Origin of the sequence: Streptomyces sp. NPDC091281, from assembly GCF_044757425.1 — a bacterium.
GTDB lineage: Bacteria > Actinomycetota > Actinomycetes > Streptomycetales > Streptomycetaceae > Streptomyces.
Genome location: NZ_JBIVUY010000003.1, coordinates 317,646 through 432,988 on the forward strand (window position 1 = coordinate 317,646; position 115,343 = coordinate 432,988).

At 75.8% G+C, this 115,343-nt stretch carries 42 protein-coding genes and 2 pseudogenes (3 of these 44 running past the window's edge); 16 read left to right on the forward strand and 28 right to left on the reverse strand.

Annotated elements, in window-relative coordinates; genetic code table 11:
- Both ACIQPQ_RS09795 and ACIQPQ_RS09800 read left to right on the forward strand, forming a co-directional pair.
- Nucleotides 1–1,962 carry the 3' portion of an AAA family ATPase gene (locus tag ACIQPQ_RS09795; RefSeq protein WP_401302071.1) on the forward strand. It extends 807 nt beyond the left edge of the window, so 1,962 of the gene's 2,769 nt are visible here — the last part of the coding sequence; the start codon falls outside the window, past its left edge; the stop codon is at nucleotides 1,960–1,962.
- Between the two features lie 172 nt (nucleotides 1,963–2,134).
- On the forward strand, nucleotides 2,135–5,227 hold the full coding sequence (locus ACIQPQ_RS09800) for an AAA family ATPase (RefSeq protein ID WP_401302074.1): 3,093 nt from the start codon (nucleotides 2,135–2,137) through the stop codon (nucleotides 5,225–5,227).
- Nucleotides 5,228–5,290: 63 nt separating this feature from the next.
- Here ACIQPQ_RS09800 and ACIQPQ_RS09805 read toward each other — a convergent pair whose 3' ends face one another.
- Nucleotides 5,291–5,587 (reverse strand): acyl-CoA carboxylase epsilon subunit, encoded by a 297-nt coding sequence (locus tag ACIQPQ_RS09805; RefSeq protein ID WP_401302077.1) that lies wholly within the window; start codon nucleotides 5,585–5,587, stop codon nucleotides 5,291–5,293.
- Nucleotides 5,588–5,634: 47 nt separating this feature from the next.
- The gene (locus ACIQPQ_RS09810) at nucleotides 5,635–6,405 is read right to left on the reverse strand and encodes a thioesterase II family protein (protein ID WP_401302080.1); all 771 of its coding nucleotides are present in this window, start codon (nucleotides 6,403–6,405) and stop codon (nucleotides 5,635–5,637) included.
- A 395-nt stretch (nucleotides 6,406–6,800) separates the two neighbouring features.
- On the opposite strand from ACIQPQ_RS09810, the gene ACIQPQ_RS09815 reads away from it, so the two are divergent.
- From ACIQPQ_RS09815 to ACIQPQ_RS09840, 6 genes are all read left to right on the forward strand, one after another.
- A complete protein-coding gene (locus ACIQPQ_RS09815; RefSeq protein ID WP_401302083.1) occupies nucleotides 6,801–7,652 on the forward strand; it encodes a metallophosphoesterase family protein in 852 nt (283 codons plus the stop codon).
- Nucleotides 7,653–7,774: 122 nt separating this feature from the next.
- Nucleotides 7,775–9,376, forward strand: coding sequence for an NDP-hexose 2,3-dehydratase family protein (locus ACIQPQ_RS09820; protein WP_401302086.1), 1,602 nt, complete (start codon nucleotides 7,775–7,777; stop codon nucleotides 9,374–9,376).
- Nucleotides 9,360–10,142, forward strand: coding sequence for an NAD-dependent epimerase/dehydratase family protein (locus ACIQPQ_RS09825; RefSeq protein WP_383778617.1), 783 nt, complete (start codon nucleotides 9,360–9,362; stop codon nucleotides 10,140–10,142). Before ACIQPQ_RS09820 ends, ACIQPQ_RS09825 begins: the two co-directional genes overlap by 17 nt.
- Nucleotides 10,143–10,314: 172 nt before the next feature.
- Nucleotides 10,315–11,304, forward strand: a complete 990-nt coding sequence (locus tag ACIQPQ_RS09830) for an ABC transporter ATP-binding protein (protein WP_401302089.1) — start codon at nucleotides 10,315–10,317, stop codon at nucleotides 11,302–11,304.
- Between the two features lie 4 nt (nucleotides 11,305–11,308).
- Nucleotides 11,309–12,085, forward strand: a complete 777-nt coding sequence (locus ACIQPQ_RS09835) for an ABC transporter permease (RefSeq protein ID WP_383778613.1) — start codon at nucleotides 11,309–11,311, stop codon at nucleotides 12,083–12,085.
- A 78-nt stretch (nucleotides 12,086–12,163) separates the two neighbouring features.
- Nucleotides 12,164–12,958, forward strand: coding sequence for an FkbM family methyltransferase (locus ACIQPQ_RS09840; RefSeq protein ID WP_401302092.1), 795 nt, complete (start codon nucleotides 12,164–12,166; stop codon nucleotides 12,956–12,958).
- A 150-nt stretch (nucleotides 12,959–13,108) separates the two neighbouring features.
- On the opposite strand, the gene ACIQPQ_RS09845 is transcribed toward ACIQPQ_RS09840, so the two are convergent.
- From ACIQPQ_RS09845 to ACIQPQ_RS09870, 6 genes and pseudogenes are all read right to left on the reverse strand, one after another.
- Complete coding sequence (locus ACIQPQ_RS09845) at nucleotides 13,109–14,179, reverse strand: ketoacyl-ACP synthase III family protein (RefSeq protein WP_401302095.1); 1,071 nt, start codon at nucleotides 14,177–14,179, stop codon at nucleotides 13,109–13,111.
- A 75-nt stretch (nucleotides 14,180–14,254) separates the two neighbouring features.
- Nucleotides 14,255–24,706 (reverse strand): annotated as a pseudogene (locus ACIQPQ_RS09850) (SDR family NAD(P)-dependent oxidoreductase); the annotation flags it as partial.
- A gap of 94 nt (nucleotides 24,707–24,800) precedes the next feature.
- On the reverse strand, nucleotides 24,801–41,558 hold the full coding sequence (locus ACIQPQ_RS09855; RefSeq protein ID WP_401302674.1) for a type I polyketide synthase: 16,758 nt from the start codon (nucleotides 41,556–41,558) through the stop codon (nucleotides 24,801–24,803).
- Nucleotides 41,559–41,597: 39 nt separating this feature from the next.
- Nucleotides 41,598–41,651, reverse strand: a pseudogene (locus ACIQPQ_RS09860) (polyketide synthase docking domain-containing protein); the annotation flags it as partial.
- Between the two features lie 75 nt (nucleotides 41,652–41,726).
- Complete coding sequence (locus ACIQPQ_RS09865; RefSeq protein ID WP_401302098.1) at nucleotides 41,727–64,220, reverse strand: SDR family NAD(P)-dependent oxidoreductase; 22,494 nt, start codon at nucleotides 64,218–64,220, stop codon at nucleotides 41,727–41,729.
- 514 nt (nucleotides 64,221–64,734) lie between these two features.
- The gene (locus tag ACIQPQ_RS09870; RefSeq protein WP_383777581.1) at nucleotides 64,735–66,171 is read right to left on the reverse strand and encodes a cytochrome P450; all 1,437 of its coding nucleotides are present in this window, start codon (nucleotides 66,169–66,171) and stop codon (nucleotides 64,735–64,737) included.
- Between the two features lie 346 nt (nucleotides 66,172–66,517).
- Between ACIQPQ_RS09870 and ACIQPQ_RS09875 the strand changes: the two genes are divergently transcribed.
- Nucleotides 66,518–67,279, forward strand: a complete 762-nt coding sequence (locus ACIQPQ_RS09875; protein WP_401302101.1) for a VC0807 family protein — start codon at nucleotides 66,518–66,520, stop codon at nucleotides 67,277–67,279.
- A gap of 75 nt (nucleotides 67,280–67,354) precedes the next feature.
- Here the strand turns inward: ACIQPQ_RS09875 and ACIQPQ_RS09880 are convergent, their stop codons facing one another.
- From ACIQPQ_RS09880 to ACIQPQ_RS09900, 5 genes are all read right to left on the reverse strand, one after another.
- Nucleotides 67,355–68,191, reverse strand: coding sequence for an alpha/beta fold hydrolase (locus ACIQPQ_RS09880; RefSeq protein WP_401302104.1), 837 nt, complete (start codon nucleotides 68,189–68,191; stop codon nucleotides 67,355–67,357).
- 64 nt (nucleotides 68,192–68,255) lie between these two features.
- Nucleotides 68,256–69,389, reverse strand: coding sequence for an alpha/beta hydrolase (locus ACIQPQ_RS09885; RefSeq protein ID WP_401302107.1), 1,134 nt, complete (start codon nucleotides 69,387–69,389; stop codon nucleotides 68,256–68,258).
- Between the two features lie 25 nt (nucleotides 69,390–69,414).
- Nucleotides 69,415–72,132, reverse strand: a complete 2,718-nt coding sequence (locus ACIQPQ_RS09890; protein WP_401302110.1) for a thioester reductase domain-containing protein — start codon at nucleotides 72,130–72,132, stop codon at nucleotides 69,415–69,417.
- A gap of 91 nt (nucleotides 72,133–72,223) precedes the next feature.
- Complete coding sequence (locus ACIQPQ_RS09895; protein WP_401302113.1) at nucleotides 72,224–86,428, reverse strand: SDR family NAD(P)-dependent oxidoreductase; 14,205 nt, start codon at nucleotides 86,426–86,428, stop codon at nucleotides 72,224–72,226.
- A 121-nt stretch (nucleotides 86,429–86,549) separates the two neighbouring features.
- Nucleotides 86,550–88,262: a fatty acyl-AMP ligase gene (locus ACIQPQ_RS09900; protein ID WP_401302116.1), complete on the reverse strand. Its 1,713-nt coding sequence runs from the start codon at nucleotides 88,260–88,262 to the stop codon at nucleotides 86,550–86,552.
- Nucleotides 88,263–88,698: 436 nt separating this feature from the next.
- Between ACIQPQ_RS09900 and ACIQPQ_RS09905 the strand changes: the two genes are divergently transcribed.
- Both ACIQPQ_RS09905 and ACIQPQ_RS09910 read left to right on the forward strand, forming a co-directional pair.
- Nucleotides 88,699–89,793, forward strand: a complete 1,095-nt coding sequence (locus ACIQPQ_RS09905; RefSeq protein ID WP_401302119.1) for a chemotaxis protein — start codon at nucleotides 88,699–88,701, stop codon at nucleotides 89,791–89,793.
- Nucleotides 89,794–89,934: 141 nt separating this feature from the next.
- On the forward strand, nucleotides 89,935–90,951 hold the full coding sequence (locus tag ACIQPQ_RS09910; protein WP_401302121.1) for a Gfo/Idh/MocA family protein: 1,017 nt from the start codon (nucleotides 89,935–89,937) through the stop codon (nucleotides 90,949–90,951).
- Nucleotides 90,952–90,964: 13 nt separating this feature from the next.
- Here ACIQPQ_RS09910 and ACIQPQ_RS09915 read toward each other — a convergent pair whose 3' ends face one another.
- The gene (locus tag ACIQPQ_RS09915) at nucleotides 90,965–91,387 is read right to left on the reverse strand and encodes an SsgA family sporulation/cell division regulator (protein ID WP_401302123.1); all 423 of its coding nucleotides are present in this window, start codon (nucleotides 91,385–91,387) and stop codon (nucleotides 90,965–90,967) included.
- A gap of 420 nt (nucleotides 91,388–91,807) precedes the next feature.
- On the opposite strand from ACIQPQ_RS09915, the gene ACIQPQ_RS09920 reads away from it, so the two are divergent.
- Nucleotides 91,808–93,211 (forward strand): SpoIIE family protein phosphatase, encoded by a 1,404-nt coding sequence (locus tag ACIQPQ_RS09920; protein WP_401302126.1) that lies wholly within the window; start codon nucleotides 91,808–91,810, stop codon nucleotides 93,209–93,211.
- Between the two features lie 138 nt (nucleotides 93,212–93,349).
- Here the strand turns inward: ACIQPQ_RS09920 and ACIQPQ_RS09925 are convergent, their stop codons facing one another.
- The gene (locus ACIQPQ_RS09925; RefSeq protein ID WP_401302129.1) at nucleotides 93,350–94,858 is read right to left on the reverse strand and encodes a hypothetical protein; all 1,509 of its coding nucleotides are present in this window, start codon (nucleotides 94,856–94,858) and stop codon (nucleotides 93,350–93,352) included.
- 231 nt (nucleotides 94,859–95,089) lie between these two features.
- Between ACIQPQ_RS09925 and ACIQPQ_RS09930 the strand changes: the two genes are divergently transcribed.
- Nucleotides 95,090–96,229, forward strand: coding sequence for an aminoglycoside phosphotransferase family protein (locus tag ACIQPQ_RS09930; protein WP_383777562.1), 1,140 nt, complete (start codon nucleotides 95,090–95,092; stop codon nucleotides 96,227–96,229).
- A 203-nt stretch (nucleotides 96,230–96,432) separates the two neighbouring features.
- Entirely contained in the window at nucleotides 96,433–98,418 is a 1,986-nt protein-coding gene (locus ACIQPQ_RS09935) for an N-acetylmuramoyl-L-alanine amidase (protein WP_401302132.1), read from the forward strand.
- 16 nt (nucleotides 98,419–98,434) lie between these two features.
- On the opposite strand, the gene ACIQPQ_RS09940 is transcribed toward ACIQPQ_RS09935, so the two are convergent.
- The 6 genes from ACIQPQ_RS09940 to ACIQPQ_RS09965 all read right to left on the reverse strand — a co-directional run bounded on the left by ACIQPQ_RS09940 (nucleotide 98,435) and on the right by ACIQPQ_RS09965 (nucleotide 103,644).
- The gene (locus ACIQPQ_RS09940) at nucleotides 98,435–98,932 is read right to left on the reverse strand and encodes a hypothetical protein (protein ID WP_401302135.1); all 498 of its coding nucleotides are present in this window, start codon (nucleotides 98,930–98,932) and stop codon (nucleotides 98,435–98,437) included.
- Between the two features lie 115 nt (nucleotides 98,933–99,047).
- A complete protein-coding gene (locus ACIQPQ_RS09945; RefSeq protein WP_383777557.1) occupies nucleotides 99,048–99,290 on the reverse strand; it encodes a DUF397 domain-containing protein in 243 nt (80 codons plus the stop codon).
- 82 nt (nucleotides 99,291–99,372) lie between these two features.
- Nucleotides 99,373–100,551 (reverse strand): thiolase domain-containing protein, encoded by a 1,179-nt coding sequence (locus tag ACIQPQ_RS09950; protein ID WP_401302138.1) that lies wholly within the window; start codon nucleotides 100,549–100,551, stop codon nucleotides 99,373–99,375.
- Nucleotides 100,548–101,588, reverse strand: a complete 1,041-nt coding sequence (locus ACIQPQ_RS09955; protein WP_401302676.1) for a thiolase domain-containing protein — start codon at nucleotides 101,586–101,588, stop codon at nucleotides 100,548–100,550. The genes ACIQPQ_RS09950 and ACIQPQ_RS09955 overlap by 4 nt, the downstream gene beginning before the upstream one ends.
- Nucleotides 101,589–101,707: 119 nt before the next feature.
- Nucleotides 101,708–102,667 (reverse strand): Zn-ribbon domain-containing OB-fold protein, encoded by a 960-nt coding sequence (locus ACIQPQ_RS09960; protein WP_401302141.1) that lies wholly within the window; start codon nucleotides 102,665–102,667, stop codon nucleotides 101,708–101,710.
- Between the two features lie 176 nt (nucleotides 102,668–102,843).
- Entirely contained in the window at nucleotides 102,844–103,644 is an 801-nt protein-coding gene (locus tag ACIQPQ_RS09965; RefSeq protein ID WP_401302144.1) for a crotonase/enoyl-CoA hydratase family protein, read from the reverse strand.
- A 186-nt stretch (nucleotides 103,645–103,830) separates the two neighbouring features.
- On the opposite strand from ACIQPQ_RS09965, the gene ACIQPQ_RS09970 reads away from it, so the two are divergent.
- Nucleotides 103,831–105,441 carry an acyl-CoA synthetase gene (locus ACIQPQ_RS09970; protein WP_401302146.1) on the forward strand — a complete coding sequence of 537 codons (1,611 nt, stop codon included), beginning with the start codon at nucleotides 103,831–103,833 and terminating at the stop codon, nucleotides 105,439–105,441.
- Nucleotides 105,442–105,504: 63 nt separating this feature from the next.
- On the opposite strand, the gene ACIQPQ_RS09975 is transcribed toward ACIQPQ_RS09970, so the two are convergent.
- From ACIQPQ_RS09975 to ACIQPQ_RS09995, 5 genes are all read right to left on the reverse strand, one after another.
- Complete coding sequence (locus tag ACIQPQ_RS09975) at nucleotides 105,505–106,395, reverse strand: alpha/beta fold hydrolase (protein WP_401302149.1); 891 nt, start codon at nucleotides 106,393–106,395, stop codon at nucleotides 105,505–105,507.
- Nucleotides 106,396–106,492: 97 nt separating this feature from the next.
- Nucleotides 106,493–108,100, reverse strand: a complete 1,608-nt coding sequence (locus tag ACIQPQ_RS09980; protein ID WP_401302152.1) for an acyl-CoA synthetase — start codon at nucleotides 108,098–108,100, stop codon at nucleotides 106,493–106,495.
- The gene (locus tag ACIQPQ_RS09985; protein WP_401302154.1) at nucleotides 108,097–109,116 is read right to left on the reverse strand and encodes a hypothetical protein; all 1,020 of its coding nucleotides are present in this window, start codon (nucleotides 109,114–109,116) and stop codon (nucleotides 108,097–108,099) included. The genes ACIQPQ_RS09980 and ACIQPQ_RS09985 overlap by 4 nt, the downstream gene beginning before the upstream one ends.
- Before the next feature lie 151 nt (nucleotides 109,117–109,267).
- Complete coding sequence (locus tag ACIQPQ_RS09990) at nucleotides 109,268–109,963, reverse strand: response regulator (protein WP_401302156.1); 696 nt, start codon at nucleotides 109,961–109,963, stop codon at nucleotides 109,268–109,270.
- Nucleotides 109,960–111,075, reverse strand: a complete 1,116-nt coding sequence (locus ACIQPQ_RS09995) for a sensor histidine kinase (RefSeq protein WP_401302159.1) — start codon at nucleotides 111,073–111,075, stop codon at nucleotides 109,960–109,962. Before ACIQPQ_RS09995 ends, ACIQPQ_RS09990 begins: the two co-directional genes overlap by 4 nt.
- 213 nt (nucleotides 111,076–111,288) lie before the next feature.
- Between ACIQPQ_RS09995 and ACIQPQ_RS10000 the strand changes: the two genes are divergently transcribed.
- Complete coding sequence (locus ACIQPQ_RS10000; RefSeq protein WP_401302162.1) at nucleotides 111,289–113,709, forward strand: penicillin acylase family protein; 2,421 nt, start codon at nucleotides 111,289–111,291, stop codon at nucleotides 113,707–113,709.
- A gap of 17 nt (nucleotides 113,710–113,726) precedes the next feature.
- Here ACIQPQ_RS10000 and ACIQPQ_RS10005 read toward each other — a convergent pair whose 3' ends face one another.
- A protein-coding gene (locus ACIQPQ_RS10005; RefSeq protein ID WP_401302165.1) for an acyl-CoA synthetase crosses the window boundary here: on the reverse strand, nucleotides 113,727–115,343 show its 3' portion. It continues 3 nt past the right edge of the window; only the last 1,617 of its 1,620 coding nucleotides appear in the window; its start codon lies off the right edge, out of view; its stop codon occupies nucleotides 113,727–113,729.
- Nucleotide 115,343, reverse strand: partial view of an NAD(P)H-dependent flavin oxidoreductase gene (locus ACIQPQ_RS10010; RefSeq protein ID WP_401302168.1) — a 1-nt sliver only. It continues 1,115 nt past the right edge of the window; just 1 of its 1,116 coding nucleotides falls inside the window; its start codon lies beyond the right edge, outside the window; its stop codon straddles the right edge of the window (only 1 of its three bases is visible, at nucleotide 115,343). Before ACIQPQ_RS10010 ends, ACIQPQ_RS10005 begins: the two co-directional genes overlap by 4 nt.

Consider the following 115,343-nt stretch of genomic DNA (forward strand, 5'->3'; position numbering starts at 1 on the left):
CAGGCCCTGTGCGCCGACGCGGGCGTCCCCGCGCCGCCCCCGTCGGACACGGCCTGGTGGACCCGGGCCGCCCGGCTGAGCGGCGGCAACCCGTGGCTGCTGCGGCACACGCTGGACGAACTGCGGCGCGAACCGGGCGACCTCACCGAGGAACGGACCCGCGCCGGGTTCGCCTGCGCGGTCGGCACGGCGCGGGAGCAGCGGGCCGCCGAGTCGGCCGCCGCGCTCACACCGGGACCACTGGCGCTGCTGCGCGGCCTCGCGGTGAGCCGGGGACTGGTCCCGGTGGAGCGGGTGGCCGCGCTCGTCGGCCTCGACGGCAGCCGCGTCGGCGGTCTGCTGCGGGAGCTGCGGGTCAGCGGGCTGATCGACTTCCGCGATCCGCCCCGGCCGCGTCTGACGGACCGTACGGCGGGTCTGCTCGCCGGGGTGGACGGCGAGGCGCGGCGGCGGCTGCACACGGAGGCCGCCCGCTGGGCGCACCGCTGCGACGCCGACGAGGAGGCCCTGGCCGGACTGCTGCTCACCACGGTGCCGCTCGGCGAGCCGTGGGTGCCGCCGGTGCTGCGCCGGGCCGCCCGCGGGCTGCTGGGACGCGGCGAGGTGACCGGCGCGACCGAGCTGCTGGAGCGGGCGCTGCGGGAACCGCTGGCCCCCGCCGAGCGCGCCGAGGTGCTGCTGGAGGCGGCAGAGGCGTACACGATCACGGCGCCTGCGGCCGCGGACCGGCGGATCTCCGAACTGCTGTCCGGGGCGCCCGCGCCGCTGGTGCGGACCTCGGCCGCGGACCTGCTCCTGGCGCGCGGCGTACCGGGCTCGGTCGCGCGGGGGCCGGACGCCTGGTACCGGGGCGCCCGGTCCGCCGCGACGGCGCTCGGGTCGCCGACCGGGGGCACCGCCGGGACCGTGACCGGGGGCGCGGCGCGGGCGGCCGGGCCGGGAGCGCCCACCGGGGAGACCGGGGATCTGTGGAGCGGCGGCGCTGTGGCCCCGGCGGGGTCCGGGAACGCGCCGGGTCCGGCCGTGGGGGCTGCGGTGCTGGTCGCGCGGGCGTGGCGGCAGGCGGTGCGCGGGGAGGACGCGGCCGCGGTGACGGAGATGTGCCGGGAGGTGCTGCGCACCACGCCCCTGGACGGTGCCCTGTTCCCCCGGCTCACCGCCTGCTGCGCGCTGTCCCTCGCGGACGGCCACGGCACGGCCCGTACCGCTCTGGACGCCACCCTCGCGGAGGCCCGCCGCCGCCGCAGCCCCTCCCTCGTCGCGCTGGGGCTGCTGCTGCGCGCGCACCTCAACCTGCGCGCGGGCGACCCGGACACCGCCGCCCACGATCTCTCCGCCTCCCGCGACCTGGTCCCGCCGCACCTGTGGCATCCGACCCGGCTCACCACCCTGCGCGCCGCCGAACTGCGGCTGCTGGTGGCCCGGGAGCGGTACGAGGAGGCGGCCCGGCTGGCCGCCGAGGAGCTGCCGTCCGGCGCCGAGGAGAGCAGTCCGACCATTCAACTGCTGTACGCGCGCGCCCAGTTGTGGCTCTGCCTGGGGCGGCCGGGGCAGGCGCTCGCGGAGGCCGAGGAGTGCGGGCGCCGGCTCGCCGCGCGCGGGTGGGCGAACCCGTCGTGGGTGCCGTGGCGTTCGCTCGCCGCGCTGGCCCGGCTCGGCCACGGCGACCGGGAGCGCGCCGAGGAACTGTTCGCGGAGGAGATGCGGCTGGCGCGGCGCTGGGGCAGCGACTCGGCCTACGTGTGGGCCGAGTCGCGGCACCGGCTCGGTGTCCCCGGGCAGCCGTCCGACCGTGCCGGGGAGGGCGGGCCGCACCGGTTCGGCCGGACGGCGGCGGGACGGCGGGCGGCGCGGGCGCTGGTGGCCCAGGAGGTCGCCGGGGTGCGGCGCGGGACGTGGGCGCGGTGCGGCGGCCCCGGGCCGGGTGCCGCCGGGGACGGCGGTGGACGGGTGCCGCCCTGACCCGCGGCGGCGCCTCGGACGACGGGGCCCGGAGCACACCGTGTCACCGCCCCGCCCCGGCCGTTCCCGCTCCCCCGCGCTCCACGCTCCCCCTGCGCGCCTGCGCCCCCCGCTGGACCCTTGCACCCCTTGCACCCCTTGCCCGACCGGACCGTGAAAGAAGGCTGCCGACATGCTGCTTGAGCGGCAGAACGAACTGAGAGTGGCGGCCGAGGCCCTGCGGATCACCGCGCGGGGCAGCGGGTCCCTCGTCGTGATCAGCGGCCCCCCGGGCATCGGCAGGTCCGCGCTGCTCGCGGAGATCGGTGAACTGGCGGCCCGTTCGGCGGCCGGTCCGGCGGGGGCGCCGCGCCCGCTGGTGATGCGGGCGTACGCGGCGCCCGCCGAACAGGACCTGTCGCTCGGCGTCGCCCGCCAACTGCTGGAGCCCGTGGTGTCCTCCAGCGCCTTCGTGGCGCGCTGGGGTTCGGGACCGGCCCGGCCCGCGCTGGCCTTCCTCCAGGGCGATCCCGAGTCGCCCCGGCAGCACTCCGCGACGGTCCCGCGGGCGCTGCTGTCGCTGATGGAGCACATCAGTCACGACCGGATGGCGGTGCTCCTCGTCGACGACCTGCACTGGGCGGACGAGGCCACCCTGGACTGGCTCGACCACCTGGCGCGGCAGGTCGCGCACCGCAGGATCCTGGTGGTGGCCACGGTGTGCGAGGGCGAAGCCGCCGCCCCGCCGCCCGGCGACCGGTTCCTGGGCGCGGCCGAGCACACGCTGCGGCCCGCCCCGCTCGGCGCGGCCTCCGTGGCGGCGCTGGTCGTGGAACGGCTGGAGGCGGCCCCCGAACCGGAGTTCGCGGCGGCCTGCCTGACCGCGTCCGGCGGCAACCCGCTGCACCTGGTGTCGCTGCTCCAGGAGTGCCGGGCCCGCGGCGTCGCCCCGGTGGCGGAGCAGGCGGAGCGTACGGCGGCGCTGGTGCCGCCCCTGCTGCGGCGGCGTCTGCTGCTGTGCCTGCGCGGCCAGCCGCCGTCCGTACCGGCCGTCGCCCGCGCGCTGCTGGTGCTCGGCGACGACGCCGATCCGCGCTCGATCGGCGAGGTGGCCGGGCTGGACCCGGTGGACCGCGAGGACGGCCTGTGGCGGCTGCGGCGGCTGCACCTGGTCACCCGGGACGGCGGCGTGCCCCGGCTGGCGCACCGGGTGGTCCACGAGGTGGTGGAGGAGGCCACCCCGCCCGGCGAGCGCAACCGGCTGCACCAGCGCGCCGCCGCCCTGCTGCGCTACCGGGGCGGCACGCCGGAACGGGTCGCGGCGCATCTGCTGGCGACCACCACCCACTTGGACGTGGACGCGGTGGCCGCGCTGCGCGACGCGGCCGGGGCGGCCCTGCGGCGGGGCGATCCGGAGACGGCGGCCCGCTATCTGCGGGCGGCGCTGCGCGACGCCCTCCCGCACACGGCGGCGCGCGCCCGGCTGCTGGTGGAACTGGCCACCGTGGAGCGGAGTTTCGCGCCGTCGGTGGCGATCCGGCACGTCGCGCAGGCGTTCCCGCTGCTGCCGGGGCCGGTGGCCCGCGCGCAGGCGCTCACCGCCCTCACCCCGGTGGTGCCGGGCGTCACCCTGCTGTCGCTGGGCGACCTGCTGCGGCAGACCGCGCAGGAACTGGGCGGCGCCGGTACGCCGTTGGAGCGGACGGGGGACGTGGGCGGCGGGCGGGACGCGGAGTCCGCCGGAGGCGACACCACTGCCGGGGCCGGTCCGGCCGCAGAAGCCGCTGGAGCCGACCAGGGTGCGAACGGCCCGGAGGGCCAAGGGAGTTCCGGTGCTCCCGGTGCGGTGGAGCGCGCGCGGTACGCGGAGGTGTCCGTCGGGCGGGCGCCGGGGGCGGACGGGGTGACGGGGTCCGACGACCGGGAGTCGCTGGTGCTGCGGCTGGAGGCCCGGCTGCGGCACCTGTGCGAGAACGACCCGGCGGTACTGGCCTCGGCCGGGGAGCGGCTGGCCGGGCTGGGCGAGCGGCCCGCGCTCGACGGCGGCGGGCGGCGCGAGCTGGTGGTGTCGCTGCTGCACGCGACGACCGTGGCGGGCACGCGGACCGCCGCGGCGGTGGCGGCGCTGGCCCGGCGGGTGCTGGACCACGAACCGGCCCGCGCCGCGCACGTGCACACGGTGCTGCCGCTGCTGGTGCCGGTGCTGGTCGCGGCCGACGCGCTGGACGGCGTCTCCCCGTGGCTGGACACCGCGCTGGCCGACGCCGAGCGGCGCGGCGGGCGGCTGGAGGAGTCGGTGATCCGCAGCGAGCAGGCGCTCGTGCTGCTGGCCCGCGGCCGGTGCGCGGCGGCCCGCGAACACGCCGTCCAGGCCTGCTCACTGGTGGGTCCGGAGGACCTGAGCACACTGTCGGCGCTGGTCACGGTGATGGTGGCGCTGCGCACCCGCGATCCGGCGCTCGCGGACGCGCTGCCGGAACGGCTGCGCGGGCTGCACGAGAACGGCGAGCTGACCGGCCTGCTCATGCTGGTGCGCGGGATCGCCGCCGAGCAGCGCGGCGAGCCGCACCGGGCGGTGGAGCACTTCCTGGACGCCCGGTACGCCCTGGACCGGGCGGGTCGGCGCAACCCGGTGGTGGCGCCGTCGGCGTACTGGGTGGCGCGCGCGCTGCACCGGACCGGTGCCACCGAGCGGGCCGAGCAGGTCAGCGGGCAGCACCTCGAACTGGCCCGCGCCTGGGGTGCCCCGGCGGGACTGGGCCGGGCGCTGGCGCTGCACGCCGCGGTGACCGGCAAGGGGGCGGCGCCGCGGCTGCTGCGGGAGGCCGCCGGGGTGCTGGAGGACTCCGCCGACCTGCACACGCGGGCCACGGTGCTGCTGCGGCTCGCCGAGGCCGTCGGGGCACGGCAGGCCGCCGAGGCGCAGGCGGCGCTGCGCCGGTCGTACGAACTCGCCGTGGAGTGCGGGTCGACGGCGGTCGCGGCCCGCGCGCAGGAGCTGCTGGGGCCGACGGCGGTCGGCGCGGCGGGCCGGTCGACGCATCTGACGCCCGCCGAGCGGATGGTGGCGCGGATGGCGGTGGGGGGGCTGACGAACCAGGCCATCGCGGACGCCCTCGGGGTGTCGCGGCGGGCGGTGGAGAAGCACCTCACGAGCTGCTACCGCAAGACCTCCACGTCGGGCCGGTCGGGGCTGGCGGCCGTCCTCGCCGGATCGGGCGGCCTCGGCCCCGACGAACCGCCGCTCACGTCCGGCGGCGAGGTGCGCCCGCAGGGCGCGGCCTGAGCACCCCGGCGCCGGAGACGGGCGGGGCGCACGGGCCGGGGGACGGGGCGGGGCGGGTACGGCTCACGGGTCGAGGCGCCAGCTCAGCGGCGAACGGTAGTAGGGGCGCCGTTCCAGGCGGCTCCAGCGGGCGGCGGTGAGCGGCCGGCCGGGGCCGTCGTGACGGCCGGCGGCGCGGTCGCGGCCCGCGGCGCGGGCCAGCAGGACCGCCGTCAGCGCGGCGAGTTCCTCCTCGCTGGCCGCGCCCCGCACGACCCGTACGACGGGGCCGGTGCGCGGGGCGGGAGCAGGGGCGGTGTCGGTGGCGGGATCGGGGGCGGACGGCTGTTCGGGCGGACGCGCGGTCCTGTGCTGGGGCATCGGCTCGGTGCTCCTTCCGGTGGGGCGGTGGGCGGCGGCGTCGCGGGTCAGGCGCTCTGCGGCGCGGAGTGGGCCGCGATGTGCTCGCCGAGCAGCTTGATGACGTCGGCGGCGCGGTCGTTGAGGTAGAAGTGGCCGCCGGGCAGGACGGTCAGGTCGAAGCCGCCGGTGGTGTGCCGCTCCCAGTCGCGGGCCTCGTCGACGGTGGTCTTGGGGTCGTCGTCGCCGACGAGGGCGGAGACCGGGCAGGCCACGGTGGCGCCGGGCTCGGCGCGGTAGGTCTCCACGGCCCGGTAGTCGCCGCGCAGGGCGGGCAGGATCATGCGGAGGAGTTCGTCGTCGCCGAGGAGCCGGTCGTCGGTGCCGCTCATGGACTTGACCTCGGCGATGATCCCGTCGTCGTCGCGGCGGTGGACGTTCTCGTCGCGGTACCGGGAGGGGGCGCGGCGGCCGGAGGCGAAGAGGCGGGTGGGGCCGCCGCCGTCGCGTTCGAAGCGGCGGGCCACCTCGAAGGCGACGAGGGCGCCCATGCTGTGCCCGAAGAAGGTCAGCGGGCGGTCGTCCCAGCCGCGCAGCGCCTCGTGGACGCGGTCGGCGAGGGTGCCGATGTCGTCGAGGAGGGGTTCGGCGCGCCGGTCCTGGCGGCCCGGGTACTGGACGGCGACGACGTCGACGCGGGGGCTGAGGGCGGCCGCGACGGGCAGGTAGTAGCTGGCCGAGCCGCCCGCGTGGGGGAAGCAGACCAGACGGTGGGGGGCGTCGGGGGCGGGGTGGAACCGCCGGCACCACAGGCCGTCGTCGGCGGGGGAAACACTCACGCTGCTCGTCCGTCCTTCGTCGATGGTCCGGCGGTCCGCCCGTCGAGGGGGCGGCCCGGCCGTCGGCGGTGCGCGGGGCATCGCGTCGGGCGGGTGCGGTGCGCCGGTGGCTCGGTCACCGGGTCCGGCGGCCGGACCGGACGGACCGGCCCGGCCCGTGCGGACCTGCCGCCACTATCGGGCACCGGGGCCGCCGGGGCGGCGGCGGGGGGCCGAAGTCTGGTCGTTTCCCCCGTCCTTGGCCCGTGGGGGCGGTGACGCGTTGTGCGGCGCGGCGGGCGGGTGGCATAAAGCTCAGCGCCGGACCCGTGCGCGGGAAGACCGGACGCGCAGCGAGGAGCCCTCATGTCCCGTACGACGATTCCGCGGTCCGCGACCGGCCGGGGCCCCCGGCGGTGAGCACGGTGCCGGGCGGCAGGCTCTTCGCGGTCAGCGACCTGCACGTGGCCTACGAGAAGAACCGGGCCGTCGTGGAGGGGCTGCGCCCGTCCGGCCCCGCCGACTGGCTGATCGTGGCCGGGGACGTCGGGGAACTCACCGCCGACGTCGAGTGGGCGCTGCGGCTGCTCGCGGGGCGGTTCGCGCGGGTGGTGTGGGTGCCGGGCAACCACGAGCTGTGGACCCACCCCGACGACCCGGTGACGTTGCGCGGCGAGGCCCGCTACCGGCGGCTGGTGGACTTCTGCCGCGGGCTGGGCGTGGTGACGCCCGAGGACCCGTATCCGCGGTGGGCGGGCCCGGACGGGCCGGTGGTGATCGCGCCGCTGTTCCTGCTGTACGACTACTCGTTCCTGCCGCCGGGTGCCACCGGCGGCGCGGACGGGCTGGCGCGGGCGGAGCGGGCCGGGGTGGTCGCCACCGACGAGTTCCTGCTGCACAGCGACCCCTGGCCGGACCGGGCCGCCTGGTGCCGGGCCCGCCTGGAGTACACGCGGGGGCGGCTGGACGCGTGCCCGCCGGACCTGCCGACCGTCCTGGTCAACCACTTCCCACTGGTCCGTGAACCGACCCGCATCCTGCGCCACCCGGAGTTCGCGCTGTGGTGCGGCACCACCGCCACCCACGACTGGCACGTCCGCTACCGCGCCGCCACGGTCGTCTACGGCCATCTCCACATCCCCCGCACGACCTGGCACGACGGGGTGCCGCACCGGGAGGTGTCGCTCGGCTATCCGCGGGAGTGGCAGGCGCGCGGCATGCCCGACCCGCTGCTGCGGGAGATCCTGCCGCGGCGGAGCGCCCGGTGACGGCGCGCCCCCGGCGCCCGTGGCACCCGGCCGCCTTCCGGAACGGGTCGACCGTCCCGCGGCGGTGACCCCCGGCCGGCGGCGCGCGCCGCGGGCCGCCATCGAACCGACGGAGAGCAGCGATGCCTCACCTGAACCTGACCGGCCCCGACGCGGGGACCCCCACGACTCCCCCGCCCCGCTCCGCCCGCACAGGCCCGGCGCCGGCCGCGGACCTGGCCGCGCGGCTGGCCCGCTCGGCGACCGTGACCGGCGGCGAGGTCATGTCCGACGTGCGGTTCTTCGACTGGCTGGACGAGCGGCGCCGCGCCCACGGCCAGCAGGTGCGGCGGACCACGTTCGCGGAGCTGTCCGGCTGGCACTTCGCGCCGGGCACCGGGGATCTGGAGCATCGCAGCGGGCGGTTCTTCGCGGTGCGCGGGCTCCGGGTGCGGACCGACTTCGGGCCGGTGCGGGAGTGGCGGCAGCCGATCATCCAGCAGCCCGAGATCGGCATCCTCGGCATCGCGGTGCGGGAGATCGGCGGGGTGCTGCACTGTCTGCTCCAGGCGAAGGCCGAGCCGGGCAACGTCAACGGGGTGCAGCTCTCCCCGACCGTGCAGGCCACCAGGAGCAACTACACGCGGGTGCACGGCGGTTCGTCGGTGCCCTACCTGGACTGCTTCCGGGAGCCGGGCGCGCTCGGGCACCGGGTGCTGGCGGACGTGCTCCAGTCGGAGCAGGGCTCGTGGTTCCTGCGCAAACGCAACCGGAACATGGTCGTCGAGGTCGGTCCGGAGGTGGAGGCGGGCGAGGACTTCTGCTGGCTGACACTCCGTCAGATCGGTTTGCTGCTGCGGTACGAGAACCTGGTCAACATGGACGCCCGGACGGTGCTGTCCTGCCTGCCGGACTGGCAGCACGCCCCGGCGGCGAGCGCGGCGGAGGCGGCCTCGGACGTGGCGCTGCGCAGCTGGATCACCGGGCAGCAGAGCGAACGGGAGCTGGACACACGGCTGTTGGCGCTGCCCGAGGTGGAGGGGCACGGCTGGCACCGGGCGGACGACCGGATCTCCCACGAGCGGGGCCTGTTCTTCAGCATCGTGCCGGTGGACGTGGTGTCCGGGCGGCGGGAGGTGGCGTCCTGGTCGCAGCCGCTGCTGGAACCGCACGGCACGGGCACGATCGCGATGCTGGTGCGCCGGATCGGCGGCGTCCCGCACTGCCTGATGCAGGCACGGGTCGAACCCGGCTACCTCGACGTGATGGAGCTGGGTCCGACCGTGCAGTGCACGCCCGGCAACTACGCCCATCTGCCCGCCGGTTCACGCCCCCGCTTCCTGGACGCGGTGGAGGAGGCCCGCCCGGAGCGGGTGCTGTACGACACGGTGCTGTCGGAGGAGGGCGGACGGTTCCTGCACGCGCAGAACCGCTATCTGATCGTCGCGGTGGACGACACCGACCACACCGACGACACCAAGGGTGCGGGCGGCGTGGGTGATCCGTACGGCGAGGAGACGCCGCCGGACTTCCGGTGGGTGTCGCTGCGCCAGCTCGGCGAACTGCTGCGCCACAGCCACTACGTGAACGTGCAGGCGAGGACCCTGGTCGCCGCCCTGCGCACGGTGCCCGGCCTCGCCGGACCGGACCCGCTCACCGCCCGGCCCGTGCCCGCCGGTGGCGCCGTCGCGGGCCCGGCGGACGCCGCCGCGGACGGGGGTGAGGGCCGTGCGGATCATCGGTGAGGGGTTCCTCGCGCGGAACCTGGACGCCGCGTTCGGCGACCGCTTCCCCGGCTGGACGGCCGTCGCCTCCGGCGTCTCCAGCACGTCCACCACGACCGCCGCCGAGTACGGCCGGGAGGCCCGCCTCGTCCAGGACGTCCTCGCCGAGTGCCTGCGCGACGGACAGCGGCTGCTGTTCTTCTCCACCGCCTCCTTCGCCATGTACGGCTTCTCCGACCGCCCGGCCGCCGAGACCGACCCGGTGCGGCCCGCCAACGAGTACGGGCGGCACAAGCTGGCCCTGGAGGGCGCGGTGCGTTCCTCGGGCGCCGGGCACCTCGTGCTGCGGCTCAGCCATGTCGTGGGCCGCCACCAGCGCCCGCACCAACTGCTGCCCACCCTCGTGCGGAACGTCCTGGCGGGCGAGGTGACCGTCCACGAGGGCGCGCACCGCGACCTGCTGGACGTCGCGGACCTCGTGCACGCGGTCGGGCGGCTGCTCGCGGACGGTGTCACCGGCGAGGTCGTGAACGTCGCCTCGGGCGTGCCGCAGCCCGTGGAGGCGGTGGTCGCGGCGATCGAACGGCGGCTGCGCGCCACGCCCCGGCACGTACGCCGCCCCGGCTCCCCCGCCGTCACCCGCGCCTCGGTGGCCCGACTGCGGTCCCTCGTCCCGGACTTCCGCGCGGGCACCGCCGACGCCGACTACCTCGACGCCCTCCTCGACGCCTATCTGCCCTACTACGCGGCCCAGTCGGGCGGCCTCGCACCGCTGCCGGGCCGCTGACCCCCACCCGCTGCCCCGCCCGCCGCACCGCCACCCCTCGCGTCGCCACCCACCACGCCGGTACCCGCCGCACCGCTGTCGACCGCGCCGACACCTCCCCGGTCTGCGGGAACCCCTAGACATCTCCGGCACGCGCGGACCGGGGTGCTCCGGTTCCCCTAGCGTGGGGCGCATGATCGAGCTTGCAGGAGTGACCAAGCGCTACGGCGAGAAGGTGGTCGTCGACGACCTCACCTTCACCGTCCGTCCCGGCTGCGTCACGGGGTTCCTCGGCCCCAACGGCGCGGGCAAGTCCACCACCATGCGGATGATGCTCGGTCTCGACCGTCCCGCCGCGGGCACGGTCCTCATCGACGGCAGACCCTACGCCGCCCTGGAGGAACCCCTGCGGCACGTGGGCGCGCTGCTCGACGCCCGCGCGATGCACGAGGGCCGCAGCGCCTACCAGAACCTGCGCTGCCTGGCCCTCAGCAACCGCATCCCGCTGTCCCGCGTCGACGAGGTGCTGGACGAGGTCGGGCTGACCTCCGTCGCCAGGAAACGCTCCAAAGGCTTCTCGCTGGGCATGGGCCAGCGGCTCGGGATCGCGGCGGCGCTGCTGGGCGACCCGCGGATCGTGATGCTGGACGAGCCGGTCAACGGCCTGGACCCGGAGGGCATCCACTGGGTCCGCACCCTGATGAAGGACCTGGCGGCGCAGGGCCGCACGGTGTTCGTCTCCAGCCACCTGATGAGCGAGATGGCGCTGACCGCCGACCACCTCGTCGTCATCGGACGCGGCAAACTCCTCGCCGACACCGGCATGCAGGAGTTCATCGACGACAACTCCCGTTCCGTGGTGCGGATACGGACGCCCGAGCCGGAGAAGCTGCGGGACGCGCTGTCCGCCGAGGGCATCGACGTCGAGGAGCGCCCCGAGGGCGTCTTCGAGGTGTCCGGGGAGCCGGTGGAGCGGCTCGGCGCGCTGGCCTTCGAGCACCGGGTGCCGCTGCACGAGCTGAGCCCGCAGCACGCCTCCCTGGAGGAGGCGTTCATCAAGCTGACCGGCGAGTCGGCGGAGTACCGCACGGGGCCGCTCGCCCCCGCCCCGGCCGCGGTCCCGGCGGCCGACGCCGCCGACGGCGACCGGGCCGCCGCGCAGCCCACCGGAACGGAGTCCTGACCCCATGTCCGCAACCACCGCGACCACCGCGACCCTGCGCTCCGAGTGGGCGAAGCTCACCTCGGTCCGCTCCACGGGCTGGACGCTGTTCGCCGCGTTCGCGGTCACCGTCGCCTTCGGCACCCTGATCAGCGCGCTGTCCAACGCCCAGTACGACGACCTCTCCCAGCAGGACAAGCTGACCTTCGACGCGGCCGGGACCAGCTTCACGGGCGGCGTGCTCGGCCAGTTGGCGATGATCGCCTTCGGGGTGATGGTCATCGGCGGCGAGTACAGCACCGGCATGATCCGCAACTCGCTGGCCGCGGTGCCCCGCAGGGGCCTGTTCTACTTCGGGAAGCTGACGGTGGCGACCGGCGCGGCGCTGGTCGTCGCGCTCGCCACCAGCTTCGTCACCTTCTTCGCCGGTCAGGCCGTCCTCGGCTCGCACAGCACGACGATCGGCGCGGAGAACGTGCTGCGGGCCACGCTCGGCGCCGGGCTGTACATGACGCTGATGGCGGTGTTCTCGATGGGCGTGGCGACCATGCTGCGCAGCTCCATGCTCTCCATGGGCATCCTCATGCCGTTCTTCTTCCTCGTGACGCAGATCCTGGTGTCGGTGCCGGGCGCGAAGGACGTCGCCCACTACCTGCCCGACCAGGCGGGCGCGGCGATGGCCCGGACGGTGCCGCTGGACGACGTGCCCTACGGGCCGGGCGGCGGCCTGCTGATCATGCTGCTGTGGGTGGCGGCGTCGGTCCTCGGCGGCTATCTCGTGCTGCGCGGCCGGGACGCGTGACCGGCCGCCGGAAGTCTAGGAATTGCCCGGCTCCGGCCCCGGCACACTGAGCAGCAACCCACGGCCCAGGGAGCATTCATGACCGACATCAGGTCCGTTCAGGTCGCCGACGGCGTCTCCGTCTTCGTGCCGCAGACGGAGGGGGCGCTGTTCTCCGAAGTCGACTTCATCTACAACGAGATATTCGTCGAACGCACCTACCTCAAGCACGGCATCGAGCTGTCCGACGGCGCGCGCATCGTGGACGCGGGCGCCAACGTGGGTCTGTTCTCGCTGTTCATGAAGCAGGAGTTCCCCGGCGCGCGCATCCTCGCCTTCGAGCCCATCCCCGCCATCCACCAGGCGCTGCTGGAGAACCTCGACAGCCACGGCGCGAAGGACGTGGAGGTGGTCCGCTCCGCGCTCGGCAGCCGCCACGAGGAGCAGGTGCGGTTCACGTTCTACCCGGCGCTGCCCGGCAACTCCACCCGCTACCCGGAGCAGAAGAAGGTCGGGCAGGAGCTGACGATCGAGCAGATCGGCCAGGAGGCGGTGGACGCCATCATGGCCGGCGTGGAGGTGGAGGCCGAGGTCAACCGGCTCTCCGACGTGCTGCGCGGCTGGGCCCCCGAGGGCGACATCGACCTGCTGAAGATCGACGTCGAGGGCGCCGAGCTGGAGGTCATGCGCGGGCTGGACGCGGCGGACTGGCAGCGGGTGCGGCAGGCGGTCGTCGAGGTGCAGGACCTGGACGGGCGGCTCGCGGAGGTGCGGGACATCCTCGCCGCGCAGGGCTTCGCCGTGACGGTGGAGAGCGCGGCCAACCTGCCCGAGGTGTACCGCTACTCGATGGTCTACGCCCGCCGCGAGGCCGGCACCGGAACGGACGCGTGACGCACGACGGCTGAACGGCCGGCGGCCGGACAGCGGTCGGCCGACCCCCTGACGGACGACCGCTGACGGCCGGCACGGCTGACGCCCCCACGAGCAGGACCCGGCACTCATCCCCCCGGTGCCGGGTCCTTTCCGTTGCCCGCCCCCGGTTCAGCGCGCGGGACGCGGGGTGCTCTCCTCCCGCGCCCAGTCGGGGATGTCGAGGACGGTGAGGACGGCCGAGGTGGACACCCAGCCGGACGCGGACGTCGTCATCAGGACGTGGTCGCCGGGTTCCACCAGGCCGTCGAGCAGCAGGTGGTTGAGGGAGACGGCCATGTCGCAGGCGCCCATGTGCCCGTACTCCTTGCCGAAGTCCCAGGTGGAGCGGGACATCGGCAGGCCCAGCGGCTGCATCTTCATCTGGTCGATCATGCGGGAGTCGCTGTTCGCGGCGATCACCCAGCGCAGGTCGGACGCGTTCAGCTCGGCGTCGACCAGCGAGCGGTGCACGATGTCCAGCTCGAAGTCCCGCATGATCTCCATGCACTTGTCGAGCGGCATCACGTGCTGGTTGAAGTACGACAGCAGTTCCATCGTCCCGGACGCCTTGCGCTCCTCCTCGCGGAACGGCAGGAGGCTCTCCTCGCCGCGGTGCCACTGCTCCAGCTCGGGCGCGGTGCCCGAGTTGAGGGCGCGCAGGGCGGCGAAGCCGCTGTCGGCGCTGAGCAGGACGGCGGCGCCGCCGTCGCTGGCGGTGAACCCGGTGCCGAAGCCCGTCCAGCGGTTGATGAGGGGGCTGGTGAAGTTCTCCGCGGCGGTGACGAGCGCGGTCTCGGCGCGGGCGGCGCCGGACAGCTGGCCGACGGCGACCTCGATCCCGGCGAGCAGGCCGTTGGAGTGCTGGCGCACGTCGGTGCTGGCCACGCCGACCGCGCCGAGTTCGCGCAGCACGTAGCCGGGCGGGTAGAAGCCTTCGGGGCCGTGCTGGACGGCCGTGCAGTGGACGTGGAAGTCGAGGTCGTCGACGTCGGCGTCCGAGCGGCGGAAGGCGTGCCGGGCGGCGGCCACGGCCATGTCCAGGGCGGGCAGGTCGCCCGCGATGTAGGCGGCGGTCAGGCCGGTGCCGTACTGGACGGAGTACTCGTCGTAGAGCCCCTCCTCGACCGCCTGCTCGACGCTCACCCACTGCTCGGGGATGTACGCCCCGACCGTGTCGACGTAGATGCCGTCCGTCTTCATCTGTGACCGTTCTCCTTGGATGTCGTGGGGGAAGTGGGGTGGGGGGACAGACGGGCGGAGGCGCCCGGCGCCGGTTCAGGGGCGCAGGAGTTCCTCCTTGAGGTGGAGGGCGAGCCGTCCGGGGGTGTCGACCTCGAACAGCACGGCCGCGGGCAGCCGCAGGCCGGTGGTCTCGCGCAGCCGGTTGCGCAGGGCGAACGCGGTCAGCGAGTTGAGGCCGATGTCGCGGAAGGCGCGGCTGGTGTCCACGTCGTCGGGGGTGGGGTACTGGAGCACGGCCGCCACGTCCGCGCGCACCAACTCGGTGAGGACGGCGTCGCGTTCGGCGTCGTCGAGCCCGGCCAGTCTACGGCGCAGGGTGCGCAGCGCGCCCGCGCCTCCGGGCTGTCCGGCCCGCCGTCGGACGGGCGGCCCGGTGAGGCTCCACAGCGGGGCCGCGAGGCCGGGGTTCCCGGCGCGCCCGGCGAGTGCCGGTCCGTCGGGGCGCAGCACCAGCGCGGTCGGCGCGGCGAGCGCGCGGGCCGCGTCGAAGAGGCCGAGGGCGGCGGTGGACGGCAGGGGCGCGAGCCCGGCGGGCGGGCGTCCGGCGGGCGGGCGTCCGGCGGGCGCGCTGTCCGTGGTGCCGACCGGGTCGGCGGCGTAGGGGCGCCAGGGGCCGAAGGCGACGGTGGTCGTGGCGGGGCGGTGGTGGGCGAGGGCGTCGAGGAAGGCGGCGAGGGCGGCCGGGGCGCCGTGTCCGGCGTCGCCGACGGTGCCCGCGGCGTCGGAGAGGAGGTACAGGGGCAGCGCGGGGTCGAGGGTCGCGGTGAGGGCGAGGGCGGCGCTGAGTTCGGCGGTGAGGGCGTCCTCGGGGCCGCCGGGGCCGGGCCGGGGCGGGACCGCCGCGTGGACGACGGCGCTCACGGGGTGGGCGGCGGCGAGCAGGGCGGCGAGGGCGGTGCGGTCGCCGGGGTCGCAGGTGGTGACGGTGGCGTCGGCGCCGAGCGCGGTGAGGTCGGCGGCGAGCCGGGCCGGGGCGGCGCCCGCCCCGGCGGGGGCGGCGAGCAGGAGCCGTAGGGCGCCGTGGCGGGTCACCAGGTGGCGGGCGACGGCGGCGGCGGCCGGGTGGTAGGCGCCGGTCACCAGGACGGTTCCGTCGGCGCCGACCGGCGGCGCCGGGTGCGTCGGCGTGGGGGCCGGGGCGAGCCGGGGCACCCGTACGGTCCCCCGGACCACGGCGAGTTGGGGTTCGGGGGTGGTGAGGGCGGCGGGCAGGGCGCGCCAGGAGGGGCGGCGGCCGTCGAGGTCGGCGAGGACGAGCCGGCCGGGGTCGGCGGTCTGCGCGGAGCGGACCGCGCCCCAGACGGCGGCGGCGACCGGGTCGGGGGTGGCCGGGTCCTCGGTGGCGGTGAGCGAGCCCTCGGTGAGGAACACCAGCCGGGCGGAGGCGAACCGTTCGTCGGACAGCCAGCGCGCGACGAGCGCCGTGGCGTGCCCGACGGCGTCCACGGCCGTCCCGGCGGCGGTGGCGGGGTCGGCCGGTCCGGCGGGGACGGCGGACAGCACGGTGGTGGGCGGGGCGGTGCCCGCGTCGACCGCCTTGGCTAGCGCCTCCAGGGTGTCGTACGCCTCGGTGTAGACGCCTGCCTTCATGAGGGCGGCGCGGGCGCCGAGCGGGTCGGGGCCGACGAGCGCCCAGTGCGGGCGTCCGCCGGGCGCCTCGCAGGCGACGGTGGGCCACTCGACGCGCAGCAGCGGGCCCTGTCCGGCGGCGCGGGCGGCGTGCAGCCGGTCCGGGTCGGCGGGGCGCAGCCGGACGGAGGCGGCGGAGGCGACGGGCAGGCCGTCGTCGTCGGCCGCCGCGAGGGCGACGGTGTCGGGGCCGGTGCGGGTCAGGCGCACCCGCAGCGCGGTGGCCCCGGCCGCGTGGAGCGTCGTCCCGTGCCACGCGTCGGGGTCGACGGGCGTGTCCGGGGCCGTACGGGCGAGGGCGCGCAGGGCGGTGGCGAGGAGCGCCGGGTGCAGGGCGTGCCCGAGCCCGGCGGTCCGCTCCGCGGGCGGGAGCGTCACCTCGGCGTACAGCTCGTCGCCGCGCCGCCACAGGCCGGTCAGTCCGTCGAGGCCGGTGGCGTCGGCGGGTTCGGCGTCGGCGGGGGGCCATACGTCGAGGTCGAAGGCGGGCGGTGCGGCGGCGGGCCGCAGCACGGCGTGCGCGTGCCGGGTCCAGGGGGTGCCGGGCAGGGCTCCGGCGGGGCGGGAGTGGACGCGCAGCGGGCGGTCCCCGGCGTCGTCGGGCTCGCCGACCGTGACGCGCAGCCGGACCTCCTCCCCCTCGGGCAGTGCGAGGGGGGTCTCGGTGGTGAGGTCGGCGACGAGGTCGCAGCCGACGTGGTCCCCGGCGAGCAGGGCGAGTTCGAGCAGGACCGTGCCCGGCACGGCACCGGAGCGGGGGTCCGCGCCGTAGGCGGCGGCGGAAGCCGGGGACAGCGTCCCGGTCAGCAGCAGCCCGCCGGGCTCCGGGAGTTCGAGGACCGCATCGAGCAACTCGGGCCGCTCCCCCGCCGCGTCGGGCGCGGCGGCTGTGCCGGGGTCGGCGGTCAGCCAGTAGTGCCGGCGGTGGAAGGCGTACGTCGGCAGCGGCACCCGGCGGGCCCCGGCGGGCGCGAGGACGGCCGCCCAGTCGACGGGGACGCCCCGGACGTGGAGGCGGGCGAGGAGGGGGGTGAGGTCGGCGGCGTCCGTGAACAGGCTGTCGTCGGAGGGATGTTGGCCCTCGACGGCGGGTGCGCCCTCGGGGCCTGACACGGGGGCGGAGGCGTGGGCGGGGGCCGGGCCGACGGTGACGACGGCCGGGTGTCCGCCGTCCGGCAGGGTCAGCGGGTCCGGGTCGCCGTCGGAGAGTCCGGCCCCGGTTCCGGCGGCCGTTCCGTCAGCCGGGCCGTCCGCGAGGGACGCGGCCCACGCGGTGCCGTCGGTGGCGTCCTCCGTCTCCAGCCAGCGTCCCAGTGCCGTCGAGCGGAAGGGGAGTTCGGCGGGGCCGAGGAGGACCGGGGGCAGGTCGCCGTCCGGGGTGCGGCCGTGGTGGACGGCGAGCCGGGCGGCGGTGCCGGTGTCCAGGAGTCCGGCGACGCGGGCCGCCGCGATCTCCCCGGTGCCCCGGCCGGTGACGGCCGCCGGTACGACGCCGCGGGATCGCAGCAGCGCGGCGGCGGCCACGGCGACCGCCCAGCCGAGCGGCACCGCGATCTCGGGCCGCTCGCGCCAGTCGGGTTCGGCGCGCCCGGCGAGGACGTCGGCGGGGTTCCAGTCGACCAGTCCGGCCAGGGCCCTGCCGCAGGTGTCGAGGGCGGCGGTGAACGCGGGCGCGGTCGTCGCGAGCGGGGCGAGGGCGGCGGTCCAGGCGGGGTCGGCGGGCGGGAAGGCGAGGACGACGGACGGGGACGCGGCGGGCGCGACGCCCTGGGCCGTGGTCCCGGCCGGGTCCGGGGTGCCGTCCGCGAGGGCCGCGAGGGCGGTCAGCGCGGCGGCCCGGTCGGGGACGGTGAGGACGGCGCGGTGGTCCAGCGCGGAGCGCGTGGTGGCCAACGACAGCGCCACGTCGGCGAGTCGGGTGCCCGGCCGCTCGGTGAGGAAGGCGTGCAGCCGGGCGGCCTGCCCGCGCAGGGCCTCGGGTCCGCTCGCGGACAGCGCCAGCGGCACACCGCCGGACAGCGCCCCGGAACCCGCGGACTCCCCTGCGGGGAAGGCGTCTTCGCCGCCGGACTCCCCTGCGGCGACGGCGGGTTCGCGCGGTGCCTCCTCCACGATGACGTGGGCGTTGGTGCCGCTGATGCCGAACGCGGAGACCCCGGCGCGGCGCGGCCGGTCGCCCGCGGGCCAGGGCACGTCGGTGAGCAGCGGGGACACCGCGCCCGCCGACCAGTCGACGTGCGGGGTGGGCGGGTCGGCGTGCGGGGTGCGGGGCAGGACGCCGTGGCGCATCGCCATGACCATCTTGATGACACCGCCCGCGCCCGAGGCGGCCTGCGTGTGGCCGATGTTGGCCTTCATCGACCCCAGCCACAGGGGCTGTTCGCGGTCCTGGCCGTAGGTGGCGAGGAGGGCCTGCGCCTCGATGGGATCGCCCAGCGGGGTGCCGGTGCCGTGCGCCTCGACGGCGTCCACGTCGGCGGGGGCGAGCGCGGCGGCCGCCAGCACCTGCCGGATGAGGCGGCGCTGGGCGGGACCGCTGGGCGCGGTCAGGCCGTTGGAGGCGCCGTCCTGGTTGACGCCGCTGGCGGCGAGGCGGGCGAGGACGGTGTGGCCGCGGCGGCGGGCGTCGGAGAGCCGTTCGAGGAGCAGCAGGCCGACGCCCTCGGCCCAGTTGGTGCCGTCGGCGTCGGCGGCGAAGGGCTTGCAGCGGCCGTCGGCGGCGAGGGTGCGCTCACGGCTGAACGCCACCCACGGGTCGGGGCGGGACATGACGGCGACGCCGCCCGCGAGGGCGAGGTCGCACTCCCCCGCGCGCAGCGCCTGCGCGGCGAGGTGCAGGGCGACCAGGGAGGAGGAGCAGGCGGTGTCGACGGCGACACAAGGCCCCTCCAGGCCGAAGGCGTAGGACACGCGCCCGGCGGCGACGTTGCCCGCGGTGCCCTGCTGCATCCCGGAGGCGTAGTCGTGGTAGGTGACGCCCGTGAAGACGCCGGTGCGGCTGCCGCGCAGGGCGGTGGGGGCGATCCCGGCGCGTTCGAAGACCTCCCAGGAGGTCTCCAGGAGCAGCCGCTGCTGGGGGTCCATGGCCAGGGCCTCGCGTGGTGCCAGGCCGAACGGTTCGGCGTCGAACTCGCCCGCGTCGTGCAGGAATCCGGCGCGCCGCACATAGGTGGTGCCGGGGCGGTCGGAGTCGGGGTCGTAGAGGGCGTCGAGGTCCCAGCCCCGGTCGGCGGGGAACGGGCCGAGGCCGTCGCCGCCGGTGGAGACGAGCCGCCACAGCGCCTCGGGCGAGTCGACGCCGCCGGGGTAGCGGCAGCCCATGCCGACGATGACGACGGGGTCGTCGTCGGCGGCGGCCGGCGCCGGGGCCGGGGTGCCGTCCGCGTCCGGGGCGGTGGCGTCGAGGCCGAGTTCGGCGGCGAGGTGCCGGACGAGGGCGGCGGGGGTGGGGTGGTCGTAGACGAGGGTCGGGGGCAGCCGCAGTCCGGTCTCCTGGCTGAGCCGGTTGCGGAGGGTGACGGCGGCGAGCGAGTCGAAGCCGAGTTCCTTGAAGGGCTTCTCGGCGCCGACCTGGTCGGCGGTGTCGTAGCCGAGGAGGGCGGCGACCTGTGCGGTGACGAGGCCGGTGACGGCGGCCCGGCGGCGGGCGCGGGGCAGCGCGGCGACCCGGCGGGCGAACCCGCCGTCCGCGCCGCCGCCGTCCGCTCCGGTGGCCCCGCGGCGCACGGTGACGCGCACCGACTCGCGCAGCAGCGGCGGCAGTTCGCCGGTGGTGGCGCGGGAGCGCAGCGCGGCGGTGTCCAGCCGCAGGGCCAGCAGCAGGGCCGCCGGGGTGGTGACGGCGGCGTCGAAGAGGGCGAGTCCGTGGTCGGCGCCGAGCGGCACGACGCCCTGCGCGGCCGTACGGGCGGTGTGGGCGGCGTCGAGTCCGGCGGTCATGCCGGCCGTGTTCTCCCAGGGGCCCCAGGCGATGGAGGTGCCGGGCAGTCCGGCGGCGCGGCGGTGCTGGGCGAGGGCGTCGAGGAAGGTGTTGGCGGCGGCGTAGTTGGCCTGGCCGGGGTTGCCGAGGAGACCGGCCGCCGAGGAGAAGGTGACGAACGCCGTGAGGGGCAGGCCGCGGGTCAGGGCGTGCAGGTGGGCGGCGGCGGTGACCTTGGCGCGCAGGACGGTGGCCAGGCGGCCGGGGGTGAGGGAGGTGAGGAGGCCGTCGTCGAGGGCGCCCGCGGTGTGCACGACGGCCCGCAGCGGCCGGTCCTCGGGCAGGTCGGCGAGGAGGGCGGCCAGGGCGTCCCGGTCGGCGACGTCGCAGGCCCGGACGGTGACCTCGGCGCCGAGCGCGGTGAGGTCGGCGCGCAGCCGGTCAGCGCCGGGGGCGTCCGGGCCGGACCGGCTGACCAGCAGCAGCCGCCGTACGCCGTGCCCGGTGACCAGGTGGCGGGCGAGCAGGCCGCCGAGCCCGCCGGTGCCGCCGGTGACGAGGACGGTGCCGTCGGGGCCGAAGGCGGCGACCGGCCCGCCGTCGGCGGCCGGAGGTGCGGCCGGGGCGCCGTCGGTGCCGGTGCGGGCCGTCCGGGCGCGGGGGGCGAGGAGGGCGCCGGAGCGGACGGCGAGCTGGGGTTCGTCGGCGTGCGCGGCGGCGGCCAGGAGCACCGCCGGGTCGGCCGGGTCGGCGGGGTCGGGGTCGCGGTCGACCAGGACGAAGCGGCCGGGGTGTTCGGACTGGGCGGTGCGGACCAGGCCCCACAGCGGGGCGTGCGCGAGGTCGGGCACCTGGTCGCCGGGGAGCGCGGCGACGGCGCCCCGGGTGAGGACGGCGAGCCGGGCGGTGTCGAGCCGGTCGTCGGCCAGCCACTCCTGGAGGGTGGTGAGGAGGTGCGCGGTGCTGTCGTGGGCGGCCGCGGCGAGCGTGTCCGGGTCGTCGGCCGGGTCGGCGGCGGGGCCGGTGGCGCCGACGGGCAGCAGGACGGTGGCCGGGGGTGCCGTGCCGTCGTCGAGGGCGGCGCGCAGGGCGGTCAGGTCGGGGTGGGCGCGTACGGTCGCCCCGTCGGCGGCGAGCCGGTCGGCGAGGCCGTCCGGGTCGGCGCCCAGGACGGCCCAGGCGCCGTCGGCGGCGCCCGCGGCGGGGACGGGCGTCCACGCGACGGTGTGGAGCCCGTCGGCGGGGCGGCCGTCGTCGAGGGCGGTGACGGGCAGCGGGGTGAGGTCGACGCGGTCGACCGTGACCAGGGGCCGTCCCTCGGGGTCGGTGAGGGTGAGGGCGGCGTGGCCGGTGGCGGCGCCGGTCACCCGGAGGCGGGCGGTGCGGGCGCCGGTGGCGTGCACGGTGAGGCCCTGCCAGCGGTCGGCGCGCAGGACGTGCCCGTCGGGCGCCGGGGGCGCGGCGGACAGGGCGGCCTGCACGGCGGCTTCGAGCAGCGCGGGGTGCACGGGGTGGCGGTCCGGGCCGCCGTCCCCCTGGTCGGCGGGTGTGTCGGGGAGGGCGCGGGCGTCGGGGACGGCGAGGTCGGCGTACAGGTCGCCGTCGTGGCGCCACAGGGCGCGGACGCCGCGGTGGGCGGGGCCGTAGGTGTGTCCGCGGGCGGCGAGCCGGTCGTACAGGGTGTCGGTGTCGACGGGTTCGGCGCCGTCGGGCGGGGTGGTGGCCGGGAGGTCGGCGGGGGTCGCCGCGGGCCGGGCGGTGAGGGTGCCTTCGGCGTGGCGGCGCCAGGGGTGGTCGGGGGTGTCGTCGTCGGGCCGGGAGTGGACGGTGACGGTGCGACGGCCGTCGAGGTCGGCGGCGGTGACGTGGATCTGCATGCGGACGGCGCCGCGGGCGGGCAGGGGCAGCGGCGTGTGGAGGGTCAGGTCCTCCAGGGCGGTGCAGCCCGCCTCGTCGCCCGCACGGACGGCGAGGTCGACGAGGACGGACGCGGGCAGCAGCGGGACGCCCGCGGTGTCCTGGTCGGCGAGGTCGCCGTGGGCGCGGGCGGAGAGCCGTCCGGTGAGCAGGACGCCGCCGCCCGCGGCGAGTTCGACGGTGGCGGCGAGCAGCGGGTGCCGGGCGGCGCCGAGTCCGGCGGCGCGCAGTCCGGCCGTGCCGGTGGCGGTCGCGGGCAGCCAGGCGCGGCGGCGCTGGAAGACGTACGTGGGCAGCGGTACGGCGGGGGCGGCCGGGGTGGGCGCGGTGAGGTGGCGGGTCCAGTCGACGGGCGCGCCGCGGGTGTGGAGCGCGGCGAGGGCGGTCTCGAAGGCGAGGGCGCCGGGGGTGCCGGGGGTCTGGGCGGGCACGGCGAGCACGTCGTCGGGTGCGGGCAGGCTGTGCGCGGCGAGGGCGGTGAGGGTGCCGTCGGGGCCGAGTTCGAGGCAGCGGGTGACACCGAGGCCGGGGAGGGCGTGGACGGCGTCGGCGAAGCGGACGGCGTGCCGGACGTGCCGGACCCAGTACTCGGGGTCGGTGAGGTCGTCCGGTTCGGCGGGGCGGCCGGTGAGGTCGGAGACGACGGTGAACCGGGGTGCCTGGTAGGTGAGTTCGGCGGCGACGCGGCGGAACTCCCGCAGCATGGGTTCCATGAGCGGGGAGTGGAAGGCGTGACTGACCCGCAGCGCGGTCACCTTGCGGTCGAGGCCGCGGAAGTGCGCGGCGATCTCCTCGACCGCCCCCGCCTCCCCCGAAACGACCACCGCTCGTGGCCCGTTGACCGCCGCGATCCCGACACGGTCCGCGTCGAGGAGGGGCAGCACCTCGTCCTCGGACGCCTGGAGCGCCGTCATCGCACCGCCCTCCGGCAGCGCCTGCATCAACCGGCCCCGCGCCGCCACCAGCTTGCACGCGTCCGCGAGCGACCAGACCCCGGCCACGTGTGCGGCGGCGATCTCGCCGATCGAGTGGCCGAGGACGACGTCGGGCCGTACCCCGAAGGACTCCGTGAGGCGGAACTGGGCGACCTGGAGGGCGAAGAGGGCGGGCTGGGCGTAGCCGGTGCGGTCGAGGAGGTCGGTGCGGGCGCCGAACACGACGTCGTGGAGGGGGTGTTCGAGGGTGGCGTCGATCTGGGCGCACACCTCGTCGAAGGCGTCGGCGAACACCTCGTGGGTGTCGTAGAGGTCGCGGCCCATGCCGGGCCGCTGGGCGCCCTGGCCGGAGAAGAGGAAGGCGGTGCGGCCGGGCGCGGCGGCGGAGCCGGTGACGAGGCCGGGCCGGGTGCGGCCGTCGGCGGCGGCGTCGAGCCCGGTCAGGAGGTCGTCCGTGTCGGTGCCGAGCAGGACGGCGCGTTCCTCGAAGGCGGTGCGGGTGGTGAGGAGGGCGGCGGCGACATGGGCCGGGTCCACGGGGTGCGCGGCCTGCGTGGGAGCGTCCGTGGGTTCGGCGGTGGTGCGGGCGCGGAGGAAGGCGGCGAGGGCGCGGGCCTGGGCGCGGAGCGCGGCGGGGGTGCGGCCGGAGACGATCCAGGGCACGGAGCCGGAGGGCAGCCGCAGCGCGGGCGGGGCGGCGGCGGTGCCGGGTTCGGGGGCCGCGGGTTCGGGGGCCTGGGCGAGGACGACGTGGGCGTTGGTGCCGGAGACGCCGAACGCGGAGACGGCGGCGCGGCGCGGGGTCTCGGGGCGGTCGGGCCAGGGGGTGGTGTCCTGGACGAGCCGTACGGCGCCGGAGTTCCAGTCGACGCGGGAGGTGGGTTCGTCGGCGTGGAGGGTGCGCGGGAGGGTGCCGTGCCGCATGGCGAGGACCATCTTGATGACCCCGGCGACCCCGGCGGCGGCCTGGGTGTGGCCGATGTTGGACTTCACCGATCCGAGCCGGACGGGCCGTTCGCGGTCCTGGCCGTAGGTGGCGAGGAGGGCCTGCGCCTCGATGGGGTCGCCGAGGGCGGTGCCGGTGCCGTGCGCCTCGACGGCGTCGACGTCGGAGGCGTCGAGCCCGGCTGACGCCAACGCGGCCCGGATGACGCGCTGTTGGGAGGGTCCGTTGGGGGCGGTGAGGCCGTTGGAGGCGCCGTCCTGGTTGACGGCCGACCCGGCGACGACGGCGAGGACGCGGTGGCCGTTGCGGCGGGCGTCGGAGAGCCGTTCGACGACGAGGACGCCGACGCCCTCGCCCCAGGCGGTGCCGTCGGCGCCCTCCGCGAACGCCTTGCACCGGCCGTCGGCGGAGAGCCCGCGCTGCCGCGAGAACTCGACGAACGCCCCCGGCGTCGACATCACCGTCACACCACCGGCCAGCGCGAGGTCGCACTCCCCGGACCGCAGCGCCTGCACCGCGAGATGCAGGGCGACCAGCGACGACGAGCAGGCCGTGTCCACGGTGACCGCGGGACCCTCCAGGCCGAGCACGTAGGAGACGCGGCCGGAGAGGACGGAGGCGGTGATGCCGGTGGTGAGGTGGCCGTCGGACTCCTCGGGGTGGCCGAGGAGGACTGCGAGGTAGTCCTGCCCGTTGGTGCCCGCGAAGACGCCGGTGCGGCTGCCGCGCAGGCCGGCCGGGTCGATGCCGGTGCGCTCCAGGGCCTCCCAGGACGTCTCCAGCAGCAGCCGCTGCTGCGGGTCCATGGTGCGGGCCTCGCGGGGCGAGATGTCGAAGAACGTCGAGTCGAACAGCGGCGCGTCGTGGAGGAACGCGCCGCGGCGGGCGTACGAGGTGCCGGTGCCGCCCGCCGGGTCGAGGACGGCGTCGAGGTCCCAGCCGCGGTCGGCGGGCAGGTCGGTGACGGCGTCCCGGCCCTCCGCGAGGAGTCGCCAGAACGCCTCGGGGGTGTCCGCGCCGCCGGGGAACCGGCAGCCGAGGCCGACGATCGCGACCGGTTCCTGACGGCTCGCCTCGGCGTCCTGGAGGCGCTTGCGGGTCTGCCGGAGGTCAGCCGTCACCCGCTTGAGGTAGTCCCTCAGCTTGTCCTCGGTGCTGGCGGTGCTGGCCATCGTGTTCCACTTCCTCGCGCTCGCGAAATTGCCGTGAACGGTCCCGCCCCCGTGTCCGGGGTCAGGAGATCCCGAGTTCCTTGTCGATGAGGTCGAACATCTCGTCGTCGGTCGCCTCGTCGAGTTCCGCCAGGTCGTCCGGTCCGCTCATGTCGTCGTCCGTCCCTTCGGGGGTGCCGTCGCCGGTCCAGCGGGCCAGCAGGCCGCGCAGGGCGGCGGTGATCTCGGTGCGGGTGTCGGGGGCGGTGCCGTGCTCGGCGGCGAGGATGCCGGCCAGGCGGCCGATCTCCGCGACGACCCCGCCGCCCGGTCCGTCGGCGTCGTCGGGGCCGAGGAGGGAGTCCAGGTGGCGGGCGATGTCGACGGGCGCGGGGTGGTCGAACACCAGGGTGGCCGGGAGGCTCTGGCCGGTGGCCGCGCCGAGCCGGTTGCGCAGTTCGACGGCGGTGAGCGAGTCGAATCCGGCCTCGCGGAAGGCGCGGGTCGGGTCGACGGCGTCGGGGCGGGCGTGGCCGAGGACGACCGCCGCCTGTTCCCGGACGAGGTCCACCAGGGTGGCGGTCCGCTCGTCGGCGCCGAGTCCGGCGAGCCTGCGCCGCAGGGCGTCGGCGCCCGCGCCGGACGCCGCGTCGGCGAGGGCGGCCCCGGCCTCGGGGAGGTCGGCGAGCAGCGGCGCGGGGCGTCCGGCGGCGAAGGCGGGCGCGAACCGGGCCCAGTCGACGCGGGCCACGACGGCGGCCGGGTCGCCGCCGCCCGCCAGGCGTTCCATGGCGACGAGCGCGAGGTCGGGGTCGAGGGCGGTGAGGCCGCGGCGGCGCAGGTACTCCTCGACGTCGCCGTCGGCGGCCATGCCGTCCTGCGCCCAGGGTCCCCAGGCGAGGGAGACGGCGGGCAGGCCTGCGGCGCGGCGGCGTTCGGCGAGGGTGTCGAGGAAGGCGTTGGCGGCGGCGTAGTTGCCCTGGCCGGGTGAGCCGACGGCGCCCGCGAAGGAGGAGAACAGGACGAACGCGGAGAGGTCGCGGTCGCGGGTCAGCTCGTCCAGGTTGCGGGCGGCGACGGCCTTGGCGCGCAGGACGGCGGCGAACCGGTCGGCGGTGAGGGCGTGCACGAGTCCGTCGTCGAGGACGCCCGCGGTGTGCACGACGGCGTCCACGGGGTGTGCGGCGAGCAGGGCGGTCAGGGCGTCCCGGTCGGCGGCGTCGCAGGCGGCGACGGTGACGCGGGCGCCGAGGGCGGCGAGGTCGGCCCGCAGCCGGTCGGCGCCGGGGGCGTCGGGTCCTCGGCGGCTGATCAGGACGAGGTGGTCGGCGCCCTGCTCGGCGGCCCGGCGGGCGACGCGGGCGCCGAGGGCGCCGGTGCCGCCGGTGATCAGGACGGTGCCGGAGGGCCGCCAGCCCGCGTCGAGGGCGGCGGGCGCCGTACGGTCCAGGCGGCGGCCGAAGACGCCGGTGGCCCGGATGGCGACCTGGTCCTCGCCGGTCCGCCCGGTCAGGACGCCGGCGAGGCGGCCGAGGGTGCGGCGGTCGAGGGTGCCGGGGAGGTCGGCGAGTCCGGCCCAGCCGTCGGGGTGTTCGAGGGCGGCGACCCGGCCGAGGCCCCAGACGGCGGCCTGGTCCGGGTCGGGTGCCGCGTCGGACCGGTTGACGGCGACGGCGCCGCGGGTCAGCGCCCACACGGGCGCGGTGACGGCGGCGTCGGCGAGGGCCTGGAGGAGCAGCGCGGTGGCGGCGGGCCCGGCCGGGACCGGGGCGGGGTCGCCGCCGTCCGCTCCGGTGAGGGCGAGGAAGGACAGGACCCCGGCGATGGGGGCGTCCGCGGCGGCCTCGGTGAGGCGGGCGGCGAGGGCGGCCCGGTCGTCGTCGGGTTCGTGCAGGACGACGTGCGGTTCGGCGCCGTTGGCGGTGAGGCCGTCGAGGACGGCGGCGCACCACGGGTCGTCGGCGAGGGCGGCGGGCAGGACGGCGAGCCTGCGTCCGGGCAGCGCCCCGCCGGAGACCGCGCCGAGCGGCTTCCAGGCGGGGGTGTACAGCCAGTCGTCGACGCGGGACCGCTCCTGCCGTCCGCGCCACCAGGCGGACAGGGCGGGCAGCAGTCCGTCGACGGTCTCGGCGGGCACGCCGAGGGAGTCGGCGAGGGTCCGGCTGTCGCCGTGCTCGACGGCCGTCCAGAACCGGGCGTCCGGCCGCTCGTCGGCGGCGGTGGCGGTGCCGCCGACCGGGCGGATGCCCTCGGGCCAGTGCCGCTCGCGGGTGAAGGCGTACGTCGGCAGGTCGACGACGGTGGCGCGGGCCGGGGCGTACAGGGCCTGCCAGTCGGCGCGGGCGCCGTGCAGGCGGAGCGCGGCGACGGCGGCGGCCAGGCTGACGGGTTCGGGCCGGTCCTTGCGGAGGGTGGGGGTGAGGAGGCGGCCGTCGCCGTCGAGGCAGTTCTCGGCGAGGGCGGTGAGGGTGCCGTCGGCGCCGAGTTCGACCCACCAGGAGGCGTCGGCGCCGCGTACGGCGTCCGCGAAGCGGACCGGGCGGCGGACGTGCTCCACCCAGTGGGCGGGGTCGGCCAGTTCCTCGGCGGTGACCGGTACGCCGGTGACCGTGGAGACGAGCGGGATCGTCGGGCGGCCGTAGGTGAGGCTGTCGGCGACGGTCCGGAACTCGGCGAGCATGGGTTCCATGAGCGGGGAGTGGAAGGCGTGGCTGACCCGCAGGGCGGTCACCTTGCGGTCCAGGGCGCGGAAGTGCGCGGCGACCTCCTCGACCGCGTCCGCCTCCCCCGAAACGACCACCGATCGCGACCCGTTGACCGCCGCGATCCCGACACGGTCCGCGTCGAGAAGGGGCAGCACCTCGTCCTCGGACGCCTGGAGCGCCGTCATCGCACCGCCCTCCGGCAGCGCCTGCATCAACCGGCCCCGCGCCGCGACCAGCTTGCACGCGTCCCCGAGCGACCACACCCCGGCCACGTGTGCGGCGGCGATCTCGCCGATTGAGTGGCCGATCAGGACGTCCGGGCGGACGCCCCACGTCTCCAGCAGCCGGTACAGGGCGACTTCGAGGGCGAAGAGGGCGGGCTGGGTGTACTCGGTGCGGTTCAGCCGCTCGGCGGCGCCGCCGTCCGTGGCGTCGGCCGCGTTCCCGTCCGGGTCAGGGCCTGCCCCGTCGCCGAAGACGATCTCCCGGAGGTCGAAGGGGAGTTCGGCGTCGACGGCGTCGAAGGCCTCGGCGAAGGTGGGATACGCCGCGTACAACTCGCCTCCCATGGCGAGGCGTTGCGAGCCCTGTCCGGCGAAGAGGAAGGCGAGCCGGCGTCCGGGGCGGACCTGGTCGGCGGTGAGTGCGGCGGGGTCGTGCTCCCCGGCGGCGAGGGCGCGCAGGGCCCGCCGGAGGTCGGCGCGGTCGGTCGCGAGGATCATCGCACGGTGGTCCAGCCAGGGGCGGAGCGTGGTGGACAGACCCAGGTCGGCCAGGCGCAGGCCGGGGTCGGCGTCGACGTGGGCCCAGAGGCGTTCCGCCTGCTGCCGCAGGGCCTCCGGGGAGGCGGCGGAGAGGGCGACGGGCGTGACGGGCAGCTCGGCGGGGGCGGCGGCCTGAGCGTCGGTGCCGTCCGTGGCCGTGCCGTGCGGGGCCGTGCCGTCGGGGGCCGTGCCGTCGGTGATGACGGTGGTCGGGCCCGCGGGGTCGGCGGCCGGTTCGGGGGCCTGTTCGATGACGACGTGGGCGTTGGTGCCGCTGATGCCGAAGGAGGAGACCCCGGCACGGCGCGGACGGCCGTACGGCTGGGGCCAGTCGACGTTCTCGGTGAGGAGGGCGATGTCCCCGGCGGTCCAGTCGACGAACGGCGACGGGTCGTCGGCGTGCAGGGTGCGGGGCAGCACGCCGTGCCGCATCGCCATCACCATCTTGATGACGCCGCCCACTCCGGCGGCGGCCTGGGTGTGGCCGACGTTGGACTTCAACGAGCCGAGCCACAGGGGCTGTTCGCGGTCCTGGCCGTAGGTGGCGAGGAGGGCGTGGGCCTCGATGGGGTCGCCGAGCGGGGTGCCCGTGCCGTGCGCCTCGACGGCGTCGACGTCGGCCGACGTGAGCCCGGCGCCGGAGAGGGCCTCGCGGATGACGCGTTCCTGGGAGGGCCCGTTGGGGGCGGTGAGGCCGTTGGACGCGCCGTCCTGGTTGACGGCGGACCCGGCGACGACGGCGAGGATCTTGTGGCCGTTTCGGCGGGCGTCGGACAGCCGCTCCAGGACGAGCATGCCGATGCCCTCGGACCAGGCGGTGCCGTCGGCGCCCGAGCCGAAGGACTTGCAGCGGCCGTCGTGGGCGAGGCCGCGCTGCTGGCTGAAGTCGACGAAGGTGTCGGGCGTCGACATCACCATCACACCGCCGGTCAGGGCGAGGTCGCACTCGCCCGCGCGCAGCGACTGGGCGGCCAGGTGCAGGGTGACCAGCGACGACGAGCAGGCCGTGTCGACGGTCATGGCCGGCCCCTCCAGGCCGAAGGTGTAGGCGATGCGGCCGGAGTGGACGCTGCTGGTGTTGCCGGTGAGGAGGTAGCCGTCGGAGTCGTGGGCGGCGTCGCGGAGGCAGGAGTGGTAGTCCTGGCCCATGACGCCCGCGAAGACGCCCGTGCGGCTGCCGCGCAGCCCGGTCGGGTCGAGTCCGGCGCGCTCCAGGACCTCCCAGGACACCTCCAGCAGGAGGCGCTGCTGCGGGTCCATGGCCAGGGCCTCGCGCGGGGAGATGCCGAAGAGTCCGGCGTCGAAGGACGCGGCGTCGTAGAGGAAACCGCCCCGCCGGACGTAGGTCCTGCCCAGTTTGCCGGGCTCGGGGTCGTAGAGGCCGTCGAGGTCCCAGCCGCGGTCGGTGGGGAAGTCGCCGATGGCGTCGCCGCCCTCGCTGACCAGGCGCCACAGGTCCTCGGGCGATTCGACGCCGCCGGGGTAGCGGCAGGCCATGCCGACGATGACGACCGGGTCCTCGTCGGTCGCGGCCCGCCGGGCGGGGGCGGTGCCGTGCGGGTCGGCGGTGTCACCGGCGAGCGCGGTGAGCAGGTGGCGGGCGAGGGCGTCGGGCGAGGGGTGGTCGAAGACGAGGGTGGCGGGCAGCCGCAGTCCGGTCGCCGCGTTGACCCGGTTGCGGAGTTCGACGGACGTCAGGGAGTCGAAGCCGAGCTTGGTGAACGCCTGGGCGGCCTCCACCTCGGCGGCGGAGGCGTGTCCGAGGACCTGCGCGGCCAGTCCGCGCACGAACTCCACCAGGAACGCCTCGCGTTCGGCGGCCGGGAGGGCGGTGACGCGGGCGGGCAGCCCGTCCGCGCCCGTGACGTGACCGCCGCCGTGGGCGGTGCGCCGGGCGGGCAGGCCGGTGAGGCCGCGCAGCAGCGGGTGCGGTTCGGGCAGCTCGCGCAGGGCGCGCCGGTCGAGGCGCACGGGCAGCAGGAACGGCGCGGCGGCGGGTACGGCGTCCGCCCGCGCCGTGTCCTCGTGCGGTGCGGCGAGGACGGCGTCCAGGACGGCGAGGCCCTGCGCGGCGTCGAGGGGGCGGACGCCGCCGCGGGCCATGCGGCGCAGGTCGGCCTCGGTGAGCTGGGCGGTCATGCCCGCGCCGGGTGCCCAGGGGCCCCAGGCGAGGGACACGGCGGGCAGGCCGAGGTGGCGGCGGCACTGGGCGACGGCGTCCATGTAGGCGTTGGCGGCGGCGTAGTTGGCCTGGCCGGGGCCGCCGAGGGTGCCGGAGACCGAGGAGAACAGGACGAACGCGGCGAGGTCGAGGTCGCGGGTGAGGGCGTCGAGGTGTTCGGCGGCGTCCGCCTTGGGGCGGGCCACGGCGTGCAGCCGCTCCTCGGTGAGGGAGGCGAGGACGCCGTCGTCGACGATGCCCGCGGTGTGCACGACGCCGGTCAGCGGCCGGTCGGCCGGGATCGCCGCCAGCAGCGCGGCGAGCGCGCCCCGGTCGGCGACGTCGCAGGCGGCGAGGGTCGCCTCGGCGCCCGACTCGGCCAGTGCGGCGGTGAGTTCGGCGGCGCCGGGGGCGTCGGGTCCGAGTCGGCCGACCAGGAGGAGGTGCCGTACGCCGTGGGTGGCCGCCAGGTGCCGGGCGACCAGGGCGCCGAGGCCGCCGGTGCCGCCGGTGACGAGGACGGTGCCGTCGGAGAGGCGGACGCGGTCGCAGGTGGGCGCGGTGCTCTCCGGGTCGGGGTCGGCCGGGGCGCTGCCCGCGGGGCCGGTCGGGGCCGGGGTGGTGGGCAGCGGGGCAGGGGCGAGCCGGGGCAGGAGGACGGTGCGGGCGCGGACGGCGCGTTCGGGTTCGGTGTGCGGGCCGTCCGGCCGGGTCAGCGACGCGACCAGGGTGGCCCAGGCCTCGGGGGTGTCGTCGAGGTCGGCGAGGGCGATGCGGCCGGGGTTCTCGCTGCGGGCCGAACGCAGGAGCCCCCAGAGGGCGGCGAGTGCCGGGTCGGGGGTCTCCTCGGGGGTCGCGGCGACCGCGCCGCGGGTGACGACGACCAGCCGGGCGCCGATGAACTCCTCGGCGGCGAGCCATTCCTGGAGGAAGGCGAGTGCGGCGGCGGTGACCGCGTGGGCCGTCGCGGCGGACCCGTCCAGGACGGAGTCCGCGGGGGTGCTCCAGGGCAGCAGCACGGTCTCCGGGAGCGGCTCGCCGTCGTGCACGGCACGCGTCAGCTCGGCCCAGGTCCGCGCGGGCACACCGTGGTGGCCGTGGTCGGGGTGGGCGTGGTCGGTGAGCAGCACGGCGCGGGGGGCGGTTCCGGCGGGGAGGGCGGTGGTGTCCGTGCCGACGCCGGGGGCGTCCGTGCCGTTCCGGAGTGCGTCCGGGGTGTCCGTCGCGGCCGGGGTCCAGTCGAGGCGGTAGGTGAAGCCGTCGGCGGGGGTGGTGGCCGGGGCGGTCGGCAGCTCGGTGGGTACCGCGCGCAGGGCGAGGGAGGCGACGGAGGCGACCGGTTCCCCGGCCGGGTCCGCGAGGTGCACGGAGACCGCGCCGGTCCCTGCGGGGGCGACCCGGACGCGCAGGGCGCGGGCCCCGGAGGCGTGCAGGGTGAGTCCGTTCCAGGAGAACGGCACCCGTCCGGCGCCGTCCGCGCCGAGCGGCCCGAACAGCGCCGCGTGCAGGGCGGAGTCGAGGAGTGCCGGGTGCACGCCGCAGCGGGCGGCGATCGTCTCGTGCTCCTCGGGCAGCGCGACCTCGGCGAACACCTCGTCGCCGCGCCGCCACACCGACCGCAGCCCCTGGAACACCGGCCCGTAGGTCAGTCCGGCGGCGGCGAAGCGGTCGTAGACGCCGGTCAGCGGGAGGGGTTCGGCGTCGCGCGGCGGCCAGTGCGCGAACTCGGCCGCCGCCCGGACGTCGGTGGGAGCCGGGTCCGGGGAGAGTACGCCGGATGCGTGCAGCACCCACGGGGTGTCGTCGGGGGCGTCCTCGGGCCGCGAGTGCACCTCGACGCCGCAGCGGCCGTCGCCGTCGGCGGGCGCCACGGTGACCTGGAGCCGGACCGTGCCCGACGCGGGCAGCACGAGCGGCACGGCGAGGGTCAGTTCCTCGACGGCGGCGCAGTCGACGAGTTCCCCGGCGCGCAGGGCGAGTTCGGCGTACGCGGTGCCGGGCAGGACGGCCGCGCCCAGGACGGAGTGATCCGCGAGCCAGGCGTGGGTGCGCAGGGCGAGCCGCCCGGTCAACAGGGCTCCGCCGCCCGCGAGTCGGACGGCGGCACCGAGCAACGGGTGGGCGGCGGTGCCGAGTCCGGCGGCGGCGAGGTCCCCGGGCCTGCCGGAGCCCTCGGGCCAGAACCGCTTGCGCCGGAAGGCGTACGTCGGCAGCTCGACGGCGGCCGTGCGCGCGCCCCCGGCCGGGACGACGGCCCGCCAGTCGACCTGGGCGCCGTGGGTGAAGAGTGCGGCGACGGCGGCGAGCAGGGCGGCCGCCTCGGGACGGTCCTTGCGCAGTACCGGGACGAAGAGGGCCGTGCCGGGGTCGTCGAGGGCGCCCTGGGCGAGCGCGGTGAGGGTGCCGTCGGGGCCCAGCTCCAGGTACCGGCCGACGCCCTGGCCCGCCAGCACGCGGACCGCGTCGGCGAACCGGACGGTCTCCCGGACGTGCCGGATCCAGTAGTCGGGGGAGGTCACTTCGTCCGCCGTCAGGGTCGCCCCGGTCACGGTGGACACTATGGGCAGCTTCGGACGTCCGTACGTCAGCCCCTCGGCGACCTTCCGGAAGTCGGCGAGCATCGGCTCCATCAGCGGGGAGTGGAAGGCGTGGCTGACGCGCAGGGCGGTGACCTTGCGGCCGTCGGCGCGGAAGCGGTCGGCGAGTTCGGTGACGGCTTCGGCGGCGCCCGAGATCACCACGGAGCGGGGGCCGTTGACAGCCGCGACGCCTACCGGCGCGGCCGGGTCGAGAAGCGGGAGCACCTCGTCCTCGGCGGCCTGGACGGCGATCATCGCACCGCCCGCCGGGAGGGCCTGCATCAACCGGCCCCGCGCGACGACCAGTCGGCAGGCGTCGGCCAGCGACCAGACGCCCGCGACATGCGCGGCGGCGATCTCACCGATCGAATGCCCCGCCAGCACATCCGGCCGCACACCCCACGACTCCAGCAGCCGGAACAGGGCGACTTCGAGCGCGAAGAGAGCGGGCTGGGCGTACTCGGTGCGGTTCAGCCGGTCGGCGTCGTCGTCTCCGTCCGTGCCGAAGACGATCTCCTGGAGATCGAAGGGGAGTTCGGCGTCGACCGCGTCGAAGGCCGCCGCGAACACGGGGTACGTCGCGTACAACTCACTACCCATGGCGAGGCGTTGGGCGCCCTGCCCGGCGAAGAGGAGCGCCGTCTTCCCGGCCCGCGCCTCGGCGGTGTGCACGACGTCCGGAGCGTCCGGGGCGTCCGAGCCGTCGGCGAGGGAGCGCAGGGCGCTCAGCAGCCCGGCACGGTCGGCGGCCAGGACGACCGCACGGTGGTCCAGCACGCTCCGGGTCGTCGCGGCGGCCCGAGCCACCTCGGCCACCCCCACGCGCTCCCCCACGTCCCCGGTCAGCCAGGCGTGCCACCGCTCGGCCTGCGCCCGCACCGCCGCCGCGCCCGCACCCGACAGGACGACGGGGAGGACACCGCCACCGGTCTCACCGTCGGAGCCGACAGCTCCGGCCAGGTCAGGAGCATCCGCCCGGCCGGGCGTCTGCCCCAGGTCGGGAGCCCCGGCGGCGTCGGGCGCCTGCTCCAGGATGACGTGGGCGTTGGTGCCGCTGATCCCGAAGGACGACACACCGGCCCGCCGGGGACGGTCCGCCGAGACCTGCTCCCACGGCACGCTCTCGGTCAGCAGCCGGATGTCCCCGGCCGACCAGTCGACGTGGGAGGACGGCTCGTCGGCGTGCAGGGTGCGCGGCAGCACGCCTTCGCGCATCGCCATGACCATCTTGATGACACCGCCGACACCAGCGGCGGCCTGCGTGTGTCCGACGTTGGACTTCAACGAGCCCAGCCACAGGGGCTGTTCGCGGTCCTGGCCGTACGTGGCGAGGAGCGCCTGCGCCTCGATCGGGTCACCGAGCGGCGTCCCAGTACCGTGCGCCTCCACCGCGTCTACATCCGCCACCGACAGCCCACCCGAGGCCAGCGCGGCACGGATCACCCGCTGCTGAGACGGCCCGTTCGGCGCCGTCAGACCATTCGACGCACCGTCCTGGTTCACCGCCGAACCCGCGACGACCGCCAGCACCCGATGCCCATTACGACGGGCATCCGACAGCCGCTCCACCAGCAGCAGACCCACACCCTCCGCCCACGCCGTCCCGTCCGCACCGTCCGAGAACGCCTTGCAGCGCCCGTCCGCCGCGAGCCCCCGCTGACGCGAGAACTCGACAAACATCTCCGGCCCCGACATCACCGTGACGCCACCGGCCAGTGCGAGATCGCACTCCCCCGCACGCAGCGCCTGAGCCGCCAGATGCAGCGCGACCAGCGACGACGAGCACGCCGTATCCACCGTCACCGCCGGACCCTCGAACCCGAACGTGTAGGAAATACGGCCGGAGGCGACGCTGCCCGTGGAGCCGGTGAGGAGGTAGCCGTCGGAGTCGTGCTCCCCGGCGCGCAGGACGGAACCGTAGTCCTGGGTGATGGCGCCGGTGAAGACGCCGGTGCGGGAGCCGCGCAGGGCGGCCGGGGCGATGCCCGCCCGCTCGAACACCTCCCAGGAGGTCTCCAGGAGCAGCCGCTGCTGCGGGTCCATCGCAAGCGCCTCGCGCGGCGAGATCCCGAACAGCGTGGCGTCGAACTCGGCTGCGTCGTAGAGGAATCCGCCCCGCTGGACGTAGGTGTGGCCGACCCGGCCGGGCTCGGGGTCGTAGAGGTCGTCGAGGTCCCAGCCGCGGTCGGTCGGGAACCCGCCGATCGCGTCACCGCCCTCCCGCACCAACCGCCACAGATCCTCCGGCGACGCGACACCGCCGGGGAAGCGGCACGCCATGCCGACGATGACCACCGGGTCCTCGCTGATGACCGTGGGCGCGGGCAGGCCCGGTACGGCGGGCGCGGTGTCCTGGCCGTCGGACAGTTCGGTGAGGAGATGGCGGGCGAGGGCGGCGGGTGTGGGGTGGTCGAAGGCGAGGGTGGCGGGCAGCCGCATGCCGGTGGCGGCGCTCACCCGGTTGCGTAGTTCGACCGAGGTCAGCGAGTCGAAGCCGAGGGCCTTGAAGGCCTGTGCCGCGTCGACGTCGGCCGCGGTGGCGTAGCCGAGGACGGAGGCGGCCTGTCCGCAGACCAGGTCCAGGAGGAACTTCTCCCGTTCCGCCTCCGGCAGCGCCCCGACCCGTTGCCGCAGATCGGCGGCACCGGCGGCGCCGGTCGCCGCTTCCACGACCCGCCGGGCGGGGCTGCGGACGAGGGCGCGCAGCAGGGCGGGCAGGTCGTGACCGCGCTTGCGGAGACCGGCCAGGTCGAGGTCGGCCGGCAGGACGGCGGCGGTGTCGAGGGCCGGGCCCGTCGTGAGCACGGTGTCGAGCAGGGCGAGTCCCCGCTCCGGGTCGAGCGGTCGCATGCCTTCGCGGGCCATCCGGCGCAGGTCGGCCTCGGAGAGTGCGGCGGTCATGCCCGCGCCGGGCGCCCACGGGCCCCAGGCCAGCGAGGCGGCGGGCAGTCCGGCCGTCCGGCGGTACGCGGCGAGGGCGTCCAAGTACGCGTTGGCAGCACCGTAGTTGGCCTGCCCCGCGCTGCCGAACGTACCGGCGACGGAGGAGAAGACGACGAACGCGGAGAGGTCCAGGTGGCGGGTCAGTTCATGCAGGTGCCACGCGGCGTCGGCCTTCGGCCGCAGGACCGTAGCGAGCCGCCCGGGGGTCAGCGCCGGGACCATGCCATCGTCCAGGACACCCGCGGTGTGGATCACGGCGGTGAGGTCACGGTCGGCGAGGAGTGCGGCGAGCTGGTCACGGTCGGCCACGTCCAGCGCGGCGACCTCGACTTCGGTGGCACCCAAGTCGTTCAGTTCGGCTACGAGTTCGGCGGTACCCGGAGCGTCCAGGCCTCGTCGGCTCGCCAGCAGCAGTCGCCGTACGCCGCGCTCGGTCACCAGGTGCCGAGCCACCAGCGCGCCCAGACCACCCGTACCGCCCGTGATCAGAACCGTCCCCTCCGGGTCCAGCGCGACCGGCACGGTGAGGACGACCTTGCCGACATGCCGGGCCTGCGACAGGAAGCGGAAGGCTTCCGGCGCCCTGCGGACGTCCCAGCACGTCACCGGCAGCGGGGCCAGCGCGCCCGCCTCGAACAACGCGACCAGGTCGGACAGCATCTCCCCGATGCGGTCCGCGCCCGCGTCCCACAGGTCGAACGCACGGTACGCGACGCCGTCGTGCTCGGCGGCGACCGCTTCCGGGTCGCGGACGTCGGTCTTGCCCATCTCCAGGAACCGGCCACCCCGCGGCAGCAGCCGCAGCGACGCGTCCACGAACTCCCCGGCCAGGGAGTCCAGGACGACATCCACACCCCGGCCGCCCGTGGCGTCCAGGAATGCCGCCTCGAAACGCGTGTCACGCGACGAGGCGATATGCGCGTCGTCCAGACCGAGGCCCCGGACCGTGTCCCACTTGCCCCGGCTCGCCGTACCGAAGACCTCGGCGCCCAGGTGCCGGGCCAGCTGCACCGCGGCCATACCCACACCACCGGCCGCCGCGTGGACGAGGATGCGCTCCCCCGCCCGTAGCGCGCCCAGGTCGGTGAGCGCGTAGTAGGCGGTGAGGAACACGATCGGGACCGACGCCGCCTGCGCGAACGTCCACCCCTCCGGCACCCGCGCCACCGTCCGCGCGTCCGCCACCGCCACCGGACCGAACGCACCCGAGAACATCCCGAACACCCGGTCACCGACCGCGAGTCCGGTGACGTCCGAACCCACCTCGGTCACCACACCCGCACCCTCAAGACCGAAGTCACGGGCGTCACCGGGGTACATGCCGAGCGCGTTCAGCACATCACGGAAGTTCACACCCGCCGCGCGCACCGCCACCCGCACCTGCCCCGCACCCAACTCCTCCCGCACCACCGGCAGAAGCGCAAGCCCCTCCAGCGTGCCCTTCTCGGCGACGTCGAGACGCCAGGCGGGCGACTCGGCCGGGACGGGCAGGACGCGACCGGTGTCGGCCCGGCCCAGGCGGGGGGCGAACGCCGTGCCGGAGCGCAGAGCCACCTCGGGCTCACCGGAGGCGAGAGCCATCGGCGCCAGGGCCCACGACTCCGCCGTGCCGTCCGTGTCGAGCAGCACGAACCGGCCGGGGTTCTCGGCGCGGGCCGCCCGGACCAGACCCCATACGGCCGCGAGCGCCGGGGCGGCGGGCGGGCCGTCCACACCCACGGCGCCCTCGGTCACGATCACGAGGCGCGCTCCCTCGAACCGCTCGTCGGCCAGCCAGCCCCGCACCAGCTCCAACGCCCGCGCCGTAACGGCGTGCACCGCACCGGCCGCACTACCGGCATCACCGGCATCACCGGCGCCCTCAATGTCGCGTCGGTCGATGCGCACCAACACATCTGCCGAGACCGGGTGTTGGTCCGCGTCCGGCAGGTCGGTTCCGGGAGCGGGGAGTGCGGGGGCCGCGCCATCGGCAACAGCGCTGGCGCTCGCGGGGAGCCGTGTCCAGTCGGTCTGGTAGAGGTGCTCGACGCGGCCCGTGCCGCTCAGGGCGCCGAGGTCGTCAGGGAGTTCGCGGAGGGTCAGTGACGCGACGGACGCCACCGGCTCCCCCGTGCCGTCGGCGATGTCCAGGGCCACGGCGTCCTCGCCGACGACCGTCAGCCGTACCCGCAGCGTGTCCGCGCCGGAGGCCCACAGCGACACCCCGGACCAGGCGAACGGCAGTCGCGCGCGGCCCCCTTCGGACACCGAGGTGAACAGCACGGCGTGCAGTGCGGCGTCCAGCAGGGCGGGGTGGACGCCGAAGCCGCCGCCGCTCACGCCCTCGGGGAGGGCGACCTCGGCGAACACCTCGTCGCCGCGCCGCCACACCGACTTCAGTCCGCGGAAGGCGGGGCCGTAGGAGAGGCCGAGTCCGGTGAAGCGGTCGTAGACACCTTCGACGGATTCCGCGACCGCGCCCTGCGGCGGCCAGGCGGAGAAGTCGTACGGGGCGGCGGGGCCGGACTCCGGGGCCGCGGCGAGGGTGCCGGTGGCGTGGAGGGTCCAGGGGTCGGAGTCCAGCGCGTCGCCGGGACGTGCGTGGATCTCCAGGGTGCGGCGCCCGGCCTCGTCCTCCATGCCGACGCGGACCTGGACGCGTACGCCACCGCGCTCCGGCACCACCAACGGCACCGCGACCGTCAGATCCTCCACCCGGTCACACCCCACCTGCTCACCAGCACGCAGACCCAACTCCACGAAACCCGTGCCCGGGAACACCACCACCCCACCCACCACATGCTCCGCCAGCCACTCGGCCGCACCGACCGACAACCGCCCGGTCAGCACCACCCCGTCGCCACCCGCCAGCTCCACCGCCGCACCCAGCAACGGATGCCCCGCCGAGCCCAGGCCGACGGCGCCGAGGTCGCCGGTGGTGCCGCGGGGGTCGCTGTACCAGAAGCGGCGGCGCTGGAAGGCGTAGGTGGGCAGGGCGGCGGGCTCCTGGCCGGTGGCGACGGCGGGGGTGCCGGGGAAGGCGTTCTCCCAGCGGACCGGGAGGCCGCTGACGTGGAGGCGGGCGAGCGCGGCGAGGTGGCTCTCCGGCTCGGGGCGGTCCTTGCGCAGGGCGGCGGTGAGGACGTACGGGGTGTCCGTGTCGTCGTCCAGGCAGGCCTGGGCGAGGGCGGTCAGCTGACCGTCGGGGCCGAGTTCCAGCAGCCGGGTGGCACGGTGCGCGGCGAGGGTGCGGACGCCGTCGGCGAAGCGGACCGCGTCGCGGACGTGCCGGACCCAGTAGTCGGGCGAGGTCAGGTCGGTGGCCTCGGCGAGGCGGCCGGTGACATTGGAGACGACCGCGAGGCGCGGCGCCCGGTAGGTGAGGGAGGCGGCGACGGCGCGGAACGCGTCGAGCATCGGCTCCATCAGCGGGGAGTGGAAGGCGTGGCTGACGCGGAGGGCGGTGACCTTGCGGCCGTCGGCGCGGAAGCGGTCGACGAGTTCGGTGACGGCTTCGGCGGCGCCCGAGATCACCACGGAGCGGGGGCCGTTGACGGCGGCGACGGCGAGGTCGGTCCGGCCGTCGAGGAGCGGGACGACCTCGTCCTCGGTGGCCTGGAGGGCGGCCATCGCGCCGCCTTTGGGCAGCGCCTGCATCAACCGGCCGCGTGCGACGACGAGTCGGCACGCGTCGGCCAGGGACCAGACGCCCGCGACGTGCGCGGCGGCCAGTTCGCCCACCGAGTGCCCCATCAGCAGGTCGGGGCGGACGCCCCAGGACTCCACCAGGCGGTACAGGGCGACTTCGAGGGCGAAGAGGGCGGGCTGGGCGTACTCGGTGCGGTTCAGCCGCTCGGCCGCGCCGCCGTCCGGGTCGGCGCCCGGGTCGGCGTCCGCGCCGTCGCCGAACACGATCTCCTTGAGCGAGAAGGGGAGTTCGGCGTCGACGGCGTCGAAGGCCGCCGCGAAGACTGGGTACGTCGCGTACAACTCCGTTCCCATGCCGAGACGTTGGGAGCCCTGGCCGGAGAAGAGGACGGCGAGTCGGCCGCCGGGCCGGGCAGCGCCGGTGACGGAGTGCGGGGTGTCGGCGGCGGGGGACGTGGCGGAGGCGAGGGCGGTGAGACCGGCGCGCAGCTCGTCCGGGGTGCGGCCGGTGATGACGGCGCGGTGCTCGAAGGTGGTCCGGGTGGTGGCGAGGGCGTGCCCGAGGAGGGCCGGATCGGTGTCCGGGGCCGCGTCGAGATGGGCGAGGAGCCGGGCCGCCTGGGCGGACAGCGCGTCGCGGCTGCGGGCGGACAGCGTCCAGGGCAGCGGACGTATGCCTGACGCCTGACGCTCGTCGGCCGCGGTCGGGGTCTCGGTCTGCTCCGGGGCGTCGGGGGCGTCGGCGGGGGTGGGTGCCGGGGCCTCCTCGACGATCATGTGGGCGTTGGTGCCGCTGATGCCGAAGGAGGAGACGGCGGCCCGGCGGGGCCGGTCCGGGCGGGCGGGCCAGGGCTGTTCGTCGGTCAGGAGGCGCAGGTCGGCGGCGGTCCAGTCGATGTGCGGGGACGGCTCGTCGGCGTGCAGGGTGCGGGGCAGGACGCCGTGCCGCAGGGCGAGGACGAGCTTGATGATGCCCGCGACGCCCGCGGCGGCCTGGGTGTGCCCGATGTTGGACTTGACCGAGCCGAGCCACAGCGGGCGGTCCTCGGGGCGGCCCGTGCCGTAGGTGGCGAGAAGGGCTTCGGCCTCGATGGGGTCGCCGAGCGGGGTGCCGGTGCCGTGCGCCTCGACGGCGTCGACGTCGGGAGCGGAGAGGCCGGCGTCGCTGAGGGCGGCGCGGATGACGCGTTCCTGGGCGGGCCCGTTGGGGGCGGTGAGGCCGTTGGAGGCGCCGTCCTGGTTGACGGCGCTGCCGCGGATCACGGCGAGGACGGGGTGGCCGTTGCGGCGGGCGTCGGACAGGCGCTCCAGGAGGAGCATGCCGGTGCCCTCGGCGGGGCCGAAGCCGTTGGCGGTGGCGGAGAACGCCTTGCAGCGGCCGTCGGCGGCGAGGGCGCGCTGCCGTCCGAAGTCGACGAACATCTCCGGCCCGGACATGACGGTGACGCCGCCGCCGAGCGCGAGGTCGCACTCGCCGGAGCGCAGCGAGCGCACGGCGAGGTGGAGGGCGACGAGCGACGACGAGCAGGCCGTGTCGACGGTGACGGCGGGCCCCTCCAGGCCGAAGGTGTAGGCGATGCGGCCGGAGGCGACGCTGATGGTGCTGCCGGTGAGGAGGTGCCCGCCGAGGTCGGCGTGGGCGTCCTCGGAGCGGGGCAGGTAGGTCTGGGCGATGGCGCCGACGAAGACGCCCGTACGGCTGCCGCGCAGGCGGGCGGGGACGATCCCGGCCCGCTCCACGGTCTCCCAGCAGGTCTCCAGCAGGAGCCGCTGCTGCGGGTCCATGGCCTGGGCCTCCCGCGGCGAGATCTCGAAGAACTCGGCGTCGAACAGGGGCGCCTCGTGGACGAAGCCGCCCTCGCGGACGTACGAGGTGCCGGGCCGGTCGGGGTCCGGGTCGTACAGGCCGTCGAGGTCCCAGCCGCGGTCGGCGGGGAAGGGGGTGACGGCGTCGGTGCCGGAGGCCAGCAGCCGCCACAGGGCCTCGGGGGTGTCGGCGCCGTCGGGGAAGCGGCAGCCCATCGAGACGATCGCGACGGGTTCCTGCCGCTGGTCCGCCAGCTCCTGGAGGTCCTGAAGACGCTTGCGCGTCTCACGAAGGTCGGCCGTGACCAGCTTGAGGTAGTCCCGCAGCTTCTCTTCGTTGCTCGCCATTCGTTGCCACTTCCTAGGAGGAGCCCCGAGGGGGTCCGGAGACGTCGGTCCAGGGCGGTCCGGGGTCGGTCGGGGTCAGGAAATGCCCAGCTCTTTGTTGATCAGGTCGAACATCTCGTCGTCCGTGGCGGACTCGAGTCCGGTACCGCCGGTACTGGCGGTACCGGCGGTACTGCCCGTGCTTGCGGCGCCGCCGCCGGTGCCGGTGCCGGAGGTACCGGTCGCGGGGGCTTCGCCGGTCCAGCGGGTGAGCAGGTCGCGCAGCCGCGCGGTCACCTGCGCGTCGAGCGCGTCGTCGCCGTCGGTGGGGCTGCCGTCCGGGGTGTCCGGGTCGTCCGACGGGGTGTCCGTCGACCGGTCGAGGCCCGCGAGGACGGACTCCAGCCGGTCGAGTTCGGCGAGGAGGACCTCGGCGGGGCGCGGCTCGTGCGGGGCGCACTGCTCCAGGAGGTACCCGGCGAGCACCTGGGGGGTGGGGTAGCTGAAGATCAGGGTGGCCTTCAGGGTGAGCCCGGTGGCGGCGCCGAGGCGGTTGCGCATCTCCACGGCGGTGAGGGAGTCGAAGCCGAGGGACTTGAAGGCCCGGTCGGCGTCGACGGCCTCGGGGTCGGAGTGGCCGAGGACGGCGGCGGTGTGGGCGCGGACCAGGTCCAGGGCGGCCCGCTCGCGTTCCTCGGCGTTCAGCGGGCGAAGCTGCTCGGTGAACGACACGGCGGGAGCCGTGTCGCCGGAGCCGGAGCCGGAGCCCGAGCCGGTGGCGCCGCCCGTGCCGTCGGCCGCCGTGGTCGCGGCGGCGGACCGCCGGGCCGGGGTGCGGGCCAGGGACCGCAGGACGGCGGGCGGTTCGGTGCCCCGGCGTTCGAGGTCGGTGAGGGCGAGCCGGGTGGGCAGCAGGAGTGCCTGGTCGGCCGTGAGGGCGGTGTCGAACAGGGCGAGGCCCTGGTCGGCGGGGAGCGGGGCGAGCCCCATGCGGCCGACGCGCCGCAGGTCGGCGGCGCCGAGGGTGCCCGCCATGCCGCTGCCGGTGTTCCACAGCCCCCAGGCCAGGGACAGCGCGGGCAGTCCCTCGGCGCGGCGGTGCTGGGCGAGGGCGTCGAGGAAGGCGTTGGCGGCGGCGTAGTTGGCCTGTCCCTGGCTGCCGAAGGTGGCGGCGACCGAGGAGAACAGGACGAACGCCGTCAGGTCGTGGCCGCGGGTGAGGTCGTGCAGGTTCCAGGCGGCCTGCGCCTTGGGGAGCAGGACGCGGTCGACGCGGTCGGGTGTCAGGGCGTCGAGGACGCCGTCGTCCAGGACCCCGGCGGCGTGCACGACGGCGGTCAGCGGGTGCGCGGCCGGGACGGTGGCGAGGAGGGCGGCCAGGGCGTCCCGGTCGGCGGTGTCGCAGGCGGCGACGGTGACGGTGGCGCCGAGGCCGGTCAGTTCGGCGGCCAGGTCGGCCGCGCCGGGCGCGTCGGGGCCGCTGCGGCTGGTGAGCAGCAGGTGCCGTACGCCGTGCTCGGTGACGAGGTGCCGGGCGAACAGGGCGCCGAGGGTGCCGGTGCCGCCGGTGACGAGGACGGTGCCGTGGGGCCGGGCCGCGTGCGGGGCGAGGTCGGCGGCCGGGGTGCGGGCGAGGTCGGTGGGCAGCTCCGGGACGGTGAGGACGATCTTGCCGGTGTGGCGGGCCTGGCTGAGGTACCGGAACGCCTCGGGGGCCCGGCGGACGTCCCAGGTGGTGACGGGCAGGGGGCGCAGCGCCCGCTGTTCGAACAGGGCGAGGACGTCGGCGAGCATCTCGGAGGTGTGGTCGGGGTCGACGTCGCGCAGGTCGAACGCCTGGTAGCGGACGCCGGGGTGGTCGGCGGCGACCACGGCCGGGTCGCGCGGGTCGGTCTTGCCCATCTCGATGAAGCGTCCGCCGCGCGGCAGCAGCCGGAAGGAGGCGTCGATGAGGTCGCGGGCCAGGGAGTTGAGGACGACGTCGACGCCGCGTCCGCCGGTGACCTGGCGGAACCGGTCCTCGAAGGAGGTGTCGCGGGAAGAGGCGATGTGGTCGTCGTCGAGGCCCATGGCGCGCAGGGTGGGCCACTTGGCCGGGGAGGCGGTCGCGAAGACCTCCGCGCCGAGGTGCCGGGCGAGCTGGACGGCGGCCATGCCGACGCCGCCGGTTCCGGCGTGGATCAGGACGGCTTCGCCGGGCCGCAGGTCCGCCAGGTCGACCAGGCCGTGGTAGGCGCTGAGGAAGACGATGGGCGCGGCGGCGGCCTCGGTGGAGGTCCAGCCGTCGGGGCGGCGGGCGAGGAGGCGGTGGTCGGTGACGGCGACCGGTCCGTAGCCGCCGGAGAACAGGCCGAGGACGTGGTCGCCGGGGGCGAGTCCGGTGACGTCGGCGCCGGTCTCCAGGACCACGCCCGCGCCTTCGCGGCCGGGCACCTCGTGGGCGAGCATCCCGAGGCTGACGAGGACGTCGCGGAAGTTGACGCCGGTGGCGCGCATCGCGACGCGGACCTCGCGGGGGGCGAGGGGGCCGGTCACCTCGGGGCAGGGCACGAGGGCGAGGCTGTCGAGGGTGCCCGGCGTGGTGACGTCGAGGCGCCAGACGGGCGCGCCGGGCGGCGGCAGCAGGGCGGAGCCGCTGCCCGCGGACGCCAGCCGGGGCACGAGGGCGTCGCCGCCGCGCAGCGCGAGCTGGGGTTCGCCGGACGCCAGGGCGGCGCCGAGGCCGGCCGTTCCGGCAACCGTCTCCGCCACGGTCTCGGGGTTGGGGTCGAGGTCGATGAGGAGGAGCCGGTCCGGGTGTTCGGACTGGGCGGAGCGGACGAGTCCCCAGACGGCCGCGGCGACCGGGTCGACGGGCGTGCCGTCGCCGTCGGCGGGTACGGCCCGGCGGGTGACCAGGGCGAGCCGGGCGGTGCCGAAGCGGTCGTCGGCGAGCCACTGCTGGACGAGGGCGAGCGCGCGATGCAGCGCCGTGCGGGTCGCCTCCGGGACCGGGGCCGATCCCGGTCCGTCGAGCCCGGCGACGAGGACGGCGTCGGGCAGGGGCGTCCCGGCGGCGACGGCGTCGGCGAGGGCCTCGAGGTCGGGGTGGTGTCCGGCGGGCGCGTCGGGCAGGCCGGGGACGGCGGGTCCGACGAGGGCCCAGCGCGGGTCCGGCGCGGCGGGTGCGGTGGCCGGTGCGGGCAGCGGGCTCCACTCCAGGCGGAACAGCGCGTCGTCCGCCCCGGCGGGATCGGCGGCGGCAGGCGCCGGGAGGGCGTCCGGGCTCAGCTCCCGCAGGGTGAGCGCCTCGACCCGCGCCACGACGGCGCCCTCGGCCGACGGCGCCGCGTCGGACACGGGGTCGGCGTGGGCGACGGTCAGTTCGAGGGTGTCGTCGTCGACGGGCCGCAGCCGCACCCGTACGTCGGTGGCGCCCGCGGCGGTCACCGTGACCCCGCTCCAGGAGAACGGCAGCCGTACGGCGGGTCCGTCGGCGCGGCGGTGCCCGGCGGCGAGCCAGGCGTGCAGGACCGCGTCCAGGAGGGCCGGGTGGAGTCCGTGGCGGGCGGCGTCCTCGCGCGGTCCGGCGGGCAGCCGCACCTCGGCGTAGACGTCGTCGCCGTGGCGGCGGACGGCGCGCAGGCCCTGGAAGGCGGGCCCGTAGGCGTACCCCCGGTCGGCGAGGCGGGTGTAGAAGCCGTCCAGGGGGACGGTCTCGGCGTCGGCGGGCGGCACGACGTCCGCCGGGTCGCCCCCGGTGGCGGGGCGCGGGTCGAGGAGTCCTCCGGCGTGGCGGACCCAGCCCGCGGCGGTGCCTTCGGGCGTGTCGGGCTGGGAGTGGACGGTGACGGTACGGCGTCCCGTGTCGTCGGGGGCGCCGACGGCGACCTGGACGCGGACGGCGGCGTGCTCGCCGAGCACGAGCGGGGCCTCCAGCGTCAGGTCGGCGACGCGGGAGCAGCCGACGCGGAGCGCGGCCCGCAGGGCGAGTTCCAGGAAGCCGGTGCCGGGGAAGAGGACGGTCCCGGCGACGGCGTGGTCCCGCAGCCACGGGTGGGTGGTGAGGGAGATCCTGCCGGTCAGCAGGGTGCCGCCGCCGTCCGCGAGGGCGACCTCGGCGCCGAGCAGGGGGTGCCCGGAGGCGGTCAGTCCGAGCCCGGCGGGGTCGCCCGCGGGCGCGGCGGGGGCGGTCGGCCAGTAGCGGCGGCGCTGGAAGGCGTACGTCGGCAGCTCGACGGGGCCGCTCGCGGGGCCGCCGAGGAGGGCGGGCCAGTCGGGTGCGGTGCCGCGGGTGTAGAGCGTGCCGACGGCGGTGAGCAACGCGCCGGTCTCGTCGCGGTCCTTGCGCAGCGCGGGGACGAACGCGGCGTGTTCGGCGCCGCCGGTGTCGGCCTCGGCGCGGGCCAGCGCGGAGAGGGTGCCGTCGGGGCCCAGCTCCAGCCAGGCGAGGGCGCCTTCGGCCCGGGCGGCGCGGACGCCGTCGGCGAAGCGGACCGTGTCGCGGACGTGGCGGACCCAGTGGTCGGGCGTGGTCAGCTCGTCGGGTCCGGCGAGGCGGCCGGTGAGCGAGGACACGACGGCCAGGCGCGGCCGGTGGTAGGTGAGGCTCCGGGCGACGGTGCGGAACTCGTCCAGCATCGGTTCCATGAGCGGGGAGTGGAAGGCGTGGCTGACGCGGAGCCTGCGGGTGCGGCGGTCGAGGCCGCGGAAGTGCGCGGCGATCTTCTCGACGGCGGCCTCGGTGCCCGCGACGACGACGGCGTCGGCGCCGTTGACGGCGGCGATGCCGGCCTCGTCGCCGTCCCGGCCACCGTCGGCGCCCCCGTCGCCGAGGACGGCCAGGACCTCCGCCTCGCTCGCCTCCAGCGCGATCATGGCTCCGCCCGCGGGCAGGGCCTGCATCAACCGGCCGCGGGCGGCGACGAGTCGGCAGGCGTCGGCGAGGGACCAGACCCCGGCGACGTGGGCGGCGGCGATCTCGCCGATGGAGTGGCCGAGGAGGAGGTCGGGGCGGACGCCCCAGGACTCCAGCAGCCGGAAGAGGGCGACTTCGAGGGCGAAGAGGGCGGGCTGGGCGTACTCGGTGCGGTTCAGCCGCTCGGCGGCGCCGTCCGTGGCGTCGGCCGCGCTCCCGTCCGTGTCAGCCTGTGCCCCGTCAGCCTGTGCCCCGTCACCGAAGACGATCTCCTTGAGGGAGAAGGGGAGTTCGGCGTCGACGGCGTCGAAGGCCTTGGCGAAGACGGGGTGCGCCTCGTACAACGCGCGTCCCATGCCGAGGCGTTGGGCGCCCTGACCGGCGAAGAGGAACACGGTGCGTCCGCCGCCGTCGGGCACGGTGCCCGTGACGGCGAGGGTGCCGGTGGCGTCCTGCCCGGCCAGTGCGCGCAGGCCGGTGAGGGCGTCCTGCCGGTCGGCGGCGACGACGGCGGCGCGGTGCGGGAGCGGGGTCCGGGTGGTGGCGAGGGCGCGGGCCACCTCGGCGTACGGGGTGCCGGAGCCGTCGGCGAGCAGAGCCGCGAGCCGTGCGGCCTGGTCGCGCAGGGCGCCGGGGTCGGCGGCGGACAGCGGCAGCAGCACGGTGCGGCCGTCGGCCTCGGCGGGGGCGGCGGGGAGCGCGGGCGGGGTGTCGGTGGCGGGCTGTTCGAGGATGACGTGGGCGTTGGTGCCGCTGATGCCGAACGACGAGACGCCCGCGCGCCGGGGCCGGTTCCGGTCGGCCGGGGTCCAGGGCACGTTCTCGGTGAGCAGCCGGATGTCCCCGGCCGACCAGTCGACGTGGGTGGAGGGCGCTCCGACGTGCAGGGTGCGGGGCAGGACGCCCTCGCGCATCGCCATGACCATCTTGATGATGCCGCCGACCCCGGCCGCAGCCTGCGTGTGGCCCATGTTGGACTTCAACGAGCCGAGCCACAGGGGGACTTCGCGGTCCTGGCCGTAGGTGGCGAGGAGTGCCTGTGCCTCGATCGGGTCGCCGAGCGGGGTGCCCGTGCCGTGGGCCTCGACGACGTCGACGTCGGCCGCGGAGAGTCCGGCCCCGGCGAGGGTCTGCCGGATGACGCGCTGCTGGGAGGGGCCGTTGGGGGCGGTGAGTCCGTTGGACGCGCCGTCCTGGTTGACGGCGCTGCCCCGGACGACGGCCAGCACCTGGTGTCCGTTGCGGCGGGCGTCGGAGAGCCGTTCGACGACGAGCAGGCCGACGCCCTCCGCCCAGGCGGTGCCGTCGGCGCCGTCCGCGAAGGCCTTGCAGCGGCCGTCGGTGGCGAGTCCGCGCTGCCGGGAGAACTCCACGAAGGTGTCCGGTGTCGACATGACGGTGACGCCGCCGGCGAGGGCGAGGTCGCACTCGCCCGCGCGGAGCGCCTGGGCGGCCAGGTGCAGGGCCACCAGGGACGACGAGCAGGCCGTGTCGACGGTGACGGCGGGGCCCTCGAAGCCGAAGGTGTAGGAGATGCGGCCGGAGGCGATGCTCGTGCTGCTTCCGGTCATGCGGTAGCCGCTGGAGTCGAGTTCGCCGCCGCGCAGGAGGTTGCCGTAGTCCTGGGTCATGGCTCCGGCGAAGACGCCGGTGCGGGAGCCGCGCAGCGCGGCCAGGTCGATCCCGGACCGCTCGAACGCCTCCCAGGTCGTCTCCAGGAGGAGCCGCTGCTGCGGGTCCATGGCAAGGGCCTCGCGGGGTGAGATCCCGAACAGGTCCGCGTCGAAGTCGGCTGCCTCGTACAGGAATCCGCCGTCGCGGACGTAGACGCGGCCCGGGGTGCCGGGCTCGGGGTCGTAGAGGCCGTCGAGGTCCCAGCCGCGGTCGGTCGGGAAGCCGCCGATCGCGTCGCCGCCCTCGCTGACGAGGCGCCACAGGTCCTCGGGGGAGGCGACGCCGCCGGGGAAGCGGCAGGCCATGCCGACGATGACGACCGGGTCGTCGGTGGTGTCGGTGAGCGCGGGGAGCCGGGTGTCGGCGCTCTCGCCCGGCTCGGTGACGGTCGTGGCGGGGGCGGGGGCGGCGGGGAGGTCGGTGTCGGTGACGAGTGCGCCGAGGACGTAGCGGGCGACGTCGGCGGGGGTCGGGTAGTCGAAGACGAGGGTGGCGGGCAGCCGCATCCCGGTGGCCGCGTTGAGGCGGTTGCGCAGTTCGACCGAGGTGAGGGAGTCGAAGCCGACGTCCTTGAACGTCTGCTCGGCGCCGATGCGCTGGGTTCCGCCGTGGCCGAGGACGGCGGCGGCCTGGGCGGCGACGAAGTCGCGCAGGAAGCGGTCGCGGTCGGGGGCGGGCAGGGTGGCCAGGCGTTCCTTGAGACCGCCGGAGCGGTCGGCGACGGCGCCCGCCTCCACCTTGCGGCGGCCGCCCGCCCGGACCAGGGAGCGCAGCAGGGCGGGTACGTCGTCGGGCTCGCGGCGGCGCAGCGCGGGCAGGTCGAGCCGGACGGGCAGCACGGCGGGCCGGGGCAGTCCGGCGCCCTGGTCGAGGACGGCGTCGAGGAGGCCCAGGCCCTGGGAGGGGGCCAGGGGCAGCATGCCGCCGCGTTCCATGCGGCGCAGGTCGCCCTCGGTGAGTTCGGCGGTCATGCCCGCGCCGGGCGCCCAGGGGCCCCAGCCGAGCGCGACGGCCGGGAGTCCGGCGGCCCGCCGGGCGCCCGCGAAGGCGTCCAGGTAGGCGTTGGCGGCGGAGTAGTTGGCCTGTCCGGCGCCGCCGACGGTGCCGGTGACGGAGGAGAAGACGACGAACGCGGAGAGGTCGAGGGGGCGGGTCAGCTCGTCGAGCCGCGCGACCGCGTCCACCTTGGGCCGCAGAACCCGGGCGAGGCGTTCGGGGGTGAGGGAGGAGACGACGCCGTCGTCGAGGATGCCGGCCGTGTGGACGACGGCGGTGAGCGCGCGGTCGGGTGTGAGGAGTGCGGCGAGCCCGTCGTGGTCGGCGACGTCCAGCGCGGCCACCTCGACGTCGGTCGCGCCCGACTCCCGCAGTTCGGCGACGAGTTCGGCGGCGCCGGGGGCGTCGAGGCCCCGTCGGCTGGCGAGCAGCAGCCGCCGTACGCCGTGTCCGGTGACCAGGTGCCGGGCGACCAGCGCGCCCAGACCGCCCGTACCGCCGGTGATCAGGACGGTCCCGTCCGGGTCCAGGGCGACCGGGACGGTGAGGACGACCTTGCCGACGTGGCGGGCCTGGGAGAGGTACCGGAAGGCCTCCGGTGCCCTGCGGACGTCCCAGCACATGACCGGGAGGGGGGCGAGGGCGCCCGCCTTGAAGAGGGCGACGAGGTCGGCCAGCATCTCGGCGACGCGCTCGGCGTCCACGTCCATGAGGTCGAAGGCCTGGTAGGCGACGCCCGGGTATCCGGCGGCGACGGCCTCGGGGTCGCGGACGTCGGTCTTGCCCATCTCCAGGAACCGGCCACCGCGCGGCAGCAGTCGCAGCGAGGCGTCCACGAACTCCCCTGCCAGGGAGTCCAGGACGACGTCCATGCCCCGGCCGCCCGTGGCGTCCAGGAACGCCGCCTCGAAGTGTGTGTCACGCGACGACGCGATGTGCGCGTCGTCCAGACCGAGCCCCCGGACGGTGTCCCACTTGCCCCGGCTCGCCGTACCGAACACCTCGGCGTCCAGGTGCCGGGCCAGCTGCACAGCGGCCATGCCGACACCGCCGGCCGCCGCGTGGACGAGGATCGTCTCCCCCGCCTGGAGCCCGCCCAGGTCGGTGAGCGCGTAGTACGCCGTCAGGAACACGACGGGAACGGCGGCGGCCTGGGCGAAGGTCCAGCCGGTCGGGATCGGGGCGACCCTGCGGGCGTCCGCGACGACCGACGGGCCGAAGGAGTAGGAGAAGAGGCCCATCACGCGGTCGCCGACGGCCAGTCCGGTGACACCGGGGCCGACCTCGGTGACCACTCCGGCGCCCTCCAGACCGAAGTCCTTGGCGTCGCCGGGGTACATGCCGAGCGCGTTGAGCACGTCACGGAAGTTGACACCGGCCGCGCGGACGCCGACGCGGATCTGTCCGTGCGTCAGCTCCTCGCGCGGGACGGGGCGCAGGGCAAGTCCCTCCAGGGTGCCCTTCTCGACGACGTCCAGCCGCCAGTCCGGCTCCCCGCCGGGGACGGGCAGGGCGCCGCTGTTGGGGACGCGGGTGAGGCGCGGGACGGACACCGAGCCGCCGCGCACGGCGAGTTCGGGTTCGTCGGAGGCGAGCGCGGCGGGGACGACAGCCCAGGACGCGTCGGTGCCGTCGACGTCGAGCAGCGCGAACCGGTCGGGGGCCTCGGCGCGCGCGGCGCGCACCAGTCCCCACGCGGCGGCGAGTGCCGGGTCGACGGGCGTCTCGTCGAGGGGGACGGCGCCCTCGGTGACGAGGACGAGCCGGGAGTCGGCGAACTCCTCCCGTGCCAGCCACTCCTGCACGCGGGCCAGGAGGCTGCGGGTGAGGTCGTGGGTGACCGCCTCGGCGGTGCCGCCCACGGGCCGTTCCACGGCGAGCAGGACGTCGGCTCCGGGCCGGGCCGGCCCGTCGGGGAGGTCGTCGGCGAGACGGACGACCTGGAGCGGTGCGTCGCTGCCGGTGGCGGCCGGGACCGGCACGGTGATCCAGTCGGCGTGGTAGAGGTGCTCGGCGCGTCCGCCTCGGCCGACGGCGGCCAGGCCGACGGGCGCGTCGCGCAGGGTCAGCGTGTCCACGGTGGCGACGAGGCCGCCCGAGGCGTCGGCGGCCTCGACGGCGACGGAGTCGTCGCTGAGGACGGTCAGCCGGACCCGGAGGGCGTTCGCGCCGGAGGCCCACAGAGACACCCCGGACCAGGCGAAGGGGAGGCGGGCCCGGCCGCCGCCGAAGACCCGGGTGAACATCACGCCGTGCAGGGCGGCGTCCAGCAGGGCGGGGTGGACGCCGAACCCGGTGCCGCCGACGCCCTCGGGGAGGGAGATCTCGGCGAACACCTCGTCGCCGCGCCGCCAGAGTCCGCGCAGTCCGCGGAACATCCCGCCGTAGGACAACTCCCGTTCGGCGAAGCGCTCGTAGACGCCTTCGACGGATTCCGCGACCGCGCCCTGAGGCGGCCAGGCGGTGAAGTCGTAGGTGTCGGCGGCGGGGGCGTCGGGCCGAGCGGTGAGCGCGCCCGTGGCGTGCAGGGTCCAGGGGAGGTCGGCGGCGGCGCCTTCGGGGCGGCCGTGGATCTCCAGGGTGCGGCGCCCGGCCTCGTCCTCGACGCCGACACGGACCTGGACGCGTACGCCACCGCGCTCCGGCACCACCAACGGCACCGCGACCGTCAGATCCTCCACCCGGTCACACCCCACCTGCTCACCGGCACGCAAGCCGAGTTCCACGAAGCCGGTGCCCGGGAACACCACCACCCCACCGACCACATGCTCCGCCAGCCACTCGGCCGCGCCGACCGACAACCGCCCGGTCAGCACCACCCCGTCCCCACCCGCCAGCTCCACCGCAGCACCCAGCAGCGGATGTCCCGCCGATCCGAGGCCCACCGGTCCGAGGTCCCTGGTGTGCTGGCCGGAGTTGGCGGGCCAGAACCGGTCGCGCTGGAAGGCGTACGTCGGCAGGGTGACCGGCGCCGCCCCGGAGGCGGGGGCCGTGGTCGGGGTGAAGGCGGCGGCCCATGTCACCTGGGCGCCGCGGGTGAACAGTTCCGCGGCGGTGGCGAGGACCGAGTCGGTCTCGGGCCGCCCCCTGCGGAGGGTCGGGGCGACGAGCCGGTCACGGACGTCGCTCTCGTCGGACTCGTCGGCGTCGAGGCAGGCCTCGGTGAGCGCGCTGAGTGTGCCGTCGGCGCCCAGTTCCACCCACCAGGTGGCGTCGGCGCCCCGTACGGCGTCGACGAACCGCACGGGCCGCCGTACGTGCCCGACCCAGTACTCGGGGTCGGCCAGTTCCGCGGCCGAGGCGGCCTCGCCGGTCACGGTGGAGACGAGGGACACCGAGAGGTGTCCGTACGTCAGTTCCTCCGCCACCGCGCGGAACTCGGCGAGCATCGGCTCCATCAGCGGGGAGTGGAAGGCGTGACTGACGCGCAGGGCGGTCACCTTGCGGTGGAGGGCGCGGAAGCGGGCGGCGATCTCCTCGACCGCGTCGGCCGCGCCCGACACCACCACCGAGCGGGGGCCGTTGACGGCGGCGATGCCTACGCGGGCCGGTTCGAGGAGCGGCAGCACCTCGTCCTCGGACGCCTGCACGGCGACCATCGCGCCGCCCTCGGGCAGCGCCTGCATCAACCGGCCGCGTGCGACGACGAGTCGGCACGCGTCGGCCAGCGACCAGACACCCGCGACGTGCGCGGCGGCGATCTCACCGATGGAGTGCCCGATCAGCACGTCGGGGCGGACGCCCCAGGACTCCAGTAGCCGGAAGAGGGCCACTTCGAGGGCGAACAGCGCGGGCTGGGTGTGCTCGGTGCGGTTCAGCCGCTCCCCGGTCGCCTCGTCGTCCGCGGCGGCGAACACGATGTCCTTCAGGTCGAAGGGGAGTTCGGCGTCGACCGCGTCGAAGGCCGCCGCGAAGACGGGGTACGTCGCGTACAACTCCGCGCCCATGCCGAGGCGCTGGGAGCCCTGGCCCGCGAAGAGGAAGGCGATACGGCCGCCGGTCTGTGCCGCGTTGCGGACCACGTGCGCGTCCTCGCGGCCCTCGGCGAGTGCCGTGAGGCCGGTGAGGAGGCGGTGCCGGTCGTCGGCGAGGACGACGGCGCGGTCGTCCAGGACGGTGCGTGTGGTGGCGAGGGTCAGCGCGGCGTCGGCCAGGGGCAGTTCGGGCCGGGCCTCGACGAACTCGGCGAGCCGGGCGGCCTGGGCGGCGAGTCCGTCCCCGGCCGCCGACAGCACCCACGGCAGGACGCGCGGCGTCTCCGTCGCGGTGCCGGCCGGGGCGTCGGCGTCGGTGTCCGCTGTTCCGGACCGCGGGAGGTCGGGGGCCTGTTCGAGGATGACGTGGGCGTTGGTGCCGCTGATCCCGAAGGAGGACACGCCCGCCCGCAGGGGCCGGTCCTCCGAGGTCCGCACCCAGGGCACGTTCTCGGTGAGGAGCCGGATGTCGCCGGCCGACCAGTCGACGTGGGACGACGGTTCACCGACGTGGAGGGTCTTCGGCAGGACACCCTCATGCATCGCCATGATCATCTTGATGACACCGCCGACCCCGGCGGCGGCCTGGGTGTGGCCCACGTTGGACTTCAACGAGCCGAGCCACAGGGGTACTTCGCGGTCCTGGCCGTAGGTGGCGAGGAGCGCCCCGGCCTCGATCGGGTCGCCCAGCGGGGTGCCCGTGCCGTGCGCCTCGACGGCGTCGACGTCGGCCGCGGACAGTCCGGCCCCGGCGAGCGCCTGCCGGATGACGCGCTGCTGCGCGGGCCCGTTGGGGGCGGTCAGACCGTTCGACGCACCGTCCTGGTTCACCGCGGAACCGGCGACGACGGCCAGCACGCGGTGCCCGTTGCGGCGGGCGTCCGAGAGCCGTTCGACGAGGAGGAGGCCCGCGCCCTCGGCCCACGCGGTGCCGTCCGCGCCGTCCGAGAACGCCTTGCAGCGGCCGTCGAGGGCGAGTCCGCGCTGCCGGGAGAACTCCACGAAGGTGTGGGGCGTCGACATGATGGTGATACCGCCCGCGACGGCGAGGTCGCACTCCCCCGTCCGCAGGGCCTGCACGGCCAGGTGGAGGGCGACCAGCGACGACGAGCACGCCGTGTCCACGGTCACCGCCGGGCCCTCGAACCCGAAGGTGTAGGCGATGCGGCCGGACGCGACGCTGCCGGTGTTGCCGGTGAGGAGGTAGCCGTCGGCGCCTTCGCCGGTGCCGCGCAGGGAGATGCTGTAGTCCTGGGACATGGCGCCCGCGAAGACACCGGTACGGCTGCCGCGCAGCGCGCCCGGATCGATGCCCGCCCGCTCGAACATCTCCCAGGCGGTCTCCAGCAGGGTCCGCTGCTGCGGGTCCATGCCGAGCGCCTCACGCGGGGAGATCCCGAACAGGGTGGCGTCGAAGAGGGGCGCGTCGTAGAGGAATCCGCCCTGCTGGACGTAGGTGCGGCCGACCTGGCCCGGCTCGGGGTGGTAGAGGTCGTCGAGGTCCCAGCCGCGGTCGGTCGGGAAGCCGCCGATCGCGTCGCCGCCCTCGCTGACGAGCCGCCACAGGTCCTCCGGCGACTCGACGCCGCCGGGGAAGCGGCACGCCATGCCGACGATGACCACCGGGTCCTCGCCGGTCGCGGCCGGGACGAAGGGCAGGTCGGTCGGGGCGGGGTCCTCGTCGCCGAGCAGCTCCGTCCTGAGGTGCCGGATGAGCGCGGCGGGCGTCGGGTAGTCGAAGATGAGGGTGGCGGGCAGCCGCAGGCCGGTGACGGCGTTGACGCGGTTGCGCAGCTCGACCGAGGTGAGCGAGTCGAACCCCAGCTCCTTGAAGGTGTGTTCGGCCTCGATGTCGGTCCCGGAGGCGTGTCCGAGGACGGCGGCGGCGGCGTCCTGGACGGCCTGGGCGACGAGCCGGTCCCGGTCCGCGACGCCCGCGGTGGCGAGCTGGGCCCGGAGGTCCTGCCAGGTGGCGCCCGAGCCGCCCTGTGCCTTGCGGCGGGCGGGCGCACCGACCAGGACGCGCAGCAGGGCGGGGACGTCGTCCGCTTCGCGCCTGCGGAGACCGGCGAGGTCCAGGTCGACGGGCAGCACGGCGGCCCGCTCGACGGCGGCGCCCCGCGCCAGTACGGCGTCCAGCAGGCCCAGGGCGTCCGCCGGTGCCAGGGGGCGCATCCCGCCGCGCTCCATCCGGCGCAGGTCGGCGTCGCCCAGCTCGGCGGTCATGCCCGCGCCGGGCGCCCACGGGCCCCAGCCCAGCGACACCGCCGGGAGCCCGGCCGCCCGCCGGGAGCCCGCGAAGGCGTCGAGGTAGGCGTTGGCGGCCGAGTAGTTGGCCTGGCCCGCGCCACCGAACGTCCCCATGACGGAGGAGAAGACGACGAACGCGGAGAGGTCGAGGTGCCGGGTGAGGTCGTGCAGGTGGGCGACCGCGTCCGTCTTGGGCCGCAGGACGGTCGAAAGCCGCTCGGGGGTGAGGGCGGAGACGACGCCGTCGTCCAGAACACCCGCGGTGTGCACCACGGCGGTGAGGTCACGGTCGGCGAGGAGGGCGGCGAGCTGGTCGCGGTCGGCCACGTCCAGCGCGGCGACCTCGACTTCGGCAGCACCCAAGTCGTTGAGTTCGGCTACGAGTTCGGCGGCGCCCGGAGCGTCCAGTCCCCGTCGGCTCGCCAGCAGCAGACGCCGTACGCCGCGCTCGGTCACCAGGTGCCGGGCCACCAGCGCGCCCAGACCACCCGTACCGCCCGTGATCAGAACCGTCCCCTCCGGGTCCAGCGCGACCGGCACGGTGAGGACGACCTTGCCGACATGCCGGACCTGCGACAGGAAGCGGAAGGCTTCCGGCGCCCTGCGGACGTCCCAGCACGTCACCGGCAGCGGGGTCAGCGCACCCGACTCGAACAACGCGACGAGGTCGGACAGCATCTCGCCGACCCGCTGGGGCGCCACGTCCATCAGGTCGAACGCCTGGTACGCGACCCCCGCGTGCACCGCCGCGACGGCCGCGGGGTCGCGGACGTCGGTCTTGCCCATCTCCAGGAACCGGCCACCACGCGGCAGCAGCCGCAGCGAGGCGTCCACGAACTCCCCGGCCAGGGAGTCCAGGACGACATCCACACCCCGGCCGCCGGTCGCCGCGAGGAACGCGGCCTCGAACTCCGTGTCACGGGAGGAGGCGATCCGGGAATCGTCCAGGCCGAGGGCCCTTACCGCGTCCCACTTGCCCCGGCTCGCCGTACCGAACACCTCGGCGCCCAGGTGACGGGCGAGCTGCACGGCGGCCATACCCACACCACCGGCCGCCGCGTGCACCAGCACCGACTCCCCCGCCTCGACCGCAGCCAGGTCGGTCAGCGCGTAGTACGCCGTCAGGAACACGATCGGGACCGACGCCGCCTGCGCGAACGTCCACCCCTCCGGCACCCGCGCCACGGTTCGCGCGTCCGCCACCGCCACCGGACCGAACGCACCCGAGAACATCCCGAACACCCGGTCACCGACCGCGAGTCCGGTGACGTCCGAACCCACCTCGGTCACCACACCCGCACCCTCAAGACCGAAGTCACGGGCGTCACCGGGGTACATGCCGAGCGCGTTCAGCACATCACGGAAGTTCACACCCGCAGCGCGCACCGCCACCCGCACCTGCCCCGCACCCAACTCCTCCCGCGCCACCGGCAGGAGCGCAAGCCCCTCCAGCGTGCCCTTCTCCACGATGTCCAGTCGCCAAGCCGACTCGTCGGCGGGGAGGGGGAGTTCGGCGTGGGCGGTGGCGCGGGCGAGTCGGGGGACGAAGGCGGTGCCGCCCCGTACGGCGATCTCGGGCTCACCGGAGGCGAGTGCCGTACGGGCCACGGCCCACGACTCCGCCGTGCCGTCCGTGTCGAGCAGTCCGAACCGGCCGGGGTTCTCCGCACGAGCCGCGCGGACCAAGCCCCATACGGCGGCCAGCGCCGGGTCGGCGGGCGAACCGTCCACCGTCATGGCGCCCTCGGTCACCACGACCAGGCGGGCCCCCTCGAACCGCTCCTCGGCCAGCCAGCCGCGCACCAGCTCCAACGCCCGCCCCGTGACGGCGTGCACCGCACCGGCCGCACCACCGGCATCACCGGCGCCGTCAGCTTCTTCCTCGACGATCCGCACGAACACATCGCCGTCGACCGGGTCGTTCCCGGTGTCGGGCAGGGCGTGGCCCACGGACGGGATCGGGCCGTCGGCCGAAGTGGGCGCGGTGGCGGGCGCCTTGACCCAGTCCACCTGGTAGAGGGCGTCGGTACGGGCTCCGGTGCCCTGCGGGGTGGCGGAACGCGACGCCTCGCGCAGGGTCAGGGATTCCACGGACGCCACGGGGCCGCCGGTGGCGTCGGCGAGTTCGAGAGCCACGGTGTCGGTGCCGAGGGCGGTGATCCGCACGCGCAGGTGACGGGCGCCGGAGGCCGACAGGGTGACACCGGTCCACGAGAACGGCAGGCGCAGGGTGTCGTCCGCGCCGGGCAGGCCGAGCAGGACGGCGTGCAGGGTCGAGTCGAGCAGCGCGGGGTGCATCCCGAAGCGGTCGGCGAGGTCGTCGTGCGTGTCCGGCAGGGCGACCTCGGCGAAGATCTCCTCGCCGCGCCGCCACATCGCGCGCAGCCCCTGGAAGACGGGACCGTAGGCGAGTCCGAGCGCGGCGAGGCTGTCGTAGGCCGTCTCCATCGGCTCGGGGACGGCCTGCGGCGGCCAGGCGGCGAAGTCGTAGGCGTCGGAGGGCTGGTGGCCGGCCGGGGCGTAGGGGGTGCTGCTGACGGAGCCGGTGGCGTGGAGGGTCCAGGGCGCGTCCTCGGCGTCGTCGGGGCGCGAGAACACGCTCACGGCGCGGCTGCCGGACGGGTCGGTGCCGTGGACGACGACCTGGATGCGCATGCCGCCCCGGTCGGGCAGCACCAGCGGTACGGCGAGGGTGAGGTCGTCGACGCGGTCGCAGCCGACCTGTTCGGCGGCCCGCAGGACGAGTTCGAGGAATCCGGTGCCGGGGAAGAGGACCCGGCCGGCCACCGTGTGGTCGCGGAGCCAGGGGTGCCGTCGCGGTGACAGCAGGCCGGTGAAGACGACGCCGTCCGAGTCGGCCGGTGCGAGCGCCGCGCCGAGAAGGGGGTGGTCGGTGACGGAGAGGCCCAGGCCGGAGACGTCACGGCCGTGGCGGCCCTCGGCGGGGGTGGGCCAGTAGCTCTTGCGCTGGAAGGCGTACGTGGGGAGGCCGACGGGGCGGACCTGGTCGGCGCGGGGCACGACGGCCGACCAGTCGACGTCGGTGCCGTGGGTGAACAGGGCGGCGACGGCGGCGAGCAGCGCGGGCGCCTCCGGCCTGTCCTTGCGCAGCGACGGCACCAGGAGCGCGGCCTCGGGCGCGGCGTCCTCGGTGTCGGCGTCGAGCGTGGTCTGGGCGAGCGCGGTCAGGGTGCCGTCGGGGCCGACCTCCAGGAAACGGGTGACGCCCCGCGCGGCCAGCGCGCGGACGGCGTCCCCGAAGCGGACGGGGCGGCGGACGTGCCGTACCCAGTACGCGGGGTCGGTCAGTTCGTCGGCGGTGACGGGCTCGCCGGTCACCGTGGAGACCAGCGGCAGCGACGGGCGGCCGTAGGTCAGGGTCTCGGCGACGGCGCGGAACTCCGCCGTCATGGGGTCCATGAGCGGGGAGTGGAAGGCATGGCTCACCCGCAGGGCCGTGACCTTGCGGTCCAGGGCGCGGAAGTGTGCGGCGATCTCCTCGACCGCGTCGGCCGCGCCCGAAACCACCACCGAGCGCGGCCCGTTGACCGCCGCGAGGCCGACACGGGTGTCGTCCAGCAGCGGCAGGACCTCCGCCTCGGACGCCTGGACGGCGACCATCGCGCCGCCCTCGGGCAGCACCTGCATCAACCGGCCCCGCGCCTCGACCAGACGGCACGCGTCCGCCAGGGACCAGACGCCCGCGACGTGCGCGGCGGCTATCTCACCGATCGAGTGCCCGGCGAGGACGTCGGGGCGGACGCCCCACGACTCCAGCAGCCGGAACAGGGCCACTTCGAGCGCGAACAGCGCGGGCTGGGCGTGCTCGGTCCGGTTCAGCCGGTCCGCGGCCGCCTCGTCGTCCGCGGCGGCGAACACGATGTCCTTGAGGTCGAAGGGGAGTTCAGCGTCGACCGCGTCGAAGGCTTCGGCGAAGACAGGGTGGGCCGCGTACAACTCCGCACCCATGCGGAGACGTTGGGAGCCCTGGCCCGCGAAGAGGACGGCTGTCTTTCCGGCCCGCTGCTGCGCGGCGCCGGTCGGCGCGGGCGTCTCCGCGCCGCCCTCCGCGAGGGCGCGCAGGCCCGTCAGCAGCTCCGAGCGGTCGGCGGCCAGGACGACCGCCCGGTGCTCCAGCACGCTCCGGGTCGCCACGGCGGCCCGCGCCACGTCGGCCGCACCGACGTGGTCGCCCGCGGGCCCCGCCAGCCAGGCATGCCACCGCTCAGCCTGCGCACGCACCGCCGCCGCGCCCGCACCCGACAGCACGACGGGGACGACCCCGGCCGCACCCACACCGGTCGCACCGGCAGCACCGGCCGCGTCCGCACCGGAGCTGTCACCGTCCGTCTCGGCGACGGCGTCGGGCGCCTGCTCCAGGATGACGTGGGCGTTGGTGCCGCTGATCCCGAAGGACGACACACCGGCCCGCCGGGGCCGGTCGCCCACCTCGGGCCACGCCCGCTCCTCGGCCAGCAGCGCCACCGCGCCCGCCGACCAGTCGACGTGCGAGGACGGCTCGTCGGCGTGCAGGGTGCGCGGCAGCACACCCTCCCGCATCGCCATGACCATCTTGATGACACCACCGACACCCGCGGCGGCCTGCGCGTGCCCCACATTGGACTTCAACGAGCCCAGCCACAGGGGCTGTTCGCGGTCCTGGCCGTACGTCGCGAGCAGCGCCTGCGCCTCGATCGGGTCACCGAGCGGCGTCCCCGTACCGTGCGCCTCCACCACGTCCACATCCGCCACCGACAGCCCACCCGAGGCCAGCGCGGCACGGATCACCCGCTGCTGAGACGGACCGTTCGGGGCGGTCAGACCATTCGACGCACCGTCCTGGTTCACCGCCGAACCCGCGACGACCGCCAGCACCCGATGCCCGTTGCGACGGGCATCGGACAGCCGCTCCACGAGGAGCAGGCCCACGCCCTCCGCCCACGCCGTCCCGTCCGCACCGTCCGAGAACGCCTTGCAGCGCCCATCGGCCGCGAGCCCCCGCTGACGCGAGAACTCGACAAACATCTCCGGCCCCGACATCACCGTGACGCCACCGGCCAGCGCGAGATCACACTCCCCCGCACGCAGCGACTGAGCCGCCAGATGCAGCGCGACCAGCGACGACGAGCACGCCGTATCCACCGTCACCGCCGGACCCTCAAACCCGAACGTGTACGAGATACGGCCGGACGCGACGCTCAGAGTGGTGCCGGTGAGGACGTAGCCGTCGGACTGTTCGGCGGCGTCGCGCAGGAGGGTGCCGTAGCCCTGTTCGACGAGGCCGGTGAAGACGCCGGTGCGGGAGCCGCGCAGGGCGGCCGGGTCGATGCCCGCGCGCTCCAGCGCCTCCCAGGAGGTCTCCAGGAGGAGCCGCTGCTGCGGGTCCATCGCGAGGGCTTCGCGCGGCGAGATGCCGAAGAGTCCGGCGTCGAAGGTGGTGGCGTCGTGGAGGAAGCCGCCGTCGCGGACGTAGACACGGCCCGGGGTGCCGGGCTCGGGGTCGTAGAGGTCGTCGAGGTCCCAGCCTCGGTCGGTCGGGAACCCGCCGATCGCGTCGCCGCCCTCCCGGACCAGCCGCCACAGGTCCTCCGGCGACGCGACGCCGCCGGGGTAGCGGCATGCCATGCCGACGATGACCACGGGGTCGTCGGTGGGGGCGACGGCGGGCGCGGTGGTGGTGGGGGCGGCCGTGGGGACGAGGGTGGTGTCGAGGTGGGCGGCGACGGCCTCGGGGGTCGGGTGGTCGAAGAGGAGCGAGGACGGAAGCCGCAGCCCGGTCGCCGCCCGGAGGCGGTTGCGGAGGTCGACCGAGGTCAGGGAGTCGAAGCCGAGGTCCTTGAAGGTGCGGCGGGGCTCGACCTGGTCGGCGGAGTCGTGGCTGAGGAGGACGGCGGCGTGCCCGCGCACCAGTTCCAGGAGTACCGCGCGCCGCTCACGGGGGTCCAGGCCGGTCAGCCGCGCCTGGAGGGAGCCGCCGCCGTCGGTCTCGTCGGCGTCGTCCAGGTCGTGGGCGCCGTCCGCCGGGGCGACGGGAAGGGCCGACCGTGCCTCGGCGTCGTGGGTCTCGGTGTCGTGGGCCGGGGCCGGCGTGATGCCGGTCGTGGTGTCGGGCAGCCAGTGGCGGCGGCGCTGGAAGGCGTACGTCGGCAGGTCGGTGCGCCCGGCGTCGTACGCGGCGAGGACGGGGGTCCAGTCGACGGGCAGGCCGCGGGTGTGCAGGGCGGCGAGCGCGGCGAGGAACGCGGCGGCCTCGGGCCGGTCCTTGCGCAGGGCGGGTACGGCGAACGGTTCGGCGCCGGTCGGCTCCGGCTCCGCCTCGGCGAGGTTCTCCTCGGTGAGCGCGGTCAGGGTGCCGTCGGGGCCGAGTTCGAGGAAGCGGCGCACGCCCTGCTCGGTGAGGGTGCGGATGCCGTCGGCGAACCGCACGGGACGGCGGACGTGCTGCGTCCAGTGGTCCGGGGAGGCCAGTTCCCCGGCGGTGGCGGGGCGGCCGGTGACGTCGGAGACGAGCGGGACGGTCGGCTGCCCGTAGGTGACGTCGGCGAGCACGGCGCGGAACGCGTCGAGCATCGGCTCCATCAGCGGGGAGTGGAAGGCGTGGCTGACCCGCAGCGCGGTGACCTTGCGGTCCAGGGCGCGGAAGTGCGCGGTGACCTCCGCCACGGCGTCGGCGTCGCCGGAGACCACCACGGAGCGGGGGCCGTTGACGGCGGCGAGGCCCGCGCGGGCCGGGTCGAGGAGGGGGCGGACCTCGTCCTCGGTGGCCTGGACGGCGGCCATCGCGCCGCCCTCGGGCAGCGCCTGCATCAACCGGCCGCGGGCCACGACGACGCGGCAGGCGTCGGCCAGGGACCACACCCCGGCGACGTGCGCGGCGGCGATCTCGCCGACCGAGTGCCCGAACAGGACGTCCGGGCGGACGCCGTAGGACTCGGCGAGGCGGTAGAGGGCGACTTCGAGGGCGAACAGCGCGGGCTGCGCGTACTCGGTGCGCCGCAGCCGCTCGGCGGCGCCGTCGGCGTCGGCGTTCGGCGTCTCGTCGCCGTCGGGTGCGCCGAAGACCACGTCGTGGAGGCTGAAGGGGAGTTCGGCGTCGACCGCGTCGAAGGCACGCGCGAACACAGGCTGGGTGGCGTACAACTCCCGTCCCATGCAGGGGCGCTGGGAGCCCTGGCCCGCGAACAGGAAGGCGGTGCGCGCCGGTTCGGCGGCGTCGGCGACGCCGGTGACGACGTCCGTGGCGGGGGTGCCGTCGCGCAGGGCGGTCAGGCCGCGCAGCAGGGTCTCGCGGTCGGTGCCGAGGACGACGGCGCGGTGCTCGAACCGGGTGCGGGTCTCGGCGAGCGACCGGGCGACGTCGGCCGGGCGGACGGCCGGGTCGTCGGCGAGGCGGGCGAGCAGGCGCCGGGCCTGGCCGCGCAGGGCCTTGCGGGTGCGGGCGGAGACGATCCACGGCAGCGGCGCCTGTGGGGCGGGCGCGGCGGCCGGGGCGGGGTCGGTCATCTCGGCCGCGGGGCGGTCGGCGCGGGCGGGGCTTTCCTCCAGGACGACGTGGCAGTTGGTGCCGCCCATGCCGAAGGAGCTGACGCCCGCGCGGCGGGGCAGGTCGGTGGCGGGCCACGGCTGGAGGGCGGTGGCGACCCGCAGGTTGAGGTCGTCGAGCGGGATCGCCGGGTTGGGCCGCTCGTGGTGGAGGCTCGCGGGGATGTGGCCGTGGCGCAGGGCGAGGACGGCCTTGACGAGTCCGGCGATGCCCGCCGCGCCCTCCAGGTGGCCGATGTTGGTCTTCACGGAGCCGACGAGCAGGGGCTCGCCGGCGGTGCGGGCGCGGCCGACGACGGTGCCGAGGGCGGCGGCCTCGACGGGGTCGCCGAGGCGGGTGCCGGTGCCGTGGAGTTCGACGTACTGGACGTGGGCGGGGTCGACGGCGGCCCGGTCGTAGGCGAGGCGGAGGACTTCCTCCTGGGCCTCGCGCAGCGGCGCGGTCAGGCCGTCGCCGCCGCCGTCGTTGTTGGTGGCGCTGCCGCGGATGACGCAGTGCACGCGGTCGCCGTCGGCGAGGGCGCGCGCGAGGGGCTTGAGGAGGACGACGGCGCCGCCCTCGCCGCGGACGTAGCCGTTGGCGCGGGCGTCGAAGGTGTGGCAGCGGCCGTCCGGGGAGAGCGCGCCGAACCCGGCGGAGGCGAGCGCGCTGTCGGGGGCGAGGGTGAGGTTGACGCCGCCCGCGAGGGCGAGTTCGGACTCGCCGCGGCGCAGGCTCTCGCAGGCGAGGTGCACGGCGACGAGGGAGGACGACTGTCCGGCGTCCACGGTGAGGCTGGGGCCGCGCAGGCCGAGGGCGTAGGAGAGGCGGTTGGCGATGATGCCGCGGTTGAGGCCGCTGAGGGTGTGGCGGCCGACGGCGTCGGGGCCGAGGCGGCGCACGAGGGCGGCGTAGTCGTCCCAGATCGCGCCGACGAAGACACCGGTACGGGTGCCGCGCAGCCGGCCGGGGACGACGGAGGCCTCCTCCAGCGCCTCCCAGCCCAGTTCCAGGACGAGCCGCTGCTGCGGGTCCATGGCGGCGGCCTCGCGCGGCGAGATGCCGAAGAAGCCGGGGTCGAAGCGGTCCACGTGGTCGAGGTAGCCGCCGCGGGCCGGTGCCGTCGGGTCGCCGGGGTCGGCCAGGGAGTCACGGCGGTGGGCCGGGGTGGCGGTGACGGCGTCCGTGCCGTCGGTGAGCAGCCGCCAGAACGCGGCCGGGTCGGGCGCCTGCGGGAACCGGCAGGAGAGGCCGACGACGGCGATCGCGTCCACCACGGGCTCGGGCGCCCCGCCCGGAAGCCGCGGTGCGGCGGGCCGGGCGTCCGGTCCGGCGCCGGTGGCTCCGGGAGCGCCGGGACGAAGGCCCGTCGGGGTGCCCGTGCCGGGACCCGCCGGGGTGCCGGTCGTGGCTCCGGTGGCCGAACGGGCCCCGGGTGCCGGGGGGTTCACGCTCTCCCGGACGGGATCGGTCTCCCGCCGGGAGTCCGACGCGTTCTCCCGAGCCTGTGCGTCTTCTGGCAACACGGCCACTGCCTCCGCCCTACGGATCAAGCACATGTCCTGGCCGCGCTCTCCGGCCGGAGCCGACCGCCCGCGCGACGCGGGACGGTCGATGGTTGCGATGCGCTCACCGGGCCGGGCCGCGATCGGTGGTTGCGATGCGGACGTCGGCCCCGACGCGGTCTCATCCTGGCGGCTGCCCGCGGGCGAGTCCCGCGGGCAGCCCCCGGTCTAGGGAGACTTCTACTAGTTCCGCCCTGGTCAGGGGGGTCGGGCCAGGGCGGTCGGGTCAGCGCCGCCGGTGGGCGACGACCTCCAGGCCGCCGCGCGGCTGGAGGGTGAAGTCGCTCGTGACCCGGTCGGGCGCCGGGCCGACCGGCTCGAACTCCCAGTGGCGGCTGAGCGTGGCCAGCGCCATGACGCCCTCCATCTGGGCGAAGACGTTCCCGATGCACTGGCGGGGACCCGCGCCGAACGGCAGGTACGCCAGCTTGGGGCGGCCCGCGGCCCGCGCCTGCCCCAGGAGCGGGTTCGCCGGGTCGGGCTCCTCGTCGGCGAGGAACCGCTCGGGGGCGAACCGTTCCGGCTCCGGCCACCAGGTGCGGTCGCGGTGCAGGACGTACGGGCTGACCATCAGGACGCTGTTGCGGGGGATGAAGTAGCCGCTCGCGGCGTAGTCCTCCAGGGCGCGCCGCACCAGCACCCAGGCGGGCGGGAAGAGGCGCAGGGCCTCCGAGTAGACCGCGTCGGTGTACTTCAGGCGGGGCAGGTCCTCGACGGTGGGCAGCCGGTCGCCGAGGACCTCGTCGATCTCGGCGTGCATCTTCGCCCGGATCTCGGGATGGGTGCCGAGCAGGTGGTAGGCCCAGGTGAGGGAGCCGGACGAGGTCTCGTGACCAGCCATCAGCAGGGTCATCGCCTCGTCGCGCAGCTCCTGGTTCGTGAGGTGCTCGCCGGTGTCGGCGTCGGTGACGGTGAGCAGCACCGAGAGCAGGTCGTCGCCGTCGCCGGGGCCCTTGCGGCGGTCCTCGATCATGCCGTAGACGATCTCGTCGACCGTTTTGAGGCCGCGCTTGAACTGGCGGTTGGCGGGCAGCGGCAGGCGCAGCAGGATCTTCCCGAAGGGGCTGAGTTCCCAGCGCAGCGGGCCGCCCTCGCGGGGGAAGGCGCGCCGGATGCTCTCGGCGGCCTCGCTCTCCAGCGACACGTCGAAGAGGGTGCGGGTGACCATGCCGAGGGCCAGCTCGTACATGGCCTCGTGGAAGTTGAAGCGGGCGCCGTCCTGGAGGGCGTCGGAGGCCTCGCCGGCGATGGTGGCGAAGGCCTCGCCGTATCCGGCGATCCGGCGGCGGTGGAAGATCGGCTGGATCAGGCGGCGTTGGCGGCGGTGGTAGGTGCCGACGCTGGTCACCAGGCCTTTGCCGAGGACCCGTTCGAGGCTGGAGCCCCAGTCGTCGGGGCCGGGGCCGACCTTCTGGGCGTCTTTGTCGAAGCGCTTGCTGGACGCGATGATCACGTCCTGCACGACGTCGAAGTCACTGATGAGGAACGCGTCCACCTTTCCCATCGGGACGCGCACCACCGGCCCGTGCTCGTCGCGCAGCCCGTTCAGGTAGCGCGGGACGTTCCGGATGACCTCGCGCATGTCCCGCAGCCGCATGGGTCCGGGGACCGGGATGGATTCCGTGGGGGCGGGCGAGTCGGGGGTGGTCTGTACGTCGGTCACAGATGTCTCCAGGATCGGCGGAGAGGTGACAAGAAGGGGCGGGTGGGGACGGATCGCGGCACGCCGTGGCGGGTGTGAAGGCCGGTTCGCGGCGCTGCGACGCGGGTCCGGGCGGTGTCGCGCACAGGTCCGGACTTGGTGGCCGACCGTAACAGCGCGTGGCCGAAACACTCGGTGCGGCCGGTGAGTTCTAGGGATTTCCAGAGACCGGGCGGGGGCACACGACCCGTATCGTTGCGGAGGCGAACACCGGACGTGCGCCGGTGGGGCACCGCCCGTCGCGGCCGGGTTCCGGCGCGGCGGCGGCCCCTTCACCACCGCGCACGTCAGATCGGACGGAGAGCGCATGACCAGCGGCGGCACCACTCTGCCGGACCAGTCCTCCCCCCACCCTGCGGGCGGCCGCGGGCCCTCCCGCGGCCCGGACCGCGCCGACTCGGGGCCCCCGGTGCTGGTGACGGTCCTGGTCGACCTCGCCGCGCCGATCGGCCTGTACTACGGGCTGACGGCGGCCGGGGTCGACGACCTGATCGCGCTCACCGCGGGGGCGGTGGTGCCCGCGGTCGCCACGCTGTGGCGGTTCGCGCGGACCCGGCGCATCGACGTGCTCGGCGTCTTCGTGACGACGATGCTGGTGCTGAGCCTGGTGGTGTCGGCGGTGGGCGGCAGCGCGCGGCTGCTGCTGGTGCGCGACGGCTGGCTGACCGGCGTCGCCGGACTGGGCTTCCTGGTGTCGCTGCGCGGGCGCCGCCCGCTGGCGTTCGGGTTCTCCCGGCGGCTGCTGGAGCGGCGGTCGAAGGGCGGCCGGGACTGGGACGAACTCTGGGAGGAGAACGCCCGGTTCCGGCGGATCTGGCGGGTCACCACGGTGATCTGGGGCATCGGCCTGCTGGTCGACTCCGGGGTGCGCACCCTGATGGCGTACACCCTGCCCGTGCACCTCGTGCCCGCCCTCAACGGCGCGCAGTACGGCGTGTTCACGCTGCTGATGCTGGTGATCGTGAACATCTACCACGCGCGGGCCGGGCTGTGGCCGATCCTGTCGCCGCCGGACGAGCGGCACGACGGGCAGGAGTCGGCGAAGGACCGCCGCCCGCACGGCCGTTGACCCCCACCCACGCGGCCGTTGACCGACGCCCGCCCGTTGCCCCCTGTCCGCAGGGCGACCGGCGGGCGGTACGCGTCAGGCCTGCCCGGACCGCTCGCCCGCCGTCGCCGACGAGGAAGTCGGCGAGGCCGGGGCCGGGGTGGTGAGGAACGCGTCGAGGGCGGCGGTCAGTTCGGCGGGCTTCTCGACGGGGAGTTCGTGGCCCGCGTCGATGATGCGGACGGTGGCGTCCGGGTAGGCCTTGGCCATGCGCAGCATCTGCTTCACCGGCAGCTGGATGTCGTGGTAGCCGTGGATCATCAGCGTCGGCGTGCGGATCTCCCCGGCCCGGTCCAGCACGTCGAACGCCCGCATCGCGCCGTACAGCGTCATGACGACCTCGCGCGGGGTGTCACCCGACGACTTGACGTAGGCGCGGATCTCCTCGCGGGGGTAGCCGGGGGCGAAGGCGCGCTGGATGTTGGTGGCGACGAACAGTTTGTACGGGACGAGGGTGGAGGCCGCCATCAGCAGGCCCCGCCCCCGGTTGTAGACCATCCGGCCGATGGAGTTGACCAGCACCATCCGCTCCACCCGCTCGGGGTGGTCGAGGGCGATGGTCTGGGAGATCATGCCGCCCATCGAGTGGCCGACGATCACGAACCGGTCGACGCCCAGGTGGTCGAGGAGGGCGAGGACGTCCGCCGCCAGCTCCGCGACCGTCTTCACGCCCGCGCCGCCGCTCTCCCCGTGCCCGCGCAGGTCCAGCCGGATCACACGGCGGGTCTTCGAGAAGTGCGCCACCTGGTGGTCCCAGCGGTGCCGGTTCGCCGTCCAGCCGTGCACGAACACCAGGGGCACCCCGCCCGCGCCGTCGCGCGGCCCTTCGTCGTCGTACGTCAGTGCTGCGCCGTCGACTTCGAGCTGCGGCATGGGTGCCTCCTGCGTGGACGTCCTGGTTACTGCCGCGTACGGTAACCGGCTTCCGGGGCCGCCGTCACCGGCGCTCGCCCAGGAAGTCGAGGATGTGGCCGAAGACGTCGAGGGCGGCGCCCCGGCCGAGGAACGTGTCGAGGTGGCCGTAGCCGGGGATCTCGGTGTAGCGGACGTCGAGGTGGGGCTGCCGGTGGGCGAGGACCTCGTGGCAAAGTTTCTGCGAGTCGAGCCAGAGGCCGTTCTCGCTGCCCGCGAGGAGCAGCACCGGGGTGTCGATGCGGCCGGCCGCGTCGAGGGCGTTCGGCGGGAGCGCCCGGTAGCGGTCGTCGGTCTCGTGCCAGCGGACCACGGAGCGGGCCAGCTCGATGCGGCGCAGGTGGGGCAGTATCCACAGCGGCGCCGGGCCGAGCAGTTCGGCCAGCCGGTCGTGGGTGGCCTCGGACAGGTTCTCGTGGACGAAGAGCGAGGCGCCGCTCCCCCACGCCGAACTGTGCAGGATCTGGCAGGTCGGGTCGGGGCAGTCCGCCTTCCGCCCGGCGAGCGCGAACAGCGGCGTGTAGCGGGAACGCAGGCCCACCTTGCGGAAGTCGACCGGGATGTGGTCGACGCGGTTCTTCAGCAGCTCCCCCGCGACCGTCATGCGCAGCGAGGTGCGCCCCGCGAGCTTCGGGGTGAGGAAGACGCCCTGCGAGACGACGCCCGCGAGGCCGGGGACGAGTCCGGCGGCCATCGACAGGGACAGGGTGAGGGAGCCGATGCAGTGGGCGACGACGAACAGCGGCCGGTCGCCGACACGTTCTCGGACCGCCGCGACGGCCGCCGGGATGTCGTACAGGGCGACGTCGTCGTACGTGTAGCGCTGCCCGGTCTCGTTGTAGGGCAGGCGGCGGCTGCCGCGCCAGTCCAGCAGCCAGGGCTCGTAGCCGTCGTCGAGGAGGGAGTCGACGAGGTTGCGGGTCTCCGGGAGCAGGAACATGTCGGCGGACGCGGTGTGCCCGTGCAGCAGCAGCACCGCCGGACGGCCGCGCTCGCCCGGATCGACGCGGGTCAGGCCGAGGCGGACGCCGTCGGGGGCGTGGAAGGGGATCTCCTCCACGCGGGCCGGGTCGAGGCGGTGGCGCAGCGGGCGCAGCGCGGTGGTGGTGCGCACCCTGCGCAGGGCCCGCCGGGGCGCGGGGGTGGTCCGGAAGATCATCGGTGCTGCTCCGTGGAGTTCTCGGTCATCGGTGGCGCTCCGTGGGGTTCTGGGGGCGGCGCAGGTCGAGGAGGTCGGCGGCGGCGCGGGCGAAGGGACCGGCCAGGCCCCGGCCCATCTCCAGGCCGAACCAGGCCAGCCAGGTCAGCTTGGCGGTGCGCTTCTCCCGGCCGGTGAGGTGCGGGGCGACGCGGATGCCGTCGATCTGGTCGCGGACGTAGGAGTCGGCGGGCACGACGACCCGGCCGGTCAGCGCGGCCGGTTCGCCCTCGCGGCCGAGGGTGATGCTCAGGGTGCGGGTCTGCTGCCACAGGTCGCGGCGGGCCCGCGCGTACTTGTGGCCCTCCAGCCACCACAGTCCGCCGTCCGCGTCCCGCAACCGCAGCCGGTAGCGCAGGAGTTGGTGCTTCATGCCGTGGCGGTGCGGGATGCCCTCGTCGGGGCGGACCCACACGTCGCCGTGGACGACGGTGAGCGGCCCGGGGTGGGCGGCCGGGCAGACGACCTCGCCGGAGACGTCGACCCGGCGTTCCTTGACGAGTTGGTACATGCTCGCGATGGAGAGGGTGAGGGCCATCGAGCAGGGGCTGTCGGCGGTCCCGGCCGCCGCGCCGCCGTGGGCCTCACTGTCGTGGGCAGCGCCGTCGTGGGTAGCGCCGTCGTTCCCGGTGGGGCGTACGGAGCCCTCGGTGGTCTCGGCGAACCACAGGTAGGGCTGGTCGCTCTTCTGCGGGAGGCGGGCGAGGCCGTCGCCCGCGAGCTTCTCGAACGTCTTCAGCTGGGCCTGCGCGTCGTAGCGTGCGGCGGGCGGCAGGCCCAGCGCCTCCACGAGGGCGTCGGTGCGCTCGGCGGTGGCGGCCGGTCCCTTCAGGGTGGCCTCGCACAGCTTCAGCGCGGTCGGGCTCTGCAACACCCTTGCGAGGAAGCCGAGTTCGGGGACGGGTTCGGCCTCCAGGCGGGCGAGGGTGTCGGCGCGCCACTCGTCCCAGTCCTGGACGCGGACGTGCATGCCGCCGAAGGCCATGTCGCGGACCACGTCGTCCAGGGTGTTGGGGACGCCGGTGAGGTTGTAGTCGAAGCCCCAGGCGTCCGGTTCGCAGACGACGGCCACGGCGACCCGGCTCACCCAGTCGACGGGGGCCGCGTTGAGGTAGCGGAACGCCGGTACGGTGCGGAACCGGCCGAAGGCGGAGATCAGTCCGCTGCTGAGGTCGAGCGGGTTGTGGGCTCCGGTCTTCGTGTGGCCGCCGATGCCGCCGGGCCGCAGCGCGGACACGATCAGGCCGTGGTCGCGGGCCCGGCGCAGGGCCACCTCGGCGGCCCACTTGGACTGGTCGTAGCCCGCGATCAGCCGGTCGACGTGCGCGAAGGGGTCGTCCTCGCCCATCGAGGAGATGCCGACCTCGTTGAAGACGGCCACCGAGGAGATGTGGTGCAGCGGCTTCGGCCGTCCGGTGGCGGCGAGTTCGGCGAGGGTGAGGGTGCCGAGGACGTTGCTGGCGCGCAGCGAGGGGTAGCCGCGCAGGAAGTCCACGGCCGCCGCCACACCCACGATGCTGTCGATCTCGTGGGCGAGGGTGTCCCACAGCTCGTCCGGCAGGCCGAGGCGCGGGCTGCGGATGTCGCCGGGCAGCACGGTGACCCGGCGGCGGACCTCGGCGTTCCACGGCAGCCGGTAGCTGCGCAGCTGGCCGGCCAGGCGGGCGGTCGCGGCCGCCTCGTCGGCGCCGCGCACCAGGCAGTAGACGTGGGCGTCGCTGTGGCGCAGCAGGTCGAGCAGCATGTGCCCGCCGAGGAAGCCGCTCGCCCCGGTGAGCAGGATCCGGCGCGGCGGCACCGGCTCGGGCGACCGCACGAAGGGCAGCCGGTCGGCGAGCGCGAGGTCGGCCAGGATCTGGTCCAGGTCGGCGCGGCGGGCGGTGGTGTGCGGGGCGGGTTCGAGGGCGGTGGCCGGATACGGCGGGAGGGGCGCGGGGGCCGACTGGGCGGGGCGCGCGGGGACTGTCCGCGCGGGGACCGGGAGGGCGGGCGGCGCGGGGAGCGCGTCGGGCAGGGGCAGGGTGGTGACCGGCTGCGGGGCGCGCGGGGCCGGGACGGGGAGCGGGGGCGCGGCCGTCCGGCCCGCGGGACCGGAGGGGGCGGTGACTACGGCGGTGGGCCCGTGGGCGGTCTCCAGCCAGCGGCGGGCCAGGCTGACCGGCCGGGCGTCGGCGAACACGTCGTCCAGGTCCAGCTCCACGCCCAGCTCGCGCTCCAGCTCCGCCGCCAGCTCGACCGCGTGCACGGAACTGCCCCCGGCGTCGAAGAAGTCGGCGTCCACGTCCAGGTGCCCCTGGGGCAGATGACGCCCCGCCGCGGTGGCGATGGCGGCGGCCAGACCGTGCAGGTCGGGGGCGGGGGCGGTGGTCCCGTCCTGGGTCGGCGTGGGGGCGGCGGGGGCGGCTGCCCCGGCCGGGACGGCGGCGGCAGCGGCAGCGGCAGCGGCAGCAGTGTCGGCGTCGGCCGGGGCCTGCCGGGCTCCCCCGGCGCCCGCCACGGTCGGCGCTTCCGCGCCTGCTCCCCCAGCCGGCTCGGCCCCCGCTCCGGCCTCCGGTCCGGCCTCGGGGCCGCCCCCCGCTCCGGCCTCGGGTTCCGGCGTCATCACCATGGCCAGCAGGTCGCTCACGTCGAGCCCGAGCCCGCCGCGTTCGATCGCCTCGGCGGTCGCCCGCTGTCCGGCGTACGCCGCCGCCTCGTCGTTCATGTCACCCATCGGAGCCCTTCACGGTGTGCGGGGAACACCCCCGCGCCTACTGCCAACTGCTTTAGGCCAAATGCCTGTTGTGGTGAACCTGCTACTGCTGCCAGGACCGGAACGTCCTGAGGTGGTCCGGGGTCGCGACGGTCTCCAGCCGCTCGTCGTCCTGGTGGCCCCCGCCGAGCGCGGCCACGATCCGGCGGGCGGGGGCGTTGCGCGGGGTGCGTTCGGCGGTGAGCCTCACCTTGGCGCAGCCCAACTCGTCGGCGCGGTCCGCGAGCCAGGCCAGCAGCCGTTCCTCCACGCCCCGGCCCAGCGCGCGGCAGCTCATCAGCCAGGCGAGGACGTCGAGGCGGTCGCCGTCGGCGCGGACGGCGAGGAGGCCGATCTGGCCGTAGTCACCGAACCGGTCGCGGGCGGACGCCGTCCACACCTCGCCCCTCTCCCGCCAGCGGGCGAGATCGCCCCCGTCGGCGGAGCGGGCACGGAGGGTGAACTGGTTCGTGCGGCGGACGAGTTGTCCGGCGCGCGGTACGTCGTCCTCGCCCAGGGGGCGGATGTCGACCTCCAGGTCGAGCCGGGCAAGGAACTCCTCGAAGCCCGCCTGTTCCCGGACGGCGTCCCGCGCGCGCTCCTGGTCGTAGAAGCGGGCCCGCAGGGCGTCCTCGGCGGTGGCCGGGGCGGGTACCAGCGGCCACAACCGGTCGAGGAACGCGTCGAGTTCGCCGACGGGCGGGCAGGTCACGGCGAGGACCTGCGGGAGGACCGAGCGGACCTTGCCGATCTCGGCGGGGTTGTCGTCGAGGAAGAGGAAGGAGTCCAGGCCGAGATTGAGGGCACGGGCGGCGTCCGCCAGCCGGTTCGGCTTGGGCGCCCACCCGGCGTCGAGGACGCTGAAGTGCTCGGGCTTCAGGAGGCTTTCGGGCCGGTCGAGGACGGCGCGGACGGTCTCCTCGTCGTTGTTGCTGAGGAGCATCAGCAGCGCGCCCGCCTCCCGCCACCGGAGGAGCTTGCGGGCGAGGAGCGCGCGCGGCCCGGACAGGTCCACGGCCTCGGGGCCGGTCTCCCCGGCGACTCCGCTCCACAGCGTCTCGTCGCCGTCCACGGCGATCACCTTGGGCGCGGGCCGCAGCGCGGCCCGGACGACCTCGGCGAGACGCAGCGCCACAGCGGCCTGGAAGGGCGGCGTGAAGGGCAGGTGCGCGAGCCGCTCGGTCCGGGGATCGAACGGGTCGCCCCCGTCCGGGCCGTCCGTCCCGTCCGGCCCGCCCGTCCACGCGTCGGGGCCGAGGACGGCGATGCCGGGCAGCCCGGACAGCTCGTCGGCGATCTCCCGCTCCCACCGGGCGAACCGCCCGCCCGCGTCGGCCCCGGCCACGGCACCCGCATCCTCACCGTCCGCACCGGCACCCGTGCCTGAGACGTCCGCACCGGCAGCAGCGCCGTCCGCTCCGGCCGTGGGCGGGAAGGCCACGACGAGCGGCTTCCGGGTGCGTTCCGCGACCGCCCGCAGCGCGGCCGGGTAGGCGGTGCGCAGCTCGGTGAGGAGGGCGTCGTCGACGGGCCCGAAGCGTTCCAGATCGGCGGCGCGCAGGAGCACCACGCCCACCGACGTCGCCGGGTCCGCGAAGACGCCGGACGGGTCGTGGAGGGCGGCGAGGACCTGGTGGTACGGCGCCTCGACGACCCGCACACCGGCCGAACCGGCGGCACCGGCAGCGGAGTTGGCGTCAGCGGCGGCGCGCAGTGTGGCCGCGCAGAGGGCGGGGAGGTGGCCGAGGGCGAACGTGGCGGCCAGGGCGACGGTGGGGGCCGGGGCCTGCCGGGGCGCGGGCGCGGCGACCGGCACGGTGGCGTCCTTCGCGAACTCGCCGAGCAGGGACACGAATTCCTCCCCCAGGCCGGTGGTGTCGGCCCCGTCCAGGATGTCGAGGTTGTGGTCGAGGCGGACACGGTCCGCGTCGGGGGTGACGGTGACCATCAGGTCGAGGTCGGAGTAGCCGGCGCCGACCGGGAGGACGTCGAGGCGGTCCAGACGGCCGCCGTGCCGCACGTAGTTGAAGTAGACCTCGACGAGCGGGGCGTTCGGCCGGGGCAGGCCCTGCCGGGCGAGGGTGGCGAGGACGTCGGAGAACATGGCGCCCCGCGCGAGGAGCCGCTCCATGCGGGCGTCGGTGCGGCGCACCACGTCGGCGACGGTCTCGGCGGTGCGGGCCTCGGCCGGGAACGGCACGGGGACCCCGAAGAAGCCCACCGCGTCGAAGGCGTCCGCGTGGATACGGGTGTCGACCGGCACGGCGAGCGCGAACCGCTCGCGTTCGCGGGCGCGGGCCAGCAGCACGGTGAGGGTGCCGAGGCAGAACGCGGCCGGGGTGACGGCGAGCCTGCTCGCCGCCGCCGACACGCGGTCCATGAGCCCGTCGGGCAGGGGCACGGTGACGCTGCCCGCGCGGTAGGACCGCTCGGCCGGACGGGGGGCGGACAGGGTGAGGTCGAGGCGCTGGGCGCCCTCGAACGCGGCCCGCCAGTCGTCTGCGGCGGTGCCCTCGCCGGTCCGCTGGGCCTCGATCAGGAGCCGGACGTCGCGGTTGGTGACCTCGCCGTCCAGGGGGGTGCCGGACAGTTCGCGGTCGATCTCGGCGGCCACCAGCAGCAGCGACTGGAGGTCGCTCACCGCGTGGTGCGCCCCGAACAGCAGGACCTGGTCGCCGTGGTCGCCCGGGTCGAGGAGTTCGAACCGCCACAGCGGCGCGGTCGCCAGGTCGAACGGCGGCTCCAGCAGCGCCCGCAGCCCCTCGGCGGCGTCCGGTACGGCCGTCACGGACGTCCACCGCAGCAGCGGCCCCGCCGCACCCGCCCCGGCGGCCACGTCCCGCACGCCACTCGCGTCCCGTACGCGACTCTCGTCCCGTACGCCGTTCTCCTCCCCTGCGACGGTCACCTCGCGTGCGATCGCCAGTTCGCGGCCTGTCGTGCCGGTGGTGACGGCGGTACGTAGGGCGGCGTGGCGGGCGGCAAGGCGGGTGAGGACGGCGGTGAGGGTGGCGCGGTCGGTGGGCGTGGTGAGGCGGGCGGCGAGGCCGACGGCGTGGGCGGCCTGCGGCATGTTCGGGGCGGCGCTGCGCAGCAGGCGGACGACGTCGCGGGTGGCGGGATGCGTCTCGCGGTCCGGCACGGCGGTGCCGGGGCCCGCCGGGGCGGCCGTCTCCGGGGACGCGTCGAGGTCCCCGGCCGTCCGTTCGGGCAGGGCGGCGGCCAGTGTGGCGGCCAGGCCGCGGATGTCGGCGGCGGCGAACATCTCGGCGGTGGGGAGTTCGACGCCGAGTTCGCGGGCGAAGGAGTTCCGCAGCCGCACCAACATCAGGGAGTCCAGGCCGAGTTCCTTGAGCGCGGTACCGGCGGCCGGGTCGACGAGTCCGCCGGAGACCTCGCCGACGCGGGCGCGGACGTAGGCCTCCAGCCAGGTGCGGCGGTCCTCGTCGGTGGTCGCGGCGAACACCTTGCGGACCAGGCCGTCGGTGTCGCCGCCGCCCGTGGGGGCGGAGACGAGGTCGGCGAGGATCGGCCGGGTCCGCGCGGTGTCGGGGGCGAGGGCGAGCAGCTCCCAGTCCAGGGCCATCGGGGCGAGTTGCCTGCGCCCGGTGTCGAGGACGCGGTCGAACAGTTCGCCGCCTTCCTGCGGGGAGAACGCGACCAGTCCGGAGCGGCCGGTCTCGGCGGCGCGGGTGCCGGACCCGGCGACCATGCCGACGCCGGACCAGGCGCCCCAGTCGAGGCTGAGGGCCTGCCGCCCGGTGCGCGAGAGGTGGTGGGCCCAGGCGTCGAGGAAGGCGTTGGCCGCCGAGTAGTGGCTCTGGCCGGGCGAGCCGAGCAGTCCGGCCGCGGAGGCGAACAGGATCATGTTCGCGGCCTCGGGGGCGAGTTCGGTGAGCAGGGCGGTGCCGAGGACCTTCGGCGCGAGGACGCGCAGGACACGTTCGTCGGTGAGGTGGGCGACGGTGGCGTCGTCGAGGACACCGGCCGCGTGCACGATCCCCGCGAGGGGCCCGGCGTCGCGGCGTACGGCGTCGAGGGCGGCGGTGAGGCCGGCGCGGTCGGCGACGTCGGCGCGGGCGAGGTGCACGGCGACGCCGCGCTCGCGCAGGCCGTCGATCCACCGCTGGGCGTCGGCGGAGGGCGCGCTGCGGCTGAGGAGGGCGAGGCGGCGGACGCCGCGGGCGACGAGGCGTTCCGCGACGGTGCGGCCGAGGCCGCCGAGGCCGCCGGTGACGAGGTGGACGCCGCCGGGACCGAAGTCGCGGGGCCGGTCGGCGTCGGGGCGGGTGCGGGTCAGGCGGGGGACGAGGCGGCCGGAGTCGCGGAGGGCGACGAGGCGTTCGTCGTCGGCGTGCCGGAGCGTGGTCCACAGGGCGTCGGCGCCGCCGGTGGGCGGCAGGTCGACGAGGGTGGTGGACAGCTCGGGGTACTCCTGGGCGACGGCGAGGCCGAAGCCCCAGGCGAGGGCCTGTTCGGGGTGTGCGACCTCGGTGCTGTCCCCGGCGGCCTGGCTGCCGCGGGTGACGACGTGCAGGCGGGGTGCCCGGCCGCGCGGGCGGTCGGTGACGGCGCGGACCAGGTGCAGGAGGCTCAGGCAGGCCAGCCGTGCGGCGTCGGCGGCGGTCGGTCCGTCGGTGACGGCGGGCGCGTCGAGCGCGGTCAGGTGGACGATCCGGGCGGGGGGCCCGTCGGGGAACGCCTCGTCGAGCAGCCGGGTGAGGTGGTCCGGGTCGGTGGGGTCGACGACGTAGCGTCCGGGGCCCTCGGCGGCGAACCCGGTTCCGCTGCGGGCGAGGACGTGCGGGACGTCGGTGCCGAGGCGGGTGGCGAGGTCGTCGGCGGTGCCGGTGGTGTCGGCGAGGAGCAGCCAGCCGCCGTCGGCGGGCGGCTGCTGTGCGGCGGGCCGGGGCTGCCAGCGGGTCTCGAACAGGGCGCCGTCCAGCGGGGAGAGCGCGGCGATACGGAACTCCTGCGCGGTCAGCAGGAGTTGATCGTCGTCGTCCCACAGGCGCAGGTCGAAGGTGGCGCTGTCGCCGGACGCCGACCGCAGTTCGCAGCTGACGCGGGCGGGGGTGGTGCGGCGGCCGGTGTGGTGGACGCGGCCGAACCCGGCGGGCACGAACGCCCGTCCCTGCGGGGCGTGTTCGGGCAGGGCGGCGGCGTGGAAGGCGGCGTCGAGGACGGCCGGGTGGAGCAGGTGCCCGGCCGGGGGACGCTCGGCGAGCCGTCCGACGGCGACCGTGTCGCCGCGCTCGGCCGACTCCAGGTTGCGGAAGGCGGGCCCGTAGGCGATGCCGAGGGCGGCGAACTGCGCGTACACGGGCGCCGTCTCGACGGTCTCGGCGCACCGGGCGCGGAGGTCGTCGAGGCGGGGTGCGGACGGGACTTCCCGCTCCGCCGGTCGAGACGGTTCGGGGTCGGCGAGGAGCCGGCCGGTGACGTGCCGTTCCCAGGCCGGGGCGCCGACGGGGGCGGAGGCGACGGTGAACTCGCGGGCGCCGTCTCGGGCGGGCCGCAGCACGAGCTGGAGCCGGACGGGGGCGTCCTCCGGCAGGCGCAGGGCGCGTTCGAACGCCACGTCGGCCAGGTGGACTTCGGTGGCGCCGGTGACGGTGCGGGCGGCTTCCAGGGCGAGGCCGAGGAAGGCGGCGCCGGGCAGCCACACCTCGCCGGTGACGCGGTGGTCGGTGAGGTAGGCGAAGCGGCTGTCGCGCAGGTCGACGCGGCTCTCGAAGAGGTGCCGGTCGGGTTCGTCGCTGGCCTGGACGTGGGTGCCGAGGAGCGGGGACCCGGCGTCGGCACCGGCCGGGGCGGGGGCGAGCCAGTGCCGTTCGCGGGCGAAGGCGTAGGTGGGGGCGTCGACCCGCCGCCCTCGGGGGAACAGCGTCCGCCAGTCCGGGGCGTGACCGGCGGCGTACAGCTCGCCGACCCGGCGCAGCAGGGTGCCGTGGCCGTCCTGCTGGCGGCGCAGGGAGGCGACCGTGACGGCGTCCGTGCCGGTCTCGGCGGCGACGGCGGCCACGACCGAGGTCAGCGAGGGGTGCGGGCTCAGCTCCACGAAGTAGCGGTAGCCGTCGTCCAGCATGCGCCGGACGGTGTCGGCGAAGCGGACGGGCTCCCGCAGGTTGGCGAACCAGTGCGCGGCGTCGAGGCGTTCGCCGTCGACGGGTGCGGCGTGCACGGCCGAGTAGAGCGGGGTGGCGGACCGGACGCCCGTGACCCCGGCGAGCCGGTCGAGGAACGCGTCGCGCAGGGGCTCCATCAGGGGGCTGTGGGAGGCGAACGGGGTCGACAACGGGCGTACGGTGACACCGCGTTCCGTCAGTTCGCGGCGCAGGGCGGTCAGGGCGCCGGTCGCGCCCGAGACGGCCGTCGAGTGGGGGCTGTTGTAGGCGCCGACGAACAACTCGCCCTCGTACGGGGCGAGGAGTGCGGTGGTCTCGTCGGCGGGGAGGCCGACGGCGATCATGCCGCCGTGTCCGACGTACGGGACGACGGCCTCGGCGCGGCCGGTGACGATCCTGACGGCGTCGTCGAGGCCGAGGGCGCCCGCGGTGTAGGCGGCGGCGATCTCGCCGAGGCTGTGGCCGACGACGGCGTCCGGGATGACGCCGAGGGCGCGCCAGGCGGCGGCCAGGGCCGCGTTGACGGCGAACAGGACGGGCTGGAGGTACTCGGTGCGCTCCAGCGGGGAGAACTCCTCCGGCGCGCGCAGCACGTTCAGCACGGACCAGCCCGCGTGCCGTTGAACAGCCGTGTCGATCCGGGTGAGTTCGGTGCGGAAGGCGGCGGAGTCGGCGAACGACTCCAGGCCCATGCCCGGCCAGTGCCCGCCGTGCCCGGCGACCACGAAGGCGACCTTCCCCGCGGTCTCCTCGCGGGGCGCCGTCACGGGCGCCCGGCCGGACGCCAACGCGTCCAGCACGGACCGCAGTTCGTCCGCGTCGCCCGCGACGACGGCCGCCCGGTGCTCGAAGTGGCCGCGATGGCGGGCCAGGGTGCGGGCGAGATCGGGCAGCGACGGCGGAGTGTGCAGGGAGGGCGGAGTGTGCGGGGAGGTGTCCGCGGCGAGGTGGGCGGAGAGGCGGGCGGCCTGGCCGCGCAGGGCGGTCTCGCTGCGGGCGGAGAGCACGAAGAGCCTTTTGCGGTCGGCGGGTTCGGCCTCGGGGGCGGACGCCAGGAGGCCGCTCCGCTCGGTGGCGGCGGGCGACGCGGAGGGAGTGGCGGGCGCTGCGGGGGCGTCCGGTGCCTCCTCGACGACGACGTGCGCGTTGGTGCCGCTGATGCCGAAGGCGCTCACGCCTGCCCGTCGCGGCCGGTCCCCGGTCGCGGGCCACGGGCGGGCCTCCTGGAGGAGGCTCAGCCCGCTGTCCGCCCAGTCGACGTGCCGGCTGGGGGTGGCCGCGTGGAGGGTGGCGGGGAGGGCGCCGTGGCGCAGCGACTGCACCACCTTGATCAGCCCGGCGACACCGGAGGCGGCCTGGGTGTGGCCCAGGTTGGACTTGAGGGAGCCGAGCAGCAGCGGCCGGTCGGCGGGCCGGGAGGGGCCGAAGACGGTGGCGAGGGCGTTCGCCTCGATCGGGTCGCCGAGGGAGGTGCCGGTGCCGTGCGCCTCCACGTAGTCGATGTCCTGCGGGCCGAGGCCGGACTGGGCCAGCGCGCGGCGCAGGACCTGTTCCTGGGCGGGGCCGTTGGGGGCGGAGAGGCCCTGGCTGCGGCCGTCCTGGTTGACGGCGGTGCCGCGCAGCACGGCCAGTACCTCGTCGCCGTCGCGGCGGGCGTCGGACAGGCGCTTGAGGACGAGGAGGCCCGCGCCCTCCGACCAGATCGCGCCGTCGGCGTCGTCGGAGAACGACCGGCAGCGGCCGGTCGCGGACAGGCCGCGCAGGCGGCTGAACTCGACGAAGGTCTGCGGGGTCACCATCAGTGTGACCCCGCCCGCGAGCGCGAGGTCGCACTCGCCGGACCGCAGGGCCTGGACGGCGAGGTGGGTGGCGACGAGCGAGGACGAACAGGCCGTGTCGACGGTCAGGGCGGGGCCGTGCAGGCCGAGGGCGTAGGCGAGGCGGCCGGAGGCCACGCTCGGCGCGGAGCCGGTGCCGACGTAGCCGTCGAGCTGGTCGAGGCGGGTCCCGGCGAGGTAGTCGCTGCCGAACATGCCCACGTAGACGCCGGTGGAGCTGCCGGACAGGTCGGCGGGGACGATCCCGGCGCGCTCCAGCGCCTCCCAGGCGGTCTCCAGCAGGAGCCGCTGCTGCGGGTCCATCGCGGCGGCCTCCTTCGGGGTGATGCCGAAGAAGCCCGCGTCGAAGGCGTCGATGTCGTCGAGGAAACCGCCCTCGCGGGCGTACGACTTGCCGGGGGCCTCGGGGTCGGGGTCGTAGAGGGAGTCGACGTCCCAGCGGTCCGCCGGGAAGGGGCCGACGGCGTCGCGGCCCTCGGCCACCAGCCGCCACAGGTCGTCGGGGCCCTCGACTCCGCCGGGCAGACGGCAGGCCATGGCGACGATCGCGACCGGCTCGTCGGCTGCTGCCGGGGACCCTGCCGGAGGAGCGGAACGGGCGTTCCCCGTAAGGGCGTCCGAGCCGCCGAGGGCGCTGTCGAGGAGGTGCCGGGCGAGGCGTTCGGGGGTGGGGTGGTCGAAGAGGAGGGTGGCCGGGAGGCGGACCGCCAGGCGGGCGCCGATGCGGTTGCGCAGGTCGACGGCGGTCACCGAGTCCATGCCCAGTTCGCGCAGCGGCCGGTCGGGGCGGACGGACTCGGCGGAGCGCAGCCCGAGGGCGCGGGAGGCCTCCTCGCGGACCAACGCGAGGACCCGGTCGGCCCGTTCGGCGGCGGGCAGCGCGGCGAGGCGGTCGGCGAGGCCGCCGCCGCGTCCGGCGGACGCCGGGGCGGGCAGCAGCGACCGCCACAGCGGGACCCCGGTCACGGTCTCGCGCAGGCGCGGCAGGTCGAGCACCCAGGCGACCAGGTGCGCGGCGTCGCGCCGCAGGGCGAGGCCGGTGAGATCACGGCCCTGCTCGGGGGTGAGGGCACGGTGGCCGAGGCGGGCCATGCGGGCGAGGTCGGCGTGCTCGGCGGCGAGGCCCTCCCCGGCCCAGGCGCCGTAGGACACGGAGGTGGCGGGCAGGCCCAGGGCGCGCCGGTGGTGGGCGAGCTGGTCGAGGAAGACGTTGGCGGCGGCGTAGTTGGCCTGTCCGGCGTTGCCGAGGACACCGGCGGCCGAGGACACCAGCAGGAACAGGTCCAGCGGCAGGTGCGCGGTGAGGCGGTGCAGGTGGGCGGCGCCGACGGCCTTGGGGCGCAGGACCGCCGCGAGCCGTTCGGGGGTCAGGTCCGCGATCACGCCGTCGTCCAGCAGGCCCGCGCAGTGCACGACACCGCGCAGCGGGTGGACGTCTCCGATCCCGTCGAGGAGGGCGGCCAGCGCGCCGGCGTCGGCGACGTCACAGGCGGCGACCTCGATCTCGGCGCCCAGGGCGGCGAGTTCGGCGGCGACCTCGGCCGCGCGCGGGTCGTCGGCGCCCCGACGGGACGTCAGCAGCAGCCGGGGCACGCCGTGTTCGGCGAGGAGGCGCCCGATCTGGCGGCCGACCGCGCCGAGACCGCCAGTGATCAGGACGGTCCCCTCGGCGGGCAGGGCGGGCCCGTCCCCGACCGGGTCGGCCGGGTCGGCCGGTCGCGACCGGACCAGGCGAGGAGCGAGCAACGTGCCATCCCGGAAGGCGAGTTCCGGCTCGCCCGACGCGGCGACAGCGGCCAGCAGGCCGTCCGGCAGACCGGCTCCGTCCGCCAGGACCGTGGCGTCGGCGTGGGTATCGGTTCCGGTATCAGTGTCGACGTCGGTGCCGGTGCCGGTGCCGAGTGCGATGTCGCCGTCGATATCGAGGAGGACCAGTCCGAGGTCCGGGTGCTCGGCACGCGCGCTGCGCGCGAGCCCCCACAGCACGGACTGCGCCAGGCCGGGCACCCCGTCGCCGAGCCCGGTCGCGACGGCGCCGCGGGTGACCCACACCGTCCGCGCGGGCGCCTCCCCCGGCGGCAGCGCGACGAGCGCCCGCAGCTCCGCCAGCCCGGCGGCGGCCGACCGCGCCGACATGTCGACAAGTTCACCGCCGTCCGGGTCGCCGGGCCAGTGACGCACGACCGTCTCCGGCCGGGCCCCGGACACGCCCCCGCCGGACGGCTCCCCGTCAAGAACCGACGCCACCGACACCACGGTGGGCACCGCCGTCCACGCCACCTCGTACAGATGCCGCGCGTTCTCCGACGCCGCGCTCAGGTCGGCCGCGGTCGCCGCCCGGAGCCGTACGTCCTCCAGGCGGCCCACGGGGAAGCCGTCGGTGTCCCAGAGGGTGACGTCGAGGGTGCGGTCGGTGGCGGTGTCGCCGGTACGGCGGACGGAGACGAGGAGGTCCTCGGCGCCGCCGTCGAGGACCGCGCGGCCGACGGCGACGGGCAGCAGGACCCGGTCGTCCCCGTCGGCACCGTCGAGCGCGGCGGCGACGTGCAGCGCCGCGTCGAGCAGCGCCGGGTGGACGGGGTAGGGGTCGGTCACGTCGCGGGCGGCGGCGGGCAGCGACAGGCGGGCCAGGAGGGTGCCGTCGCCCGTGCGGACGGCTTCCCGTACGCCCTGGAAGGCAGGGCCGTAGCCGAGGCCGATGCCGGTGAGGCGGGTGTAGGCGGCCGGGTCCCAGGCGGGCACGGCCTCCGCGGGCCAGTCGGGCGCGCGCCGGTCGGCGCGGGGTGCGGAGGGGGCGGCGGACGCGGTGGCGTGCAGGGTCCAGCCGAGGGCGTCCGCGCCGCGCGGGCGGCTGTGCACCGAGACCTCGGCGGCGGGCCCGTCGGAGACGACGTCCACGGACACCTCGACGGTGCCGGTGGCGGGCAGCACCAGCGGCGCCAGCAGCAGGAGTCCGGCGAGGTCGGCGGCCTCGTCGGGGCGGGCGGCGGCGAGGGCGGCCCGGCAGAGTTCGAGCAGGGTCGTGCCGGAGACGACGGTGCGGCCGAACACGGCGTGGTCGGGCAGCCAGTCGGCGGTGGCCGGGGACCACTCGTCGCGGAAGGTCCATCGGGTCTCGTCGGCGGACCGGAGTTGGACGCCGAGCAGCGGATGCGCGGCCCGGTCGAAGAGCCCCGGGCCGCCGCCCGCCATGCCCTCGGGCTCGGTCCAGTGACGCTGGAGGTCCCAGGCGTAGGTGGGGAGTTCGACCGGGCCGGCGGCGGGCAGCAGGCGCCGCCAGTCGATCTCCCGGCCGTGGGCGTGCAGGCGGGCGGCGGCGGCGTCGAGGCAGGCGGGTCCGTCGGCGTCCCGGCGCAGGGAGCCGACGGCGAGGAGGTCGTGGCCGGTCTCCTCGCCGAGGGTGCGCAGGGCGGTGGACAGGGAGGGGTGCGGGGCGAGTTCGACGAACCAGCGGTAGCCGTCGGCGGCCATGCGGGCGACGGTGGGCGCGAAGCGGACGGGCTCGCGGAGGTTGGCGTACCAGTAGTCGGCCTCCAGCTCGTCGGTGACGGGCTCGGCGGTGACGGTGGAGTACCAGGTGACGGCGGTGGGGAGGGCGGTGACGCCGTCGAGTTCGTCGAGGATCTCGTCGCGGACCGGCTCGACCTGGGCGCTGTGGGAGGCGTAGTCGACGTCGAGGAGGCGGACGAAGACCTGGGCGCGCTCCAGGTCGTCGAGGAGGGCCACCAGCGGGTCGACCTCTCCCGCGATCACGGTGGAGCGGCCGCTGTTGACGGCGGCGACGCTCACCCGGCCGGTCAGTCCGTCAGCGGCGATCCGGGCCTCGACCTCGGTGTGGGGCAGGGCGACGACGGCCATGGTGCCGGTGCCGGACAGGCCCGTCAGGGCGCGGCTGCGCAGGGCGACCACGGCGGCGGCGTCACTGAGGCTGAGGGCGCCCGCGACGCACGCGGCGGCGACCTCGCCCTGGCTGTGCCCGACGACGGCGTCGGGGCGGACCCCGCGGGCCCGCCAGACGGCCGCGAGGGACACCATCACCGCGAACAGGGCGGGTTGGACGACGTCCACGCGGTCCAGGGAGGGGGCGCCGGGGTCGCCGCGCAGGACGGCGGCGACGGACCAGTCGGTGAGGGGGCGCAACGCCCCGTCGCAGCGGTCGAGTTCGTCGGCGAAGACGGGGTCGTGGGCGAGGAGGTCGCGGGCCATGCCGGCCCACTGGCTGCCCTGGCCGGGGAAGACGAAGGCGACCTTGCCGGGCGGGAGCGGGGACGCGGGTCCGGCGGTGCGGTCGGGGTCGGGCGTACCGGCGGCCAACGCGTCCAGCGCGCCGAGGAGTTCGGCGTGGTCGGCGGCCTGGACGACCGCGCGGTGCGGGAAGTGGGTGCGGTGGCGGGCCAGGGTCGCGGCGACCCCGGCCAGGGGCGTGCCGGGCCGGTCGCGCAGCGCGGCGGCGAGCCGCTCGGCCTGCCCGGCCAGCGCGGGCAGACTCCGGGCGGAGAGCGGGAACAGCAACGGCCGGGAAGCGGCCCCGAAGGGGGCCACGGCACCGGCTTCCCCATCGGTCGCACCACTGGCGACAGCGTCCACACCACCGGAACCGGCGCCCCCGCCCGCACCCGCCAGTTCCGCAGGCGCCTCCTCCAGCACCACATGCGCGTTGGTGCCGCTGATGCCGAAGGCGCTGACGCCCGCGCGGCGGACCCGGTCGGCGCGGCGCGGCCAGGGCTCGGCGGCGGTGAGGACGCGCAGTCCGCCGCCGTCCCAGCCGATGAGCGGGGAGGGTTCGTCGGCGTGCAGGGAGGCCGGTATCCGTTCGTGGCCGAGGGCCAGCACGGTCTTGATGACGCCGCCGATCCCGGCGGCGGCCTGGGTGTGCCCGATGTTCGACTTGAGGGAGCCGACGCCGAGGGGCCGGTCGGCGGGGCGGCCGGGCCCGTAGACGGCGGCGAGGGCGTTGCCCTCGATGGGGTCGCCGAGCGGGGTGCCGGTGCCGTGCGCCTCGACGACGTCGATGTCGTCGGGGCGCAGTCCGGCGGCGTCCAGCGCGGCCCGCAGCACGCGTTCCTGGGCGGGGCCGTTGGGGGCGGAGAGGCCCTGGCTGCGGCCGTCCTGGTTGAGGGCGGAGCCCTTGACGACGGCGAGGACGCGGTCGCCGTCGCGGCGGGCGTCGTCGAGCCGCTTGAGCAGGACGAGCCCGCAGCCCTCCGCCCACACCACGCCGTCGGCGTCGGCGGAGAAGGGGCTGCACCGGCCGGACGGGGACAGCCCGCGCAGCCTGCTGAACTCGACGTGTCCGCGCGGGGTGACCATCAGGGTGGCGCCGCCCGCGAGGGCGAGGTCGCACTCCCCGGCGGCGAGGGCGCGGGCCGCGAGGTGGAGGGCGACCAGGGAGGAGGAGCAGGCGGTGTCGACGGTGACGGCGGGCCCCTGGAGACCGAGGGTGTAGGCGATGCGCCCGGAGGCGACGCTGGCGGCGGACCCGGTGCCGACGTGCCCGTCGAGCTGGGCGAGGGAGGCGGCGCCGAGGTAGCCGCTGTCGTACAGGCCGACGTAGACGCCCGTGGAGCTGCCGCTCAGGGTGTCGGGGACGATGCCCGCGCGTTCCAGGGTCTCCCAGGCGGTCTGGAGCAGGAGGCGCTGCTGGGGGTCCATGGCGGCGGCCTCGCGCGGGGAGACGCCGAAGAAGGCCGCGTCGAAGCGGTCGATGGCGTCGAGGTAGCCGCCGCGCAGGGTGTAGGCGCGGCCGGTGGCCTCCGGGTCGGGGTCGAGCAGTCCCGCGGTGTCCCAACGGCCGCCGGGGACCTCGGAGATGACGTCGCGTTCGCCGTCGAGGAGCCGCCACAGGGCCTCGGGGTCGTCGGCGCCGCCGGGGAAGCGGCAGGCCATGGAGACGAGGGCGATGTCCGTGCCGTGGTCCGGGCGGGCGGCGCCGGACTCCGGCCCGCCGTCGGGACGCGCGGAGCGCTGCGGCCGTACGGCGCCGTCGGGCCGTGCCCCGTCCCCGGCGCCCGGGGACGCGGCGGCGAGCGCGGCCGCGAGGGCCGCGACGGTGGGGTGGTTGAAGACCAGGGAGGGGTCGAGGGTGCGGCCGAGCCGTTCGCCCAGCTCCACGCCGAGGGCGACCAACTGCCGTGATCCGAGGCCGAACTCGGCGAGCGGACGGTGCGGGTCGACGGCCGCCGGGTCGAGACCGGTCGCCTCGGCCACGGCCGACGCGAGCAGGTCGCGCAGCGCCTCGGCGGTGATCGGCTCGGAGGGGGCGGTGGGCTCGGAGGGCTGGAGCGGAGACGCGTTCGCAGGCATCTGGGAGGTCCTCGTGGACGGTGACGCGGCGGATCGGTACGCCGTGGGGCGCGGCCGGAGGTGCGGGGCGGTGGCGGGGTGCCGCCGCCGGACCGGTGGGGCGGTCCGGCGGCGGGCGGGGTCATCCGGCGGCGGGGGGGCCGACCACGGAGAGGGTGCCGTCGAGGTGGGCCGCACGGGAGGCGCGGCGCTGGATCTTCCCGCTGGAGGTCTTCGGGATGGTGCCGGGGTGGACGAGGACGACCTCGCGCACGGACAGTCCGTGGGCCTCGCCGAGGGCCGCGCGGACCAGGTCGGTGATCTTGTCGGCCTCACCGGCCGCCTCGGGGGCGACCTCGGCGACGAGGACGACCTGTTCGCCGTCGGTGCCGGCGTCCACGGAGAACGCGGCGGTGCAGCCGGGGCGCAGGGCCGGGTGGGCGAGTTCGGCGGCGAGTTCGACGTCCTGCGGGTAGTGGTTGCGGCCGTCGATGACCATCAGGTCCTTGAGGCGGCCGGTGACGAAGAGTTCGCCGTCGCGCAGGAAGCCGAGGTCGCCGGTGCGCAGGAAGCGGCCCTCGTGGCCGGGGAGGGTGGCGCGGAAGGTCTCGCGGGTGGCGAGGGTGTTGCGCCAGTAGCCCTTGGCGACGCTCGCGCCGCGCACCCAGATCTCGCCGGTCTCCCCCTCGGGCAGTTCCTCCTGCCGTTCGGGGTCGGCGATGACGACGGTGAGGTCCTCGCCGGGGCGTCCGCAGCCGACGGCGGCGGCGTCGGCGTGGGCGCCGGGCTCGGTCTCCAGCAGCACCGGGGGTGCGCCGGGGGTGGCGCCGGTGACCATGAGGGTGGCCTCGGCCAGGCCGTAGCAGGGGTAGAGGGCGCCGCGCCGGAATCCGGCCGGGGCGAAGGTGTCGGCGAAGCGGCGCAGGGTGGCGGCGCGGACCGGTTCGGCGCCGTTGAAGGCGACCTGCCAGGTGCTGAGGTCGAGGCCGTCGAGCAGTTGCGGTCCGGCGTTGCGGAGGGCGAGTTCGTAGGCGAAGTTGGGGCCGCCGCTGGTGTGCGGGCGGTAGTGGGAGACGGCGCGCAGCCAGCGGTCGGGGCGCTGGAGGAAGTGCAGGGGGGAGAAGAGGGTGGCGGTGGCGCCGAGGTAGAGGGTGTTGAGGACGGGGCCGATGAGGCCCATGTCGTGGTAGACGGGCAGCCAGCTGACGAAGAGTTCGCCGTCGTGGGCGGCGATCGCCTCGGGGGTGTGGCCCATGCGGGCGGTGATGACGCGTTCGTTGTCGAGGAGGTTGCCGTGGGTGACGACGACGCCGCGCGGGGCGGAGGTGGAGCCGGAGGTGTACTGGAGGAAGGCGACGGAGTCGGCCGTGAGGTCGGGTTCGCGCCAGGCGGCGGCCGTCTCGTCGAGGATGTCCTCGGTGGCCACGCGGGGGATCGCGTCGAGTTCGGGCAGGTGCTCGGCCATGGCGCCGAGGGCGGCGACGACCTCGCGGCCGCCCAGGATGACCTTGGCGTCGGCGTCGGCGATGAGCCGCTTGGTGCGGGTCAGGGCGCGGTGGTTCTGCGCGCGGCCCTGCGGGGGAACGCCGGGGACGGCGGCGACCCCGGCGGCCAGGCAGCCGAGGTAGGCGCTGATGAACTCCAGGCCGGGCGCGTGGAGCAGCATCGCGCGGGAACCGGCGAGTCCGCGTTCCTGGAGCCAGGCGGCGACGGCACGGGAGCGGGTCGCGAGGCGGGCGTAGGAGATCTCCTGGATCTCTCCGTCCACGTCCCCCGTGGCGAGGTAGCGGTAGGCGGTCCGGTCGGGCTGGTGCGTGGCGTACGTGGTCAGCAGATCGACCAGTGAACGGGCCATGGTGTCGAGTCTCACCTGTCTGAAGGAAGGCGAGGGGAACTGGAGTTCGAGATTCCGGCCGTGCGTGAGCGTCGTCGACGACGGTCACCGCGCCCGGCGGTACCGGTCCGGCTCCGTTGCCGGACCGCTCTTCTCGGTTCGTCCGTGCGAGGACCGGCACGATGCCCCCCGGCCAGGCCCTCTTCCCCCCGTACGATTTGCTACCGACGAGTAACACCCTAGCAAGTCCGCGACACTTGACGTACAAACCTGTGTAAACCCTGCGTATCGAACGCAGTTGGCGGATCGGCACGGACGAGCGGGCCTCTCCGACTGTACCGGGTACGGTCCGCCGCGACAGGGTCCACCGAGCGTGACACAGCTCATTCCCCTGGGTGATTTTTCCTCGTATCACGCATGGAATGCCTTATAGCCGAAACAGCCCTATCGTTCTGCTATGGAGCACGCACTCACCCCCGCGACCCTCGCCGAGCTGCGCCGTCCGCGCCCCTACCCCGCGGTGTCCGTGCTGACGCCGACACACCGGCGGGAACCGGGGAGCGGCCAGGACCGGGTGCGGCTGCGCAACGTCGTGGCGGAGGCCAAGAAGCAGTTGGAGGCCGATCCGTCGGTCACCCGCGAGCGGCGCGCGGACGTCGGGACCCACCTCGACCGGGCGCTCGCCGAGGTGGATCTCGCGCACACCGAGGACGGCCTGGTGATCTTCGCCGCACCGGGCGAGCACCAGGTGTGGTCGCTGGCCCGCCCGGTGCCCGAACGGGTCGTCCTCTCGGACACCTTCCTCACCCGCAACCTGGTGTCGGCGCGGGCGGCGGAGCGCCCGTTCTGGGTGCTGTCGGTCTCGGCCGACCACGTCACGCTGTGGAACGGCGGCGTCGACCGGGTCGCCGAGGAACACCGGCGCGGCTTCCCGATGACCCGCGTCCGCGACAACTTCGACGCGGAGCGCCGGGAGCGGGTCGGGGACGAGCCGAGCACCTTCCGGGACGAGGACGTACGGCACTTCCTGCGCGAGGCCGACACCGCCGCGGGCCGGCTGCTGCGCGAGTCGCCGCGCCCGCTGTACGTCACCGGCGAGCAGGCCGCGCTGTCCCTGCTGGACGAGCTGGGCGGGGTCGCCCGGGGCGCGACGCACCTCGCGCACGGGGGCCTGACGCACGCCTCCCCCGAGGCGGTGTGGGAGGCGCTGGTCCCGGTGCGGGACGCCGAGGCGCGGCGCGGCACGGCCGACGTCGCCCGTGAACTGGACGCGGCCCGCGGGCGGCGGACGTACGCGGCCGGGGTCGACGAGGTGTGGCGCACCGCCCGTGAGGGCCGGGTGCGGATGCTGGCCGTGGAGGAGAACTTCCGGGTGACGGTCCGCGACGACGGCGACCACCTGGTCCCGGCGCTCGGCGCCGATCTGGACTCCCGCGAGGACATCGTGGACGAGATCGTCGAACAGTGCCTGGAGACCGGTGCCGAGGTCCGCTTCGTCCCGGACGGCGCCCTCGGCGACGCCGACGGCATCGCGGGCGTCCTCCGCTACTGACCGGAACCCCAGGCCCGGCCCCAACCCTGACCCCGGTCCCGGCCCCGTCCTGGACACCGGCCCCGCTCCCCCGGCCCCCGGCGGCCCGGACCGCCCGGCGTACGCTACGTCGTGATCGTCGCCGGGAGAGGGAGCGGGCCCGTGGGTGAGCTGCTGGGTGTGGCCGTACTGGGTGCCGGACACATGGGGGCCGACCACATACGGCGCCTGGACCGGGTGGTGGGCGGGGCCAGGGTGGCCGCCGTCGCCGATCCGGACACCGCCCGCGCCGAGGAGGCCGTAGCCGGGATCGCCGGGGTGTCCGTCCACGCGGAGGCCGAGGCCGCCCTGTCGGCCCCGGGGGTGGAGGCCGTCCTGATCGCCTCGCCCGGCCCCGCGCACGAGGAGGCGCTGCTCGCGGCCTTCGCGCGCGGTCTGCCGGTGCTGTGCGAGAAGCCGCTGGTGCCGGACGCGGCGGGCGCGCTGCGGGTGCTGGAGGCGGAGGCCCGGCTCGGCCGGCGCCTGGCCCAGGTCGGGTTCATGCGCCGCTACGACGCCGGGTACCGACGGCTCAAGGAGGTCCTGGACGACGGTCGTCTCGGCCGGCCGCTGATGCTGCACTGCGTGCACCGCAACGTGTCCTCGCCGCCGGACTTCACCAGCGCGATGCTGATCGACAGTTCGGTGTCGCACGAGATCGACGCGGCGCGCTGGCTGCTCGGCCAGGAGCTGACGGCGGTGACGGCGCTGCGGCCCCGCCCGTCGGCGGACGCCCCGGCGGGCCTCCAGGACCCGCAGTTCGTGCTCTTCGAGACCGAGGGCGGCGCCCTGGTCGACGTGGAGGTCTTCGTCAACTGCGGTTTCGGCTACCAGGTGCGCTGCGAGGCGGTGTGCGAGCGCGGCAGCGCCCGTACCGGCGACGACCAGGGGGTGCTCGTCACGACGGCGGGCGGCGCGGGCACCGGGGTGCCGCGGGACTACCTCGTGCGGTTCGCGGACGCCTACGACCACGAGGTCCGGGCGTGGGTCGACGCCACCCGGTGGGGACGGGTGACCGGACCGAGCGTCTGGGACGGCTACGCCGCGTCGGCGGTGGCCGAGGCGGGGGTGCGGGCCCTCGGGGACGGCACGCGCGTCGAGGTCGCCCTCGCGCCGCGTCCCGCCCTGTACGGCGGCTGACCCGGCGGCGCGCTCACACGTTGCCCAGCAGGGCCGTCAGCCCCCGCTCGACGGCCGCGCCGACGTCTTCCTGGCCGGGCGCGACGACGGTGTAGGTGTTCAGCAGGAAACGGCGCAGGACCGCCGTGTCGAACTGGAGCAGGGCCAGCCCGTAGGGCGAGTGGAACTCGACGACCGTACGGGCCCGGCCGCACGGCCAGATGTGCACGTCGCCGCCGCCCGCCGGGCCGCGCATCCCCTCCGCCAGCAGCGTGCGTCCGAACGTCCACGTGACGGGCTCGCCCTGGAGCGCCACCTCGGCCGGGAAGTCCAGGTGGACGGCGAGGGGGTCGGCGGCGGTGTAGCGGAGTGTCGCCGAGACGGGCAGCTCCAGTTCCTCCGCCGTCACGAGACACGCGGAGGCGGGTTGCCGGACGGTGACAGGGGCGTGATCCATGGGCAGTCTCCGCAGCGGTAGAGAGGTCGGGCCGTTTCCGTGTGGTGCATGTAGGACTTCACGAGGGCCGTTCGCATTACGGGAACGACCGAGCCAATTCGTGTGACCTACGTCACGGATACACGGCCGGGGCCCCCGACCGGGGCCACTCTGGGAACGCACGCCCCTCGAACACGCGACTGATCATCGCGATGCACTTTCGGGCATCCGTCAAGTCGCGTACGCCGTCTACGACTTGACCGGGGGATGATGTACTCCGCGGACGGACCCGGAACCATCGGGAAGACGCTGGCATATGCCCGGTGCATCACCGTAACGTGTGTTGCCATATCCCTTACACGCGGTCGCGGGCTGTGCCACAGTCGTAACGGCCCCGCCCGCCAGCCGTGGCCCGTCCCGTCCCCGCATCCGGAGTGCGTCATGCCGCCCCACCTCTCTGCGGACCGCCCCGCCGCCCCGCCGCCCGACGGCGGTCCGGTCGAGGCGCTCATCACGCAGACCCGACGACTCAAGGGCGAGGTCGACGCCGTACGGCGCGACGCGCCCGCGGACCGGACGGACCCCCGCGGACGCTGGCGGCAGGCGCTGTACGACCTGGCGCTGCATCACCTCGACGACCTCGACGCCCACCTGGCCCAACTGCGGGACGGCCCCGCCCCCGCGCCCGGTTCACCGCCCCCGGCCCCGCCGCCGAGCCAGGTCGGCAGCGCCGAGTGGAACCTGCTGACCGACGAGGCCGTCTGGTCGCCCGAACTCCAGCGGATCCTGGGCCGCGACCCGGCCGCCCCCGCGCTCACCCTGGACGAACTGCCCTCCGTCGTCCTGGACGAGGACCGGCCCCGGCTGACCGTCATGGTCACCGACTGCCTCATCGACGCCCGCCCCATCGACGGCGAGTTCCGGATCGTCCGCCCGGACGGCGAGACACGCGTCCTGCACATGATGGGCGAACCGGTGCTCGCCCCCGACGGCAGCACCAGCTCCATGTGGGCCGTGCTGCGGGACGTGAGCGAACTGCGGCGCAGCCAGCGGGCGGTGCGCGAGACCCGCGACTCGCTGTACCTGCGCCGGCCGCCCGCGCCGAGCGTCCGGCCGCCCGCCGGGCCGTCCGCCGACGCCGGGCCGGACCCCGAACCGCCGCCGTGGCACGCCTCCCTGCGTCTCCCCCGCGGCGGCGGGCCCCGCTCGCTGGACCTGGCCGCCCGGCACCTGCCCGGCGCGACCGGGTCCGCGCTCGGCGCCACCTGGTTCGACACCCTCGAACTCAGCGACGGCGAGACCCTGTTGAGCATGGGCGACCTCACGGGACAGGGCCCGTCGGTGCCGTCCTCGCTGGCGATGACGGTCGGCGCCCTGCGCGGCATGGCTCTCGCGGGCACCCGCCCCGGCCAACTGCTGTCCCTGCTCAGCCAGTTGATCGACGCCGACGCCCGGCCCACCCTGGCGGGGGCCCTGTGCTGCCGCTACCGGCCCGCCACCCGCACCCTGATGTGGGCGCGCGCCGGACACCCCGCCCCGCTGCTGTTCCGCGACGGGACGGGGTACCGGCTGGACGCGCCGGACGGCGTCCTCCTCGGCGCCGCCTCGGGCACCGCCTACGGGCAGGCCCAGGAGACCCTGGTGGAGGGCGACCTCCTTCTGCTGCACACCTGCGGACTGGTGCCCGGTGGCGATCCGGCCGCCACGAGCCGCCTCCTCGACCTGGCGCCGCGCTTCGCGGCCGCCCGCGACGCGCGGACGTGCGTCGACACGGTGGTGGAGACGTTCGGCCGGACCGGCCGTGACAGCGATGCGAGTGTGCTGGTGGCGCGCGTCACCGCCTAGACGACCTGGAGGCCGTCACCGGAGACCGTCACGTGAGGCCGTCGGCAGGATCGGCAGGAACCGTCACCAGGACCCGGTCGGCCGCGCCCGGTGAGCACACGTGTCCACGCACGCGTCCACGGCGTCACGGCGAACGGCCTACGCCGACGCCGTGCGCACACCGCCCGCCGCGCCCCCCTTCCGCGGCTTGGGCAGCGCCTGCCGGATCTCGTCGCGCAGAACCCCGATGCCCGGGTGGTCCGCGTACCGCGCGGTCAGCCGGTACATCTCGCGCAACCGGTCCCAGGTGCGGCGGGAGGAGTTCGAGCCCATCGCCCCCAGCGCCGACCGGGCGTACTCGGCGGCCTGTTCGGGATCGTCGGCGATGAAGCAGGCGGACGCCATGGAGAGATGGTCGAAGATCTTCGACCGCTCCCGCCCGTCGACCCGCAGCGCCAGGGCCTTCTGCGCGTAGTGCTGCGCGTGCGCCGCCGCCCCGGGTTCGAACTCGGCCAGGGTGCGGTAGGCCAACGCCTGCATGCCGTACAGGTCCTCGTCCCGGAAGGTCTGCATCCAGACCGGCGGTTCGAGGTCGTTGCGGCCGGAGACGAAAAGGTCCTCGGCCTGTCCGAGCGTGCGGCGCATGGCCTGCCCCTTGCCCATCGCCGCCTGCGCCCAGGCCTCGATGGTGTGGAACATCGCCCGGGTGCGCGGCAGCAGGTCGTCGCCCGACCCGGAGCGGACCAGCTTCATCAGGTCCAGGGCCTCGTCGGGACGGCCGATGTGGACCATCTGCCGGGCCGCGCGGGAAAGCGCCTCCCCCGCCCGCGGCCGGTCGCCGCCCTCCCGCGCGGCGTGCGCGGCGATGACGAAGTACTTCTGCGCCGTGGGCTCCAGACCGATGTCGTGCGACATCCAGCCCGCGAGGACGGCGAGGTTGGCGGCGACGCCCCACAGGCGCCGCTGGAGATGCGGTGGATGGTGGTAGGCGAGCATGCCGCCCACCTCGTTGAGCTGACCCACCACCGCCTTGCGCTGGAGGCCGCCGCCACGGGCGGCGTCCCAGGCCCGGAACACCTCTACCGAGGCTTCCAGTTCGTCGACCTCCTCCGCCCCGACGGGGGCGGCCTCGTACCGGTCGAACCCGGCGGAGTCGGCGTGCAGAAGGGGTTGTCCGGCGACAGGAGCGCCGGCGGAGAGCAGGGGATCGGTGCGCAGCCAGTCCTGCATGGCGCTGCTGAGTGCTGATCCCGCGGCGAGCGCGGCACCCGCGCCCACCAAGCCGCGTCGGTTGAGCATGAGGTCCATTCCCGTGAATTCGGTGAGGACCGCGGCGGTCCGTCCGGGCGCCCACGGCACACCGTCGGGATGCTCAGCACCCCCGGCGGACGGCCGCTTCCCCGCGCGCCCGTGGCGGACCAGACCCAGGTCCTCCATGGTCACGACACGGCCGAGACGCTCGGTGAACAGAGCCGCCAGCACCCGCGGCACCGGATCGCGCGGGATCTCTCCCCTGTCGATCCACCGCCGCACCCGTGAGGTGTCGGTCGACAGCTGCGGGTGGCCCATGGCCGCCGCCTGCCGGTTGACGAGTCTCGCGAGTTCCCCCTTGGACCAGCCGGCCAGGCCGAACAGGTCCGCCAGGCGGGTGTTGGGTTGTCCGCTCACGTAAGCCCCCAGGTTCTCGGCTGAGTTGACAGTAGCCCCGTGCGGGTTGCCGGGCGACTATTCGCCAGGGTTCGCCAGGGTGCGCCAGATGGTGTGCCACGGGACGCCCGGTGTCAGGTAGGAAAGCGCCACCCCGACCCGGTGCCGACGGACATTCCCCAGGGTGTCCCCGGGCGTCCGGGCCGGGCGGCGCCTCGACATCGCAGGCACACGAAGGGATCTGTCTCTCCCATGTACGCAGCATCGTCCTCCGTGTCCGCACCGCCCCGGCCGCTGCACCCCCGTCCGGGAAGCGGCCCCTACCTGGCCCCGGCGCGTCCGGTGCCGCCGCCGCTCGGCGCGGCCCGCGGCGCCCGCCGCCCCCCGGTGCCGGCCGCCCAGCCGCTCAGCGGACGCCTCGACCTCTCGGGCCCGCAGGGCGCCCAGTTGCGCACGGCGATCGCGTCGGTGCACCGCATCTGCCCGGAGTTCGCGCCGGTCCAGGTGCTGCGCCGCAGCTCGCGCTCCGTGCTGCTGGTCGGCACCACCGGACGCAGCACCGCAGTCGCCAAGTGTCTCCTGGACCACTCGCCGGTATGGGCCGAGCAGATCCGGCACGAGATAGCGGCGTACCGCACGTTCGTCCGGCACCGCCCCCCCGTGCGGGCGCCCCGGCTGATCGCGGCGGACCCGGACAACTGCACCCTGGTCGTCGAGCGGATGGCGGGGCGGGCGGCGGCCCTCCAGCGGCATCCCGTGGACACCCCGCCGCGCGCGGACATCAGGGCGGCGCTCGGCGCGATCTGCCGCCTCAACAGCTGGCGGCCCCCGGCGGGCACCTTCGGCGCGCCGCTCGACTACGCGGCCCGCATCTCCCGCTACCACGAGCTGGGACTGCTCACCGACCGCGACCTCGGCGACCTCCAGAAGCTGCTGCACGGCATCGCCGCCTCGGCGGGACGGCACGGCATGGGCCAGTTCTGCCACGGGGACGCGCTGCTGTCCAACCTGCTGCTGTCCCCGGCCGGTCCGGTGCTGGTGGACTGGGAGCACGCCGGGTGGTACCTGCCCGGCTACGACCTGGCGACCCTGTGGTCGGTCCTCGGCGACGCCCCGCTGGCGCGCCGTCAGATCAGCCAGATCGCGCAGTCGGCGGGCCCGGCGTCACGGGACGCGTTCCTGGTGAACCTGATGCTGGTGCTGACCCGCGAGATCCGCACCTACGAGACGGTCGTGCAGCGGTCGATGCACGAGACGGCCCCGGCGGCCCCGGCCGCGGCCCCTCCGGGAGCGGTGCCGTCCGGCGAGGAACAGCGGTTGCTGCTGCGGCGGCTGCACGACGACTGCCAGATGGCCCGGCGGGCCGTCCGGGCGGCGGTCGGCACCCGCTGAAGGGGGCGAAGGCCCGCGGTGCGCCCGAGCGGCGGCGCACCGCGGGCCTTCGTCATGCCCTGGGGTGCGGCCCGCCGGGTGCCCGCGGGTGGCCCTGGACGCGCCACGCGGGGGGCATGATTGACGGTCCGTCGGCAAGCCGGTAGCAGTGGGCCGGTCCGGCCCCGTACTCCCCCCACGCCCGCCCGTCCCAGGAGGCCGCCTTGCGCGAGTCCGCCCCTCCCCCCACCACAGCCCCGTCGGCCCGGCCTAGAACGGCTGTCCGGGTGCGTGGAGCCGCCGGTGCCGTCGCGTCGGCGGCTCTGCTGTTCCCGCTGCTGGGCGCCGCCCCCGCCCCGCCCGCCACGGCGCCCGCCGGGGAGTCGGCGGGCGGCCTCCAGCGGGCGTTCGCCGCCGCGGCGGCCGAGTACGGCGTCCCGCAGAGCGTCCTGCTCGCCGTTTCCTACCTCCAGTCCCGCTGGGACGGGCACGGCGGGGCGCCGAGCGTGACCGGCGGCTACGGCCCGATGCACCTCACCGACGCCGAGGCCGCCCTGGCCACCGCGTCGCACCACGGGTCGGGCACCGAGGACCCGCGCGGCGACGACGCCCGCCCGGCCCTGCGCCCCGCCCCCCTGCCCGCTGAGGCGGAGGTCCCGGAGCGGCTGCGGACGCTGCGGAAGGCCGGGCGGCTGACCGGGCTGGACGCCCAGGTGCTGCGCACCGACCCGGCGGCGAACCTGGCGGGCGGCGCCGCGCTGCTCGCGGACGCGCAGCGCGCGCTGGGCGCGGCGCCGAGCACGGACCCCGCCGACTGGTACGGGGCGGTCGCCCGGTTCTCGGGTGCCGACGACCGCGCGACGGCCGCCGCGTACGCGGACGACGTGTACGCCGTGCTGCGCTCCGGCGAGGAGCGGATCACGGACGCCGGGCAGCGGGTCGTGCTGGCGGCGCGGCCGGGGGTGGCGCCGGACCGGTCGGCGACGGCACGGGCGGGGCTGCGGACGGCGTCCCGGACGGAGACGGAGTGCCCGGCGAGCGTCCCCTGCGAGTGGGTCCCGGCGCCGTACGAGGAGTTCGACGGCGACGACTACGGCAACCACGACCTCGCCGCCCGGCCCGCGAGCCAGTCGATCGACTACATCGTCGTCCACGACACCGAGGGCCGCTGGGAGGGCGTCCTCGACTCGGTGCGCGACCCGCGGTACGTGTCGTGGCAGTACACGCTGCGCTCCACCGACGGGCACGTCGCGCAGCACGTGAAGGCGAAGGACGTGGCCTGGCACGCGGGGAACTGGTACGTCAACGCGAAGTCGGTCGGGCTGGAGCACGAGGGCTTCCTCGCCGACCCGGACGCCTGGTACACGGAGGCGATGTACCGCTCGTCGGCGCGGCTGGTGAGGTACCTGGCCGCGAAGTACGGCATCCCGCTGGACCGGCAGCACATCCTCGGGCACGACACCGTGCCCGGCCCGACGGCCTCGACGGTCTCCGGGATGCACACGGACCCGGGCCCGTACTGGGACTGGGCGCACTACTTCGAACTGCTCGGCCGTCCCTTCCGGGCGACGGCCCGCGCGGGCGCCTCGGTGGTGACGATCCGGCCGGACTACGCGGCCAACCGTCCCGTGTACACGGGGTGCGCGGGCGCGGGCTCGCCGTGCGCGGCGCACGGGTCGAGCGCGGTGCGGCTGTACACCGACCACGACGAGGAGGCGCCGCTGGTCACGGACATCGGTCAGGGCTCCGCGCCGACGACCGACGTGAACGACCACTCCTCGCGGGTGTCCACGGGCCAGCAGTACGCGGTCGCGGACCGGTGGGGCGACTGGACGGCGATCTGGTACCTGGGCCAGAAGGCCTGGTTCCGCAACCCGGCGGCCGAGCCCACCGCGCTTCCGGCGCGGGGCCGGGTGGTGACGCCGAAGGAGGGCGCGGCGGACGTGCCGGTGTACGGGAGGGCGTACCCGGAGGCGGCGGCCTACCCGGCGGGCGTGCCCGTGCAGGAGGTGACCCCGCTGCCGTACCGGCTGCCCGCGGGCCAGGAGTACGTGGTCGGCGACGAGGTGCCCGGCGAGTACTACTACGCGGTCGACTTCGCGACCGACGGCCACCGGGTGGTCCGGGGCCGGGACCGCTACTACGAGATCCAGTACGGGCACCGGGTGGCGTACGTCCGCGCCGCCGACGTACGCCTCCTGAACCGCTAGCCGGGGCCGGGGCCGGTCAGCCCTGCTGGAACAGTTCCGCCGGGAGCGGCTTCAGCAGGGCGTACAGGTCGTCGGTGATGGGGCGGTCCCAGGCGGCGATGGTGACCAGGACGCGGTCGCTGCGGTCGAACTGCACGCAGGAGATGCGGGACTCGGAGAGCTTGAGGCGGCGCACGATGAGGAGGTTGTCGCCCTGCATCACCGGCATGTCCTCGGCGCCGACGACGGTGACCTCCTCGTCGTTCTCCAGGGCGAGCAGCAGCTGGGCGACCTCGAAGGGGATCTCGTCCTCGGCGGTCTCGCGGGCCGGGGAGCCCTCGGGGAGGTTGCCGATGATCATCGCGGGGCCGCGGCCGCCGAACAGGTCGTAGCGCAGGAAGACGCCCTGGCAGGTGCCGTCGGGGGCGGGCAGCAGCCCGGCGCCGAGGTTGCCGGGCCAGTCGCCCGGGTCCATGGCCAGGACGTCGAAGTCGGGCCCGGCGGGGGTGGCGCTGCGGCGGCGGAGGAACGACATGCGGCCATGGTACGTGCTGGCGTTGGGCGGCGGGCGGGTGGTCACGGCCTTGCGGGGCCGTCGTCCGGCCGCCCGTCCCGGCGGCCCGGGACGGGCGGCGGAGCGGGGCACGGCGTCAGGTCAGATCGAACTCCCCCTCCCGGGCCCCCGACACGAACGCGCCCCACTCGGCGGGCGTGAAGATCAGGGAAGGGCTCTGGGGGCGGCCGCTGTTGCGCATCGCGACGAATCCCTCGACGAAGGCGATCTGGACATCCCCCCGTCCCTGGCTGCTCGACTGCCACTCGGCGTTGCTGAGGTCCAGCTCCGGCTTGTCCCAGCCCGTGGGCGGCTGCTGCTGGATGGTGCTCTCGGCCACGTCCGTGCTCCTCCCGGTTACGTCGTCCGCGGTCAGCCTAGCGAGCGGTCCGGAGTGCCGACAGAGCACGTGAGGGGGACTTTCAGGACTCCGGCGGGCGCGCTCCCACGAGCCACATGGCGAAGAACTGGGAGCCGCCGCCGTAGGCGTGCCCGAGGACCCGGCGGGCCCCGTCGACCTGGTGCTCCCCGGCGAGGCCGCGGACCTGGAGGGCGGCCTCCGCGAAGCGGATCATGCCGGAGGCGCCGATCGGGTTGGTGGACAGCACCCCGCCCGACATGTTGACGGGGAGGTCGCCGTCCAGTTCGGTGACGCCCGCCTCGGTGAGCTTCCAGCCCTCCCCTTCGGCGGCGAAGCCCAGGTTCTCCAGCCACATCGGCTCGTACCAGGAGAACGGTACGTAGATCTCGGCGGCGTCGATGTCGCGGCGCGGGTCGGTGATCCCGGCCTGCCGGTAGACGTCGGCCGCGCAGTCCCGTCCGGCCCGCGGGGAGACGGCGTCCTTGCCCGCGAACAGGGTGGGTTCGCTGCGCATGGCACCGCCGTGCATCCAGGCGGGCGGCCGGGGCGAACGGGCCGCGCCCGCCCGGTCGGTGAGGACCATGGCGCAGGCGCCGTCGGAGGAGGGGCAGGTCTCGGAGTAGCGGATCGGGTCCCACAGCATGGGCGAGGCCTGGACCTTCTCCAGGGTGACGTCGTGCTCGTGGAGGTGGGCGAAGGGGTTGAGCAGGGCGTTGCGGCGGTCCTTGTAGGCGACGAGGGAGCCGACGGTGTCGGGGGCGCCGCTGCGCCGTATGTAGGCGCGCACGTGCGGGGCGAAGAAGCCGCCCGCCCCGGCGAGGAGGGGCTGCTGGAAGGGGACGGGCAGGGAGAGGCCCCACATGGCGTTCGACTCGGACTGCTTCTCGAAGGCGACGGTGAGGACGGTGCCGTGGACGCGGGCGGCGACCAGGCCCGCGGCGACCAGCGCGGTGGAGCCGCCGACCGATCCGGCGGTGTGGACGCGCAGCAGGGGTCTGCCGACCGCGCCGAGGGCGTCGGCGAGGTACAGCTCGGGCATCATGACGCCCTCGAAGAAGTCGGGTGCCTTGCCGATCACGACGGCGTCGACGTCGGCCCAGGTCAGCTCGGCGTCGTCGAGGGCGCGCCGGGCGGCCTCGCGGACGAGTCCGGCGAGGGACACGTCCCGGCGGGCGGCGACGTGCCGGGTCTGGCCGACGCCGACGACGGCGACGGGCTCCTTGTGCGTCGCGGGGCTCATCGCGGGTCGTCCCCTTCGAGTACGGCGACCAGGTTCTGCTGGAGGCAGGGGCCGGAGGTGGCGTGGGCGAGGGCGCGGTCGGAGGCGCCCCGGTGGATACGGGCGGCGGCCTCGCCGACGCGGATCAGCCCGGCGGCCATCACGGGGTGGGCCGCGAGGGGGCCGCCGGAGGGGTTGACGAGGACGTCGTCGCCAAGCTTGAGCGCCTTGCGCAGGACGACCTCCTGGGAGGTGAACGGGGCGTGCAGCTCGGCGGTGTCGACGGGGCGGTCGAAGGCTCCGGCGCGTTCGGCGGCCAGGCGGGTGGAGGGCGAGTCGGTGAGGTCGCGGACGCCGAGGGAGTGCGCCTCGATCCGGTGGTCGATCCCCCGTATCCAGGCGGGCCGCTCGCACAGCTCGCGGGCCCGGTCCCCGGCGGCGAGGACGACGGCGGCGGCGCCGTCGCCGACGGGCGGGCAGTCCCCGGTGCGCAGCGGGGCGACGACGTACGCGCCGTGCGGGCGGGGGCCACGGAGCTGGGCGTGCGGGTTGGCGGCGGCGTCGCGGCGGCTGCGGGCGGCGATCGCCGCGAGGGCCGCCTCGTCGGTGTCGCCCGCGTCGATGAGGGCCCGCGCCTGGAGCGCGGCGAGGGCGATCGCGTCGGGCCACAGGGGTGCGGTGTAGTACGGGTCGAGCTGGCGGGTGAGGACGTCACGGAGGGAGCCCGGCGAGGACTTGCCCCACGCGTAGACGAGGGCGGTGTCGGCCTCGCCGGTGAGGAGCTTGGTCCAGGCCTCGTACAGGGCCCAGGCGCCGTCCATCTCGACGTGCGACTCGGGGATCGGGGGCCAGGCGCCGACGCCGTCGAGGGCGTGGGTGAAGGAGAAGGCGCGTCCGGCGAGGTAGTCGCTGGAGCCGGAGCAGGTGAAGCCGATGCCGGAGGTGCGCAGGCCGGTGCGGTCGAGGACCTCGTGCAGGACCGGCATGAGGAGTTCGACCTCGGAGACGTCGTCGGTGGAGCGGCGGTGGTCGCTCTGCGCGAAGGCGACGACGGCCACGTCCCGGCGCGCCGGGGAAGGCCGGTGGGCCTGCGTGGGCCGGTGGGCCGGGGAAGGCCGGTGGACCTGCGAGGGCCGGTGGGCCGGGGAGGGCTCGGGGGCCGGGGAGGGCCGGCGCGTCACAGCAGCTCCTTGTAGGTGTCGTAGGGCGCGTCGGGCTCGCCGGTCGGCCGGTAGTGGTCGGGGTGGAGGGAGCCCTCCACCCACACGGGTTCGACGCGCAGGCCCATCCGGACCTGGTCGTAGGGGATGCCCGCGATCCGGCCGTGCAGGGCGAGGTCGGCGCCGTCGAGGGCGATGTGCGCGTAGACGTAGGGGACCTCGATGTCGAGGTTCTTCGCCTTGATGTTGACGACGCAGAACGTGGTGACGGTGCCGTTCGGTCCGACGTCGACCTGTTCGGCGGTGGGGACGCCGCAGGTGGGGCAGGCGCCGCGGGGCGGGATGTAGACCTTGCGGCAGGAGGGGCAGCGCTCGCCGACGGTGCGGCGCTCGGCGAGGGCGGCGAGGTGGGCGGACTGGGCGCGGCCCGGGGAGTGGGTGTAGTCGAGCCGGGCGTGCGCGACGATGCCGGTGACGGGGTCGGCGAAGGTGCCGGTGCGGGCGCGGGGCCAGGGGGACGCCGCGGGGTGCGGCGGTTCGGCGGGGAGCGGTTCGAAGCAGGCGATGTCGGTGACGGCGCCGGTCCGTGCGGCGGCCCAGCGGACCCGGACGCGCAGGCCGGTGCGGACGGCGTCGGGGCCGGGGGCGTCCAGGGCGTGCAGGAGGGCGGTGTCGGCGCCGTCGAGGCGGACCAGGACCCAGGCGAAGGGGGTGGTCAGGGGCTGGCCGCGCCGGGGGGCGGGGTTCCAGGCCCAGGTGGTGACGGTGCCGGTGGGGGCCACCTCGACGAGGTCGTCGAGTTCCTCGGCGGTGACGGGGTCGTACTCGACGGGCGGGACGAGGACCCGCCGGTCGGCGGTGCGGACCCCGAGGACGACGCGCTCGCGCAGACCGGTCAGGAAGGCGCTCTGCACCGGTCCGAGGGAGCGGGTGAAGGGGAACTCGACGACGACGGGGGCCTTGAGGACGGGGGGCATCGCGGCTGTGCCTCCTTCGGGTCCGGCACGCGCACGGGCCGGGCGGGGCGGGCTCGCGGGCCGGGGGCACGCGGGGCAGGGCGGTCGGGCCGGCAGGGCGGTCGGGCCGGCAGGGCGGTCGGGCCGGGGCGGGCGGTCAGGTCAGGGCGGGTGGTCGGGCCGGGGCGGCGCGGGGTTCAGGCGCGCCGGTACTCGGGGGGCCGTCTCTCCACGAAGGCGCGGGCGCCCTCCTTGGCGTCGGCGGTGTCGAACACGGGCCGGCCGCGGACGAGTTCGGCGGCCAGGCCGTCCGGTTCGGGCAGGTCGGCGCTCTCGTACACGGACGCCTTCACGGCCTCGACGGCCAACGGACCGCAGGCGTTGACCTGTTCGGCGATCTCCAGCGCCTTCTCCAGCGCCCCGCCCGCGGGCACGACGTGGCCGACGAGGCCCACTGCGGCGGCCTCGCGGGCGCTGTAGGGGCGGCCGGTGAGCAGCATCTCCAGGGCGTGGGTGCGCGGGATCTGCCGGGGCAGGCGGACGGTGGAGCCGCCGATCGGGAAGAGCCCGCGCCGCACCTCGAACAGGCCGAAGACGGCCGTCTCGCCCGCGACCCGGATGTCGGTGCCCTGAAGGATCTCGGTGCCCCCGGCGACGCAGTACCCCTCGACGGCGGCGATCACCGGCTTGCGGGGCCGGTGGTGGCGCAGCATCGCCTTCCAGTGCAGGTCGGGGTCGGCGCGCAGCCGGGCGCGGTGGCCGTCGTCCGCCATGCCGTCCCCGGCCAGCGCCTTGAGGTCCATGCCCGAGCAGAACGAGCCGCCCGCGCCGGTGAGGACGACCGAGCGCACGGAGTCGTCCTCGTCGGCCTGGCGCCAGCCGTCGTGGAGGCCGACGAGCATCGCCGGGGAGAGCGCGTTCCTCGCCTCCGGCCGGTCGAGCGTGAGCACAAGTGTGGCTCCCGCGCGCTCCACGGTGAGGTGTTCGGTCCCGGCCATGGCCCTGCTCCCCTCGGACTCCCGCCGACAGAACGAGAACAGGTTGCAGGAGCCGGGGAGGCATCACAAGAGGTTTCTGACAGGTAGTCAGATTTCTTGGCCGCGGCCCTTCCGCCTTGCGGCGCCCTTTGCTCTGATGACCGGCGGACCGTCAGCGCACCGGACCGTGCGGGGTCAGGAGGAACGGTGGAGTACAACCTTGCCGACCTGTTCGAGTCGGTCGTGGACGTGGTGCCGGACCGGGAGGCCCTGGCCTACGTCGACCACCCCGGCAGCGGCGCGGAACGCCGTCTGACGTACGCGGAGCTGGACGCCGCCGCCAACCGGATCGCCCATCACCTGCTCGACGCCGGTGTCCGCCCCGGCGAGCACCTCGGGCTGCACCTGTACAACGGGGTCGAGTACCTGCAGACGGTGCTGGGCTGCCTGAAGGCGCGGATCGTGCCGGTGAACGTCAACTACCGCTACGTCGAAGACGAGTTGGTCTATCTGTACCGGGACGCGGATCTCGCCGCCCTGGTGTTCGACGCGGAGTTCGCCGGGCGGGTGGCGGGGGCGCTGCCCCGCGCGCCGGGGCTGCGGCACCTGATCGCGGTGGGCGGTCCGGCGCCGGGGGTCCCGGCCGTGGCGTTCCCGGACGCCGAGGCGGGCGGCTCCCCCGGCCGGGGCTTCGCCGCCCGGTCCGGCGCCGACCTGTTCGTCATCTACACCGGCGGCACGACCGGGCTGCCCAAGGGCGTGCTGTGGCGGCAGGAGGACCTGTTCTTCGCGGGCCTGGGCGGCGGCGCGCCGACCGGGGAACCGGTGAAGCGGCCCGAGGAACTGGCGGAGCGGGTGGCGGCGGGCGGGTCGGGGATCACGTTCTTCCCCACGCCCCCGCTGATGCACGGCACGTCCACGCTCACCGCGTTCATCGCCTTCCACTTCGGCCAACGCGTCGTTTTGCACCGCAAGTTCGTGCCGGAGGAGGTGCTGCGGACCATCGAGCGGGAGCGGGTCACCAGCGTCTCCCTGGTGGGGGACGCGATGCTCCGTCCACTGATCGACGCCCTGGCGGGGCCGCTCGCGGGCACCGACTGCTCGTCCCTGTTCAGCGTGTCCTCGTCCGGGGCGATCATGTCGGACACGGTCCGCGCCCAGTTCCGGGCGCTCGTGCCGGGCGCGCTGCTGCTCAACAACTTCGGCTCCTCGGAGTCCGGGTTCAACGGCACCGCGACCGAGGACGCCGGAGCGGGGCGCGGCTTCCGCATCCGGGTCAACTCCCGCACCCTGGTGGTCGATCCGGCGACGCGTACGCCGGTCGCGCCGGGCAAGGTGGGCCGGGTCGCGCAGCGCGGCCATGTCCCGCTCGGCTACCACAACGACCCGGTGAAGACGGCCGAGACGTTCTTCGTGCGGGACGGCGAGCGCTGGGTGCTGCTCGGCGACATGGCGACGGTCGACGCGGACGGGGTGGTGACCGTCCTCGGCCGGGGCTCGCAGTGCATCAACACCGGCGGCGAGAAGGTGTATCCGGAGGAGGTCGAGCAGGCGCTCAAGGCCCATCCGGACGTGTACGACGTGCTGGTGGCCGGGGTGCCGGACCCGACCTGGGGCAACCGGGTGGCGGCCGTGGTCCAGGTCCGCGCGGGCGCGCCCCGGCCGTCCCTGGCCGACCTCCAGACCCACTGCCGTACCCGGCTCGCGGGCTACAAGATCCCGCGCCAGCTCGTGGTCACGCAGACCGTCCGCCGCTCCCCCAGCGGCAAGGCGGACTACCGGTGGGCGCGGGAGGTGGCGGTGGCGGCGGACGGATAGGACGCCACCCGCCACCCGCCGTACGCCGCCCGGCCGTCAGGCCCGCCGCCCGCCGCCCGGCTGTCAGCTACCCGGCGGGTGCGGCGCGGGCCCGGCGCCGGGGGTCCGCTCACCGGCGTCGAGGAACGCGGCCGTGCGGGCGGCGAACCAGGGGCCGTCGTCGACCCACGGGTAGTGTCCGGCGCCCGGCTGGACGGTGAACTCGGCGTCGGGGAAGGCGTCGGCGACGGTCCGGGCGGGCGCCGGGGTGGGCCCGCCGTCGTGTTCCCCGGCGAGCACCAGGACGCGGCCGGTGAACCGGGCGAGGGCGGCGCGCAGGGCCGGCGGATCGTAGGCGGCGGGGTCGTGGAAGCGGTCCGCCGCCGCCTCGTCGGTCTGCGTCTCCGCCGCGGCGGCGTGGGCGCGGGCGGTGTCGTCCCAGCGGCCGTAGAAGAAGGGGTCGAGGGCGTCCCAGTCGACGTCGGCGCCGTCCCCCGTCAGCCAGGCCTCCAGGTGGGGGTGGGCCGCGGCGAACCACGGCTCGTGCTCCCGTGCGCGGGCCGCGGCGAGCCGCTCCTCGGCGGTGGCCGGGCGGCCGAGCGCCCAGGGGACGACGGTGACGAGCACCAGCCGGGCGACCCGCTCGGGGTACCGGGCGGCGTAGAGGAGGGCGAGGCTGCCGCCCGCCGAGTGCCCGAGCAGGTCGAGGCGTTCCAGGCCGAGGTGGACGCGCAGGGCCTCGACGTCGGCGACCTGGCGGTCGCAGCGGTACGTGTCCGGGTCGGCCGGGGTCGCGGAGTCGCCGGTGCCGCGCGCGTCGAGCAGGATCAGGCGGCGGTGCGCGGCGAGGCCGCCCAGGTCCCCCAGGTAGGCGGAGGCGCGGCCGGGTCCGCCGGGCAGGACGACGAGGGGCTCGCCCTCGCCCCGGACGTGGTGGGCGAGGCGGGTTCCGTCGGGGGCGTCGAAGTACGGCATGGGGTGATCCTCACCCGGAACGGGCCCGCCGCTCAAAGGGGTTCACGCGCCGTCCCGACGTGCGCGGGCGTCGTGTCCCCCGAGGGCGGCGCCGTTCTCAGGCGGGCGCGGGTCCGTCCGGTGCGGCCGAGAAGCGCTCCCGCAGCTCGCGCTTGAGGATCTTCCCGCTGGCGTTGCGCGGCAGGTCGGCCACGAACACGATCCGCTTCGGCACCTTGAACGCGGGCAGTTCCTGCCGCGCGTGGGCGAGGAGGTGTTCCTCGGTGACCCCGGCGGCCCCGTCGCGCGGCACGACGACCGCGGTGACGGCCTCGATCCACTTCGGGTCGGGCAGTCCGATCACGGCGGCCTCCGCGACCGCCTCGTGGCGGTACAGGACGTCCTCGACCTGGCGGGAAGCCACCAGCACGCCACCGGAGTTGATGACGTCCTTCACGCGGTCGACGATCGTGAAGAAGCCCTGCGCGTCGCGCACCGCGAGGTCGCCGGAGCGGAACCAGCCGTCGCGGAAGGCCTCGGCGGTCTCCTCGGGCTTGTCCCAGTAGCCCTCGCACAGCTGCGGGGACCGGTAGACGATCTCGCCGGGGGTGCCGTCGGGCACGTCCGCGCCGTCCTCGTCGACGACGCGCGCGTCGACGAACAGCACGGGCCTGCCGCAGGAGTCGAGCCGCCGCTTGTGGTCCTCCGGCGCGAGGACGGTGGCGAGGGGGCCGATCTCGCTCTGCCCGAAGCAGTTGTAGAAGGCGAGTTTCGGCAGCCGTGCGCGCAGCCGTTCCAGGACGGGCACCGGCATGACCGAGGCGCCGTAGTAGGCCTTGCGCAGCCCGCTGAGGTCGCGGTCGTCGAAGTCGGGGCGGCCCGCGAGGCCGATCCACACGGTGGGCGGCGCGAAGAGGCTGTCGACGCGGCCCGCCTCGATCAGGTCGAGCAGGAGGGTGCCGTCGGGCGCGTCGAGGACGAGGTTGGTGGCGCCGACGGCGAGGTAGGGCAGCAGGAAGACGTGCATCTGCGCCGAGTGGTAGAGCGGCAGGGAGTGCGCGGGGCGGTCCCCGGCACTCAGGTCGAGGGCGGCGATCGCGCTGAGGTACTCGTGGACGAGGGCCCGGTGGGTCATCATCGCGCCCTTGGGCAGGGCCGTCGTACCGGAGGTGTAGAGCAGCTGGACCAGGTCCTCGGCGGCCGGTTCGGGGCCGTCGTAGGGCGGGGCGGCGGCCTGGCGGGCGAGGAGGGAGTCCTCGGCGTCGCGCAGCGGCAGCGTCCGCGTCCCGCCGGGGAGCCGGTCCGCGAGGTCGGGGTCGGTGAGGACGAGGGTGCTGCCGGACTGGCCGACGAGGTAGGCGAGGTCGTCGCCGGTGAGGTTCTGGTTGACGGGGACGTGGACCAGTCCGGCGCGGGCGCAGGCGAGGAACGCCAGGAGGTAGGCGTCGGAGTTGTGGCCGTAGGCGGCGACCCGGTCCCCGGCCGTGAGGCCCTCGCCGAGCAGGACGCCCGCCGCGCGGGAGACGGCCGCGTCGAGTTCCGCGTACGTCCAGGTCCGGTCGCGGTACTCCACGGCCACCCGCGCGGGCGTCCGCCCCGCACTGCGCCGCAGGACACCGTGCACGGTGCTCCCCGGGGCTCCGGCGGCGCTCGCGCCGGGCCCGGTCCCGGCGTCCTGGCCGCCGCTCGCGCCGCTGTCTCCGGTGCTGCCCTGTCCGGTCGTCATGCCTCATGATCCTCGGCGGGTGCCGGGGGCGGGTCAAGTCGTCGGCCGGGAAGGCCGCCTGTACGGGACGCAAGGGGACGTCCCGCGGGGCCGTAGGACGCCACCTGACGCGGCGCGCGGATCGACCCCGTCCCCCGCCCCGGCCACCACCGGCTCACCGCGACCCATCCCGCCCCCGCCAGCAGCAGCACCCCGGCGACCAGCAGGGCGGCCATCGCCGCCGTGGGCCGGTGGGGGGCGCGGCCCGTCCAGGCCGTGACGGTGATGGCGGTGTAGACGGCCGTATAGCCGACGGCGGCGGTCGCCGTGACCGTCGCCGCGGCGCGGGCGCCGAGGCGGCCCGCCTCGGCCAGGACCGCCAGCAGGAGCAGGAGCTGGAGTCCGTGCAGCCCGACGGCGTGGGCGAGCTTGGCGCTGCCCGCGGGGCCGAACACGACCTCGTACGGCACGTGCCCGGTCTCCTCGAATACGCGTTCGCCGACGGCCGCCATCCGCTGACCGACGGCGCCTGCCACGAGCACCCCGGCGAGCCCGGTCAGGGCGGCGATCCGGGAGGGGGCGGGGCCGTCGAAGCGGACGGCGACGGCGATCAGCAGCAGGACGAGGCCGAGGACGAGCGGGAGGATGAGGGTGCCGATCACCGACCAGACCGCCGAGTCCGCCGGGGTGACCTGGTTGAAGTGGGAGGCGGTGCCGCGCCACCGCTGGGCGGTGATGAGGGCCACCTCCGCGACGGAGCTGAACACGACCAGCCCGGCCGGGACCCGCGTCCACCAGCGGGCGGGCAGCCGGCGCAGGAGCCACACCACGCTCCACACCAGCAGCCCGAACGAGATCCCGAACAGCACCGGTTTGCGCCAGGACACCGGCCCCCACCACGGCGCGAAGTCGATCACCGCGACGACGCCGTGCGCGGCGCCGGACGCCAGGAGGGCCGTCCCGCACCACCACAGCAGCCGCTGGTAGCGGCCGTCGGGCCGCACCGCCCGCCAGACCTCGGCCACACCCGCACCCACCACATGCATCGTCGTTCCCCGTGTTCCCGGCGTTCCCGCCGTCGCGTCCGTCCGGGCCCGCGGCCCGGCACGCCGACGGTAGGGCGGGGGCGGGGGCGGGGCGTCCCCCCGGCGGGGTGGGGGGACGTACCCCAGCGGGGGTACGGCCCGGTCAGGCCGGGGGCGGGCCGGTGCGGGGGCCGCCGGGGGCGACGAGGCCGGAGCGGTAGGCGAGGACGACGGCGCCCGCCCGGTCATGCGCGCCGATCTTGTGGAGGATGCGCTTCACGTGGGTCTTGACGGTCGACTCGGCGATGCCCAGCAGCTCGGCGAGACCGGCGTTGGACAGGCCCTCGGCGACGAGCCGCAGGATCTGGATCTCGCGGGCCGTCAGACGGCGCAGCGCGGCCCGCTCGGGGGTGTCCGCCAGGTCGTGCGGGGCGGGGGCGCCGACGACGAAGCGGTCCACGAGGGCGCCGGTGACGGCGGGGTCGAGCAGGGTGTCGCCCGCGGCGACCGTGCGGACGGCGTCGACGAGGCGTTCGGGCGCGGCCCGTTTGAGGAGGAACCCGGCGGCGCCCGCGCGCAGGGCCCGCCAGACGTAGGCGTCGTCGGGGAACGTCGTGAGGACCAGGACGCGGGTGCGCAGGCCCGCCGCCGCGATGCGGGCGGTGGCCTCGATGCCGTCCCAGCCGGGCATGCGGACGTCCATGAGGACGACGTCGGGTGCGTGCGCCCGGCAGAGTTCCACGGCGCGCACCCCGTCGGCGGCCTCGCCGACGACGTCCATCCCGGCGGCGCCCAGGACGACGGAGACGCCCACCCGCAGCAGGGGGTCGTCGTCGGCGAGCACCACGCGCACGGTCACGGCAGCGGGACCCCCACCGTGAGCGCGAACCCGCCGCCGTCGGACGGCCCGTGCTCGACGTGGCCGCCGAGCGCGGCGGCCCGCTCACCGATGCCGCGCAGGCCCCGGCCGGGCCGGTAGTGCGGGGCGGGGCCGCGGCCCTCGTCGACCACCCGCACCAGCAGGGTCCGGCCGTCCCGCGCACGGCCCACGGTGACCTCGGCGGCGCGGGCGCGGCCGTGCCGCAGGGCGTTCGTGAGGGCCTCCTGCACGATCCGGTGCACGGAGGCGCGCAGGTCCGTGGGGAGCGCGCCGACCTCGGGCGCGACGCGCAGCCGGACCGCGAGACCGGCGTCGGCCAGGGTGTGCGCGAGACGGGCGAGTCCGGCCGGGTCGTCGTCGGCGTCGTCGTGGAGGACGTCGTCGGCGCGCAACACGCCGAGCAGCCGGTCGAGTTCGGCGAGGGCGTCCCGGCCGGTCCGCTCGACGCTCAGCAGCAGCTCGCGGGTGCGGTCGGGGTCGGTGGCGAGGACGAACCGCCCGGCACCGGCCTGGACGAGCATCGCGTTCACGGAGTGCCCGACGAGGTCGTGCACCTCCCGCGCGATACGGACCCGTTCGCCGAGGACGGCGTCCCGGCGGGCGCGCTCCCGCAGCTCCCGCGCCTCCCGGCGGCGGCGCGCGGTGCCGTGCCCGGCCGCCCACACCAGCAGCCAGATCAGGACGACGGCGACGGGCAGGGCGGCGGGCGGGTCCTCGGGAGCGAAGTGGGCGAGGACGGCGGGCGGGACGAGCAGCGCCCCGAGTTCGGCGCGGCGGGGCGCCGCGTAGAGGCCGAGGCAGTACACGCCGATCAGGTTCACCACGGGGGTGAGCGGGCCGGGTCGGAGCCAGAGGGCCTCGGTGACGAGGGCGGCCGTACCGGTGGCGTACGCGGCGAGGGGGGCCCGGCGTCGTGCCGCCAGGCTCGCGGCCAGCACCGCGGCGAGGACGACGGCGGCCCACCACGGGCCGTCGGGCCGCTCCCGCGCGCCGAACCGGACGACGACCATGGCCGGGAACAGCACGAGGGCGGGCAGCAGGTCGACAGCGGCCCGCGGCAGGCGGGACGTCCACTCCCCCGGCACGGTCACCGCCCCTCCCCCTTCGCGCCGCCGACCCCGGTCTCCCGGACGGCCCGGCGAGGCGGTGCGGGACGCGACGTCATGTCCGTTTTCTCCGGGTCAGGTTAGCGCAGCCCGCGGCGGGGTGCGGTACCGGCCGACCTCAACTGATCTCCCCCCAGCGGGACATACCCGCTGGTACGCTCCTCGCCGCCCCTTCCCCCGAAGACGCTGGGAGGCTCGATGCGCATCCGCGCGAGACGAATCGCCGTCGCGGCCGTCGCCCTGTTCACCGCCGCCGCGGGGTCGCTGCCCGCGTCCGCGGGCGAGCGCCAGGAGCGCGGCGGCGGACACCACCCGTCGGCGGGCGGTCTGTCCGCCGTGATCCGGTACACCGAGTACGGCATCCCGCACATCCTCGCCGACGACTACGCCGACCTCGGCTTCGGCACCGGGTGGGCGCAGGCCGCCGACCAGGTGTGCGTGCTCGCCGACGGATTCGTGACGGTGCGCGGCGAGCGGTCGCGGTACTTCGGCGCCGACGGCGTGCCCGACCAGTCGCTGTCCTCGGCGGCCCGCAACCTCTCCAGCGACCTGTACTTCCGCGGGGTCCGCGACAGCCGCACCGTGGAACGGCTGCTGGCGCGGCCCGCCCCGGCCGGTCCGAGCCGCACCGCGAAGGAGCTGATGCGCGGGTACGCGGCCGGGTACAACGCCTGGCTGCGGCAGAACCGGATCACCGACCCCGGCTGCGCGGGCGCCGCCTGGGTCAAGCCGGTCACCGCGACCGACGTGGCGGCGCGGGCGTACGCGCTCGCCGTGCTGGGCGGACAGGGCCGGGCCGTGGACGGCATCACCACCGCCCAACCCCCCACCAGCGCACGGCGGTCGGCCGCCGCGTCCACCGAGCCGGACCCGGCGGACGCCGCGCGGGCCGCCGCCGGCCTGTTCGCCGCGGACACCGCCGGCATGGGCTCCAACGCCGTCGCGTTCCGCGGCGACACCACCGCGAACGGGCGCGGCCTGCTGCTCGGCAACCCGCACTACCCCTGGCAGGGCGGTCGCCGCTTCTGGCAGTCCCAGCAGACGATCCCGGGCCGCCTCGACGTCGCGGGCGCCTCCCTGCTCGGCACACCGACCATGTCCATCGGGCACAACGCGCACGTGGCGTGGAGCCACACCGTCGCCACCGGAGTCCCCCTCAACCTGCACCAGTTGACGCTGGACCCGGCCGACCCGACCGTCTACCTCGTCGACGGCGTACGGCACCGCATGACACAGCGTTCGGTGATCGTGCCGGTCCGCGGCGGCCTCCCCGTCTCACGCACCCAGTGGTGGACCCGCTACGGGCCCGTCGTCACCTCGCTCGGCAGCACCCTCCCGCTGCCCTGGACGACGACCACGGCGTACGCGCTGAACGACCCCAACGCCACCAACCTGCGCGCCTCCGACACCGCGCTCGGTTTCAGCACGGCGAGGAGCACCGCGGACGTCCTGGGCTCGCTGCGCCGCAGCCAGGGCCTGCCGTGGGTGAACACGATCGCCGCGGACCGGGCCGGGCACACCCTGTTCACCCAGTTCCAGGTGCTGCCCCGGATCACCGACGGCCTCGCGGAACGCTGCTCCACGCCGCTCGGCCGGGCCACCTACCCGGCGTCCGGCGTGGCGGTCCTCGACGGCTCGCGCGGCGACTGCGGCCTCGGCCGGGACCCCGGCGCCGTGGAGGCGGGCATCTTCGGCCCGGCCGCCCAGCCCACGCTGCGGGACGCGCCGTACGCGGAGAACTCCAACGACAGTGCCTGGCTGGCCAACGCGGAGCGGCCGCTGACCGGGTACGAGCGGGTCTTCGGCACCGTCGGCACCCAGCGGTCGCTGCGCACGCGCGGCGCGATCGAGGACGTGTCGGCGCTGGCGGAGCGCGGCCGGCTCACCGTACGGGACCTCCAGCGGCAGCAGTTCGCCGACCGGGCGCCCGCCGGGGACCTGGCGGCGGCGGACGCGGCGCGGGCGTGCGCGGCGCTGCCCGGCGGGACCGCGACCGGCAGCGGCGGCGGCGCGGTCGACGTGCGGGAGGCCTGCGGGGTGCTGGCGGCCTGGGACCGTACGACGGACACGGGCAGCCGGGGCGCGCTGCTCTTCGACCGGTTCTGGCGGAAGCTGCCCGCGGCCCGGCAGTGGACGGTGCCGTTCTCGGCGGCCGACCCGGTGCGCACCCCGCGCACCCTCGACACCGGCTCGCCCGCCTTCGGCACGGCGCTCGCGGACGCGGTGGCCGAGCTGCGGGCGGCGGGCATCCCGCTGGACGCGCCGCTCGGGCGGCACCAGTTCGTGGTGCGCGGCGGGCAGCGGATTCCCGTGCCGGGCGGCACCGAGGCGCTCGGCGTGTGGAACAAGGTCGAGTCGGCGTGGAACCCGGCAGGGGGCGGCTACACGGAGGTGTCGACCGGGTCCAGCTACATCCAGGCCGTCGGCTGGGACGGCGGCCGCTGCCCCGTGGCCCGCACCCTGCTCACCTACTCCCAGTCCTCCGACCCGCTCTCGCCGCACTCCGGTGACCAGACGCGGCTGTTCTCGGCGCAGAAGTGGGTGACGTCCCGGTTCTGCGAGAAGGACATCCGGTCCTCGCCCGACCTGCGGGTGGTACGGGTGGACGACCGCCGCTGACACGGGCGTCGCGGCGTCTACAGGGAGCGGTCGCGGCCTTCCCAGTAGGGCTGCCGCAGCCGCCGCTTGTAGAGCTTGCCGTTGGGGTCGCGGGGCAGTTCGGCGACGAAGTCGACGCTCCGGGGCCGCTTGTAGGCGGCGAGCCGGTCGGCGCAGTGGGCGAGGAGGGCGGCGGCGAGGTCCGGACCGGGCTCGTGGCCGGGAGCCGGTTCGACGACGGCCTTGACCTCCTCGCCCCGGTCGTCGTGCGGGACGCCGAACGCGGCGGCGTCCGCGACCGCCGGGTGGGCGAGCAGGGCGGCCTCGATCTCCGCGGGGTAGATGTTGACGCCGCCGGAGATGATCAGGTCGATCTTGCGGTCCCGCAGGAAGAGGTAGCCGTCCTCGTCGAGGACACCGAGGTCGCCGACGGTGAAGAAGTCCCCGATCCGGTTGCGGCGGGTCTTGTCCTCGTCCTTGTGGTAGCGGAAACCGCCGGTGGTCATCCTCATGTACACGGTGCCGAGTTCACCGGGCGGGAGGCGTCGGCCGTCGTCGTCGAAGACGGCGAGTTCGCTGATCGGCCAGGCCCGGCCGACGGTGCCGGGCCGCTTCAGCCAGTCCTCGGCGGTGGCGAAGGCGCCGCCGCCCTCGCTGGCCGCGTAGTACTCCTCCACGCACGGCCCCCACCACTCGATCATGGCCCGCTTCACGTGCTCCGGGCAGGGCGCGGCGCCGTGGACGGCGTGCCGCAGGGAGGACACGTCGTAGCGGCGGCGGACGTCCTCGGGGAGGGCGAGCAGGCGGTGGAACTGGGTGGGCACCATGTGGGTGTGGGTGCAGCGGTGGGTGTCGATCAGGCGGAGCATCTCCTCGGCGCCCCAGCGGTCCATCAGCACCAGCGGATGCCCGAGGTGCAGGGACGCGCCCGCGAACTGGAGGACGGCCGTGTGGTAGAGCGGCGAGCAGACCAGGTGCACGTTCCCGTCGTGCGGGCGGATGCCGAAGATGCCGAGGAACCCGCCGAGGTACGCCTCCTCGGGGGCCTTGCCGGGCAGCGGGCGGCGGACGCCGCGCGGGCGGCCGGTCGTCCCCGAGGTGTAGTTCATGACCCAGCCCAGCGTCCGGTCCGCGGGCGCCGACTCCGGCTGCCCGTCGAGGAGTTCGGCGTACGGCCGGAAGCCCTCGGCCGGGCCGACGGCGTACCGGCGGTCGGCGGGCAGGGCGGCTTCGTCGGCGGCGCGGCGGGCCTGCTCGGCGTACCGCTCGTGGGCGACGAGGACCTTGGCGCCGGAGTCGGCGACGATCCAGGCGATCTCGGGGCCGACGAGGTGGTGGTTGACGGGGACGAGGTAGAACCCGGCCTGGGAGGCGGCGAGGTAGGCGGTGAGGAACTCCGGCGTGTTGGGCAGGACGACGGCGAAGGCGCCGCCGCGCTCCAGACCGGCGGCGCGCAGGCCGTGGACGAGGCGGTTGGCGTCGGCGAGGAGCCGGCCGGCGCTCCAGCGCGCGCCGTCGGCGGCGACGAGGACCGGGCGGTCCGGGTCGGCGGCGGCCTGCGCCCAGAAGCCGCTCGGCGGGGTGCCCGGGGCGAGACGGGAGCCGGTCGGGTCGGCGGGGGGTGTGCTCGGGGAGTCGCTGGGGGGTGTGCCCGT

Coding starts and splice junctions, on each gene's coding strand:
- ACIQPQ_RS09965 (WP_401302144.1), bottom strand. CDS start 103,644: ATGGCCGGGACCGAACACCTCACCGTGGAGCGCGCGGGAGCCACACTT.
- ACIQPQ_RS09975 (WP_401302149.1), bottom strand. CDS start 106,395: ATGCCGTACTTCGACGCCCCCGACGGAACCCGCCTCGCCCACCACGTC.
- ACIQPQ_RS09800 (WP_401302074.1), top strand. CDS start 2,135: ATGCTGCTTGAGCGGCAGAACGAACTGAGAGTGGCGGCCGAGGCCCTG.
- ACIQPQ_RS09905 (WP_401302119.1), top strand. CDS start 88,699: ATGGAGCACGCACTCACCCCCGCGACCCTCGCCGAGCTGCGCCGTCCG.
- ACIQPQ_RS09885 (WP_401302107.1), bottom strand. CDS start 69,389: ATGATCTTCCGGACCACCCCCGCGCCCCGGCGGGCCCTGCGCAGGGTG.
- ACIQPQ_RS09900 (WP_401302116.1), bottom strand. CDS start 88,262: ATGGCCCGTTCACTGGTCGATCTGCTGACCACGTACGCCACGCACCAG.
- ACIQPQ_RS09820 (WP_401302086.1), top strand. CDS start 7,775: ATGCCTCACCTGAACCTGACCGGCCCCGACGCGGGGACCCCCACGACT.
- ACIQPQ_RS09880 (WP_401302104.1), bottom strand. CDS start 68,191: ATGCCGCAGCTCGAAGTCGACGGCGCAGCACTGACGTACGACGACGAA.
- ACIQPQ_RS10000 (WP_401302162.1), top strand. CDS start 111,289: ATGCGCATCCGCGCGAGACGAATCGCCGTCGCGGCCGTCGCCCTGTTC.
- ACIQPQ_RS09960 (WP_401302141.1), bottom strand. CDS start 102,667: ATGCCCCCCGTCCTCAAGGCCCCCGTCGTCGTCGAGTTCCCCTTCACC.
- ACIQPQ_RS09895 (WP_401302113.1), bottom strand. CDS start 86,428: ATGCCTGCGAACGCGTCTCCGCTCCAGCCCTCCGAGCCCACCGCCCCC.
- ACIQPQ_RS09980 (WP_401302152.1), bottom strand. CDS start 108,100: ATGACGACCGGACAGGGCAGCACCGGAGACAGCGGCGCGAGCGGCGGC.
- ACIQPQ_RS09835 (WP_383778613.1), top strand. CDS start 11,309: ATGTCCGCAACCACCGCGACCACCGCGACCCTGCGCTCCGAGTGGGCG.
- ACIQPQ_RS09805 (WP_401302077.1), bottom strand. CDS start 5,587: ATGCCCCAGCACAGGACCGCGCGTCCGCCCGAACAGCCGTCCGCCCCC.
- ACIQPQ_RS09920 (WP_401302126.1), top strand. CDS start 91,808: ATGCCGCCCCACCTCTCTGCGGACCGCCCCGCCGCCCCGCCGCCCGAC.
- ACIQPQ_RS09875 (WP_401302101.1), top strand. CDS start 66,518: ATGACCAGCGGCGGCACCACTCTGCCGGACCAGTCCTCCCCCCACCCT.
- ACIQPQ_RS09940 (WP_401302135.1), bottom strand. CDS start 98,932: ATGTCGTTCCTCCGCCGCCGCAGCGCCACCCCCGCCGGGCCCGACTTC.
- ACIQPQ_RS09890 (WP_401302110.1), bottom strand. CDS start 72,132: ATGAACGACGAGGCGGCGGCGTACGCCGGACAGCGGGCGACCGCCGAG.
- ACIQPQ_RS09840 (WP_401302092.1), top strand. CDS start 12,164: ATGACCGACATCAGGTCCGTTCAGGTCGCCGACGGCGTCTCCGTCTTC.
- ACIQPQ_RS09830 (WP_401302089.1), top strand. CDS start 10,315: ATGATCGAGCTTGCAGGAGTGACCAAGCGCTACGGCGAGAAGGTGGTC.
- ACIQPQ_RS09845 (WP_401302095.1), bottom strand. CDS start 14,179: ATGAAGACGGACGGCATCTACGTCGACACGGTCGGGGCGTACATCCCC.
- ACIQPQ_RS09950 (WP_401302138.1), bottom strand. CDS start 100,551: ATGAGCCCCGCGACGCACAAGGAGCCCGTCGCCGTCGTCGGCGTCGGC.
- ACIQPQ_RS09930 (WP_383777562.1), top strand. CDS start 95,090: ATGTACGCAGCATCGTCCTCCGTGTCCGCACCGCCCCGGCCGCTGCAC.
- ACIQPQ_RS09915 (WP_401302123.1), bottom strand. CDS start 91,387: ATGGATCACGCCCCTGTCACCGTCCGGCAACCCGCCTCCGCGTGTCTC.